The 111,851-nt window shown below is 73.2% G+C and carries 105 protein-coding genes and 2 pseudogenes (2 of these 107 running past the window's edge); 50 read left to right on the forward strand and 57 right to left on the reverse strand.

The features are described from left to right. The 3 genes in view from RBL05_RS06035 to RBL05_RS06045 are tightly spaced (at most 13 nt apart) and all read right to left on the reverse strand, a layout consistent with a single transcriptional unit that may run on beyond the window. On the reverse strand, positions 1-143 hold the start of the coding sequence (locus RBL05_RS06035) for a class I SAM-dependent methyltransferase (protein WP_308740252.1). The gene continues 373 nt to the left of window position 1, outside the view; the window shows 143 of its 516 coding nt (coding positions 1-143); it begins with the start codon at positions 141-143; the stop codon falls past the left edge of the window. Between the two features lie 13 nt (positions 144-156). Further along, the gene (locus tag RBL05_RS06040; protein ID WP_308740251.1) at positions 157-1,683 is read right to left on the reverse strand and encodes a hypothetical protein; all 1,527 of its coding nucleotides are present in this window, start codon (positions 1,681-1,683) and stop codon (positions 157-159) included. Further along, positions 1,680-2,375 (reverse strand): ATP-binding cassette domain-containing protein, encoded by a 696-nt coding sequence (locus RBL05_RS06045; protein WP_412523782.1) that lies wholly within the window; start codon positions 2,373-2,375, stop codon positions 1,680-1,682. The genes RBL05_RS06040 and RBL05_RS06045 overlap by 4 nt, the downstream gene beginning before the upstream one ends. Before the next feature lie 374 nt (positions 2,376-2,749). Between RBL05_RS06045 and RBL05_RS06050 the strand changes: the two genes are divergently transcribed. Continuing rightward, positions 2,750-3,286, forward strand: a complete 537-nt coding sequence (locus tag RBL05_RS06050; RefSeq protein ID WP_263310615.1) for a CarD family transcriptional regulator — start codon at positions 2,750-2,752, stop codon at positions 3,284-3,286. A 57-nt stretch (positions 3,287-3,343) separates the two neighbouring features. Here RBL05_RS06050 and RBL05_RS06055 read toward each other — a convergent pair whose 3' ends face one another. Continuing rightward, a complete protein-coding gene (locus RBL05_RS06055) occupies positions 3,344-4,657 on the reverse strand; it encodes an MFS transporter (RefSeq protein WP_308740250.1) in 1,314 nt (437 codons plus the stop codon). 70 nt (positions 4,658-4,727) lie between these two features. Next, a complete protein-coding gene (locus RBL05_RS06060) occupies positions 4,728-5,399 on the reverse strand; it encodes an SRPBCC domain-containing protein (protein WP_308740249.1) in 672 nt (223 codons plus the stop codon). Positions 5,400-5,490: 91 nt separating this feature from the next. Here RBL05_RS06060 and RBL05_RS06065 point away from each other — a divergent pair, with 91 nt between their 5' ends. From RBL05_RS06065 to RBL05_RS06100, 8 genes are all read left to right on the forward strand, one after another. Next, on the forward strand, positions 5,491-6,237 hold the full coding sequence (locus tag RBL05_RS06065) for an HAD family hydrolase (protein WP_308740248.1): 747 nt from the start codon (positions 5,491-5,493) through the stop codon (positions 6,235-6,237). Next, on the forward strand, positions 6,234-8,780 hold the full coding sequence (locus tag RBL05_RS06070) for a glycoside hydrolase family 65 protein (protein ID WP_263310611.1): 2,547 nt from the start codon (positions 6,234-6,236) through the stop codon (positions 8,778-8,780). Before RBL05_RS06065 ends, RBL05_RS06070 begins: the two co-directional genes overlap by 4 nt. Positions 8,781-8,928: 148 nt before the next feature. After that, positions 8,929-10,110 (forward strand): YihY/virulence factor BrkB family protein, encoded by a 1,182-nt coding sequence (locus tag RBL05_RS06075; protein WP_308740247.1) that lies wholly within the window; start codon positions 8,929-8,931, stop codon positions 10,108-10,110. Then, positions 10,107-10,673: a peptide deformylase gene (gene def, locus RBL05_RS06080; protein WP_010551269.1), complete on the forward strand. Its 567-nt coding sequence runs from the start codon at positions 10,107-10,109 to the stop codon at positions 10,671-10,673. The genes RBL05_RS06075 and def overlap by 4 nt, the downstream gene beginning before the upstream one ends. Positions 10,674-10,811: 138 nt before the next feature. Beyond that, a complete protein-coding gene (locus RBL05_RS06085; protein WP_308740246.1) occupies positions 10,812-11,237 on the forward strand; it encodes a ubiquinol-cytochrome c reductase iron-sulfur subunit in 426 nt (141 codons plus the stop codon). Between the two features lie 7 nt (positions 11,238-11,244). Further along, on the forward strand, positions 11,245-12,060 hold the full coding sequence (gene trmB / locus RBL05_RS06090) for a tRNA (guanosine(46)-N7)-methyltransferase TrmB (protein ID WP_308740245.1): 816 nt from the start codon (positions 11,245-11,247) through the stop codon (positions 12,058-12,060). Between the two features lie 34 nt (positions 12,061-12,094). Beyond that, on the forward strand, positions 12,095-13,138 hold the full coding sequence (locus tag RBL05_RS06095; RefSeq protein WP_308740244.1) for an LCP family protein: 1,044 nt from the start codon (positions 12,095-12,097) through the stop codon (positions 13,136-13,138). A 47-nt stretch (positions 13,139-13,185) separates the two neighbouring features. Beyond that, positions 13,186-13,551, forward strand: a complete 366-nt coding sequence (locus RBL05_RS06100) for a DUF4235 domain-containing protein (protein WP_308740243.1) — start codon at positions 13,186-13,188, stop codon at positions 13,549-13,551. Between the two features lie 184 nt (positions 13,552-13,735). Here RBL05_RS06100 and phoU read toward each other — a convergent pair whose 3' ends face one another. Then, positions 13,736-14,416: a phosphate signaling complex protein PhoU gene (gene phoU, locus RBL05_RS06105; protein ID WP_318604158.1), complete on the reverse strand. Its 681-nt coding sequence runs from the start codon at positions 14,414-14,416 to the stop codon at positions 13,736-13,738. A 172-nt stretch (positions 14,417-14,588) separates the two neighbouring features. On the opposite strand from phoU, the gene RBL05_RS06110 reads away from it, so the two are divergent. Together RBL05_RS06110 and RBL05_RS06115 are read left to right on the forward strand one after the other, a co-directional pair. Next, entirely contained in the window at positions 14,589-15,854 is a 1,266-nt protein-coding gene (locus RBL05_RS06110; protein ID WP_308740242.1) for a sensor histidine kinase, read from the forward strand. Between the two features lies 1 nt (position 15,855). Continuing rightward, a complete protein-coding gene (locus RBL05_RS06115; protein WP_259813394.1) occupies positions 15,856-16,545 on the forward strand; it encodes a response regulator transcription factor in 690 nt (229 codons plus the stop codon). Between the two features lie 89 nt (positions 16,546-16,634). Here RBL05_RS06115 and RBL05_RS06120 read toward each other — a convergent pair whose 3' ends face one another. After that, entirely contained in the window at positions 16,635-17,132 is a 498-nt protein-coding gene (locus RBL05_RS06120; RefSeq protein WP_308740241.1) for a hypothetical protein, read from the reverse strand. A 276-nt stretch (positions 17,133-17,408) separates the two neighbouring features. Between RBL05_RS06120 and RBL05_RS06125 the strand changes: the two genes are divergently transcribed. Beyond that, positions 17,409-17,891, forward strand: a complete 483-nt coding sequence (locus RBL05_RS06125; protein WP_010551260.1) for a CarD family transcriptional regulator — start codon at positions 17,409-17,411, stop codon at positions 17,889-17,891. Between the two features lie 8 nt (positions 17,892-17,899). Continuing rightward, a complete protein-coding gene (locus tag RBL05_RS06130; protein ID WP_263310603.1) occupies positions 17,900-18,637 on the forward strand; it encodes an IspD/TarI family cytidylyltransferase in 738 nt (245 codons plus the stop codon). A 2-nt stretch (positions 18,638-18,639) separates the two neighbouring features. On the opposite strand, the gene RBL05_RS06135 is transcribed toward RBL05_RS06130, so the two are convergent. Both RBL05_RS06135 and RBL05_RS06140 read right to left on the reverse strand, forming a co-directional pair. Next, positions 18,640-18,951, reverse strand: a complete 312-nt coding sequence (locus RBL05_RS06135) for a hypothetical protein (RefSeq protein WP_263310602.1) — start codon at positions 18,949-18,951, stop codon at positions 18,640-18,642. Positions 18,952-18,961: 10 nt separating this feature from the next. Continuing rightward, on the reverse strand, positions 18,962-19,738 hold the full coding sequence (locus tag RBL05_RS06140) for an IspD/TarI family cytidylyltransferase (protein WP_263310601.1): 777 nt from the start codon (positions 19,736-19,738) through the stop codon (positions 18,962-18,964). Positions 19,739-19,900: 162 nt separating this feature from the next. Here RBL05_RS06140 and RBL05_RS06145 point away from each other — a divergent pair, with 162 nt between their 5' ends. From RBL05_RS06145 to ilvA, 3 genes are read left to right on the forward strand one after another with little or no spacing between them, the layout of a single operon-like run. Then, complete coding sequence (locus RBL05_RS06145) at positions 19,901-20,200, forward strand: PTS sugar transporter subunit IIB (RefSeq protein ID WP_263310600.1); 300 nt, start codon at positions 19,901-19,903, stop codon at positions 20,198-20,200. Beyond that, entirely contained in the window at positions 20,197-20,745 is a 549-nt protein-coding gene (gene ispF, locus RBL05_RS06150; protein WP_263310599.1) for a 2-C-methyl-D-erythritol 2,4-cyclodiphosphate synthase, read from the forward strand. The genes RBL05_RS06145 and ispF overlap by 4 nt, the downstream gene beginning before the upstream one ends. Continuing rightward, complete coding sequence (ilvA, locus tag RBL05_RS06155; RefSeq protein ID WP_263310598.1) at positions 20,742-22,049, forward strand: threonine ammonia-lyase IlvA; 1,308 nt, start codon at positions 20,742-20,744, stop codon at positions 22,047-22,049. The genes ispF and ilvA overlap by 4 nt, the downstream gene beginning before the upstream one ends. 141 nt (positions 22,050-22,190) lie before the next feature. On the opposite strand, the gene galE is transcribed toward ilvA, so the two are convergent. Continuing rightward, positions 22,191-23,189: a UDP-glucose 4-epimerase GalE gene (galE, locus tag RBL05_RS06160; protein WP_263310597.1), complete on the reverse strand. Its 999-nt coding sequence runs from the start codon at positions 23,187-23,189 to the stop codon at positions 22,191-22,193. Positions 23,190-23,330: 141 nt separating this feature from the next. Further along, positions 23,331-24,791 (reverse strand): GuaB1 family IMP dehydrogenase-related protein, encoded by a 1,461-nt coding sequence (locus RBL05_RS06165; protein WP_263310596.1) that lies wholly within the window; start codon positions 24,789-24,791, stop codon positions 23,331-23,333. 1,528 nt (positions 24,792-26,319) lie between these two features. Between RBL05_RS06165 and RBL05_RS06170 the strand changes: the two genes are divergently transcribed. Beyond that, the gene (locus tag RBL05_RS06170) at positions 26,320-27,855 is read left to right on the forward strand and encodes an LCP family protein (RefSeq protein WP_318604160.1); all 1,536 of its coding nucleotides are present in this window, start codon (positions 26,320-26,322) and stop codon (positions 27,853-27,855) included. A gap of 138 nt (positions 27,856-27,993) precedes the next feature. On the opposite strand, the gene RBL05_RS06175 is transcribed toward RBL05_RS06170, so the two are convergent. Next, positions 27,994-29,421 (reverse strand): mycothione reductase, encoded by a 1,428-nt coding sequence (locus tag RBL05_RS06175; protein WP_263310594.1) that lies wholly within the window; start codon positions 29,419-29,421, stop codon positions 27,994-27,996. Between the two features lie 352 nt (positions 29,422-29,773). Between RBL05_RS06175 and RBL05_RS06180 the strand changes: the two genes are divergently transcribed. From RBL05_RS06180 to RBL05_RS06190, 3 genes are all read left to right on the forward strand, one after another. After that, a complete protein-coding gene (locus RBL05_RS06180; protein WP_263310593.1) occupies positions 29,774-30,646 on the forward strand; it encodes a C40 family peptidase in 873 nt (290 codons plus the stop codon). 234 nt (positions 30,647-30,880) lie between these two features. Continuing rightward, positions 30,881-31,735, forward strand: a complete 855-nt coding sequence (locus RBL05_RS06185; RefSeq protein ID WP_263310592.1) for a putative RNA methyltransferase — start codon at positions 30,881-30,883, stop codon at positions 31,733-31,735. 79 nt (positions 31,736-31,814) lie between these two features. Further along, on the forward strand, positions 31,815-32,657 hold the full coding sequence (locus RBL05_RS06190) for an HAD hydrolase family protein (RefSeq protein WP_308740239.1): 843 nt from the start codon (positions 31,815-31,817) through the stop codon (positions 32,655-32,657). Here the strand turns inward: RBL05_RS06190 and RBL05_RS06195 are convergent. From RBL05_RS06195 to sucC, 6 genes are all read right to left on the reverse strand, one after another. Then, positions 32,654-33,481: a hypothetical protein gene (locus RBL05_RS06195; protein ID WP_259883851.1), complete on the reverse strand. Its 828-nt coding sequence runs from the start codon at positions 33,479-33,481 to the stop codon at positions 32,654-32,656. The genes RBL05_RS06190 and RBL05_RS06195 overlap by 4 nt on opposite strands. A 113-nt stretch (positions 33,482-33,594) precedes the next feature. Further along, positions 33,595-34,431: a C40 family peptidase gene (locus tag RBL05_RS06200; protein ID WP_318604163.1), complete on the reverse strand. Its 837-nt coding sequence runs from the start codon at positions 34,429-34,431 to the stop codon at positions 33,595-33,597. A gap of 365 nt (positions 34,432-34,796) precedes the next feature. After that, positions 34,797-35,516 carry a metal-dependent transcriptional regulator gene (locus RBL05_RS06205; RefSeq protein WP_259883567.1) on the reverse strand — a complete coding sequence of 240 codons (720 nt, stop codon included), beginning with the start codon at positions 35,514-35,516 and terminating at the stop codon, positions 34,797-34,799. Between the two features lie 142 nt (positions 35,517-35,658). Continuing rightward, positions 35,659-36,660 (reverse strand): CPBP family intramembrane glutamic endopeptidase, encoded by a 1,002-nt coding sequence (locus RBL05_RS06210; RefSeq protein WP_259883568.1) that lies wholly within the window; start codon positions 36,658-36,660, stop codon positions 35,659-35,661. Positions 36,661-36,869: 209 nt separating this feature from the next. Further along, entirely contained in the window at positions 36,870-37,760 is an 891-nt protein-coding gene (gene sucD, locus RBL05_RS06215; protein ID WP_259883569.1) for a succinate--CoA ligase subunit alpha, read from the reverse strand. 12 nt (positions 37,761-37,772) lie between these two features. Beyond that, a complete protein-coding gene (gene sucC, locus RBL05_RS06220; protein ID WP_259883570.1) occupies positions 37,773-38,942 on the reverse strand; it encodes an ADP-forming succinate--CoA ligase subunit beta in 1,170 nt (389 codons plus the stop codon). 188 nt (positions 38,943-39,130) lie between these two features. Between sucC and RBL05_RS06225 the strand changes: the two genes are divergently transcribed. From RBL05_RS06225 to RBL05_RS06240, 4 genes are all read left to right on the forward strand, one after another. Beyond that, a complete protein-coding gene (locus tag RBL05_RS06225) occupies positions 39,131-39,454 on the forward strand; it encodes a hypothetical protein (protein ID WP_259883571.1) in 324 nt (107 codons plus the stop codon). 13 nt (positions 39,455-39,467) lie between these two features. After that, a complete protein-coding gene (locus RBL05_RS06230; protein WP_259883572.1) occupies positions 39,468-40,277 on the forward strand; it encodes a hypothetical protein in 810 nt (269 codons plus the stop codon). 374 nt (positions 40,278-40,651) lie between these two features. After that, positions 40,652-43,468, forward strand: a complete 2,817-nt coding sequence (locus RBL05_RS06235; protein WP_412523783.1) for a multicopper oxidase domain-containing protein — start codon at positions 40,652-40,654, stop codon at positions 43,466-43,468. A 120-nt stretch (positions 43,469-43,588) separates the two neighbouring features. Beyond that, entirely contained in the window at positions 43,589-44,005 is a 417-nt protein-coding gene (locus RBL05_RS06240; RefSeq protein ID WP_259883489.1) for a VOC family protein, read from the forward strand. Positions 44,006-44,051: 46 nt separating this feature from the next. On the opposite strand, the gene RBL05_RS06245 is transcribed toward RBL05_RS06240, so the two are convergent. Both RBL05_RS06245 and RBL05_RS06250 read right to left on the reverse strand, forming a co-directional pair. Beyond that, on the reverse strand, positions 44,052-46,919 hold the full coding sequence (locus RBL05_RS06245; protein ID WP_308740236.1) for a UvrD-helicase domain-containing protein: 2,868 nt from the start codon (positions 46,917-46,919) through the stop codon (positions 44,052-44,054). Positions 46,920-47,073: 154 nt separating this feature from the next. Further along, positions 47,074-47,409 (reverse strand): hypothetical protein, encoded by a 336-nt coding sequence (locus RBL05_RS06250; RefSeq protein ID WP_259883487.1) that lies wholly within the window; start codon positions 47,407-47,409, stop codon positions 47,074-47,076. A 60-nt stretch (positions 47,410-47,469) separates the two neighbouring features. Between RBL05_RS06250 and RBL05_RS06255 the strand changes: the two genes are divergently transcribed. Further along, the gene (locus RBL05_RS06255) at positions 47,470-48,615 is read left to right on the forward strand and encodes a lysylphosphatidylglycerol synthase domain-containing protein (RefSeq protein WP_259883486.1); all 1,146 of its coding nucleotides are present in this window, start codon (positions 47,470-47,472) and stop codon (positions 48,613-48,615) included. Between the two features lie 70 nt (positions 48,616-48,685). Here the strand turns inward: RBL05_RS06255 and RBL05_RS06260 are convergent, their stop codons facing one another. The 3 genes from RBL05_RS06260 to RBL05_RS06270 are packed head-to-tail and all read right to left on the reverse strand — an operon-like array spanning position 48,686 to position 50,461. Next, positions 48,686-49,189, reverse strand: a complete 504-nt coding sequence (locus RBL05_RS06260) for a hypothetical protein (RefSeq protein ID WP_263311627.1) — start codon at positions 49,187-49,189, stop codon at positions 48,686-48,688. A 31-nt stretch (positions 49,190-49,220) separates the two neighbouring features. Continuing rightward, positions 49,221-50,237, reverse strand: a complete 1,017-nt coding sequence (locus RBL05_RS06265) for an alpha/beta hydrolase (RefSeq protein ID WP_263311628.1) — start codon at positions 50,235-50,237, stop codon at positions 49,221-49,223. Continuing rightward, positions 50,234-50,461: a BldC family transcriptional regulator gene (locus RBL05_RS06270; protein WP_050815757.1), complete on the reverse strand. Its 228-nt coding sequence runs from the start codon at positions 50,459-50,461 to the stop codon at positions 50,234-50,236. The genes RBL05_RS06265 and RBL05_RS06270 overlap by 4 nt, the downstream gene beginning before the upstream one ends. Positions 50,462-50,772: 311 nt before the next feature. Here RBL05_RS06270 and RBL05_RS06275 point away from each other — a divergent pair, with 311 nt between their 5' ends. Next, entirely contained in the window at positions 50,773-50,973 is a 201-nt protein-coding gene (locus RBL05_RS06275) for a DUF3073 domain-containing protein (protein WP_029360640.1), read from the forward strand. 88 nt (positions 50,974-51,061) lie between these two features. Here the strand turns inward: RBL05_RS06275 and purM are convergent, their stop codons facing one another. The 7 genes and pseudogenes from purM to RBL05_RS06310 all read right to left on the reverse strand — a co-directional run bounded on the left by purM (position 51,062) and on the right by RBL05_RS06310 (position 57,563). Next, positions 51,062-52,216, reverse strand: a complete 1,155-nt coding sequence (gene purM / locus RBL05_RS06280; RefSeq protein WP_263311629.1) for a phosphoribosylformylglycinamidine cyclo-ligase — start codon at positions 52,214-52,216, stop codon at positions 51,062-51,064. Then, positions 52,213-53,702 (reverse strand): annotated as a pseudogene (gene purF, locus RBL05_RS06285) (amidophosphoribosyltransferase). Before purF ends, purM begins: the two are co-directional and overlap by 4 nt. A gap of 164 nt (positions 53,703-53,866) precedes the next feature. Continuing rightward, complete coding sequence (locus RBL05_RS06290; protein ID WP_308740233.1) at positions 53,867-54,274, reverse strand: hypothetical protein; 408 nt, start codon at positions 54,272-54,274, stop codon at positions 53,867-53,869. Further along, a complete protein-coding gene (locus RBL05_RS06295; protein WP_318604168.1) occupies positions 54,271-55,068 on the reverse strand; it encodes a copper homeostasis protein CutC in 798 nt (265 codons plus the stop codon). Before RBL05_RS06295 ends, RBL05_RS06290 begins: the two co-directional genes overlap by 4 nt. Beyond that, on the reverse strand, positions 55,065-55,541 hold the full coding sequence (locus RBL05_RS06300; protein WP_318604169.1) for a sterol carrier family protein: 477 nt from the start codon (positions 55,539-55,541) through the stop codon (positions 55,065-55,067). The genes RBL05_RS06295 and RBL05_RS06300 overlap by 4 nt, the downstream gene beginning before the upstream one ends. Positions 55,542-55,545: 4 nt before the next feature. Further along, complete coding sequence (locus tag RBL05_RS06305) at positions 55,546-56,844, reverse strand: adenylosuccinate synthase (protein WP_070501027.1); 1,299 nt, start codon at positions 56,842-56,844, stop codon at positions 55,546-55,548. Positions 56,845-57,137: 293 nt separating this feature from the next. After that, the gene (locus tag RBL05_RS06310; RefSeq protein ID WP_010551222.1) at positions 57,138-57,563 is read right to left on the reverse strand and encodes a DUF3151 domain-containing protein; all 426 of its coding nucleotides are present in this window, start codon (positions 57,561-57,563) and stop codon (positions 57,138-57,140) included. 53 nt (positions 57,564-57,616) lie between these two features. Here RBL05_RS06310 and RBL05_RS06315 point away from each other — a divergent pair, with 53 nt between their 5' ends. Both RBL05_RS06315 and dtd read left to right on the forward strand, forming a co-directional pair. Then, positions 57,617-59,551: a phosphotransferase family protein gene (locus tag RBL05_RS06315; RefSeq protein WP_308740231.1), complete on the forward strand. Its 1,935-nt coding sequence runs from the start codon at positions 57,617-57,619 to the stop codon at positions 59,549-59,551. A gap of 42 nt (positions 59,552-59,593) precedes the next feature. Beyond that, positions 59,594-60,019 carry a D-aminoacyl-tRNA deacylase gene (gene dtd, locus RBL05_RS06320; protein ID WP_010551220.1) on the forward strand — a complete coding sequence of 142 codons (426 nt, stop codon included), beginning with the start codon at positions 59,594-59,596 and terminating at the stop codon, positions 60,017-60,019. Positions 60,020-60,043: 24 nt separating this feature from the next. On the opposite strand, the gene RBL05_RS06325 is transcribed toward dtd, so the two are convergent. Next, positions 60,044-60,715, reverse strand: coding sequence for an HAD hydrolase-like protein (locus tag RBL05_RS06325; protein WP_308740230.1), 672 nt, complete (start codon positions 60,713-60,715; stop codon positions 60,044-60,046). Between the two features lie 212 nt (positions 60,716-60,927). On the opposite strand from RBL05_RS06325, the gene RBL05_RS06330 reads away from it, so the two are divergent. Further along, positions 60,928-61,674 (forward strand): phosphoglyceromutase, encoded by a 747-nt coding sequence (locus tag RBL05_RS06330; protein ID WP_259882768.1) that lies wholly within the window; start codon positions 60,928-60,930, stop codon positions 61,672-61,674. Between the two features lie 66 nt (positions 61,675-61,740). On the opposite strand, the gene RBL05_RS06335 is transcribed toward RBL05_RS06330, so the two are convergent. Then, entirely contained in the window at positions 61,741-63,387 is a 1,647-nt protein-coding gene (locus tag RBL05_RS06335; RefSeq protein WP_308740229.1) for a helicase HerA-like domain-containing protein, read from the reverse strand. A 90-nt stretch (positions 63,388-63,477) separates the two neighbouring features. On the opposite strand from RBL05_RS06335, the gene RBL05_RS06340 reads away from it, so the two are divergent. Next, positions 63,478-64,527 carry an acyltransferase domain-containing protein gene (locus tag RBL05_RS06340; RefSeq protein WP_308740228.1) on the forward strand — a complete coding sequence of 350 codons (1,050 nt, stop codon included), beginning with the start codon at positions 63,478-63,480 and terminating at the stop codon, positions 64,525-64,527. A 38-nt stretch (positions 64,528-64,565) separates the two neighbouring features. On the opposite strand, the gene RBL05_RS06345 is transcribed toward RBL05_RS06340, so the two are convergent. Then, positions 64,566-65,195, reverse strand: a complete 630-nt coding sequence (locus RBL05_RS06345) for a TetR/AcrR family transcriptional regulator (protein WP_308740227.1) — start codon at positions 65,193-65,195, stop codon at positions 64,566-64,568. Between the two features lie 141 nt (positions 65,196-65,336). On the opposite strand from RBL05_RS06345, the gene RBL05_RS06350 reads away from it, so the two are divergent. The 4 genes from RBL05_RS06350 to RBL05_RS06365 all read left to right on the forward strand — a co-directional run bounded on the left by RBL05_RS06350 (position 65,337) and on the right by RBL05_RS06365 (position 69,879). Next, complete coding sequence (locus tag RBL05_RS06350; protein ID WP_308740226.1) at positions 65,337-67,106, forward strand: MDR family MFS transporter; 1,770 nt, start codon at positions 65,337-65,339, stop codon at positions 67,104-67,106. 212 nt (positions 67,107-67,318) lie between these two features. Then, positions 67,319-68,416 carry a GNAT family N-acetyltransferase gene (locus RBL05_RS06355; protein WP_263311641.1) on the forward strand — a complete coding sequence of 366 codons (1,098 nt, stop codon included), beginning with the start codon at positions 67,319-67,321 and terminating at the stop codon, positions 68,414-68,416. Between the two features lie 282 nt (positions 68,417-68,698). Beyond that, the gene (locus RBL05_RS06360; protein WP_318604171.1) at positions 68,699-69,124 is read left to right on the forward strand and encodes a type IV toxin-antitoxin system AbiEi family antitoxin; all 426 of its coding nucleotides are present in this window, start codon (positions 68,699-68,701) and stop codon (positions 69,122-69,124) included. Positions 69,125-69,159: 35 nt separating this feature from the next. After that, positions 69,160-69,879 (forward strand): nucleotidyl transferase AbiEii/AbiGii toxin family protein, encoded by a 720-nt coding sequence (locus RBL05_RS06365; protein WP_259882775.1) that lies wholly within the window; start codon positions 69,160-69,162, stop codon positions 69,877-69,879. A 100-nt stretch (positions 69,880-69,979) separates the two neighbouring features. Here the strand turns inward: RBL05_RS06365 and guaA are convergent, their stop codons facing one another. The 3 genes from guaA to RBL05_RS06380 form a co-directional block, all read right to left on the reverse strand. Continuing rightward, positions 69,980-71,587: a glutamine-hydrolyzing GMP synthase gene (gene guaA, locus RBL05_RS06370; RefSeq protein ID WP_308740225.1), complete on the reverse strand. Its 1,608-nt coding sequence runs from the start codon at positions 71,585-71,587 to the stop codon at positions 69,980-69,982. A gap of 157 nt (positions 71,588-71,744) precedes the next feature. Continuing rightward, positions 71,745-72,146 (reverse strand): DUF3817 domain-containing protein, encoded by a 402-nt coding sequence (locus RBL05_RS06375; RefSeq protein WP_083840098.1) that lies wholly within the window; start codon positions 72,144-72,146, stop codon positions 71,745-71,747. 2 nt (positions 72,147-72,148) lie between these two features. Further along, positions 72,149-73,114, reverse strand: coding sequence for an SURF1 family protein (locus RBL05_RS06380; protein ID WP_263311642.1), 966 nt, complete (start codon positions 73,112-73,114; stop codon positions 72,149-72,151). 280 nt (positions 73,115-73,394) lie between these two features. Here RBL05_RS06380 and pta point away from each other — a divergent pair, with 280 nt between their 5' ends. The 3 genes from pta (at position 73,395) to RBL05_RS06395 (ending at position 77,502) form a co-directional block, all read left to right on the forward strand. Beyond that, positions 73,395-75,467, forward strand: a complete 2,073-nt coding sequence (pta, locus tag RBL05_RS06385; RefSeq protein ID WP_318604314.1) for a phosphate acetyltransferase — start codon at positions 73,395-73,397, stop codon at positions 75,465-75,467. Next, positions 75,464-76,729: an acetate kinase gene (locus RBL05_RS06390; protein ID WP_308740223.1), complete on the forward strand. Its 1,266-nt coding sequence runs from the start codon at positions 75,464-75,466 to the stop codon at positions 76,727-76,729. Before pta ends, RBL05_RS06390 begins: the two co-directional genes overlap by 4 nt. Positions 76,730-76,935: 206 nt before the next feature. Further along, on the forward strand, positions 76,936-77,502 hold the full coding sequence (locus tag RBL05_RS06395) for a hypothetical protein (protein WP_259882884.1): 567 nt from the start codon (positions 76,936-76,938) through the stop codon (positions 77,500-77,502). Here the strand turns inward: RBL05_RS06395 and RBL05_RS06400 are convergent. The 3 genes from RBL05_RS06400 to RBL05_RS06410 all read right to left on the reverse strand — a co-directional run bounded on the left by RBL05_RS06400 (position 77,477) and on the right by RBL05_RS06410 (position 80,053). Further along, positions 77,477-78,079 (reverse strand): hypothetical protein, encoded by a 603-nt coding sequence (locus tag RBL05_RS06400; protein ID WP_308740222.1) that lies wholly within the window; start codon positions 78,077-78,079, stop codon positions 77,477-77,479. The genes RBL05_RS06395 and RBL05_RS06400 overlap by 26 nt on opposite strands. 81 nt (positions 78,080-78,160) lie before the next feature. Next, complete coding sequence (locus RBL05_RS06405; protein ID WP_259882886.1) at positions 78,161-79,270, reverse strand: GuaB3 family IMP dehydrogenase-related protein; 1,110 nt, start codon at positions 79,268-79,270, stop codon at positions 78,161-78,163. 72 nt (positions 79,271-79,342) lie between these two features. Next, positions 79,343-80,053, reverse strand: coding sequence for an exonuclease domain-containing protein (locus RBL05_RS06410; RefSeq protein ID WP_318604175.1), 711 nt, complete (start codon positions 80,051-80,053; stop codon positions 79,343-79,345). Between the two features lie 121 nt (positions 80,054-80,174). Here RBL05_RS06410 and RBL05_RS06415 point away from each other — a divergent pair, with 121 nt between their 5' ends. Then, positions 80,175-80,612, forward strand: a complete 438-nt coding sequence (locus RBL05_RS06415; protein ID WP_308740221.1) for a VOC family protein — start codon at positions 80,175-80,177, stop codon at positions 80,610-80,612. On the opposite strand, the gene guaB is transcribed toward RBL05_RS06415, so the two are convergent. After that, positions 80,597-82,096, reverse strand: a complete 1,500-nt coding sequence (gene guaB / locus RBL05_RS06420; RefSeq protein WP_308740220.1) for an IMP dehydrogenase — start codon at positions 82,094-82,096, stop codon at positions 80,597-80,599. The genes RBL05_RS06415 and guaB overlap by 16 nt on opposite strands. Before the next feature lie 201 nt (positions 82,097-82,297). Between guaB and RBL05_RS06425 the strand changes: the two genes are divergently transcribed. Continuing rightward, complete coding sequence (locus RBL05_RS06425; protein WP_308740219.1) at positions 82,298-83,953, forward strand: inorganic phosphate transporter; 1,656 nt, start codon at positions 82,298-82,300, stop codon at positions 83,951-83,953. Between the two features lie 101 nt (positions 83,954-84,054). On the opposite strand, the gene RBL05_RS06430 is transcribed toward RBL05_RS06425, so the two are convergent. The 5 genes from RBL05_RS06430 to groES form a co-directional block, all read right to left on the reverse strand. Beyond that, positions 84,055-84,825 (reverse strand): hypothetical protein, encoded by a 771-nt coding sequence (locus RBL05_RS06430; RefSeq protein ID WP_308740218.1) that lies wholly within the window; start codon positions 84,823-84,825, stop codon positions 84,055-84,057. Positions 84,826-84,841: 16 nt separating this feature from the next. Next, a complete protein-coding gene (locus RBL05_RS06435) occupies positions 84,842-85,717 on the reverse strand; it encodes a pseudouridine synthase (RefSeq protein WP_308740217.1) in 876 nt (291 codons plus the stop codon). Positions 85,718-85,983: 266 nt separating this feature from the next. Then, positions 85,984-86,685, reverse strand: a complete 702-nt coding sequence (locus RBL05_RS06440; RefSeq protein ID WP_308740216.1) for a hypothetical protein — start codon at positions 86,683-86,685, stop codon at positions 85,984-85,986. Positions 86,686-87,033: 348 nt separating this feature from the next. Then, positions 87,034-88,623 (reverse strand): chaperonin GroEL, encoded by a 1,590-nt coding sequence (gene groL / locus RBL05_RS06445; RefSeq protein WP_263311834.1) that lies wholly within the window; start codon positions 88,621-88,623, stop codon positions 87,034-87,036. A 3-nt stretch (positions 88,624-88,626) separates the two neighbouring features. Continuing rightward, positions 88,627-88,923 (reverse strand): co-chaperone GroES, encoded by a 297-nt coding sequence (gene groES / locus RBL05_RS06450; protein ID WP_010551191.1) that lies wholly within the window; start codon positions 88,921-88,923, stop codon positions 88,627-88,629. 630 nt (positions 88,924-89,553) lie between these two features. Here groES and RBL05_RS06455 point away from each other — a divergent pair. Next, positions 89,554-89,718, forward strand: coding sequence for a hypothetical protein (locus RBL05_RS06455; RefSeq protein ID WP_308740215.1), 165 nt, complete (start codon positions 89,554-89,556; stop codon positions 89,716-89,718). An 84-nt stretch (positions 89,719-89,802) separates the two neighbouring features. Here the strand turns inward: RBL05_RS06455 and RBL05_RS06460 are convergent, their stop codons facing one another. The 4 genes from RBL05_RS06460 to glp all read right to left on the reverse strand — a co-directional run bounded on the left by RBL05_RS06460 (position 89,803) and on the right by glp (position 93,861). Next, on the reverse strand, positions 89,803-90,657 hold the full coding sequence (locus RBL05_RS06460; RefSeq protein WP_308740214.1) for a metallophosphoesterase family protein: 855 nt from the start codon (positions 90,655-90,657) through the stop codon (positions 89,803-89,805). Between the two features lie 53 nt (positions 90,658-90,710). Continuing rightward, a complete protein-coding gene (locus RBL05_RS06465) occupies positions 90,711-91,916 on the reverse strand; it encodes a molybdenum cofactor biosynthesis protein MoaE (RefSeq protein WP_263311837.1) in 1,206 nt (401 codons plus the stop codon). A 116-nt stretch (positions 91,917-92,032) separates the two neighbouring features. Beyond that, positions 92,033-92,551 (reverse strand): cyclic pyranopterin monophosphate synthase MoaC, encoded by a 519-nt coding sequence (gene moaC, locus RBL05_RS06470; RefSeq protein WP_263311838.1) that lies wholly within the window; start codon positions 92,549-92,551, stop codon positions 92,033-92,035. Beyond that, entirely contained in the window at positions 92,548-93,861 is a 1,314-nt protein-coding gene (gene glp, locus RBL05_RS06475) for a gephyrin-like molybdotransferase Glp (RefSeq protein ID WP_318604179.1), read from the reverse strand. Before glp ends, moaC begins: the two co-directional genes overlap by 4 nt. A gap of 230 nt (positions 93,862-94,091) precedes the next feature. On the opposite strand from glp, the gene moaA reads away from it, so the two are divergent. Both moaA and RBL05_RS06485 read left to right on the forward strand, forming a co-directional pair. Next, entirely contained in the window at positions 94,092-95,192 is a 1,101-nt protein-coding gene (gene moaA / locus RBL05_RS06480) for a GTP 3',8-cyclase MoaA (RefSeq protein ID WP_308740210.1), read from the forward strand. Positions 95,193-95,202: 10 nt separating this feature from the next. Beyond that, on the forward strand, positions 95,203-95,538 hold the full coding sequence (locus RBL05_RS06485) for a MoaD/ThiS family protein (protein ID WP_308740209.1): 336 nt from the start codon (positions 95,203-95,205) through the stop codon (positions 95,536-95,538). 70 nt (positions 95,539-95,608) lie between these two features. Here the strand turns inward: RBL05_RS06485 and RBL05_RS06490 are convergent, their stop codons facing one another. From RBL05_RS06490 to RBL05_RS06510, 5 genes are all read right to left on the reverse strand, one after another. Next, entirely contained in the window at positions 95,609-96,841 is a 1,233-nt protein-coding gene (locus RBL05_RS06490; protein ID WP_308740208.1) for a ThiF family adenylyltransferase, read from the reverse strand. Positions 96,842-97,059: 218 nt separating this feature from the next. After that, the gene (locus RBL05_RS06495; RefSeq protein WP_308740207.1) at positions 97,060-98,805 is read right to left on the reverse strand and encodes an ABC transporter family substrate-binding protein; all 1,746 of its coding nucleotides are present in this window, start codon (positions 98,803-98,805) and stop codon (positions 97,060-97,062) included. Between the two features lie 291 nt (positions 98,806-99,096). Further along, positions 99,097-100,860 (reverse strand): ABC transporter ATP-binding protein, encoded by a 1,764-nt coding sequence (locus RBL05_RS06500; RefSeq protein ID WP_308740206.1) that lies wholly within the window; start codon positions 100,858-100,860, stop codon positions 99,097-99,099. A gap of 9 nt (positions 100,861-100,869) precedes the next feature. Continuing rightward, positions 100,870-101,886 (reverse strand): ABC transporter permease, encoded by a 1,017-nt coding sequence (locus RBL05_RS06505; protein WP_308740205.1) that lies wholly within the window; start codon positions 101,884-101,886, stop codon positions 100,870-100,872. A gap of 4 nt (positions 101,887-101,890) precedes the next feature. Then, positions 101,891-102,883: an ABC transporter permease gene (locus RBL05_RS06510; RefSeq protein ID WP_308740204.1), complete on the reverse strand. Its 993-nt coding sequence runs from the start codon at positions 102,881-102,883 to the stop codon at positions 101,891-101,893. Positions 102,884-103,153: 270 nt separating this feature from the next. On the opposite strand from RBL05_RS06510, the gene RBL05_RS06515 reads away from it, so the two are divergent. Next, positions 103,154-103,471, forward strand: coding sequence for a hypothetical protein (locus RBL05_RS06515; RefSeq protein WP_308740203.1), 318 nt, complete (start codon positions 103,154-103,156; stop codon positions 103,469-103,471). Between the two features lie 14 nt (positions 103,472-103,485). Here RBL05_RS06515 and RBL05_RS06520 read toward each other — a convergent pair whose 3' ends face one another. Both RBL05_RS06520 and RBL05_RS06525 read right to left on the reverse strand, forming a co-directional pair. Continuing rightward, the gene (locus tag RBL05_RS06520; RefSeq protein WP_318604327.1) at positions 103,486-103,722 is read right to left on the reverse strand and encodes a hypothetical protein; all 237 of its coding nucleotides are present in this window, start codon (positions 103,720-103,722) and stop codon (positions 103,486-103,488) included. 134 nt (positions 103,723-103,856) lie between these two features. After that, a pseudogene (locus tag RBL05_RS06525) lies at positions 103,857-104,795 on the reverse strand (molybdopterin molybdotransferase MoeA); the annotation flags it as partial. Positions 104,796-105,001: 206 nt separating this feature from the next. Between RBL05_RS06525 and RBL05_RS06530 the strand changes: the two are divergent. The 7 genes from RBL05_RS06530 to RBL05_RS06560 all read left to right on the forward strand — a co-directional run bounded on the left by RBL05_RS06530 (position 105,002) and on the right by RBL05_RS06560 (position 111,645). Then, a complete protein-coding gene (locus tag RBL05_RS06530) occupies positions 105,002-105,988 on the forward strand; it encodes an NADP-dependent oxidoreductase (RefSeq protein ID WP_308740201.1) in 987 nt (328 codons plus the stop codon). Between the two features lie 55 nt (positions 105,989-106,043). Beyond that, positions 106,044-107,321, forward strand: a complete 1,278-nt coding sequence (locus RBL05_RS06535) for a THUMP-like domain-containing protein (protein WP_308740200.1) — start codon at positions 106,044-106,046, stop codon at positions 107,319-107,321. Next, positions 107,318-108,097 (forward strand): DUF4129 domain-containing protein, encoded by a 780-nt coding sequence (locus RBL05_RS06540; protein ID WP_308740199.1) that lies wholly within the window; start codon positions 107,318-107,320, stop codon positions 108,095-108,097. Before RBL05_RS06535 ends, RBL05_RS06540 begins: the two co-directional genes overlap by 4 nt. Beyond that, entirely contained in the window at positions 108,094-108,597 is a 504-nt protein-coding gene (locus RBL05_RS06545; protein WP_263311852.1) for a hypothetical protein, read from the forward strand. Before RBL05_RS06540 ends, RBL05_RS06545 begins: the two co-directional genes overlap by 4 nt. Continuing rightward, the gene (locus RBL05_RS06550; RefSeq protein ID WP_308740198.1) at positions 108,594-109,601 is read left to right on the forward strand and encodes an AAA family ATPase; all 1,008 of its coding nucleotides are present in this window, start codon (positions 108,594-108,596) and stop codon (positions 109,599-109,601) included. The genes RBL05_RS06545 and RBL05_RS06550 overlap by 4 nt, the downstream gene beginning before the upstream one ends. A 230-nt stretch (positions 109,602-109,831) precedes the next feature. Further along, positions 109,832-111,091, forward strand: coding sequence for a DUF58 domain-containing protein (locus RBL05_RS06555; protein WP_308740197.1), 1,260 nt, complete (start codon positions 109,832-109,834; stop codon positions 111,089-111,091). Continuing rightward, complete coding sequence (locus tag RBL05_RS06560) at positions 111,091-111,645, forward strand: hypothetical protein (RefSeq protein WP_308740196.1); 555 nt, start codon at positions 111,091-111,093, stop codon at positions 111,643-111,645. Before RBL05_RS06555 ends, RBL05_RS06560 begins: the two co-directional genes overlap by 1 nt. Positions 111,646-111,698: 53 nt before the next feature. Here RBL05_RS06560 and RBL05_RS06565 read toward each other — a convergent pair whose 3' ends face one another. Beyond that, positions 111,699-111,851: the 3' portion of an HNH endonuclease gene (locus RBL05_RS06565; RefSeq protein WP_308740195.1), read on the reverse strand. Its footprint extends 1,317 nt past the window's final position; the window shows 153 of its 1,470 coding nt (coding positions 1,318-1,470); the start codon falls outside the window, past its right edge; its stop codon occupies positions 111,699-111,701.

Genomic DNA, 111,851 nt, shown 5'->3' on the forward strand with positions numbered 1-111,851 from the left:
ACCCGGGCCGCTCCCGGCGGCAGCGAGCGCAGCACCCAGCGGTGGAAATGGGGGTTGTGGTCCCAGGGGTGGCGCGCGTTCAGGCGGTGCAGAACCCGTTCCGCACGGCGGATCACGGGGTTCGGCGTCGTGCGGACGTCCACCTCTCGCCCCCTCTCATGCCTGCAGCTCCCGCAGGCGTCGTCGGGTCAGCAGCACGAGCAGGCCGACGAGCACGGCCGCGGCGAGGAGCACGGCCCCGGGGCCGGAGGGGAGCACGAGCAGCAGCGCCGCGGCGCCCAGCAGCGGCACGACGACGGCGTCGGCCTGCCAGGCCAGCATGACCAGCACCGACAGGTCCCCCTGAGGGGTCGGGATCGGAGTGGCGAGCGCGAGCGGCATGGTGCCCTTCGCCGCCTCCCAGGCCCGTGCGGCGAGGACCGTGGCGGCCACGGCGACGGGCAGCAGCACGGAACCGCTCCCCGCCCCGCCGCCGACGACCGCGACGAGCGTCCCGCCGAGCGCGCCGAGCGCCACCAGGAGCAGCCCAGGCGCGGCGGCGTGGAGCAGCAGCTGCCTCCCCGCGCGCTGACCGAGCAGGGGCGGGGCGCCGAGGGTGTGCACCCCGTGACGGATCCCGTCGACGAAGGCTCCCGCCCCGGTCCGCAGCGAGAGGGCGCCCAGCAGCAGCACCGTCCAGGCCGCCGGCCCCGGCAGCAGCGGCGCCCCGCCCAGGGCGACGGCGCCGAGCAGCACCGCGAGCGCGCCGCCCGCGCACCGGTCGGGCGTGCGCAGCCAGGCGACCGCGTCCCGTCGCGCGTACAGCAGCACCGTCGGGCCCCCGCCGATCGCCCGCAGACGACGGCCCGCCGCGGGCAGGGCGCGGAAGGCGCCGGCCGCCCCGGCGAGGTCCGTCGCCGTCGCGCTGGTGGTCGCGGCCTCCCAGCGCGCCGCCTGCGCGGCCAGCTCGGTCCCCCGCAGCCGACCGAGCAGGGCCGCGCACAGCGCGACGCCGGCCGCTCCCGCCGCCGCGAGACCCACCGCCCATGCCGCGACCGGTCCGTCCGACGGCGCGGCGCTCTGGGACCACATGCCGCGGGCGAGCTCCCGGACGGCCAGCAGCGGCGGCGCTGCCGCGATCGCCGCTCCGAGCCCGAGCAGGAGGAGCAGGAGGCGCCGGGGCGTCGACCGCAGCAGCTGCCCCGCGGACCAGGCTCCTCCCCACAGCAGCCCCACCCCGACCCCGGCGAGCGCCAGGAGCGCCGCCGTGCCCGGCCCCGTCCGGTCTGCCGCCATCAACGTCGCCGCCACCAGCACGGCGGGCAGCGCGGCGGCGAGCAGCGGCAGCAGCAGTGCACGTGCGAAGGGGCGTCGCAGCACCCGGCCGCGTGGGAGCGGGCCGCCGGCCATGGTCGCGGTGAAGAAGGGCGGGAGCAGGGCGGGGCCCCGCACCGCGCCGAGGCCGACGAGGCCGGCGGCGACGGCGAGGGACAGCGCGATCGCCGTGGGCGGCGCCCCGGCGCTCAGCAGGAGGGCGAGCACGTCCTCTCGTGCCAGCGCCCGGCCCGTCGACAGCAGCGCCGGCAGCCCGAGCACGACGGCTCCCATCGTGACGACGTAGAGCAGATAGAGCAGGTCGCCGCGGGTGCGGGCGCGGGACCGCTGCGCCCACACCTCTCGGACGGGGCCGAGGGAGGCGCTCACCACGGCTCCTCGAGCGCGAGCCGGCCGTCGGCGAGCTGATCGACCAGACGCGGGCTGTGGCTCGCGAGCACGATCGCGGTGCCGGCCCGGGCCCTGCCGCGCAGCGCGTCGATCACCAGATCGAGCCGGTCGGGGTCCAGGCGCTGCTCGGGCTCGTCCAGGACCAGCACGGCGCTGGGGCGGGCGAGGGCGAGTGCGAGGGAGACCAGCTGGGACTGGCCGCTGGAGAGCTCGTGGGGGAAGCGGTCCGCGAGCGGGAGGATCCGCAGCTCCTCGAGGAGCTCTCGGCCCCGCGCACGGGCGGCCGAGGCATCGCTCCCCCAGGTCGCCCCGACGAACTGGAGGTGCTCGAGGACGGTGAGGTCCCGGGCGGTCTGCGCCGGTCCGATGAGCGCCGAGAGCGCCTCGCGGAAGACGCGGTCGCGGTCGTCGGGGCGCCTGCCCGCCACGCGCACCCGTCCGGCCGTCGGTGCGAGGAGGCCGGCGATGACCCGCAGCAGGGTCGTCTTGCCGCTGCCGTTGGGGCCGGTGACGGCCAGGACCTCGCCCGCGTCGACGCGGCCGCTCGCCTCCAGCAGCAGCACGCTCTCCTCCCGCAGCACGCCGATCCCCTCGAAGGCCACGACCTCCGGCGAGGTCGAGGGCGGTGGGGTCGTCGAGGGAGGGACCGGCATGGCCCCATTCCACCGCATCGTCCCGCAGACCGCCCCCGACGATCGTCGGCACTCCGTCGCGCCTCCGGGGAGGAGCGCCCGACCGGAGCCGCACGGCCGCGGCCGTCCGATCGCGGCCGTCCGATCGCGGCCGTCCGACCGGAGCGACCCGGCCCGGATGTGACCCACGTGGAAACGTCAGGGCCTGGATAAATTGTCAGATCCGTGAGACCATGGAGAGGCGCTGTCGTAGGCTCTGCCACCCTGTCCCTGCAGGTCGAGCGGGGCTCGAGCCGCCCTGTTTCCCCTCGTGGACCGGTCCTTCCCGGGCCGGGCCGAGGTCGCGGGCGGCCGCCTCGACCCCACCAGGGCCGCGGTACCGCCGGCGCACAGGTCCATCGAGGAGGAACCCCTTGTCCGTTGCCACTGCGTCCGACTCCACCGCTTCGAAGGTCGGCAAGGTGCTCACGCACCCCGTCCACGGCCCGGTGCGCATCGTCTCGACCCTGACCCGCACCGTCAAGGGCGAGCCGCGCGAGTACGTGGACCTGGAGGTCATCGGCGACGAGATGCGGATCTCCGTGCCCGCTGACGGCAAGGACGTCGTCGGCCTGCGCCCCGTGCTCGGGACGAAGGAGGTCGACACGCTGATCTCCCAGCTCGGCGAGCCCATCGAGCCGCCGGCGAAGAAGGCGTCCTGGGCCCACCGCATCAAGTCGCTGCAGATGCAGCTCCAGTCCGGCCGTCTCACCGACCGCATCGAGGTCATCCGATCGATCGTGCGCGACTCCGGCGGCACCCCGTCCTCCCTCGCCGAGCGCAACCTGCTCAAGCAGGCCATCGACCCGCTGGCCTCGGAGATCGCCATCGCCCGCTCCGTGAGCCGCGAGGACGCCGCGGAGCTGCTGCAGAGCACCGCCGAGGGCGCCCTGGTCGACGCCGCGGCCTGACCGCCGACCCGGCGCGCTCCAGCTCCAGGAGCCGCCGCACCGCCCCGCTGCCCCGTGTCAGCGCCCCCGGGTCCCCCCGGAGGGTGTGACGCGGGGCAGCGTGCGTGAGAGCCACAGCCCGCCCGCGACGCAGAGCGCCCCGGTGGCGGCGCCCGCGACGGCGACGGGGGCGAGCAGGGTGATCGCGGTGACCAGCAGCGGGGCGGAGAGCCGCCCGGCGCCGAGCATCGTGTTCCACCAGGAGAGATAGCGGGTGCGCCCGTGCACCGGGGAGACGTCGATCCCGAGGGTCACCACGATCCCGGAGCCGAGCCCGTTGCCGACGCCGATCAGCAGACTGGGCAGCAGCAGGGCGAGGACCGAGGCGGTGCCGCCACCGTCGGCCCAGGCGGTCCCGAGCAGGGCGAGCAGGAGGAATCCCGCGCCCATCACGAGCGCGCAGGGCACCGCGACGGCGGCGCGGCCAGAGCGGTCCATCAGGGTCCCGGCCGGGATCACCAGCAGGATCTCCAGCGCCGCCGAGATCCCGAAGACCACCGAGATCCACACCGGGTCCAGGCCCAGCGCGTCGCCCAGCAGCGGGACGATCACGGGCCGGTTCACCCGGGCCATCATCACCGGCGCGATCCCGACGCCGACGGCCACCATCCGCCGCAGCACCGCCCGGTCCAGCGTGACCTGGGCCGGGGAGCGCGGGGCGCGTCCGCGTCGGCCCTCCGCACCCCGGGACCGGGCCTCCCCCGGAGGGAGGAACGCGGCCACCATCACGGTGCCGGCCGCGGCGGTGAGCGCGAAGAGCAGGAACACCCCGGCCATCGAGCCAGCCGCCATCACGACCGCGCCGAGCAGCGGCCCGATCACCTCCCCCACCCGGATCACCCCGCCGAAGAGGGTCATGCCGCGCGCCCGCATCGTCGCGGGCAGGGCGGTGCCGAGATACGCCTGCCGTCCCAGCTGCCACACCTGGGTGCTCGCGGCCATCACCAGCAGCAGGACCACCAGCATGATCCGGTGCAGGAGGTCGCCGCCGCCCTCGAGCGCGGGCGCGATCAGCACGAAGGCCGAGACGTTCGAGACCACGAGCAGGCAGCCGGTGATCACCAGCGCCGCGCGCGCCCCGATCCGGGAGATGAGGCGTCCGGCGGGAATCGGGCCGAGGAAGGAGGTGAGGCCGAAGATGGTCGACAGCGCCGCGGCCTGCGGGATGCTGAAGCCGAGGTCGCGCGCCAGCAGGGGGATCACCGGCATCAGCGCGGCCATGCCCACGAACTCCAGCAGGCTCGGCGCATAGACCGAGGGGACCAGCCCGCGCAGCACCGCCGCGGGTGAGCGCCCGTCCCTCGAGGCGGGGCCGGGGGCAGGGGTGGTCACCGCCCGAGTGTGGCACCGGTTCGTGAGCCGGGGCGAAGACCTCCCGGGGAGCGGACGCCCTCCCGCCCGCTCAGGCCTCCTGCGGGGAGTCCAGGTTGGAGCGGAGCACCTCCGTCTCGACTCGCCGCGCGGTGCGCTCGTCCACTCCCGCCGCGACGGCCTCGGCGGCCCAGCGCACGGACCAGGCGCGCAGGTAGCGACGTCCCTCCTCGCCCCGCATCCACTCGCGGGTGGGGACGGGCGCCTCGGCGAGGCAGCTGTGGCGCCAGCCGTCGGTGTGCGCGACGAGCGCGAGCAGCGCGAGCTCCCAGCCGAGCGCCACCTCGCCCGGGCCGCCCCGGTCGAAGCGCTCGCGGGGCACGAGGACGGTGTGGCGCAGCCGGAGCAGCGTCGTGCCGTCGTCCTCCGGGTCCAGCCGGATCTGGAGCGGGTCCTCGTCGCCGATCTGCTCCCACAGCAGGGAGAGGCGGTGGGGCTCCTCGACCTCGAGCACGGTCCCGCTCGCGCCGTGCGGCGCGGTGAAGCGCCCGCCCTCGCGCAGCTCGCCCCGGACGGGGCCGTACCAGGCCTCGAGCTCCTCGGGGCGGGTCAGCAGGGGCCACAGCTGCGCCGGGGCCAGGTCCAGGTTGGTGGTGAGGGTGAGCACCGCCCGCACCTGCGGGTGGCCGCCGGGGGCCTGCTCGTCGATCTCGAGCTCGCGCCGCACCGCCTCCAGGGCGGGCAGCGACTCGGTGGCAGTCATCGTCTCCTCGGAAGGTCTCGAGCCGTTCCGGGCCGGCGCACGGGCGCGGGCACGGACCCCCGAAGCGTAGCCCACCGCCAAGGCCCGTAGCATGGCCGATGTGACTTCAGCGCGAACCTTCCGACCAGCAGATCTCACGGCTCATCTCTTCGATCTCGACGGGGTCGTGACCCCGACGGCCGAGGTGCACATGCGCGCCTGGGCGACGATGTTCGAGCAGTTCCTCTCCTCCCGCGGCGTCGAGGCGCCGTACACGGAGGCGGACTACTTCGAGCACGTCGACGGCCGCCCCCGCTACGACGGCGTCCGTGCGGTCCTCGCCTCCCGCGGCCTCGAGCTGCCCGAGGGCGAGGACTCCGATCCCGGCGAGCAGAGCGCCGGGGAGGAGACCGTGCGCGGCCTCGGCAACCGTAAGAACGAGCTCGTGCTCGAGCTGCTGCGCCGCGACGGCGTGGCGCCCTATCCGGGCACCGTCGCCTATCTGGACTCGCTGGGCGAGGGAGCGCGCCTGGCGATCGTCTCCTCCTCCCGCAACGCGGAGGAGGTGCTGCGCTCGGCCGGGCTGCGGGAGCGCTTCGAGCACGTGGTCGACGGGAACGTCGCCGCCCGCGAGGGCCTGCCGGGCAAGCCCGCCCCGGACACCTTCCTCCGCGCCGCCGCGCTGCTGGGCGTCGAGCCCGCCGACGCGGTGGTCTACGAGGACGCCGTCTCCGGCGTCGCCGCCGGCGCCGCGGGGCGTTTCGGCGCCGTCGTCGGCGTGGACCGCGGGGCGGGGCGCGAGGAGCTGACCGCCGCCGGAGCCACCCTCGTCGTCGCCGATCTGGCGGAGCTGGCATGACCCGTCTGCGCTCGCTGCCCGAGGACCCCGTGGACCGCACCCGCCTGCCGGTCGACGAATGGCGCCTGGTCGAGTCGCGGCCGGGCGGCGACCTGGGCCTGATGGAGACGCTGTTCGCGACCGCGAACGGCTATCTCGGGATGCGCGGCACGCCCGAGGAGGGCCGGGACGCGCACAGCCACGGCACCTTCCTCAACGGCTTCCACGAGACCTGGGACATCAACCACGCCGAGTCCGCCTTCGGCTTCGCCCGCACCGGGCAGACGATGATCTCGGTGCCGGACTCCTCCACGCTCAAGCTGTACGTGGACGACGAGCCGCTGCTGCTGTCGATCGCGGACCTCGAGGAGTACGAGCGCTGGATCGACTTCCGCGAGGGCGTGCTGCGGCGCGAGCTGATCTGGCGCACCCCCGCCGGGAAGCGCGTGAAGGTCTCCACCGCGCGGATGATCTCCTTCTCCCAGCGCCACCTCGCGCTGATGACGATGCGGGTGGAGATGCTCGAGGGCTCCGCCCCGATCGCGATCTCCTCCCAGATCGTGAACCGGCAGGACTATCGCGATGACTTCGGCAAGGGCGTGGACGGCGGCCCCGTCACCGACAAGGCCGATCCGCGCCAGACCACCGCCTTCACCCACCGGGTGCTCGAGCCGATGCAGGACTGGCACAGCGAGCGGCGGATGCTGCTGGGATACCGGGTGGCGCGCTCGGGCATGACCCTCGCCGTCGGCGCAGACCACGTGATCGAATCCGACGCCGAGACCGAGCACCTCACGGACACCTCGGCCGACTTCGGCCGACAGGTCACCCGCGCCCATCTCGAGGAGGGCTCGGTGCTGACGGTGCGCAAGTCGGTGGCCTACCACTCCTCGCGCTCGGTGCCCCATCGCGAGCTCTTCGACCGCTGCCGCCGCACCCTGGACCGGGTGCGTCGCGACGGCTTCGAGGCGCATCTCGCGACGCAGCGGGAGTACCTCGCGGACTTCTGGCAGAGCTCGGACGTGCAGCTGCCGGGCCAGCCCGAGGCGCAGCAGGCGACGCGCTGGTGCCTGTTCCAGCTCGCCCAGGCCACGGCCCGCTCCGACCAGTGGGGCATCCCCGCCAAGGGCGTGACCGGCTCGGGCTACGAGGGCCACTACTTCTGGGACAGCGAGATCTACGTCGTCCCCTTCCTCACCTTCACCCAGCCGCGCTGGGCCCGTAACGCGCTGCGCTTCCGCACGACCATGCTGCCCAAGGCGCGCGAGCGGGCACGGGAGCTGAACCAGCGCGGGGCCCTGTTCCCCTGGCGCACGATCAACGGCGACGAGGCCTCCGCCTACTACGCGGCCGGCACCGCGCAGTACCACATCGACGCCGACGTCTCCTACGCCTTCTGCCAGTACACGGACGTGACCGGCGACGTCGACTTCGAGCGCCGCGACGGGGTGCAGGTGCTGGTGGAGACCGCCCGGATGTGGGCGGACCTCGGGTTCTGGCGGGTCACCGCCGCGGGCGTCTCGAGCTTCCACATCAACGGCGTGACCGGCCCGGACGAGTACACGACGGTCGTGAACAACAACCTGTTCACGAACGTGATGGCGCGCTACAACCTGCGCCGCGCGGCCCGCGCCGTGCGGGACCTGCGCGCGGCCGACGAGGCCGCCTACGAGGCGTTGCGCGTCGAGCTCGAGCTGGACGAGATGGAGCTGGACCAGTGGGAGGCCTGCGCGGACGGCATGTTCGTGGCGAAGGACGACTCCCTCGGCATCCACCTCCAGGAGGATCGCTTCCTGGAGCGGGAGATCTGGGACGTGGCGAACACTCCGGAAGAGGCGTTCCCGCTGCTGCTGCACTTCCACCCGCTGGTGATCTACCGCTTCCAGGTGCTCAAGCAGGCCGATGTGGTGCTGGCCCAGTTCCTGCGCGGCAGCGAGTTCACCGCGGAGGAGAAGCGCGCCGACTTCGAGTACTACGACCCGATCACCACCGGGGACTCCTCGCTCTCCGCCGTGGTCCAGTCGATCATGGCCGCCGAGGTGGGCCATCAGGAGGCGGCGCTGGACTACTTCCGGGCCGGGCTCTTCGTGGACCTCGGGAACCTCCACGGCAACACCTCCGACGGCGTGCACATCGCCTCGGCGGGCGGGGTGTGGAACGCGCTCGTGCACGGCTTCGGCGGGATGCGCCACGACGAGGGCCGGATCAGCTTCGACCCGCGCCTGCCGGCGCAGTGGCCCGAGCTCTCCTTCCCGCTGACGGTGCGCGGCTCCCGCTTCCGGGTGCGCCTGGTGCGCGAGGAGATCTCCTTCACGCTCGAGACCGGCGAGGAGATCGAGGTCTCCGTGCGCGGCGAGAGCGTGCGGGTGACCGCCGACGGCGTCTCCGTCCCGCTCGCTGACCAGGGCCCGCTGCTGGACGATGCGGTGCTGTCCAGGCCCGTCGGCCTGGGCGATGCCCGCGCGGACGGCTCGATCATGACCTCCTTCGTGCCGGGCGATCCCGAGGACCCGTGGGAGTACCCGGTCGCCTCCGACCCCGACGACATCGTCGACGAGGGCTGAGAGATCATCGACGGAGGCTGACCGGCGCGTCACGAGGGCGGGGCCCCTGCGGCGCGGTGGACTAGGCTCCACAGCGCCCGCACGGCCCCCGCCCCTCCGTCCCGACCTCCCGGCCCGGGACCCGACACCCCTCCGGAGCAGCTCCACGGTGACCACCTCCCGTCCGCGTCGGCCACGGCCGCAGGTCGAGCTCGCCCGACCCCGGCTGAGCATCCTGCACGTCCTGAACCGGGTGCGGATGCGGCTGCTGGACATCCAGGTGTGGGACGTGGCCGGGACGATGACGTTCTACCTGCTGCTGTCGCTGTTCCCGGGCGCGGTGGCCGTCGTGTCGATGATGTCGCTGATCGGGATCGAGACGGAGACGCTCTCCGCGCTCTCCGGGCTGATCACCGAGATCTTCCCGACCCTGGATCCGCGTCCCTATCTCGGGGCGATCCAGGCCGTCTCCAGCACCAGCGGCGGCCTGCTGGGCCTGCTGCTGGGCACGCTCGGCTCGCTGGTCTCCGCGTCCAACGGCGTCGCCGCCTTCCACCGCGCGCTGCACAGGGTCTACGACACCCGCGAGGGGCGACCCTTCCTGTGGTTCCGCACGATCGTGTTCGGCGAGACGGTGCTCATCACCGCGGTGGTGCTGCTCGCGATCGGCATGATCATCCTGGGCGGCGAGGCGAGCCAGCGCATCGGCGAGTTCATCGGCATCCCCATGATCGCCTTCCACGCCTGGAACATCGTGAAGTGGCCGGTACTGCTGGTCATCCTGATCATCGGGGTGTCGCTGGCCTACTACCTGTTCCCCAACGTGCGACTGCCCCGCTACCGGCTGATGACGCTGGGCTCGACCCTCAGCGTGCTCACCCTGTTCGGGACCGCGCTGTTGGCCGGGCAGCTGCTCGTCTACGCGACCCGCTTCGCGGAGGTCCTCACCGTCCTCAACGGCCTGATCGCGATCCTGCTGCTGATGTGGATCGCGAACATCGTGGTGATCACCGGCGCGGCGCTGGACGCCGAGTTCCTGCGCGCCCGTCAGCTCGCCACCGGCCTGGAGGCATGGCACAAGCTCGAGCTCGCGCCGCATGCGACCCACACCCTGGACTTCCTCGCCCGTGACGCCGACGAGGCCGAGGAGCTGGGCCGCGCGGTCGCCGAGTCCGTCCGCAGCGGGGAGCCCCTGCGGCGGGAGCGGGGCGCCTGGATCGTCGAGTCGACCAACCCTCTCGCGGTGAACCCGCCGCGCCGACACCGGGTCACCAGCGACCCCCTCCCCGAGGAGAGCACCGATACGGGGCCCTCCGCCGACCCGTCGAGCCAAGGAGGCTCCCCCGCATGACCGTCCGCCCGATCACCATCGCCGGCCACCGCGCGCTCTCGCAGCGCACCCGCCGCGTCCGAGAGGTCACCGACGAGCTGCGCACGCTCGTCGCGGACATGTTCGAGACGATGGACGCGGCAGGCGGCGTCGGCCTCGCCGCACCGCAGGTGGGCTCCCGCTGGCGGCTGTTCGTGTACTCCTGCCCCGACGTGAGCGACACGCTGCGACGCGGGGTGGTGCTCAACCCGGTCCTCGAGCGCTTCGGCGGGATCACCTTGGACGAGGAGACCCTCGAGGGATGCCTCTCCGTGCCGGGCGAGGGGTTCCCCACCGCACGGCACCGCGGCGCCCGGGTGACGGGCACGGATCTCGACGGGGCCGAGGTCGTGCTGGAGGACGAGGGCGGAGTGCTCGCCCGCGCGCTCCAGCACGAGGTCGACCATCTCGAGGGGTCCCTCTATCTCGACCGGCTCACCCCGGCGAGGAAGCGGGAGGCGCTGGACGCGGTGCGCGACCGGGGCTGGCGCGCGGGCGGCATCCTCACCTGGGACCCGAGCGAGATGGAGGCCGCGGAGGTCTGAGCCGCGGGCGCGGCGGCGACGCTGTGCATGCCCCGGCGCGCCCCGGGAGGATCGTGGGACGATCACGACGCGGTCGCGGCGGTCACACCCGCTGCCCGCCGCGCCCCGACGCCCGGCGCCCCTGGCTATCCTGGCGGCATGGAACGCCCCTGCCTCTCCCGCCGCCACGCCCTCCTGCTGCCCGCCTCCGCGGCCGGTCTCGGAGGCCTCGCGGCCTGCGCTCCGGAGGACCAGGGCTTCGGCACGGCCGAGCCGCTGCGCGCGGAGGGGGGCTCGGTCCCGCTGGCGGACGTGCCCGAGAACGCCTCGACGCTCGTGAACTTCGGCGGCCAGCAGCCCTTCGTGCTCCTGGTCCGCGGGACCGGGGAGGACGTCTCCGCCTACTCCGGCTACTGCACCCACAACGGCTGCGCCCTCCGCCAGCAGGAGACCGAGCTGGACTGCCCCTGCCACGGCTCGCGCTTCGACGCGACCAGCGGCGAGGTGCTCGTCGGCCCCGCGACCCGTCACCTGCCGAGCGTGGAGATCGTCGTCGAAGGCGATCAGATCCGTCGCGCGTCCTGAGGCAGCCGTGACCCCGCCCACCACTCCCCCGCCCTTGCATCCCGCCCGACGTGATGCGGGCACCACCCGCCGCGACGTCGTCTCCTTCGTGCGCCGCGGCGAACGGCTGACGCCCTCGCGCCGCGACTCCTGGGACCGGCTCTCCCCCGAGTACGTGCTGGACCCGCCGCGCGGCGAGCGCGACACGCTCCCGGCCGACGGGGCCCGGATGGATCTCGAGGAGGTCTTCGGCCGCCGCGCGGAGCTGGTCGTCGAGGTCGGCAGCGGCCTGGGCGAGAACATCGTCGCGGCCGCGACCGCGCATCCCGAGCGCGACCACCTGGGCGTCGAGGTGTACCTCCCCGGACTGGCCCAGACGCTCAGCCGCGTCGAGAAGGCGGAGCACCCCCGGAACCTGCGCCTGCTGCCCCTGGACGCGCAGAGGGCGCTGCCCGCGATGCTGCCCGAGGCCTCGATCTCCGAGCTGTGGGTGTACTTCGCCGATCCGTGGCCGAAGGCCAGGCACCACAAGCGGCGCCTGATCAACCCGCCCTTCCTCGATGCGGTGCTGCCGCTGCTCGCCCCCGGCGGGCACCTGCGCCTGGCCACCGACTGGGCGCAGTACGCCCACCACATGCGCCGCCAGCTCGATGCCAGGCCCGAACTGGAGCTCGTGCATCCGGACGGCCCGCGCCCCGAGGGGGTGAGCTCCGACGCCGTCCCCGAGGGCATGGCGAGAACCGGCTGGGCACCGCGGTACGGAGGTCGTGTGAAGACCAGCTTCGAGTCCAAGGGGATGCAGGCCGGACGCCTAATATGGGATCTCGCCTACCGCAGGCTGTGACCGCCCCGGCGGCACCGGACGAGGGGACCGATCCATGAACCGCAACGACGACGTCGAGCTGCCCGCCGACTGGGACGACGACTCGGACGCCGGCACGGAACGCCGACGAGGCCGCCGCGCGGCGCTCATCGCGTTCGGCCTCGTGGCCGTGCTGGTGATCGGCGTCGGCATCGTGGTCGGCAGCTATCTCAACGGGCTGCGCAGCTCCTACGAGAAGCGCTCCGTCGTGGACATCACCCGCGCCGAGGGCGAGCGCCCCGAGGCGGAGGAGGGCACCGGGCGGAACATCCTCCTGCTCGGCTCGGACAAGCGCTCCGAGGAGGCCGCGGCCGCGGAGGGCGTCACCGGCCAGCGCTCGGACGTGATGATGCTCGTGCACATCGCCGACGACGGCGAGAGCGTGTACATCACCTCGTTCCCCCGCGACCTCTACATCGACATCCCCGGCCACGGCAAGGACCGCATCAACGCGGCCCTCGCCTTCGGCGGCCCCTCCCTGGCGGTGACGACGGTGGAGGACTACACCGGAGTGCCGATCGACCATGTGGCCCTGATCGACTTCGAGGGCATCGAGGGGCTCGTGGACACGCTCGGCGGAGTCGACGTGCAGGTCCCGAGGGACTTCGAGGCGGACGGCATCGAGTACACCGCCGGCACGCAGTCGATGGACGGCCGCGAGGCGCTGGTCTTCGTGCGCCAGCGCAAGCAGTTCGCCGACGGCGACTTCCAGCGCAACCGCAACCAGCAGGCGGTCCTCAAGGGCATCGCCGACAAGCTCATCAGCGCCGACACCCTCACCGATCCGCGCAAGCTCGCCGACACGATCGAGGAGGTCTCCCCGTACCTGACCACCGACGAGGGCCTCACCGCCGGCGAGATGACGAAGCTCGGGCTGTCGCTCCGCTCGATCCGAGGGGACGACCTCTACTTCCTCTCCGTCCCCCACGGGGGCCCCACCACGACCAGCGGCGGCGCGAGCGTGGTGGCGACCGACGAGGAGGCGATGGACGTGCTGCGCGAGGCACTGCGCACGGACGACATGGGAACCTATTACGCTCAGTACGCCGGGGCCTACTGAGCCCCTTCGCAGGAGAGAACCCGCGAACCCGACGCCTGGAGGAAACCGTGGCCAATCCGCTCGTGAGCATCATCGTCCCCGTCGCGGGGATCATCGCCGCCTCCGTCGGCAAGAAGGCGGCCGAGACCGGCTGGGGAGTCGTGTTCGGCGAGGACGCCCCGACCACCAAGTCCCTAAAGGCCGCCAAGAAGGACGTCGCCGCGCGGCGCAAGCAGGCGAAGAAGGACGGCGCCTCGAAGGCGGAGATCCAGGCGATCAGGGATCCCGACGACGACCAGCCGGTCTGGAAGCTGATGTTGTGGACGCTGGTCTCCGGCGTGCTGCTGCAGGGCCTGCGGACGGCGGCCCGGCGCGGGGCGAAGGCGGGCGCGGAGCGGCTGACCACCAGGCGGCCCCGCCCGAATCGCGGCTGACCCGACCGGCCGACCGCCTGTCGGCCTGACGCCGAAGGGGCGCCCCGCAGACTCTGCGGGGCGCCCCTTCGGCGTGCTCGGACCCGTCGGGCTCGAGCTCCGTAGTGCGCGTACTACGTCACGCTCGGCCGTCGGCGGACCCGTCGGGCCCGGGAGCGGCCCGACCGTAGCTCCGGGGCCCGGCTCAGAACTCCGGGACGTCGACGCCCTCGGAGAGGGTGTCCATCGCGTCGCCGGTGACGAGGAACCCGACGCGGCGCACGAGTGAGACCGCGTGATCGCCTATCCGCTCGTAGAAGCGGATCAGCAGCGTCATGTCGATGACCTGGCCGGCGGTGAAGGTGCCGGGCGCGGCCGAGGAGATCTCGCGGGAGACCTGGAGCATGAGCTCGTCCAGCTCCTCGTCGCCCTTCTCGACCTCGGCGGCCTGGGCGAGGTCGCGGTGGGCGATCACCTCGGAGGCCCCCTTGAGGGATTCCAGGCCCACCTCGGACATCCGCGCGATCTTCTCGCGGAACTGCTCGGGGACCGCGGCCTCCGGGTGCGTGCGGCGCGCGATCAGCGCGATGTGCGCGGCGAGGTCGCCCATGCGTTCGAGGGAGGAGCTCATGCGCAGGGTGGCGACCAGGAGGCGCAGGTCCGTGGCGACCGGGGCCTGTCGGGCGAGGAGCTCGACGGCCTTCGCGTCGAGCTCGAGGTGACGGTCGTCGATGTGGGGGTCGGCGGTGATGACCCGCTCGGCGAGGGCCAGGTCGCCCTCGAGAAGGGCCCTGGTCGCGTCTGCCAGGGCCGTGCTCACCAGCTCGGCCATGTCCAGCAGGTCGTCGACGATGTGCCGCAGATCGCTCTGGTAGGCCTCGCGCATGTTCTCGCTCCTCTGTCTGATGGGGACTTCTCCCCGATCCTCGCAATGCCGGATGAACGTGCATCGCCGTTGGGTGAACTCGAAGCGTAGTCCCCGTGAACTCCTCCCCTCGTTCGTCCCGCCCTGCGACAGGTGGCGGGAGCGCGGAACGCACGGGGCCTAGGCTGTGCTGGTGCCCCAGTCTGCCCTGCTCCTGCTCGCCGCGGCGATCGGACTCGTGATCGGAGTCGTCGCCACGTCGGCGCTGCGCCGCTCCGAGAGCCGCCGCGCCGAGCAGCCGGCGGCGCGGGACGAGGTGGTCCCCGAGGCCGCCGCGGAGGTGCTCGCGATCCTCTCCTCCGCCTACGTGGTGCTGGACTCCGTCGGCGACGTCCTGCGCGCCTCCCCCATGGCGTACTCCTACGGGATCGTGCGCGCCGCCGAGGGGGACTACCCGCGCCTGGCGAGCACGCAGCTGATGGAGCTCGCGTCGGACGTAGGCCGCAACGGCGGGTTCCGCGACGAGCGCCTGACGGTGCGCCGCTCCGCCCAGGGCGACACCGACGCGGTGATCGACGTGAGGATCGGTGCGCTCGGCGAGCACGGCGTGCTGCTGCTGGCCGACGACCTCACTCGTGCGGTGCGGGTGGAGGAGACGCGGCGCGACTTCGTCGCGAACGTGTCCCACGAGCTGAAGACCCCCGTCGGCGCGATCACGCTGCTCGCCGAGACGATGGAGGACGCCGCGGAGGATCCCGACGCGGTGCGCCGCTTCGCCGAGCGGATGCAGACGGAGACCCGCCGCCTCTCCCACCTGGTGCAGGAGATCATCGAACTCTCGCGCGTGCAGGGCAGCTCCGCCCTCACCGACGCCGAGCCGGTCGAGGTCGACGAGGTGGTCGAGGAGGCGGTGGCGCTGAACCGCAACTTCGCGCTCGGCTCGGACATCGAGGTCGCCGTCGGCGGCAGCAGCGGGCTGCGCGTCTTCGGCTCCTCCTCGATGCTGACCACGGCGCTGTCCAACCTGATCTCCAACGCGATCGCCTACTCCGACCCTCGCACCCGGGTCGGGATCTCGGTGCGGCGAGACGGCGGCATGGTCGAGGTGTCCGTGAAGGACCAGGGCATCGGCATCGCGAAGGACCACCTCGAGCGGGTCTTCGAGCGGTTCTTCCGCGTGGACCGGGCCCGCTCGCGCAGCACCGGCGGCTCCGGCCTGGGCCTCGCGATCGTCAAGCACATCGCGACCGACCACGGCGGCGAGGTGACCGCCTGGTCGATGAAGGGCCAGGGATCGACCTTCACCCTCAGACTGCCGGAGATGGGCCGCACCGAGACGATCACCGTCGGCTCCCGCACGCTCGAGGTCTCCGCGAACCCGCGCGCGACCGCCTCGACCGACGCTCCCGGCGACGATCGCCCCCGACCCTCCGACCGACCCTCTGGAAAGGGAAGTTGAGATGACACGCATCCTGATCGTGGAGGACGAGGAATCGTTCTCGGACCCGCTCTCCTACTCGCTGCGGAAGGAGGGCTACGAGGTCGCCGTCGCGGACACCGGCACCGACGGCCTGCGCATCTTCTCCGCCCACGGCGCGGACCTGGTGCTCCTGGACCTCATGCTCCCGGGGATGAGCGGCACCGAGGTGTGCCGGGAGATCCGCCGCACCTCCTCGGTCCCGGTCATCATGCTCACCGCGAAGGACGACGAGTTCGACAAGGTGCTGGGCCTCGAGCTGGGCGCCGACGACTACGTCACCAAGCCCTACTCCTCCCGCGAGCTGCTCGCCCGGATCAAGGCCGTGCTGCGGCGCGGCCAGGACACGGCCGAGGCGGAGGAGGACACGACCCTCACCGCGGGCGGCATCATGATGGACGTCGAGCGTCACGTGGTGCAGGTGCACGGCACCGAGGTCGCCCTCCCGCTGAAGGAGTTCGAGCTGCTGGAGATGCTGCTGCGCAACGTCGACCGGGTGCTCACCCGCGGCCAGCTCATCGACCGCGTCTGGGGCGCGAACTACGTCGGCGACACCAAGACCCTCGACGTCCACGTCAAGCGCCTGCGCGCGAAGATCGAGGAGGACCCGAAGAACCCCGTCCACCTCGTGACCGTGCGCGGGCTGGGCTACAAGTTCGAGTCCGGGGCCTGAGCGAGGGCCGGCGACGTCCCGGAACACGCGAGCGCCCCGCAGCCAGGCTGCGGGGCGCTCGTCGTCCAGGGGGCTCGCGCGGAGCCGGCTCAGCCGGCGGCGGGCTCGCTCTCCCCGTAGTGGCTGAGGGTGGTCTCGAGCGTGGGCAGCGAGACCGTGGTGGAGAGGTCCCCGGAGCTCACCTCGAGATCGAGGATCGTCCCCGGGAGCACGTCGAGCGCGCCGATCTGCACGGCCTGCTGGCCCTCCTCGGGGCCGAGCTCGACCGTGCCCTGCGCCGGGACCTGCACGCGCGTGGAGAACACGGCAGCACCCTCGTCCTGGCCCTCGAGCTCGACGACGAGGTCCTCGTCGGAGTAGTTCACGACGGTCGCGGAGAAGGTCGCGGTCCCGGTCTCGTCCATCACCAGCACGGCGTTGCGCACGCCGACGTGGAAGGCGCCGTCCACCTCGAGGTTCGCGTTGGTGCCGTCGCCCGCCTGGTAGAACTCGTGGGTCTGCACCGGGCTCATGAAGGTGCAGCCGGACGCCGCGAGGGCAAGGCCCAGGGCGGCGACGGAGAGTGCGAGACGGCGGGGACGGCGCACGGAGGACTCCTGTTCGATGCCGCGGAGCGGCGGGGACGATCGGGGACAGCCCTCACAGGGTACCCCACCGCGGCACCTCGGACGGACCGCACCGCAGGTCCGGCGACGGGCTCCTCGGCGCTCGCCGCGCCGCGCCGGAGGCTGCGGGCCGCCCGGTGACTCTCCCGCTCAGCACCGCTTTCCGCACCGGCGACGAGAGCGGGTCGGCGCTGGTCGGCGGGCATTTCACCATCCGACCCGGATGGTAGGATGAGCGACGGAAAGGGGACCCACCACATGAACTTCGCTGTCGGCGAGACCGTCGTCTACCCGCACCACGGTGCCGCGCTCATCGAGGAGGTCAAGACCCGCACCATCAAGGGCGAGGACCGCACCTACCTCAAGCTCAAGGTCGCCCAGGGCGATCTCACGATCGAGGTCCCCGCCGACAACGTCGACCTCGTCGGCGTCCGCGACGTCGTGGACAAGGAGGGCCTCGACGAGGTCTTCGAGGTGCTCCGCCAGCCGTACACGGAGGAGCCGACGAACTGGTCCCGCCGCTACAAGGCCAACGTCGAGAAGCTCGCCTCGGGCAACGTCAAGAAGGTCGCCGAGGTCGTACGCGATCTGTGGCGCCGCGACCAGGACCGCGGCCTGTCCGCCGGGGAGAAGCGGATGTTGGCCAAGGCGCGCCAGATCCTCGTCTCCGAGCTCGCCCTCGCCGAGAAGACCGATGAGGCCGAGGCCGAGACCATCCTCGACGAGGTCCTCGCCTCCTGAGCGCCCCGGTGACGTCCTCGTCCGCCCCGGGGCGGGTCCGACCGCTCGTGCTCGCCCTGGCGCCGCCCGCGCCGGGGATCTCGCACGACGCCGAGACGCCGTCCCTCGAGACGCTCGGCGGCTCGCGCCTGATCGAGCGGCTCCTGGGCACCCTCCATGCGCTGGGCGTGCCCGCCCCGGTCGTCGTCGCCCGCTCCGAGGCGGCGGGACACCTGCGGTCGCTGCTCGACCCGCGCCTGACGGTCCTCGCGGCCGATGGGGACCGCCGACGGGCGCTGCGCGCCGCGCTCGAGGTCTGCGACGACCCGCTCCTGCTCGTCCACGACGCCGAGCGCGCCCTGACCCCGCAGGCCGTGGTCGCCGAGGTGCTCGCCTCCTTGCACGGAGGCCTGGACGCGGTGGTGCCGGTGGTCGCGATGACCGACTCGGTCAAGGAGGTGCTGCCGGGCGGGCTGCGCAACGTGGACCGCTCCACCCTCGCCGGCCTCCAGAGCCCCCGCCTGCTGCGGCGCGAGGTGCTCGAGACGGCCCTCGACCCGGCTCAGACCCGCGCGGAGCAGGCACCTCCGGGCGGGCGCTTCGACGAGATCCACGCCGCCCTGGCCGCCGGCGCCCGGGTGGGGACCGTCCAGGGATCGCACTCGGGCTTCGCGGTGCTGGACCGGCTCACCCTGTGGCAGGCGCAGATCTCGCTGGGCCTGGCCAGGGACACCTCGCACCGGCGGGGGCTGGCCCGCCGCGGCTGAGCTCAGCCGTCCTGGCGGTTGCGCCAGACGGTGCGGAACTCCTGCGCCATCCGCAGCGGTTTGGACAGCGTGCGCTCGGGGAGGCTGGTCGCGAGCTCGCCCGGGTCGCGGCGCAGCCGCCGCATGAGCCGGCGCGGCTTGCTGGAGATGCGCTGACGCAGGTCGGGGAGGTAGTCCTCCGAGACGTCCAGCCGGGTCACCGCGCCGCAGCCGGTGCAGCGGATCTGGGACACGAAGCGCCCGGCATAGACCACCTCGTGCTCCGCGTCCTGCTCGCACGCGGTGCACCGCAGGAAGCTCTCCTCGACGCTCATCGTCTCCTCCTCACGAAGACCTCAAACCTAGCGCGCTGACCACGTCCTGGGCCAGGAGGAGGTCCTGGGCGTAGGTGATCTTGAAGTTGGTCTCCTCGCCGCGCACCCAGGTGACCCGGATGTCGGTGTACTCCTCGGCGCAGGAGGCGGTGTCGGTGCCGACGAAGCCGTCGCGCGCGGCCGCCTCGTAGGCGTCCAGGATGGTCGCGGCGCGGAAGCCCTGCGGGGTCTGCACGCGCACGAGAGGTCCGGCGCCCGCCTCCCCCGCACCGGCGCGCTGCTCCCCCGGGCCGGCGAGCCGCTCACCCGGCGCGACCGGGGCGATGTCCACGGCCGGGATCCCGGGGACCGCGCCGCCGTGCTCGCGCGCGGCGTGCAGCACCGCGGAGGCCAGTCCGTGGGAGACCAGCGGGCGGGCCGCGTCGTGGATCAGCACGGTGTCCACCGCGCCGCTGTCGATCCGGTCGGCGAGATGGCGCAGGGCCGCCAGCTCGGACTCCTGGCGGGTGTCCCCGCCGGGGATGATCTCCAGCGGCACATCGGTCTCGCGCGCCTCCACGAAGCGGGCGTGCTCGAGGTCCTCGGGGCGGACCACGAACACGAGGATCCCCACCCCCTCGACGCTGGCGAGGGTGTTCAGACCCCAGGCGGCGATGCTCCGCCCGGACAGCTGCAGGAAGGCCTTGTTGATGCCCGCCCCGACCCGGGTGCCGGAGCCTCCGGCGAGCACGACGCCCGCAGCCCGTCCGACGGGACGGGCCGGGCGCGAGCGGCGGGGCTGGGTCACGCAGGCATCGTAGTCGGTGGTGGGGCGCGGACCGTGCGGGGCGGGACCTCCGCCTGCCCGGCGCGGACCGGACGTGACAGAATCGATCCCGTCGGCGGACCGTCGGCGCCTTCGTCGCGCCCCGGGACGCCCGCCCCCACTTCCCCTGCACCAGGAGTTCGAATGCTCACCATCGCCATCGTGTGCGGCGCCGGGATCGCGACCTCCGCGCTGGTCGCCGAGCAGGTGCGCGAGCACATCGCCGCCCGCGGCCGCCGCGTCACCGTCGTGCAGGCCACGGTGATGGACCTGCTCTCCTCGGACTTCCACGCGGACCTCGTGGTCTCCACCGTGGACCTGCCCGATGCCCTCGGCATCCCGCGCGTCTCCGCGATGCCCCTCCTGCTGGGCACGAACCCGAAGGTCACCTTCGACGACATCGACCGCCTGCTGGAGCGCATCGACCCGGACGGGGCCCGATGACGGCCGCAGCGCCCAGGATCGGCATCGGCGTGGACGTGCACGCCGCCGCACCCGAGGACTCCCCGCGCGATCTGTGGATCGCGGGCCTGCGCTGGGAGGGCCAGCGGGCTCTGGAGGGGCACTCCGACGCCGACGTCGCCTGCCATGCCGCCTGCGACGCCCTGTTCTCCGCCGCCGGGATCGGCGACCTCGGCACGCACTTCGGCGTCGGCCGCCCCGAGTGGGAGGGCGCCTCGGGCTCCCGACTGCTCGGGGAGGCCGCGCGCCTGGTCCGCGAGGCCGGCTACGAGATCGGGAACATCTCGGTGCAGGTGATCGGGAACTGGCCGCGGCTGTCCCGCCGCCGCGAGGAGGCCTGCGCGGCGATGACCGCCGCCGCCGGCGCCCCGGTCGCCGTCTCCGGCACCACCACCGACGCGCTCGGGCTGACCGGCCGGGGCGAGGGCCTGGCCGCGATGGCGACCGCGCTGCTCGTGCCCGCGGACGGCGCCTCCGGGACCGGCCGCGCACCCGAGCAGACCCGCCCCGAGGAGGACGGAGCATGACCACCGCCTCCCGCTCCGAACAGTCCCCGCTGCCCGTCCGCGCCCCGGACGTCGAGCAGGCCGCGGAGCGCCTGGGCACGACGGTGCGCCGCACCCCGCTCGAGCACAGCGAGCGCCTGAGCGCCCTGGCCGGGGCGGACGTCTGGCTCAAGCGCGAGGACCTCCAGCCCGTGCGCTCCTACAAGCTGCGCGGCGCCCACCTCTTCCTCGACTCCCTCGACGCCGACCAGCGCGAGGCGGGCGTGGTCGCGGCGAGCGCGGGCAACCACGCCCAGGGCGTGGCCCAGGCCTGCCGCACCCTCGGGGTGTCCGGCCGGATCTACGTCCCCAGCACCACACCGCGACAGAAGCGCGAGCGGATCACCTCGATCGGCGGGGACCTGGTCGAGCTGGTGCTGATCGGGGACACCTTCGACGACGCCGCGGAGGCCGCGGCCGACGACGCCGAGCGCACCGGCGCGGTGCAGGTCCCTCCCTTCGACCACCCCACGATCATGGCCGGCCAGGGCACCGTCGCGCTCGAGGCCGCCGAGCAGCTGCGCGAGGAGCACGGCCGGGAGCTGGGCACGATGGTGCTGCCCGTCGGCGGCGGGGGGCTGCTGGGCGGCTGCGGCGCCTGGCTGCGGGAGCGCTGCCCTTCCACCCGGATCGTCGGCGTCGAGCCCGCCGGCGCGGTCTCGATGGCCGCGGCGGTGCGTGCGGGTCGACCGGTCGCGCTCCACGAGATGGACCGATTCGTCGATGGCGCGGCGGTGCGCCGCGTGGGCGCGGGCCCGCTGCGGATGGTGCAGGCGATCGCTCCCGAGCTGATCGCGGTGGACGAGGGCGCGGTGTGCACCCAGATGCTCGAGCTGTACCAGGTCGAGGGGATCATCGCCGAGCCGGCCGGGGCGCTCGCCGCGACCGCGGTGGCGACCGGCGTGATCGAGGGCCTGGCCCGCGCCGGGGAGGACGGCGGGGACGTGGTCGTTGTCGTCTCCGGCGGCAACAACGACGTCTCCCGCTATACCGAGGTGGTCGAGCGGTCCCTCGTCCACGAGGGGCTCAAGCACTACTTCCTGGTGACCTTCCCGCAGGAGCCGGGCGCGCTGCGCCGCTTCCTGGACCGGGTGCTGGGTCCGCACGACGACATCGTGCTGTTCGACTACATCAAGCGCAACAACCGCGAGGAGGGCCCGGCGCTGGTGGGCCTCGAGATCGGGCACCGCGAGGACCTCGAGCCGCTGATGGCGCGCATGGCGGCCTCGAACATGGAGATCGAGCGGATCGACCCGCACGACCCGATCTACCGCTATCTCACCTGAGCGACCGCTCTCTTCCCTGAGCGGGAGCGCTCCCGGCAGCGGCGGGAGCACGCCCGGGACTCCCCACGCAGAGTCCCACGCAGAACGGCGCCCCTGCTCCTCGTGGAGCAGGGGCGCCGTGGCATCAGGCGGCAGGTGGTCTCAGGCCTCGGGATACGCCTCGACGTCGCGCGTGATCCCCGCCGAGCGGGCCTCGACCGCGGAGCGCACGATGTCGTCCAGGCCGTGCTCGGACTTCCATCCGAGGGTCTTCGCGATGCGGTCGGCGGAGCAGATGAGCCGCGCGGGGTCGCCCGCGCGGCGCTCCCCGATCTCGGGGGTGATCTCGATGCCCTTCGCGCGGGCGATCGCCTCGATCACCTCGAGCACGCTCGAGCCCTCGCCGGTGCCGACGTTGAAGGTGCGGTGGGGCCGCTCCTCGCCGCGCAGGTAGTCCAGCGCCGCGATGTGGGCGTGGGCGAGGTCGAGCACGTGCACGTAATCGCGGATGCAGGTGCCGTCGGGCGTGTCGTAGTCGTCGCCGAAGACGATCGGGGCCTTCCCCTGCTCGAGACGGTCCAGCACGATCGGGACCAGGTTCATCACGGCCGTGTCCGCGAGCTCGGGCCAGCCGGCCCCGGCGACGTTGAAGTAGCGCAGGGCGACGGTGCGCATGCCGTGGGCGCGCTCGGCATCGGCCAGCATCCACTCCCCCACGTACTTGGTCGCGCCGTAGGGGTTGATCGGCTGCGGGGCGAGGTCCTCGGTGACCAGGTCCACGTCCGGCACGCCGTAGACGGCGGCGGAGGAGGAGAAGACCACGTCCCGCACCCCGGCGCTCGCACAGGCCGCGAGCACGTTGGCCAGGCCCGCGATGTTGTCGTGCCAGTACATCTCCGGGTTCTCGACGGACTCCCCGACCTGCTTGTGGGCGGCGAAGTGGATCACCGAGTCCGCGCCGGAGGCGCGCAGGTGGAAGGCGAGCTTCTCGCGCGCATCGGGCAGGGTGACGTCGAGCTCGATGAGCTCGGCCCCCTCCGTCCGGCTGCGCAGGCCGGTCGAGAGGTCATCGACCACGACCACCTGCTGCCCCTGCTCCAGGAGGAGTCGCACCACGTGCGACCCGATGTATCCGGCACCACCGATCACGAGAGTCGTCATGGTCCGAAGCCTACCGGCCGCCGCCGCGCGCCCCGACCTCCCCACGCCCGGCGGGCCTGCGGGCGGCGGCCGACCGGGCAGGCCGCTGCGGGCGCGGCGGGGCGACCGCTCGGGAGGCTCCGCCCGGCCACCCGGCGTCGGTCAGCTCCAGGAGCTGGCGACCGGACGGCCCTCGGCATAGCCGGCGGCGCTCTGCAGCCCGATCACGGCCCGCTCGCGGAACTCCTCGGTGCTGGCCGCGCCCGCGTAGGTGAAGGAGGAGCGCACCCCGGCGGTGATCTCGTCGAGGAGGTCCTCGACGCCGCCGCGGCCGTCGGCGAGGTACATCCGGGAGGTGGAGATGCCCTCCTCGAACAGGCCCTTGCGGGCCCGGGCGAAGGCGTCCTCGTGGGCGGTGCGGTGGGAGACGGCCCGCTTGGAGGCCATGCCGAAGGACTCCTTGTAGCGTCGGCCGGACTCGTCGGTGCGCATCTGCCCGGGCGACTCGTAGGTGCCCGCGAACCAGGAGCCGATCATCACGTTGGAGGCGCCGGCGGCGAGCGCGAGGGCGACGTCGCGGGGATGGCGCACGCCGCCGTCGGCCCAGACGCTGCCACCCAGGCGGCGGGCCTCGGACGCGCACTCGAGCACGGCGGAGAACTGGGGGCGGCCGACGCCGGTCATCATGCGGGTGGTGCACATGGCGCCCGGGCCCACGCCGACCTTGACGATGTCGGCGCCGGCCTCGATCAGCTCGCGGGTGCCCTCGGCGGTGACGATGTTGCCCGCGGCCAGGCGCACGGCCGTCCCCTCGCGGGGGCCGAGCTCCGTCCGTGCGGTGCGGATCGCCTCGATCATCTTGTCCTGGTGGCCGTGGGCGGTGTCCAGCACGATCACGTCCGCGCCGACGTCGACGAGGTCGCGGACCCGGCCCGCGACGTCGGCGTTGATCCCGACGGCGACAGCGATGCGCAGGCGGCCCTCGGCGTCGGTGGCCGGGTGGTAGATGGTCGAGCGCAGCACGCCGGTGGCGGTGAGCACTCCGCGCAGCACGCCCTCCGCGTCGACGACCACGGCGGCGTCGTGGTGGGTCGCGGCGATGCGGGCGTGCAGGCGCGAGGGCTCGACCTCGAGGTCCTCGGGGGTCAGGATCGGCACGTCGGTGCTGAGCTCGTCGCCGACCTGGGCGAAGGAGTCCCGCCCGGCGATCTCCTCGGCGGAGATGGTGCCGAGGGCGCGGCGGTCCTCGTCGATCACGACGACGATGCCGTGGGGGCGCTTGGGCAGCAGGTCCGCGGCCTGGCCGAGGGTGCCGTCGACGGTCAGGGTGAGCGGGTGGTCCACGAGCAGGTCCCGGGACTTCACGGAGCGGACGATCGAGTCGATGCGCTCGGGGGCGAGGTCCTGGGGAAGGACGGCGAGGCCGCCGCGGCGCGCCATGACCTCCGCCATGCGACGTCCTGTGACAGCGGTCATGTTCGCGGCGATCAGCGGGATCGTGGTGCCGGTGCCGTCGTCGCTGCCGAGGTCTACGTCGAAGCGGGAGGTGATCGCGGAACGACCGGGCAGGAAGAAGCAGTCGTCGTAGGTCAGGTCGGTCGTCGGGGTATGGGCCAGGCGCATGGGCACCATGCTACGCACGGTGCGCGAGAGCGGTCCCGTGCGGTGCTCGGGAGCGGACCTCCACGAGGTCCACACAGCGATCTGCGCGTCCTGTCGCGGGCATATCCCTAGGATGTGGCGTATGACGGACCCCTTCTCGGCCCCGCGCCGCAGCCGCCGTCGGTCCGGACGGCACAGGCAGCAACCGGTCCGACGCTCGGAATCCACGCCGCTCCCCAAGGAGCAGGCTCGACGGAACCGTGACGCGGCCTTCGGCGCCCCGAACCCCAAGCGCATCTGGATCGACGCTGCGGCGACGCCCGCCCCCGCGCCCTCGGCACCTGAGGCGCCGGCCGACGAGCCGACCGCAGACGACCGACCTGCCGACGCGCGCCCCTCGGACACCGTGCCCGCCGGCACCCCACGAGTCGACCAGCGCTCCGCCGAGCCGCGGGAGGCCGACGCCCGGACCGACGAGGCGCGTCCGGCGGAGGCCCCCGCACCCCGTGCCACGACTCCTTCGAGCTCCTCGCGCACTGTCCGAGGCGCACGGTCCGCGTCGCGGGCGTCCTCGGCCTCGACCGGCTCCCTGCCGCACACCGCCGAGCGCCGCTCCTTCCCGGGCGCCGCACCTCGCTCGGACGAGCCTGCCGCGGCGGCCTCTGCGACCAACGGCGTCACGCCGTCCTCCTCGGGAGCGGAACAGACCGGTGCGTCCGCGCCGCGGGGGCCCGAGCGGGCCGTCCCGCGCCGGCCCCGTGGACGGCGCGCCGCCTTCCCACTCGAGCAGCTCGAGACCTCCGCCGACGGCGGCCCGGGCGCGTCGGCACCGTCCCCGTCCCCGCGCGGACGGCGTGCAGCGGGCGTCCCGACCCCGGCCGACGGGGCGACGCCGGCGAGCGCCACCCCCTCCGGGAGCGGCTCCGCCGCTGCCCCCTCGGGCACCGCATCCGCCCCGAGCACCGCAGCCGGCTCCGGCACCGCGGCGGCCGCGGGCACCGCGGCGGCGGACAGCGCCTCGGCGGCGGACAGCGCCTCGGCGGCGGACAGCGCCTCGGCGGCGGGCTCTGCGACCTCCTCCCCGCAGGACGCCTGGATCACGTCCGACCAGACGCCCCCGCCGGCCGAGGCGCCTCTAGCCCCCGGTCACGAGGTCGCCCCCGTCGTCCCCTCCCCCACGGAGCCCGAGGACGATGCGGAGCACGCCTCCCCCCACGACGAGGAGAACGCCCTCGCGCACGACCGCGCCGCACCGTGGGACGAGGACCGCGAGGAGGACCGGGACCGTCCGGTCGCCGTCGCCGCGGCCGCTCTCGGGGCAGGAGCCGGGGCCACCGCCCCGAGCACCGGCACCGCAGCCTCCGGCGCCGCGAGCACCGGTGACGTCGGCGGCGGCGCGAGCCGCGAGAGCGGCGGCCAGGGCGCCGGTCGGGGCGGAGAGGCCTCGGGCGGAGGCCGCAGCGGTTCCGGCGGCTCCGGCGACTCGCGCTCCGGCGGGGACCGTCCCTCGTCGGACGACGGCTCCCTCGCAAAGGTCGCCGGCTGGACCGTGCTGACCTCCGCGCTGCCCGGCTCCGGCCTCGTCACCACGCGGATGCGACAGATCGGCGTGATCATGCTCGCCGTGCTCCTCCTCGCGGTCGCGACGATCGCGGCGGTCCTCGTGATCGGCGACCCGCTGCGGATCGCGGCGACCCTGGGCACCCACCGCGGGGTGCTGATCGGCGCGCTCCTCGTGGTGGTGGTCGTCGGCCTCGTGTGGTGCCTGCAGATCGTGCTGGCGAACCTCGCCCAGACCACCAAGGAACGGCTCGAGGGCGCGAAGCGCTATCTCGCCCTCGCCCTGGCGGCCGTGATGGTCATCGCGGTCGCGGTGCCCTTCGGCCGCGGCGTGCAGTCCCTCTGGGCGCTGCAGGGCCTGTTCGGCTCCACGAGCGTCTTCGGCGGCGACGGCGAAGGGCTCGCCGAGGGCCCGGACCCGTGGGCGGACACCCCGCGCCTGAACATCATGCTCCTGGGCCAGGACGCCGGCGCCGACCGCACCGGCACCCGGCCGGACACCATCATGGTCGCCTCGATCGACACGAAGACCGGCCAGACCGCCCTGTTCTCCATCCCCCGCAACCTCGAGAACGTCGAGTTCCCCGAGGGGACGGTCGCCGCGGAGGAGTTCCCCGACGGCTTCGACTACTACGGGAAGAACGAGAACCTCATCAACGCCGTGTGGGCGTGGGCCGAGGAGAACAAGGACCTGTTCCCGGGCGATCCCGAGCCGGGCCTGACCGCGACCCGCTGGGCCGTCGAGGAGACCCTCGGGATCTCCACCGACTACTACGCGATGGTGAACCTCAAGGGCTTCGAGGACCTCGTCAACGCCCTGGGGGGCGTGGACCTCGTCGTCGAGCGGCGGATCCCGATCGGCGGCGGCGCGAGCGAGGTCGAGGGCTACATCGAGCCCGGCGAGCAGAAGCTCGACGGCTACCACGCGCTGTGGTACGCCCGCTCCCGCGAGGGCTCCGACGACTTCAACCGCATGTGCCGCCAGCAGCGCATCGTGCGCGCCGTGAGCGAGGAGGCGGACCCCACCTCCCTCGCGCTGTCCATCCCGCGCCTGGTGACCGCGACCGAGGAGAACATCCAGACCGACATCCCCGTGGGCAACGTCGACGCCTTCGTGGAGCTCGCTCTGCGCATCAAGGACGGCGGCTTCACCTCCTACCCGATCACGCAGGACGTCACCTTCTCCGGGAACCCGGACTGGGAGTACCTCGAGGAGTGGACGGATGCCTCGATCAAGGACTCGATGAAGAACGACCCGCCGGAGTCCGTGGAGGGCGAGACCGAGCCCGGCTCGACCGAGCCCGCGGAGACCGGCGCCCCGCCGGAGGAGGACACCGCCACCACCGAGGAGCCGACCGCCGAGGCGACCACCACGGAGGAGGAGACCACCACCGAGGAATCCACCACCGAGGAGGAGTCCTCGAGCGCGACGACCTCGGCGCCCACCGAGGAGGCCACCCCGACGGACGCGCCGGAGATCGAGCAGGACCCGCTGAAATCCTGCCTGCCGGGCGCGGAGGGCTGAGGACCTCCCTCGACGCGGGGAGCCGGGGGCGGCCCGGGGCAGATGCCCCGGCCGCCCCCGTTCAGTGTGCCGGGAGACCGACGGTGGTCGGTCCGCGAGCCGGATCAGTCCGCGAGCGGGATCGGTCCGCGAGCCGGATCAGTCCACGAGCTGGAGCAGCGCGTTCTCGATCAGCTCGGGCATCGCCGGGTGGATCCAGTACTGGGTGGTGGCGATGTCGCGGGCGGTCTGCCCGGTGCTCATCGCCTGGATCAGCAGCTGGATCAGCGTCGTCGCCTCGGGGCCGATCAGGTGGGCGCCGAGGATCTCGGTGGTCTCCGCGTCCGCGATGATCTTCGCGAAGCCGGTGGTGTCCTCCAGCGCCCAGCCGTAGGCGATCGAGGCGTACTCCTGCACCGCCACGCGCACCTCGCGGCCGCTCGCGCGCGCGGTCTCCTCGTCCATCCCCACCCAGGCGACGTGGGGATGGGTGAACACGCCGCTCGGGACCGGCATCGTGTCGGAGCGCCGCAGCTGCTCGGGGTGCAGCACGTTGTGCCGCACGATCCGCTGCTCGTGGTTCGCGACGTGCTTGAGCTGGTGGGGGCTGGAGAGGTCGCCGAAGGCGAAGACGCCCTCGCGCACCTCTCCCCCTGCGAGGACGCGCTGGTACGCGTCGACCTCGACGCGGCCGTCCTCGGCCACGTCGATCCCCGCGGCCCGCACATCCAGCAGGTCGGAGTTGGGGCGGCGGCCGACGGCGACCAGCAGCTCCTCGGCCCGCAGCGTCTCCTCGCGGCCCTCTCGCGTGCCCCGCAGCTCGACCCCGACGGCCGTGCGCCGGGCCGAGGTGGTGTCGAATCCGGTCACCAGGCGCACCCGCTCGCCAAGGATCTCGGTGAGGCGCGCGGAGACGTCGGCGTCGGCGGCGCGCAGCACCCGCTGCGAGCGGGCGATCAGGGTGACCTCGACGCCGAGCGCGGAGAGCACGTGCGCCATCTCGACGGCGACCACCCCGGAGCCGAGGATCGCGAGGGAGGCGGGCAGCGCCTCCACGCGCATGATCGTGTCGGAGGTGTGCGGGGCGAGGTCCGCGAGCCCGTCGATCGGCGGGAGGACGGGGCGGGAGCCGGCGCCGAGCACGATGGTGTCGGCGGTGATCCGCTGCCGGCTGCCGTCGTTGCCATCGACCAGCAGCTCCTTCTCCCCCACGAAGCGGGCGGTGCCGCGCAGCAGGGTGAGGTTCGCGTTGTCCTCGTGGTCGCGGCGGTAGGCCTCGCCGCCGGCGGTGATCGGGTCGATGCGCCCGAAGATGCGGTCGCGGATCGCCGGCCAGTCCACGTGCTGCAGCTGCTCGGTCAGGCCGAAGCGGGCCGCGTCCGCGGGGGTCGCCGCGAGATCCGCGGTGTGCACGAACATCTTCGTGGGGATGCAGCCCAGGTTCAGGCAGGTCCCGCCGAACACGCGGTCGGGGCCGACGCCCCGATCGATCTGCACGATGGTGCGGTCGGCGAGGTCGGGGCCCGGGAAGGAGTTCGCCGAGCCGGAGCCGATGAGGGCGATGTCGTAATGGGTCGTCTCAGTCACCGCCTCAGGCTAGCCCCGCGCCGATGCCGATGATGTGGCCCAGATCCCCCATGGACCGTCAAGTCACACCAAGTCGCACCATGCTCGCCCGGCGCGGGCAAAACCTCGTTCAAAACGAGGGGGCGGCCCTTTCAACTCGGTGTTCCTCCCCGGGGCCCGGCTCCTATCGTGGATGCCACGTCCACAGCCCATCGGCCCGGCACCCGCCCCGCGGTGCGGCCGCGCGGCACGGGAACGGCCTCCCCGCCCGGGGAGCCGGGCACGATCCCCCTCCCCGAGGGTCGTCACCGCAGGACGCACGGACCAGCAGGACACCCGCCTCGCCCCGAGGCCGTTAGGAACACACCGCATCATGGCTCTGAACAACTCGCACCGCGCGCTCGGCCGCGCCCGCACCCCTCTCCTCCCCGCCCGCCGCGCCGCGGCCGGAGCGGGCGGCGCCGCCGTCCTCGGTTCGGTGCTGCTCGGCACCGCCTTCACCGGCGGCGCCGCCCACGCGAACGACCTGGCGCTGATGGAGGACTCCCCCTCCTCGCAGTCCACCTCCGCCGAGCAGGCCCCGGCCGCCGACACCGCCTCCACCTCGGCCGAGACCTCGGCCGAGACGCTGCGCCGCGGCGACTCCGGCGCCTCCGTCGAGCAGCTCCAGTCCGCGCTCAACGACCGCGGCGCCGACCTGCCCGTCACGGGCTTCTTCGGCTCGATGACCGAGGACGCGGTCCAGGACGTCCAGTCCTCCGCCGGCATCGCCGTGGACGGCGTGGTCGGCCCCGACACCCGCGCCGCCCTCGAGGGCGGGAGCGGCTCGGTCGACTCCGGCTCCGAGGCCACCATCTCGACCACCTCCGCCCCCGCCGGCAGCGCCGCGGTCAGCACCGCCTCGACCTCCACCTCCGGCAATGCGATCGTCGACGCGGCCCGCACCGCCCTCGGCACCCCCTACGCCTGGGGCGAGTCCTCGCTCAGCGGCATGGACTGCTCGGGCCTGGTGGCCTACGCCTACGGTCAGGCAGGCATCGACGTGCCCCGCACCAGCAGCCAGCAGGCCGCCGCAGGGCAGAGCATCTCGCAGTCCGAGCTGCAACCCGGCGACCTCGTGGTGTGGCCCGGCCACATCGCGATCTACTCCGGCGACGGCAAGATCATCGACGCCTCCGGCTCCAAGCAGCAGGTCGTCGAGCGCCCGATCTGGGGCAACCCGACCGGTTTCGTCACCTACCGCTGAGCCCACCGGCTCGCCCGCCGAGCCCTGGCTCCCTCGCCGAGGCGCTCGGCACCACCGCGCCGCAGGCCCGGTCCCCTTCCACGGGGCCGGGCCTGCCGCGTGTGCCGGGTGAGCGGAAGAAGCCGATCGGCGGCGGACCCGGCGCCTTCTCGAGCAGGCCCGGGCGACCGGCGGCGCTCCGGGCACGTCAGCCGTCCGAAGAGTCCGGCGGCGACGGGACGTACGCTGTCGGTCGTGTCCCGTCCCGTCCCCGCCTCCCTGCTCCCCTGGCTCGACGCGCTGCTGTGCCCCCACTGTCGGGAGCCGTTCGCGCTCACCGATCGCACCCTCCGCTGCCCGAGCGGCCACAGCTTCGACCTGGCCCGCGCGGGGTACGTCTCGCTGCTGCCCGGCAGCGCCCCCATCAGCGGGGACGACGACGACATGGCCCGGGCCCGGGACTCCTTCCTCTCCACCGGCGCGTACGACGCCCTGCGGGCGCTCACCGCGGATCTCGCCGCCCGGGCGCTCGAGGGCACGGACGATCCGCGCGTGCTCGACATCGGCTGCGGCACCGGCCACTACCTCTCCTCGGTGCTGGACCGCGTCCCCGGGGCGCAGGGGCTCGGCGTGGACACCGCACCGCGGGCCCTGCGCTTCGCCGCCCGCGCCCACGACCGGGCCGCCGCGGCCGGCTGGGACGTGTTCTCGCCCTTCCCCCTGCGGGATGCGGGCGTCGACCTCGTGATGGACGTGTTCGCGCCGCGGAACCCGGCGGAGTTCGCGCGGGTGCTGCGCCCTGGCGGGCACCTGCTGGTGGTGCGGCCCGCGGCCGAGCACCTGGCCGAGCTGCGCGAGCACGTGCCGGGGATGGTCCGGCCGGACCCGCGCAAGGAGGAGCGGCTCGCCGAGGCGCTCGCTCCGCACTTCACCGTCGAGGACTCCCGACCGCTGCGGCTCACGGTCGCCCTCGACGACGCGATGGCCCGCGACCTGGTCGCGATGACCCCCAGCGCCCGCCACGTGGACCTCGCCGCCCTCGACGGCCGCGGCGGGGCGCCCCGCGAGGTGACCGTCTCGGTGCTCGCCAGCCTGTACCGTCCGCGCTGAGCGCTCGCCGCTGCCACCCAGGCTCGATGCACCCCCTCGCCTAGGCTGAGAGTCCCCTCCGTCCCACCCCAGGAGAATCGTGTCCTCGTCCACCCCCTTCCGCCGCCGTGCCGCCTTCCTCGACTTCGACGGCACCCTCGCCGAGAGCGGAGTCGTCCCGCGCGCCCAGGCCGAGGCGGTGCTCGCCGCCCGCGCGGCCGGCCATGCGATCCTGCTGAGCACCGGACGGCCCGCCTCGATCGTCGCCCCTGACGTCGCCGCGCTGTTCGACGGCATGATCACCTCGGCGGGCGGGCACCTCCGGATCGGCGAGGAGCTGCTGCGCGATGTGCGCTTCCCCGCCGCGCTCGCCCGGCGCACGGTCGAGCTGCTCGAGGCGCACGGCGCCGCCTATGCGCTCGAGGCGCCCGAGGCGCTGTGGTGCTCGGCCTCGTCGGCCGATCGGCTCGAGCGTCGCCGCCGCGGGGCGCCCGTCCCCGCCGCGGGCGAGCGGGGGCGGGGCTTCGCCGACATCCTCGAGGCGATCTCGGTGCCCGAGGATCCGGCCTCCGTCTCCTTCGCGAAGATCTCGGTGTGGAGCTCGCCGGTGCCGATCGAGCAGCTCGCCGCGGAGATCGGTCCCGAGGTCGGGGCGCTGCCGAACTCGATCTCGGAGGACGGCCGCGGCTCAGGGGAGCTGCACCTCGCCGAGGTCGACAAGGCCGACGGGCTGCGCCTGGCGGCCGAGCACCTGGGGCTGGGCATCGAGGACACGGTCGCGGTGGGCGACGGACCGAACGACCTGGGAATGCTGCGGGCCGCGGGCACGGGCGTCGCCATCCGCGGCTCCCGTCCCGAGGTGCTCGCCGCGGCGGACATGGAGGTCGCTCCCCCGTCCGAGCACGGCGTGGAGGAGGCGTTCGCCCGCCTCGGCATGCTCTAGCTGCTGCGGCGCAGCCCGATCAGCACGAGCCCGGCGGCGGCGACCAGCGCCCCGGCCCCGAGCATGATGACACCCTCGGGCATCACCTCGGCGGCGAAGCGCTGCTCGAAGACCTGCACGATCGGGCCGAGGAACACCGCCTGGTCGACGGCATCGGGGACGAGGCCCTCGATGCGGGTGGTGAGCAGCCAGGTCGCGAGCCCGGCGAGCACGGCGCCGATCCCGGCGAGGGTGAGCATGAGGCGACGGTGCCCGGCGACGAGGACCGCGAGCACGGCCAGGCCCAGGGCGATCGGTCCGGCCCGGTGCGCCCAGGGGTCCAGCACGGTGGCGCGGTGCAGCAGCGGCACGTCGGGGATGCTGGCCAGGGTCACGCTCGCCTCCCCCGGGCGGGGCAGGTCGTCGATCAGCGGCAGGGTGTCCTCGACCCCGGTGAGCAGGGAGTCGACGAGCGGCAGCAGGTCCACGTCCAGGGGCGAGGCGCCGGGGGTGAACAGCGCACCGTGCAGCTCGACCATCGCCCGGTCCCACACCTCCGTGTAGGCCTCGGTGCCGGTGACCTTCGAGGCCTGCTCCTGGAGGAGCGGCGTAGCCCGGTCGGTGACGAACCCGGGGACGAGCTCGTGGTCCAGCGCCTCGTCCACGGCGCTGTCGGTGAGGGAGCGCTGCAGCGTGGCGTCCTCGGCGAGCGGCTGGGTGATCGCGAGGAACCCCTCCTGGTCCACGACGTTGCGCTCGATCCATGCGCCGGGCAGCCAGAGGGCGCCGAGCAGCGTCGCCGCGGTCAGCAGCAGGACGGAGAGCAGGTCGCGCAGGGAGGACACCAGGACACGGTACCGCCGTGCCTCTCGTCCGTCGCCGTGTCCTCCCCCACGCATGTCGACGGCCCCGCCTCGCCCGGGAGGGGCGCGGCGGGGCCGTCGAGGGGCAGGGTCGTTCAGCCGCCGATGCGGATGAAGGTCCAGCTGCCGGAGTAGATGTTGCGCTCGGAGGTGTCCACGCGGCTGTTGCCGGCGTCGACGAACTGGTTGCCGCCGGCATAGATGCCGATGTGACCGGGCTTGTAGACGAGGTCTCCGGGGCGGGCCTCGGAGCGCGGGATCACGGTGCCGGCGGCGGCCTGGTCGCCCGCGCCGCGGGGAAGGCTGATGCCGTGCTGGGCGTAGACCCACTGCACGAAGCCGGAGCAGTCCCAGCCCGACGGGGAGGTGCCGCCGTAGACGTAGGGGGTGCCGATGCCGGAGCGGGCGGTGGCGAGGATGGAGCTGCCCTTGGCGGCGGAGGGGGCCGGGGCGGACTTCTCCTGCTCCTCGGAGGAGCTGCTCTCGGAGCGCTCGGAGCTGCGGGAATCGTCCGAGCTGCTCTCCTGCTGCTCGTCCTCGGCCGGCTCCTCGCGCTCGTTGGAGCGGGAGGAGGTCTCCGCGGAGTCGTCCTCGCGGGTCTCGGTCTGCTCGTCGGCGGACTCGGTCTCCTGCGCCTCGGCCTGCTCGTCGGCGGACTCGGTCTCCTGCGCCTCGGCCTGCTCTTGCTCGGCCTGCTCCTGCTCGGCCTGCTCCTGCTCGGCCTGCTCCTGGGCGGCCTGCTCGGCGGCCTCGCGCTCGGCGGCCTCGGCGGCGGCGATCTCCTCGGCGGTCGGGCCGACCTCGACGGAGAAGGCGGTGCCGGCGGCGGGGGCGAGGGCGGCGACGGCGGCCTCGTCCCCGGCGCCCTCAGCATCCTCGGCACCGCCCGCGGCGGGGATGCCGACGGCGGGGGCGGCGACGGCGGGCAGCACCGCGGCGCCGGCGTCGGCGCGGGGGGCTCGGCCTGCGGCTCGGCGGTCGCGGCGGCGGCGCCGCCGAACAGCATCGCCGCGGCCATCGCCGCTCCTGCCCCGGCGCGCCCGGCGCGGGAGACGGGGGTGACGGTGCGCACGGCGCGGCGGTGGGTGTGGTGCACGGTGTTCGACACGAATCGCTCCCAGCCCCGGGCTCAGCCCCCGCGCGTGGTCACGTCTCGCACCCCGTTCTCCGGTGCGCGGTGGGGCTTCCGGAAGGGATGTCGCGGACCTCTGCGCCGCGACACGCCCTCGAGACTAAGGGCTGGTCGCGCCCTCGTCAGGATGACTGGAAGCTTCTGGGGAAGGGCTTGACGGAGGCTTTACCCGGCGGCGATCGGGGTCACGTGGAGCTGGTCGGCGTCGAGGTCGCCGATCGCCACCTCCCCGCCCTCGGGGCCGTGGACGACGACGCTCGCCCCCACCCGCTCCACTGCGAGCCGTGCACCGGGAAGGATGCCGTGACGTGCGAGTTCGCCGAGCAGGTCGACATCGCTCTGGAGTCGCTCGCCGATGCGCTCGAGGCGGACCTCGCGGCTCTGGCCGTCCACGACCGCGCCGCGCAGCTCCTGGACTGCGGAGGTCTCGTCTTTACCCTCGTCCGTGGCCTGGGTCTCCTCGATCCCGAGGGCCGCGAGGCCGGGGATGGGGTTGCCGTAGGGGTCGACGTAGGGCGGGGTGATCTGGCGGGCGAGGCGCTTCTCGACCTCGAGGCTCATCACGTGCTCCCAGCGACAGGCCTCCTCGTGGACGTGGGCGTAGTCCAGCCCGATCACGTCCAGCAGGTGCCGTTCGGCGAGGCGGTGCTTGCGCATGACGTCGGTGGCGACCTCGGTGCCCTCGGCGGTGAGGCGGATGCGCCGCTGGTCGTCGAGGTGGAGCAGCCCGTCGCGCTCCATCCGGGCGACCGTCTGGGAGACGGTGGGTCCGGAGTGCCCGAGCCGTTCGGCGATGCGGGCGCGCATCGGGGCGATCCCGGCCTCGTGGAGCTCGAACACCGTCTTCAGGTACATCTCGGTGGTGTCGATGAGATCTCCGGACACAGGCCCCTCCTCGGTCAGCGCGACTGGCGAGGTCCAGCTTATCGGGCGCGCCGACGTCGGACGCCCCGTTCGCCCCGGGCCGAGCGGGGGCAGGGTCGGATCGGACCGACGGATCCCCTGGTCGCGGCTCCCCACCCTGCCCTCACCCCAGCAGCCCCAGGAGATGGAGCAGCACCCCGAGCCCGTTGAGCAGGACGTGGGCGAGGACGCACACCCACAGCCGTCGCCAGCGCCGCCACATCAGGCCCAGCGCGATCCCAGTGGTGCCCTGCAGCGCGATCACCTGCGCGGCGCTCTCCCACCAGGCCCCTCCCCCGTGGCTGAGGACGTGCATGAGGCCGAACAGCAGCGAGGCGAGCAGCAGTCCGGTCCACGGGCCGAGCAGCGCCTCGAGGCGGGTCTGCAGGAAGCGGCGGTAGATGAGCTCCTCGCCGAGACCGGCGGTGATCGCGGTCGCCGTCGCCGCGATCAGCAGGACCTCGAGGGGCGGCCAGCTCGCGGGGCCGCCCGAGGAGAAGGGGCCGACGGTCGAGAGCACGCCCAGCACGAGGGCGGGCAGTGCGATCACCGCTGCGCCGACCTCGGGTCGTCGGATCATGAGCGAGGCGCCTCTGCGCCGGGCGGACAGCGCGAGCACGACCGACGGGACCAGCAGGAACAGCGCGGCCTTCACCAGCACGTAGTCCTCGCCCGTGGGCAGCAGCGGCACGAGCAGCGGGAAGGCGAGGACCAGGCCCAGCAGCACCGCCGTCTCGGCGCGCAGGGCGGAACCTCGCCGCACGCTCAGCTCCGCCGCGCCGCGCCCCCGCGGCAGCAGCGCGGTGAGCGCCATCGCGGCCAGTGCCGGGACGAGCAGGAGGAGGACCGGCATCGGGGCGTAGCCGGGATCCCGGGAGACCACCACCCCGTCGGGATGGCGCCAGGCCGTCACCGCGATCGCGAGGACGAACAGCGCCAGCAGGATGCCGACGACGACGGGGCTGTCCGCTCGGGCGGTCCGGCCGGTGGGCCCAGGGTCAGCGGGAGGGACGGTGGGGTCCGCACCGGGTCCGCCGGCGGGCGCAGGATCGGAGGGACGGACAGCGCGGCCTGCACCGGGCCCGCGATCGGAGGAGGCGGGGCGATGGGCAGGAGCAGCGGTCATGCCCCGATCCTGCCCTGCGGCCGCACGGAGGCGCCTCCTCCTCCCGGAGGAGATCCGCACCCTGCCCCTGCGGTCCGGAACGACTCAGCGCTTGAGACCTGCCCGTCGGGCCACGGCACCGCTCCTCCCCTGGACGGCGACGTGCCCCGGACCCGTGCGGGTCCGGGGCGCGAAGGCCTCGCGCGCTCAGGAGCGCTGGGCGGGAGGGATCAGGAGAGGCCCTTGATGATCTCGCGCATGAGATCGGCGGTCTCGGTGGGGGTCTTGCCCACCTTGACGCCGGCGGCCTCGAGCGCCTCCTTCTTCGCCTGCGCGGTGCCGGCGGAGCCGGACACGATCGCGCCGGCGTGGCCCATCGTCTTGCCCTCCGGGGCGGTGAAGCCCGCGACGTAGCCGACGACCGGCTTGGTGACGTTGGCCTTGATGTACTCGGCCGCGCGCTCCTCGGCGTCGCCGCCGATCTCGCCGATAATGACGATGCCGGCGGTGTCGGGGTCGGCCTCGAAGGCCTTCAGCGCATCGATGTGGGTGGTGCCGATGACCGGGTCGCCGCCGATGCCGATGGCGGTGGTGAAGCCGATGTCGGCCAGCTCGTACATCATCTGGTACGTCAGGGTGCCGGACTTGGAGACCAGGCCCAGCTTGCCCGCACCGGTGATGTTCGAGGGGGTGATGCCCGCGTTGGACTTGCCGGGGCTGATCAGACCGGGGCAGTTCGGCCCGATGATGCGAGTCGTGCCCTTGGCCTGCGCGTAGTTGAAGAACTCGGCGGAGTCCTTGACCGGGATGCCCTCGGTGATGATCACCAGGAGCGGGATCTCGGCGTCGATAGCTTCGAGCGCGGCGGACTTGGCGAACTTCGGCGGCACGAAGACCACCGAGACGTTCGCGCCGGTGGACTCCATGGCCTCCGCCACGGTGCCGAAGACGGGCACCTCGGCGCCGCCCTCGAAGGACACGGACTGGCCGGCCTTGCGCGGGTTCACGCCGCCGACGATGTTCGTGCCGGAGTCGAGCATGCGCTGGGAGTGCTTCATGCCCTCCGAGCCCGTCATGCCCTGGACGATGACCTTGCTGTTCTCATCAAGGAAGATAGACATGTCGGGTGCTGCTCACTTTCCTGCGGCGGCGGCCGCGGCGACCTTCGCGGCGCCGCCGTCCATGGTGTCGGCCTGGGTGACGAGGGGGTGGGCGAAGTCCGCGAGGATCTTCCGGCCCTCCTCGACGTTGTTGCCGTCGAGGCGGACGACGAGCGGCTTGGTCGCCGCGTCGCCGAGCTTCTTCAGGGCGCCGACGATGCCGTTGGCGACCGCGTCGCACGCGGTGATGCCGCCGAAGACGTTGACGAACACGGCCGAGACCTGCTCGTCGCCGAGGATGACGTCGAGGCCGTTGGCCATGACCTCGGCGCTCGCGCCGCCGCCGATGTCCAGGAAGTTCGCGGGCTTGACGCCGTGCTTCTCGCCGGCGTAGGCGACGACGTCGAGGGTGGACATGACCAGCCCCGCGCCGTTGCCGATGATGCCGACCTCGCCGTCGAGCTTGACGTAGTTGAGGTCCAGGGCCTTCGCCTTGGTCTCCAGCGGGTCCTCGGAGGTGACGTCGACGAGCTCGGCGTGGGACTCGTGGCGGAACGCGGCGTTGTCGTCCAGGGTGATCTTGCCGTCCAGCGCGACGATGTCGCCGGCGCCGGTCTTGACCAGCGGGTTGACCTCGACGAGGGTCGCGTCCTCCTCGCGGTAGACGTCCCACAGCTTCTGCAGCACGGGGGCGACCTTCGCGCCGGTCTCGCCGTCGAACTTCGCGGCCTCGACGATCTCCTTCGCCTTGGCCTCGTCGATCCCGACGTTGGGGTCGACGGCCACGCGGGCGAGGGCCTCGGGCCGCTCGACGGCGAGCTGCTCGATCTCCATGCCGCCCTCGACCGAGCACATGGCCAGGTAGTTGCGGTTGGCGCGGTCCAGCAGGAGCGAGAAGTAGTACTCCTCGGCGATGTCCGCACCGGCCGCGATCATCACGCGGTGCACGGTGTGGCCCTTGATGTCCATGCCGAGGATCTCGGAGGCCTTCTGCTCCGCCTCCTCGGGGGACTTGGCGACCTTCACGCCGCCGGCCTTGCCACGACCACCGGTCTTGACCTGGGCCTTGACGACGACGACCGGGGTGCCGAGCTTCTCGGCGCCGGCCTTGGCGGCTGCGGGGTCCTCCGCGACGACTCCTCCGAGCACGGGCACGCCGTGCTTCTCGAAGAGATCGCGGGCCTGGTACTCATACAGGTCCACGGGGTGCTTTTCCTCTCGATGTCGGCAGTGGGCGGCAGGCCGCACTGGCCTCGATGCCACCCCTGGGAACACCGCCAGGGTAACGCGTCCGCAGGCCCAGGCGGTCACGGGCCATGGCAGGGAGCCGACTGTGGCGCGACTCTCATCCCGTCCGGCTCGCGTCCAGGCGCCGCGTCTACGATGGGACGATGAGCCGCCGTTCCCGCAGCCTCGTCCAGCGCGTGCGAGACCACCTCGGATTCAGCATCGTCGCCATCGGGGTGCTGTTCATCGTGCTGCGCCTGCTGGGCATGCGCTCGACCCTGGGCGGCTTCGTGCTGTCCGTGGGCATCACCCTCGCGCTGAACGTCGGCCTGTCGTACTACTACGAGCGCCGCGCCCGGAACCCGCGTCCGCAGCGGGGGTCCCGCGACGGAGGGGACATCCGCTTCCGCGAGGACGACCGGGGCCCCCGGGACGACCGGCGCATCGAGGACCTGGACCCGCGGGACCGCGGCGACTGGCACCGCTGAGGCGAGGAGAGCCATGGCCGACTGGAAGACCTACGTGAAGGCGGCGCGGAACACCGCCCGCAAGCAGGCCCCTGCCGCGAGGGACGCCGCCCGGCGGGCCGGCGACCGTGCCGGCGGCTATGCACGCGCCGCCGGGCGCGCGGTCGACGAGGGCTGGCGCGAGGAGGAGCCGCGCGCGTCGGCGGGAGCCGGCGAGCGCGACGAGCGTCGGGAACCGAGGAGCGAGCGGACCCGCGAGAACCCTTCGGCCGAAGTTCGTCCCGCCGCCGACGAGCGTCCGGCAGCCGACGGTCGTCCCGCGGCCGGTGATCGTCCCGCGGACGACATCCGGGAGTACGACCCTCGCGGCGACCGACCCCGCGGGCACGACGCGGACGCCGACGGCGTCGAGCGGGACCGAGGCCGCGCCCAGGACCGGGAAGCCCGTGGGGAGCGGGAGGACGAGCATCGCTCCGCCGATCCGGAGGGCCGGCGCCGCTCCGCGGACCGGGACGGCGGGACCCGCACCGCTCAGCGCCCCCGCCCCTCCGGCGAGGAGATGCGCCGCGAGGCCGCCGCGTACTACGCCGTCGCGAGCCGGCACGTCGAGCGCGCGAACATCTTCCCGCGCATCATGCGCGCCCTGCGCGACGCCCTGCTGATCGGCCTCTCGCTGGTGGTGATCTGGGCGGTGCTCGCCGCCGCCGGGATCCCGATCCCCTTCACCACCGTGCTGATCGCCGTGGGGCTGATCGTGGTGGTGAGCTTCGGCGCGGGCCTGTACGCGCAGTGGAAGCGCAGCAAGGAGCGGCTCGACCGGACCGAGGACCCCCGCGACCGCTGAGCGCGCGTCGACCGCCGCGCACGCCGCTCCCGAGTGAGCATCGGTCCGCCCCGCCCGGGACACGTGACGACGAGACCGTGACGCGGTGGCCCGAGCGGCCGAGCGCTGTGCCGTGACGTCGGGACCATGGCCTGACAGGGCGTCGTCGGCCCGTCCTAGTCTGGAACGGTCCCTGCCCGTCCCCGACCGGTCGCCCGCCGCCCGGACCGGGATCACGCCTGAGGTGGTCCTGCACCGTGCCGTCCTCCCCTGTCCCGTCGGCTCCCGGGCCGTCATCCTCCGAGTCCTCCTCCCCCGCTCCTGACCCTCGTCCCGCCAGGCGCTCCCCCGCCACCGGGCGCGGTGCCTGGCATCGACGTGCCGCCCGCCCCGTGATGGGCTGGATGCTCGCTCTGGTCGTGGTGGTCCTGGTGCACCAGTGGCTGCCGCAGGCTCGCTGGCTGATGGTCCACATGGTCACGCTGGGACTGATCACCACCTCGATCATGGTCTGGGGGCAGCACTTCACCGAGGCGCTGCTGAAGACCCGCCTGGGCGAGGAGTCCCGCCCGCGCCAGCTGGCGAGGCTGCGGCTGCTCACCGCCGGGGTGGTGGTGACGATCGCCGGGATGCTGCCGGGATGGCCGTGGCTGGTGGTGCTCGGCGCGCTGGCCGTCTCCGCGGCGCTGCTCTGGTACGCCGCCACGCTCGGCGCGCAGATCCGGGCCGCGCTCGCGCCGCGCTTCGCGTTCACGGTGAGGGCCTACATCACTGCGGCCTGTCTGCTCCCCGTCGGTGCGCTGCTCGGCGCGGTGATGGCGTTCAGCCCGGGCGAGCCCTGGCAGGGACGGCTGATGCTCGCCCACCAGATCGTGAACGTGCTGGGGTTCGTGGGCCTGACCGTGACCGGCACGCTGCTGACCCTGTGGCCCACCGTGCTGCGCACGCGCATCGAGCTCGCCGCGGCGACCCGGGCCGCGGGCGGACTGCTGGGCATGTTCCTGGCCGTCCTCGGCGCGGTCGCCGGGGCGCTGATCGGCTCCACCCTGCTGGGCTGCGCGGCGCTGCTCGCCTATCTCGGCTCCTTCGCCTGGGTCGCGGTGACGCTCGTGCGGGTCGGGGTGCACGGCGTGCGCCAGGAGCGCCGGGTGCCGCTCGCTCCGTTCCCGATCCTGTCGATCGCGGCGGGGACGGGCTGGTTCGCGCTGACCACCGCGGGCCTGCTGGTGATGTGGTGGCGCTCCGCCGATGCGCAGATGGCGAGCTCCCTCGTCGCCGCCGACGTGCAGCAGCTCACCGTCCCCTTCGTCGCCGGCTTCCTGCTGCAGGTGCTGCTGGGGGCGATGAGCCATCTGCTGCCGGTGACCCTGGGCGGCGGTCCCCGCGCGACGACGGCGGCGCTGGCGGTGATGAGCCGCGGCGCGGTGCTGCGCGTGGTGGCGTACAACCTCGTCGTGGCCCTGTTCGTGCTCGCCGAACGGGCCACGGCCGGCTCCGGGGCGCTGTTCTCCGCGCTCACGCTCGGCACCGCGGAGGTCGCGGGCTTCGGCTCGTTCTCTCGGGTGCTCCTCTCCCTGCTCGGCTTCGCGGTGCTGGTGAGCTTCGTGGTGCTGCTGGTTCTCGCGGTGCGGACGAGCTCGCGGCTGCGCGGCACCGCCGTGCCGCTGCCGACGCCGGGCCGCCCGGAGCCCGCCACAGCGGTCTCCCCCACACGCAGCACGCTGCGGTCGCCATCGGTCGGCCCGCCGCCCTCCGTCGGCCCGCCGACGGGGTCCGGGACCGGGCTCGCTCCCGCCGCCGCAGCGTCTGTGGACCGACGTGCGCTGACCGGCGCGCTGCTGGGCCTCGGCTCCGTGCTCGGGGCGACCGCGCTCGGCGGCTCCCTGGACCGCTCCCAGGGCTCGATCCCCGACGCCTCCGGCACCGCGGGCACCGCCGCGGTGACGCCCACCGGGGAGACCACCACGATCTCGGTGTCCATGGCCGAGATGCGGTTCACGCCCGACCGGCTCGAGGTCCCCGCCGGGAACACCCTGGTCATCGAGCTGAGCAACGACGATCCGCACGACGTGCACGACCTCGTGCTCGCCACCGGCGCGACCTCGGGGCGCCTGCAGCCGGGCGAGTCGACGGTCCTCGACGGCGGCGTGGTCGCCCATGGAATGGAGGGATGGTGCTCGATCGTCGGCCATCGCGCGATGGGCATGACGCTGAGCGTCGTCGCGACCGGTGCCGCGGCGGGCACGTCCGCCGTCGGGGGCGCCGTGGCCGCGGCGTCCGGGCACGACGAGCTCGCCCGCGTGGGCGCCGACATGATGGCCGCCCCTGGACCGGGCGTCGCCGTGCGCGATGCCCGCCTCCCTGCCGCGACCGGTCCGCAGCAGCGGGTCACCCTGGAGGTCGTCGAGGTCGCCGCCGAGATCGCACCGGGCGTGACCATGGACGCGATGACCTACGGCGGCGCCGTCGTCGGGCCGGTGCTGCGCTCCGAGCTCGGGGCGCGCCTGACCGTCGACCTGGTCAATCATGGGTCGATGGGGCACTCCCTCGACCTGCACGCGGGCCGCGTCTCCCCCGACCAGGCCATGCGCACGATCCCGCCGGGCGAGCAGCTGGAGTACGCGATCACCACCGACCATGCCGGGATCTGGCTCTACCACTGCTCGACCATGCCGATGTCGGTGCACCTGTCCGCCGGGATGGTCGGCGCGCTCGTGGTCCCGCCGCCGGAGCTCGCGCCCGTCGAGCGGGAGTTCGTGCTGGTGCAGTCCGAGCACTATCTCGTGCCCGTCGGCGCTCCCGGCTCCGAGTCGACGACGCACGAGGGCGCCCTGCCGGTGAGCCCCGTGAAGATCGCCGCCGAGCGCCCCGACCTCACGGTCTTCAACGGCCATGCCACCCAGTACGTCCGCTCCCCGCTCGAGGCTCGGGTGGGCGAGCGGGTGCGGCTGTGGGTGCTCGCCGCGGGCCCGTCGCGCGGGATCTCCTTCCACGTCGTCGGCGGGGTGTTCGACACCGTCTTCAAGGAGGGCGCCTATCTGCTGCGTCCCGAGGACGGCGAGGGCGGCGGGGCGCAGGCGCTCGATCTCGCCGCGGCCCAGGGCGGGTTCGTGGAGCTGGTCTTCGACGAGCCCGGCACCTACACCGCGGTGAACCACTCCTTCGTGGAGATGGAGCGAGGCGCTCGCGCCCTGATCCGCGTTACGGCCTGAGCATTCCCGCGGCCGCGCACCGTCCGTGGCCGGACGTCGCCCGTGCGCTGCCGGACGCCCGCCCCCTCAGAGAGTCGGCGGTGCTCGGAGCGGGCGTGGCCGCGGGATACCGTCGGCCCCATGAACGCACCGTCGCCCTCCTCCGGCCTGCACCACCTCGAGCTCTGGACCGCGGACCTCGCCGTCTCGGAGCCGGCCTGGCACTGGCTGATGACCACGCTGGGCTGGCGGGCCGAGCGCGTCGAGGGCTGGGAGCTCGGGCGGATCTGGCGCCACGCCGACGGCTCCCATCTCGTCCTCGAGCAGTCCGAGGACGTGCGCGGCGAGCGCGCCGAGCGGCGCGCCCCAGGCATGAACCATCTCGCGCTGCGGGTGCGGGACCGCGAGCTGCTGGACCGGGTCCGACGGGAAGGGCCCGGGCACGGCTGGCGGGAGCTGTTCGCGGAGCACTACCCGCATGCGGGCGGCGGGGACCACACCGCCTGGTACGCGGAGGACCCTCACGGCATCGAGGTCGAGCTGGTCGCCGGCCCCTGACCGCCGCGGCTCGCCCTTGCGGCGCGCGGCCCGCGCGCCGGCCCGCTCAGAGCTTGGTCAGCGGGGCGTAGCGCAGTAGCAGGCGCTTGCGGCCGTGGGGGTCGCGGAACTGGACCTCGACCTGCGTCTTGTCGCCCTGTCCGGAGACCTCCGCGACCGTGCCCATCCCGAAGGAGTCGTGGGTGACGCGGTCGCCGACGGCGAGCTGCGGGAGCTTGTCGGTGGGCGTGGCGGTGCGACCGGATCCGAAGCTGGGGCGCTTCACGTCGGAGCGGCCGCCGCCGACCCCGCCGCTGAAGGACGGCCCCCGGCCCCCGCCGCGACCGCCGCCGAAGCCGGAGCCGCCGGAGAAGCTTCCGCCGCCGAACCCGGCGCCGCCGAGGGTGGAGCCGGCGCGCGCCACGTCCAGGACCTCCTCCGGCACCTCGTCGAGGAAGCGGCTGGCGGGCATGTACTGGGACTGTCCCCACATCGAGCGCATCTGCGCGCGGGTGAGATAGAGCTTCTCGCGGGCGCGGGTGATGCCCACGTAGGCCAGTCGCCGCTCCTCCTCGAGCTCGTCGGGATCCTGGAGCGTGCGGTTGTGGGGGAAGGTTCCGTCCTCCATGCCGGTGAGGAACACGACCGGGAACTCGAGGCCCTTGGCGGTGTGCAGGGTCATGAGGGTGACGAACTGGTCCTCCTCCCCTGGCAGCTGGTCGGCGTCCGCGACGAGGGAGACCTTCTCCAGGAAGCGGTCCACGAGGCTCGCTTCGGGATCGTCCGGCGCGGTCAGCGCCGCGTCCGGGGCGATGTCGGCGCCGACGGGGTCGGAAACGGGGGCCGCTCCGGCGACGACCGCGCCGGTCGCCTCGGCGACCGCGTCCGCGGAGCCCGCCGCGGCTGCGTCCGCTGTGCCCTCGGCGGCTGCATCCTCCTCGGCCTCGGCAGCGCCTTCCGTGCCCCCGGCCGCGGCGGCGTCGCCCTCCTCGTCCTCCATCTCGCTGGCGAGCGCGTCGAGCTCCTCCATCTGCGCCTCGAACTCCGCGGCCACGCTGATCAGCTCGGCGAGGTTCTCCAGGCGGGATTCGTCCTGCGGGTCGTCGCTGCCCTGCAGCTCGGCGTAGTAGCCGGAGCGGGTGAGGATCGCCTCGAGCAGCTCGGCGGGGCCATCGCCGCGCTCGGCCATCGCCTGGAGGTCCTCGAGCATCGCCACGAAGGTGCGCACGGCGTTCAGCGAGCGGGTCGCGATGCCCGGCGCCTCCTCCGCGCGGCGCAGCGCCTCCCCGAAGCTGATCCGGTCCCGCTCGGCGAGCATCGCGATCGCGGCCTCGGCGCGGTCGCCTATCCCGCGCTTGGGGACGTTGAGGATGCGGCGCAGGTTGATCTCGTCGGCGGGGTTGGCGAGCACCTGCAGGTAGGCGATCGCGTCCTTGATCTCGCGCCGCTCGTAGAAGCGCGTGCCGCCCACCACGCGGTACGGCAGGCCCACGCGGATCAGCTGGTCCTCCAGCGCCCGGGACTGGGCGTTGGCGCGGTAGAAGATCGCGATGTCCCCGGCACGACGGCCGTCGTCCACGAGCGCGTCGATCTGACGGCCGATGTAGCGGGCCTCGGACTGCTCGTCGTCGGCGACGTAGAGGGTGATCTGCTCCCCCTCGCCCTGGTCGGTCCAGAGGTTCTTCTTGCGGCGGCCCTGGTTCTCCTCGATCACCGCGTTCGCGGCGGTGAGGATGTTCTGGGTCGAGCGGTAGTTCTGCTCCAGCACGATGGTGCGCGCGGAGGGGAAGTCCTGCTCGAACTCGATGATGTTGCGGATCGTCGCACCGCGGAAGGCGTAGATCGACTGGTCGGAGTCGCCGACGACGGTGAGATCGGCGCGCGGGTCCTCCCCCACCAGCTCCCGCACCAGCTGGTACTGGGCGGTGTTGGTGTCCTGGTACTCGTCCACCAGCAGGTGGCGGAAGCGGCGCCGGTAGCCCTCGCGGATCGCGGGGTTCTCGCGCAGCAGCGCGACGGTCAGGCCGATCAGGTCGTCGAAGTCGACGGCGTTGGCCTGGCGCAGGCGCTCGGTGTAGTTCGTGAAGATCTTCGCGAGCGTCTTCTCGAACGGGTTCTTCGCGCTCTCGGCCTGATCGGCGAAGTCGATCGGGTCCACGAGGTCGTTCTTCAGCGTCGAGATGCGGGAGGCGAGCGCGCGGGGGGCGTGCTTCTTGGTGTCGAGCTGGAGGTCCTTGGCGATCGTGGTGATCAGGCGCAGCGAGTCGGCGCTGTCGTAGATCGTGAAGGAGCTCTTCAGCCCGGCCGCGGCGGCGTCGCGGCGCAGGATGCGCACGCAGGCGCTGTGGAAGGTGGAGACCCACATCGAGCGGGCGGCGGGGCCGATCAGCTCCTCGACGCGCTCGCGCATCTCGGCGGCGGCCTTGTTGGTGAAGGTGATCGCGAGGATCTCGCCGGGCAGCGCCTCGCCGGCGCGCAGCAGGTGGGCGATGCGGCGGGTGAGCACGCGGGTCTTGCCGGAGCCGGCGCCGGCGACGATCAGCAGCGGGCTGCCCCGGTGCTCGACCGCCTCGCGCTGGGCGGGGTTCAGGCCGTCGACGAGCTCGGCGAGGGCGGGTGAGTCCGCCGGGACCCGACGACGGGACGGCGCCGGGGCGGGCGGGGCGGCGACGGGCGCGGGCTCCTCCCGCGGCGGCTCGTCCTCGTAGGGCGGCTCCTCCTCGTACGGGGGCTCCTCGTGCTCGGGCGGCGGCTCGCGGTCGAGCAGGTCCGGGGCCTCCTCCTCGCGGTGCATCTCCTCGCCGTCGGTGCGTCCGTCGGCGCGAGCGTCGTCGTCGGCCGCGGCCCGGGAGGGCAGGGCCGAGGGCGTCACCTGCACGCCGTCCAGGCGGCGGAAGGCGTCGGGCAGCGAGAGGTCGTCGAAGAGTGAGCTCATGAGGCCTCCAGGATAGGCGCGGGGCCCGACAGCGGGTGTGCTGCCGGGCCCCGTGGGGACGGAGGTCGCGGTGGAGGGGAGGTGGGCTCCCTCGTCGCCGCGGGCACCGCCCGCGGCTCCGTCGCTCCGCGGGAGGCCCCCCGCGGGGATCGGATCAGACGAAGACCGCCACGATGATGTTGACGATGATCGCGGTGGGGATGCCGAACCAGACGGCCGAGGGGGTCTCGGTCTGCTTCCTGTTCGCGATGTAGGCGAGGACGGTGGCGACGATCGCCAGGAGCAGCTTGATGCCGAGCTTCATGTGGTTCGGGTCGCCGCCGATGGAGACGAGGGCGGCCAGGACGATGCCGAACACGAGCGCGCCCGCGGTGGCATGGGCCATCCCCTTGTTCGGGACGCGGGTGCGGGCGGAGGCGAACCAGGTGCCGAGCGCCACGGCCCAGCAGATCATGTGCAGCACGACGAAGAGCGAGATCAGGAAGGACATGACACCATGTTAGATCCCGGGCCTGGGAACTCCAGCGACATAGCGTGCGAGAATCACCGCATGTCAGAGGCACCTCCCGGCCCCCAGGACCCCGCACCGGAGCCCCCCGAGAGCGCAGAGCCGGCGCGGAGCACGGACCGGGCCTCGCGGGCGGTCCACAGCCCGCAGCGGCTCGCGATGCTCACCGAGGACCTCGGCTCCGCCCCGCCGGAGCGTCCCGGCGCCGGGCGCCTGCTCGCCGCGGCGGCCTCGGGCCTGCTGGTGATCGCCCTGCTGGTCTGGGGCTTGCCGTGGGCGACCGGCGCGAGCTGGGACGAGATCGTCGCGAGCCTCGCCGCGCTGCCGTGGTGGTCCGTGCCCGCGATGCTCGTGTTCGGCGCGGGGGCGCTGCTGCTGGAGGCGATGACGGTCCGCGCCGCGGTGCCCGGCTCCCGCCCCTCCCCCGTGCTGCAGGGCCACGTCGCCTCCCAGGGTGCCGCGCTCGCCCTGCCGGGCGGGTCCGTGCTGGGTCTGGGACTGCTGGCCTGGGTCCTGCGTCGCAGCGGGATCGCCCTGCCCGTGGTGCTCACCGGCATCCTCGCCGCCTCGCTGGTCGAGATGGCGATCACCTCGGTGCTGGTGCCGCTGCTGGGCGCCGGCTCCTACCTGCTCGGCTCCGCCCTCACCCCGGCCGGCGCGCTCGCCGCCGGCTGGCTGTGGGCGGCCGCCGTGGCCGCAGCCGGCGCCGTGATCGCCCTCGTCCTCAGCGCGGTGCTGCTGCGCCGCGGCGTGCTCACGGCGCTGCTCGCACAGGCCGACGGGATGCTCCCCGCCGGGGCGTCGGCGGAGATCCTCCACCAGCGGGAGGCGCTGGTGGGGATGCTGCGGCGCCGGCTCCCCGCGCTCGCGCTGCCCACGCTCGCGGCGCGGGCGCTCCAGCTCGCCGCCCTGTGGCTCGCGATCGAGGCGGTCGGCGCCGAGGTGCCCGCGCTGTTCGTCCTCGCCGTCTTCGCGCTGGGCAGGGTGCTCGCGCTGGTGCCGCTGACGCCGGGCGGTGCGGGGATCTCCGAGACCGTCAGCGGGGCGGCACTGGTCGGCCTCGGGGTGGGCTCGGCCGATGCCGCCGCCGCGATGCTCCTGCTGCTGGTCGCGATGCTGGTGGTGCCGCTGCTGGCCGGGGCGGTCGCCGTGCCCGCGGCGCTCACGCGGACTCCCGCGCGGCGCTGACGCGTCCCGCGGCGGCGGCACGGGCGTCGCGTCGGCACCGGCCGGGCGCGGGCCGGGGCCGCGTCGCCGCTCAGCCCTCGTCGTCCTCGTCGAAGTCGGGGGTCTCGATGCCGAGGGCGGAGGAGGGATGCGCGAGGAAACCCTCCCGGACGCTCGGCTGCAGCGGGAAGCCGCCGATGCTCGCCCCGTGCTCGGTGCCGACGAAGGCGGGCTCGGCGGCGACGACCGCGGCGACCTCGTGCACGTGACGGCTCGCCTCCCTGCCGCGCCCCAGGAAGCCGGCGCCGGTGTAGCCGCCCATGCGGCGGCCGCTGAGCCGCTCCGCCCGGACCGCCTCCTGGTCGAGCTGCTTCGCAGCCGCGCGCAGACCCGTGACCAGGCGTCCCAGCTCGGGATGCTCCTCGCGGGTCCAGCGCTCGTGGACCTGCTCCCCGATCTCGCGGACCTCGGGCTGCTCCGCGCGACCGGCCTCGGCCAGCGTGTTCGCCAGGCGCAGGCGCAGGAGGGTGAGCCGATCCGCCCCACGGCGCTGGGCATCGGCGAGGGCTCTGAGGCCATGGGGGTCCGCGGTCATCGTGCTCCTCCTTGTCACGAGGTCTCGAGGGTCACGAGGCCCCGGTCTCGGAGGCGTCGGGTCCCGCGGTGCGGCCTGTCCCGATCATCGTAGGCGCTGAGAGCAGATCCGTGGCCAGCCAGTCGTCGAGGATCTCGATCGCCGTCGCCCGCACCGGCGGATCGGAGAGGAAGACGTCGTGCCGCGCCCCGTCGACGGGCACGATCCGCACCCGGGGGCCGAGCCGCCGCGCGGCCGCGGCGAGGGAGCGCACGTCCAGGACGGTGTCGGCGCGGAGGGCGCGCTCGCCCCGTCGTGACGTGATCGCGGTGCGGTCCGAGTGCAGGACCAGCGCCGGTACGGCGAGCGGGCCGGCGGCCGCCAGACGCCGGTGCCCATCGAGCATCGCCCGGAGGGTGCTGGCGGGGAAGCGGTGGCCCCCGGGCGGCTTCAGCTCGAGGTCGTAGTCGTAGTCACCGCCCAGGTCACGATGGGTGGCACGGGCGTAGCTGTCGTCGCCGACGGGGAGGATGGGCCTGGTCCTCAGCCGGCGGGCCAGCAGCTGCACCGGGCCCTCGAGCAGCTTCCGCGCGCCCGGTCCGAGATGCATCTCGAGCCACGGCGAGTTCAGGGCGAGGCCCCGGACCGCGCCGGGATGGCGCAGCGCGTAGAGCGTCGCGACGAGTCCTCCCGCGGAGTGGGCGAGGATCACCGGGGGCGAGCTGCGGCCGATGCGGCGCAGCGACGCTCCGATCTCCTCGTCGTACCGGCTGAGGTGGTCGATCTCGGTGGGAGTCTGACCGGGCAGGATGCTGCGGCCGCACTTGCGCAGGTCCAGGCCCCAGACGTCGTGGCCGCGGGCGCCGAGGTGGTCCATCAGGTCACGGTCGAAGACGTAGTCCGACCAGCCGTGCATCAGCAGCACGGGCGGGGTCCGTCCGGTGCGGGGAGCGTCGCCCGGGACGGGCTCGCGGTGGATGAGGCTCGCCTGCAGCGGTCCCTCGTCGTCGCTGCCGAGGTCGATCCGGTGGAGCGTGTAGCCCGCTCCGAGCACCGGGTCGGTGCTCACACGTCCTTGGAGCTCTCCCGCAGCAGCTCGACGACCTCGCCGCGGCGGTAGCGGCGGTGACCGCCGAGGGTGCGCATGTAGGTGAGCTTGCCCGCCTGGGCCCAGCGCGTGACCGTCTTGGGGTCCACATGGAACATGCTCGCGACCTCCGCGGGCGTCATCAGCTCAGCGGCGTCGTCCCCGTCGGGCACTCCACCGGGGTGCTGATCCGTGGAAGCGTTCATCGAGGAGGAGACCTTTCGCTGGGGGAGACGGCTCGAGACGGGACGGGGGTCCCCACTGCACTCGAGTACCGAGATAAGACTACCCGGTACGGTGTATGGGCCGGTAGAAGGCGGGCCGCGAAACGCCCAATTCCTTCACCGGGCGGTGCTCCGCCCGTCACACCGGGCGCCGCAGAAGGGACGTCGGGCACGTCCGGAGGGTCGCGGTTCGCCGTCGGCCGGAGCGACCATGTACTCTGGGCATCCGAAACTAATGCCATCCTCCGGGTCGTCGAGCACACCCGGCACCCGACGCACAGGGGGTCAGATCCATGGGTCGCGGCCGACAGAAAGCCAAGCACACCAAGGTGGCACGAGACCTCAAGTACTACAGCCCGCCGACGGATCTCTCAGCGCTGCAGCGGGAGCTGCAGTCTCAGCGGAGCGAGACCTCCTCCGCCGACGGGGACGACTGGGGCGAGGACGCCGAGGACTGGGCCGACGAGGACGCCCCGTCCGCACATCGCCGCTGAGCGGCGCGCGGCAGGCTCCGCGGAGCCCCCGCACACCAGGAGGGCCGACCTGATGGGTCGGCCCTCCTGCTGTGTGCGGGGTGGCCGCTCAGGCCCAGCCGGGGTGCTGGCCGGCGAGCATGACCGCGCCGCCCTCGACGCCCTTGGCGCCGGCGACGACGTGCTCGAGCACATGGCCGGGCTCGGGCAGGGACTCCTCGGCCACGACCTCGCCGATCGCGCGGGCACCGAGGCCGCGCTCGGCGAGCACGGCCAGGACCTGGTCGGCCTGCTCCTGCGCGACCAGGGCGACCATGCCGATGCCCATGTTCAGCGTGCCCTCGAGGTCGAGCTGCGGGACGGAGCCCCACCCGGCGACGCGGGAGAACACGGGGGTCGGCTCCCAGAGGGCGCGGTCCACGCGGGCCGCGAGGCCGTGCGGCATGACCCGGGCGAGGTTCGCGGCGAGCCCGCCGCCGGTGACATGGCTGAGGGCGTGGACCGCGCCGACGGTGCGGGCGTCGCGCAGCACGGCCAGCAGGTCCGCGGTGTAGATGCGGGTGGGCTCCAGGAGCTCCTCCCCCAGCGTGCGGCCGAAGTCCTCGACGCGCTGCTCGAGGGTGAGCCCGGCGGCGGAGACCACGGCGCGGACCAGGGAGTACCCGTTGGAGTGCAGGCCGGAGGCGTCCATGCCGATCACGACGTCGCCCTGGCGCACCCGGTCGGGGCCCAGCAGGTCGTCGGCCTCGACCACGCCGACCGCGGCGCCCGCGACGTCGTAGTCCTCGGCGGACATCAGCCCCGGGTGCTCGGCGGTCTCCCCGCCGACGAGGGCGCAGCCCGCGAGGCGGCATCCCTCGGCGATCCCGCGCACGATGTCGGCGATCCGCTCGGGCACCACGGCGCCGCAGGCGATGTAGTCGGTCATCGCCAGCGGTGCGGCGCCGACCACGACGATGTCGTCGATGACCATGCCGACCAGGTCCTGGCCGATCGTGTCGTGCACGTCGAGGGCGCGCGCGATCGCGATCTTCGTGCCGACGCCGTCGGTCGAGGAGGCGAGCAGCGGGCGGCGGTACTCCTTCAGCGCGGAGACGTCGAGGAGCCCGGCGAAGGCGCCGATCCCGCCGAGGACGTCGGGGCCGTGCGTCGCCGCGACGGCCTCCTTCATCAGCTCGACGGCACGGTCGCCCGCAGCGGTGTCGACACCGGCGGAGGCGTAGGTGATCGCGTCGCCCGAGGCGGGGCGGGGGGTGGTGTTCATGCGTCCTTCCCGACGGCGGCCGGCTCGCCGGGGCGAGCCTGGAGGATGCCCTGTGCCCGGGCGACGGGCTCCGGCAGGGCGACCGGGTACTTCCCGGAGAAGCAGGCGGTGCACAGCCGCTCCTCAAGCTGGCCGCTGGCGGCGATCATCCCCTCCTCGGAGATGTAGCCGAGCGAGTCCGCGCCGAGCGAGCGGGCGATCTCCTCGATGCCCAGGCCGTTGGCGATGAGCTCGGCCCGGGAGGCGAAGTCGATGCCGTAGAAGCAGGGCCAGCGCACCGGCGGCGAGGAGATCCGCACATGGACCTCGGCGGCGCCGGCCTCGCGCAGCATCCGCACCACGGCGCGCTGCGTGTTCCCGCGCACGATGGAGTCGTCGATGACCACGAGGCGCTTGCCCTGGATCACCTCGCGCAGCGGGTTGAGCTTCAGGCGGATGCCGAGCTGGCGGATGGTCTGGGAGGGCTGGATGAAGGTGCGGCCCACGTAGGCGTTCTTGACCATGCCCTGCCCGTAGGGGATACCGGACTCCTGGGCGTAGCCGATCGCGGCAGGGGTCCCGGACTCGGGGGTGGGGATGACCAGGTCGGCCTCGACGGGGTGCTCGCGGGCGAGCTGGCGGCCCATCTCGGCGCGGGACTCGTTCACGCTGCGTCCGGCGATGCGGGTGTCGGGACGGGCGAGGTACACGTACTCGAACACGCAGCCCTTGGGCTCCGCGGGGACGACCTGCTCGCTGTGCAGGCCCTGCTCGTCGACGATGACCATCTCGCCGGGGGCGACCTCGCGCACGAAGCTCGCACCGCAGATGTCCAGCGCCGCGGTCTCCGAGGCGATGACCCAGCCGCGCTCGAGCCGGCCCAGCACCAGCGGGCGGATGCCCTGCGGGTCCCGCGCCGCGTACAGCGCGGTCTCGTCCATGAGGGTGAAGCAGTAGGCGCCGCGCAGGTGCGGCATGACCTCGCGCAGCGAGTCGGCGAGGGTGCCCTCGGAGTTCAGCAGCGCGGTGACCAGGGCGGTGTCGGTGGTGTTGCCGCGGGCGAGCTCGCCGGTGCGGGGCGTGCCCTGCCGCTCGTGGATCAGCTCGAGCAGCTCCTCGGTGTTGACGAGGTTGCCGTTGTGGGCGAGCGCCACGGTGCCCTCGTGCCGGGGGCCGAGGGTGGGCTGGGCGTTGGACCAGACGGACCCGCCGGTGGTCGCGTAGCGGGTGTGCCCGATCGCGATGTGCCCCTGGAGGGTGCCGAGGGAGGCCTCGTCGAAGACCTGGGAGACCAGTCCCATGTCCTTGTAGACCAGGATCTGCGAGCCGTCGGAGGTCGCGATGCCCGCGGACTCCTGGCCGCGGTGCTGCAGCGCGTACAGCCCGTAGTAGGTCAGCTTCGAGACGTCCTCGCCGGGGGCGAAGACGCCGAAGACCCCGCAGGCGTCCTGCGGGCCCTTCTCCCGGGGAGCAGGTCATGGGAGAGTTTTCCGTCGCCGCGTGCCACCGGTCCATGATGCCACAGCGAGGACCTGAGGCCGCCGTGCGGTCCGTCCCGCGGGCAGGGCGCGGCAGGGAGGGGTGCGGCACCCGCCCGCCCACGCGGTCCCCGGGGCGGGAGGCGTGCGCTCGACCGCGGGATGCGTGCACTCGACCCGGGGATGCGGGCGCTCAGCCGCGGCGGCGGTCCTCGCGGCGGTGGCGGCGCGCATCGACGAACGAGGCGATCGCCGCGATCGGGAGCCCGATCACGACCATGGCCAGCAGCACGAAGTTCACGACGCCGCGGAGGTCGCCGAAGCCGAACAGCGGCACGCTCAGCAGGGCCAGGATCCCGGGCACCAGGAAGGACAGCAGGACCCAGAACCCGAGGGCGGGGGCGCGCCGGCGGCGGACGTAGAGGGCGGTGCGCGGACTCCCGGCTTCCTCTGCCTCCCCGGCGCCGTCGGCGTCGGTCGGGTCAGCGGTGGGGGCCGAGTCGACGGCATCCGCCGCGGCGTCCGTGCGGCCCGTCAGGTGCTCGCGATCCTCGTCCTCGGGACGGGACTGGGGGTTCTCGGTGGTGTTCACGGTGTTCACAGCTCTCCTGCGGCATCGACCGTCGCGGCGACGATCGCCGGGTCGGTCAGGGTCTCGGGGGCGTCGGGCTCGACGGGCGCACCGGGCCGCCGACGGGCGGAGAGGTGCACGGAGCCGACGCCGGAGCGTCGGACGAGGTCCACGACGTCGGCGGGGCGGACCCCTCCCCCGGCGCAGATCTCGACGAGGTCCTCGGCGGCGTCGACCATCGCGGAGAGGTCGTCGGCGCCGTCGAGGGCCCGAGCCTGCCCTCCCGAGCTGAGAACTCGGTGGATCCCGAGGCCGATCGCGGCCTGGACGGCGGCGACGCGGGCCTCGCGCGAGGGCATCGCGTCGACGGCGCGGTGCAGGGTGAGGGTCAGTCCGCGGCCGGCGCGCTGGGCGGCGAGGAGGGCGCTGTCGCGCACGGCTTCGAGGGCGGGGAGGTCGAGCTCGCCGGCCTCGGTCAGCACCCCGAGCACGACGCCCGCGGCGCCGGCGTCGACGACGGCGGCCGCCTGGTCCGCCATCTGCCAGGTCGCGTCGGCGTCGGCCGCGAACTCGGTCGGCCTGCCGAGGAAGTCCGCGCTGCTCGCCCGGGGGCGGATCAGCGCGTGCACGTCGAGGTGGGGCTTCGCGTCCCGGGCGGCGACGAGCTCGCGGGCGCGGCGCACGGCCGGCTCGACGAGCTCGGGCGCGGGGGTGGTGCCGCCGAGGTCGAGGTCCTGGCACAGCTCGATCCGGTCGGCGCCGGCGAGCGCGGCGACCTCGAGGCCGGCGAGGTCCTCCACGGCGATCTCGACGGCGGGGCTCATCGCGTCTCCTCGGCGGTCTGCTCGCCGCGGTCCGGGGCCGACCCGTCGTCGTTCGGCGCCTCGCCGCCGGCGGGCCGCCCGCCGGTGCCGCCGGCGGTGCGGACCGTGCGTCGCGGGCCGGGCAGGGGCAGCAGCTCGGAGAGGTCGCTGCGCTCGCCCGACGCGGTGACCCGGCCGTCCGCGACGGCCGCGACCCAGGTCAGGTCTCCGGTGACGAGAGCGAGCCAGGTCGCGGCGTCGGTCTCGACCACGGCAGGCGGGGTGCCGCGGGTGTGGCGGGTGCCGGCGATGGCCTGGACCGCGGCGTAGGGCGGGACCCGCAGCTCCACGGCACCGCCGGGATGCTCCTCGGCGAAGAGCTCCAGGGTGTGCCGCACGGCGGGGGCGAGCACCGGGCGGCGCGCGGCCGCGGGATCTCTCGCCCAGGCCGCGAGCGCGGCGCGGCCGGCCTCGGGGTCGGTACGGCGGGTCACCACGTCAGGCCGTCGTCTCCGGCAGGAGGTCATGGACGGCGATGGTGTCGGCGCGGTCCGGGCCCACGCCGATGGCGCTGATGCGGCAGCCGGCGAGCTCCTCGAGGCGGCGCACGTAGGCCTGCGCGTTCTCGGGCAGCTCCTCGAAGGTGCGCGCCTCGGAGAGGTCCTCGGTCCAGCCGGGCAGGGTCTCGTAGACCGGCACGGCGTGGTGGAACTCGGTCTGGGTCATCGGCATCTCGCGGTGGATCACGCCGTCCACGTCGTAGCCGGTGCAGATCGGGACCTCGTCGATGCCGGTGAGGACGTCGAGCTTGGTCAGCACGATGTCGGTGAAGCCGTTGATGCGCACCGCGTGGCGGATCATCAGCGCGTCGTACCAGCCGCAGCGGCGGGGACGGCCGGTGTTCACGCCCACCTCGCCGCCGGTCTTCTGGAGGTACTCGCCCCACTTGTCCTCGAGCTCGGTGGGGAACGGTCCGGCGCCCACGCGGGTGGTGTACGCCTTGACGATCCCGATCACCCGGTCGATGCGGGTGGGGCCGACGCCGGTGCCCGTCACGGCGCCGCCCGCGGTGGGGTTGGAGCTGGTGACGAAGGGGTAGGTGCCGTGGTCGACGTCGAGGAAGGTGGCCTGGCCGCCCTCCATCAGCACGACCTCACCGCGGTCCAGCGCATCGCCCAGCAGCAGCGTGGTGTCCACGACCATGGGGCGCAGGCGCTCCGCGTAGGAGAGCAGGCCCTCGACGATCTCGTCGACCTCGACGGCGCGACGGTTGTAGAGCTTGACCAGCAGCTCGTTCTTCTGACGCAGCGCGCCCTCGACCTTCTGGCGCAGGATCGAGGCGTCGTAGAGATCCTGCACACGGATGCCGAGACGGCCCACCTTGTCGATGTAGGCGGGGCCGATGCCGCGCCCGGTGGTGCCGATCGCGCGCTTGCCGAGGAAGCGCTCGGTGACCTTGTCGAGGGTCTGGTGATAGGGCGCGACGATGTGGGCGTTGGCGCTGATGCGCAGACGGGTGGTGTCCACGCCGCGCGACTCGAGCATCCCGATCTCCTCGAACAGCGCCTCGAGGTTCACTACGACGCCGTTGCCGATCACGGGGGTGACCTGCGGGGAGAGAATTCCGGCGGGAAGGAGCTTGAGCTCGAACTTCTCGCCGTCGACGACCACGGTGTGGCCGGCGTTGTTGCCCCCGTTGGGCTTGACGACGTAGTCGACGCGCTCTCCGAGCAGGTCGGTGGCCTTGCCCTTCCCCTCGTCGCCCCACTGGGCTCCGACGATCACGACGGCGGGCATGGCGACTCCTGGGAACGATGTCGGAACTTCTGCACAGGTGACCGCGTGCGGTGCACAGGGCCGCGTGGATCCTACCAAGCGCCGTCCGGGAGCACGTCCGAGGGGTGACGGCGGGCGCTGCATCCAGTGGCGCTCAGCCGGCATCCGACCCCGCATGCGGCGACCGCTGTGCACTGGGCGCCGCTGGTCGCACACGCACCGCCCGCGCTGTCCGGGCCGGCTCCGATCCTGCCAGGCCAGCGCAGGTCCCGCCGGTCCGGCCGGGCTCGCGCAGGCCCGGGCCGGGAGCCGGCTCAGTCCAGCAGGCTCGGGTCCGCCTCGCGCAGGAAGTCGGTGATGCGGTCGGCTTCGGGCTGGTCGCCGAGACGGCGGGAGACCTCTCCCAGCAGCGCCAGCGCACGCAGCACGCCGCGGTTCGGCGCGTGGGAGGCGGGGATCGGGCCCTGACCGCGCCAGCCGTTGCGGCGCAGCGCGTCGAGGCCCCGGTGGTAGCCGGTGCGGGCGCAGGCGTAGGCGGTGATCTCGTCACCGTCGCTCAGCGCGTCCTCGGCGAGGGTGGCCCAGGCCAGAGGGGAGTCCAGATGCCGGGCGACGACCTCGCGCGGCTCGCCCTCGACGAGCTCCTCGGCGACCTGGACGTCGACGAAGTCGTCGGGGAGGCGGGTCTCCGGAATGCCCAGGAGATTCCCGCTGGTGAGGTTATCGGTACGATCAGCCATGCAAGCATCGTAGGCGCAGCCGCCCGATGACCACAGAACAGAGTGAATCGCCCATGTCACACACGCAGGACGGCTCCGAGCTTCTCACCGGGCCCGGAGCCGGTGGGCTGCTCCGCTCGGCCGTCGGCAACTCGGGCGGGGTGCTGCACAGCTGGCAGCTCGACCACGTCGACCACCGCCCTGGCCGCAGCACCAAGGCCCTGTACCGCACCCAGGTCTCCTGGCCCGAGCTCGACGGCCCCCAGGCCCCGGCCCGGGAGGAGCTGTTCGGCGCGAGCGCCCACATCGGGGAGCGCGAGAAGAACCTCTACGTCGCCGAGCAGACCCTGGTGATGACCGACGGGGACATCAACGTGCGGGTGTGGCGCTACCCCCACGATCCGTGGCTGCCGATGCTCCCGCAGGTCTGCTATCCCGACATCGTCGGCCGCACCCTGCACGACCTGGGCGTCTCCCTCGGTCCGGACCCGTCCGAGCCGATCGCGATCGATGTCGTCTCCTACCGTCCCGGCCGGCGCGCCGTGCTGCGCGCCTCCCAGGGCGCCGCGGCCGTGTACCTCAAGGTCATGCAGCCGCACCGCAGCGGCGAGATCGTGGAGCGCCATCAGCGCCTGCTCTCCGCCGGGGTGCCGGTGCCCGAGGTCATCGCGCACCATCAGGGTCTCGTCGTGCTCGCGGAGCTGCCGGGCCGGCCGCTCGCCCGCGCGGTGATCGACGAGGGCGTGGACTCCTGCCGCGCCGAGGACCTGGTCGCGCTGCTGGACCGCCTGCCCGCCTCGATGTACGGCCTGTCGCTGCGGCCGCCGTGGACCGACTCGGTCGAGTTCTACGCGGGGATCGTCGCCTCCGCGGTGCCCGCGCTCGGGCCGCGTCTGGACGCGCTGGTGCGGGAGATCCGCGAGGGCCTGGCCGCGATCGAGCAGCGGATCGACATGCGCCCGCACGACGTCGTCCACGGCGACTTCTACGAGGCGCAGGTGTTCGTCCAGGACGGCAGGGTCGTGGGCCTGCTCGACATCGACACCGTCGGCCCGGGCCGACGCGCCGACGACCTCGCCTGTCTGCTCGCTCATCTCAGCGTCCTGGCCGACTACGGCAACGTCGGGCGCATCGACCGCGGCATGCAGCAGCGGGTCGAGGACGCGATCCGCACCTGGCACGAGACCTTCCAGGAACGGGTCGATCCGGTGGAGCTCGCGCTGCGCTCCGCAGGGGTCGTGCTCTCGCTCGCGACCGGGCCGCACCGTCAGCAGGAGGCGGCCTGGGAGGCCGCGACCGAGGCGATCGTGCGCGTGGCCGAGGAGTGGGTCGCCGCGGCACGGCACGCGGAGCGGCAGCGGATCGACCGGGCCGCCGCGGCGCAGCCCGCGACGCCCGCGCCCGGTCAACCGGCCGCCCAGCAGGCTGGTCCGGCCGCGGGGGCGCAGCGCGCCGCGCAGTCCCCTCCGACGCAGGGGCCGACGGGCATGCGGCAGGTCCCTGCCCAGGGCATGCACGTGCCGAGCGGTCCCGGGATCGCTCCCCCGTCGGGCTCCTCGGCGGTGCACCAGTCCGCTCCGCCGCAGCGCTCGGCGCCCTCGCAGTCGGCGCCCCACCAGTCGGCCCAGCACCCGTCGGCCCAGCACGTTTCGGCCCCGCAGCACTCGGCCCCGCAGCACTCGGCGCCGGCGCACCACTCGGCACCAGCTCAGCAATCGGCACCCCCGCAGCAGTCGGCACCGGCTCAGCAGTCGGCGCCCCCGCAGCAGTCGGCCGCGCCGCAGTACGTCGCCCCGCCGCAGCAGCACGGCGCCCCTGACCGCTCCGCGCCGCCGCAGCAGTTCGCCGCACCGGTCCAGCAGTCGGCACCGACGCAGCCGGTTCCCCCTCAGGCGGCGCCGCAGCAGTCCGCTCCCCCGACGGACCGCCCGTCCGAGCCGGTCGACCAGCACCCCGAGGACGACTCCCCCACCCAGGAGCGGAGGATCTCCTCGATCCCTCCCCGCTGACCCCGCGCCGGCGGAGCCCGCACCTGTGCCACGATCGAGGGCATGCGTGCAGTGCTCCAGAGAGTCGACGGTGCCCGGGTCGAGGTCGAGGGCGAGGTGGTCGGAGAGATCACCGGCGAGGGCCTCGTCGCGCTCGTCGGCGTCACCCATGAGGACGGCCCCGAGCAGGTCGCCACGATCGCGCGGAAGATCGCCGAGCTGCGGATCCTGGACGGCGAGCGCTCGGTCCAGGACACGGGCGCGCAGGTGCTCGTGATCTCGCAGTTCACCCTCTACGCCGACGTGCGCAAGGGGCGCCGTCCGTCCTGGAACGGCGCCGCCCCGGCCCCGGTCGCCGAGCCGCTCGTGCAGCAGGTGGTCGACGCGCTGCGTGAGCGCGGGATCACGGTCGCGACGGGCCGCTTCGGCGCCCACATGCGGGTGGGGCTGACGAACGACGGGCCGGTGACGATCCTGCTCGAGGCCTGAGCACCCGCAGCCTCGGCTGGAGGATCAGCCGCGCAGCATCCGGTGGAGCTCGGGGACCGTCGCGGCGTAGGGCAGGTCGGCGGCGCGCTCGGCGTCCCCGCCGTAGCCCCAGCCCACCAGCACCGCGTCGAGGCCGTGCACGGCGGCACCTTCCGCGTCGTGCAGTCGGTCCCCCACCATCACGGCCCCGCCGGCCGCGGAGACGCCGAGCCGCTCGAGGACGCTGGCGATCACCTGCGCCTTGTGGGTGCGGCCCGCGGCGAGATCGGTGCCGCCGATCAGATCGAGGTCCGCGGTGAGGCCCTGGTGCTCCAGCACCCTGCGCGCGGTGGTCTCGGGCTTGTTGGTCGCGATCGCGACGGTGCGGCCGTCGGCCCGCAGCCCGGAGATGAGGTCTGCCATCCCGGCGTAGGGGACGCTGAACGTGAATCCCTCGGCGAGGTAGTGGTCGGTGTAGGCCAGGCGCAGCGCCTCGGCCCGCTCGGCGTCCATCCCCAGCTCGGAGCGGAAGGAGTCCACGAGCGGCGGCCCGATGAAGGACTGCAGGCGCTCCGCACCGGGATGCTCCTCGCCGCAGGCGTCGAAGGCGTGCTCGAGGGCGGCGAGGATGCCGGGCGCCGACTCGACGACGGTGCCGTCCAGGTCCAGCAGCACGACGGGCACGGAGGTGAGATCACGGGAGGTCACAGCGGTCATGGTCCGACCATATCCAGGCGGCCGGTCATGGTCCCCGGGGGGCCCGAGGCGCGGGCACCGGTCCGACGCGAGCCGCGGCCCGACCGGGACCCGCGACCCGGCCGGCACGCGCGCCGCCGAGCGCCCGTCGGCCGCGTCGGGGCTCGAACCCGCCCGTGGCCACCGATGGCCGCCGAATGCACGGCCGGCCTCGGCCCGCGTAGGCTGGGCCCATGACCTACACACTCGTGCTGCTCCGCCACGGCGAGAGCGACTGGAACGCGAAGAACCTGTTCACCGGCTGGGTCGACGTGGCCCTGACCGACAAGGGCCGCCAGGAGGCCGTCGACGGCGGCGAGCTGATGAAGGAGGCCGGCATCCTCCCCGATGTCGTGCACACCTCGCTGCAGCGTCGCGCCATCATGACCGCGAACCTCTCCCTGGATGCGGCCGACCGCCACTGGATCCCCGTCAAGCGCGACTGGCGCCTGAACGAGCGCCACTACGGCGCGCTGCAGGGCATGAACAAGTCGGAGATCCGCGAGAAGTACGGCGAGGAGAAGTTCATGGCCTGGCGCCGCTCCTACGACACCCCGCCGCCCGAGATCGAGTTCGGCACCGAGTTCTCCCAGGACCAGGACCCGCAGTACGCCGACCTCGGCGACCAGCTGCCGAAGTCCGAGTGCCTCAAGGACGTCGTCGAGCGCTTCCTCCCCTACTGGGAGGAGGGCATCAAGCCCGATCTCGTCGAGGGGAAGACGGTGCTGATCGCCGCCCACGGCAACTCGCTGCGCGCGCTGGTGAAGTACCTCGACGGCATCTCCGACGAGGAGATCTCCGGCCTGAACATCCCCACCGGCCAGCCGCTGGTCTACGAGCTCGACGAGGACTTCCAGCCCGTCGAGAAGGGCGGCCGCTACCTCGACCCGGTCGCCGCGAAGGCCGCTGCCGAGGCCGTCGCCAACCAGGGCAAGAAGTGATCTGACCTCGCCCGATGAGAACGGCGCCCCCACCTCGCGGCGGGGGCGCCGTTCTCGTCCTCGGCCTCAGCGACGCTTGCGGGTCCCGAACAGGGAGCGGCTGATCTCGCGGCCGAGCACTGTGCCGGCCGAGCGGAGGAAGGACTTCACGGCGGGGTTGCCCATGAACCCCTCGTCCTTCTTCGCGGGCTTCTTCGCGGCGGGCTTCGCCTCGGAGCCCGCGCCCTTTGCGGCACCCTTCCCCGCGGCCTCCTTCTCCGCGGCGGCCGCGGCCTCGGCGTCGGCCGCGGCGCGCTTCTGGAGGATCTCGTAGGCGGACTCGTTGTCCACCGCCTCGCCGTACTCGTCCATCAGCGGAGAGGCCGCGGCAAACTCCTTGATGACCTGCTCGCCGGCGGGCTCCATCGAGCTCTCCGGGGCGCGCACCGCGGTGATCGCGACCGGCGTCGGGGCGCCGTCCTCGCTCATCACGGTCACGATCGCCTCACCGGTGCCGAGGGCGGGGATGACCTCCTCGAGGTCGTGCTCGGAGGTGGGGAAGGTCTTCGCGGTGGCCTTGAGCGCCTTCGCGTCGTCCGGGGTGAAGGCGCGCAGCGCGTGCTGGACCCGGTTGCCGAGCTGGGCGAGGACGTCGCCGGGGAGGTCCTTCGGGGTCTGGGTGACGAAGAAGATGCCCACGCCCTTGGAGCGGATCAGGCGCACGGTCTGGACCACCTGGTCCAGGAACGCCTTGGAGGCGTCCTTGAACAGCAGGTGCGCCTCGTCGAAGAAGAACACCAGCTTCGGCACCTCGGCATCGCCCACCTCGGGCAGCTCCTGGTACAGCTCGGCCAGCATCCACATCATGAAGGTGGAGAACAGCGCCGGTCGGGAGGCGACCCCGGGCAGCTCGAGGCAGGAGATCATGCCCGCGCCGTCCTTCGTGCGCAGCAGCTGCTGGGTGTCGAAGGCGGGCTCGCCGAAGAAGACGTCCGCGCCGGAGGCCTCGAAGGCGGTGAGGCTGCGCAGGATCACGCCGGCGGTCGCGCTCGAGATCCCGCCGATGCCCTTGAGTTCGTCCTTGCCCTCGTCGGAGGTGAGGAACTGGATCAGGGCGCGCAGGTCCTTGAGGTCCAGCAGCGCCAGGCCCTGGGTGTCCGCGTAGTGGAAGATCAGCCCGAGCGAGGACTCCTGGGTGTGGTTCAGCTCGAGCACCTTCGCCATCAGCACCGGCCCGAAGTCGCAGACGGTGGTGCGGATCGGGACGCCCTCGCCCTGCCCGCCGAGGGTGAAGAACTCCGTGGGCGCCGCGCGAGAGACCCACTCCTGGCCGCGGGCCGCGGCGCGCGCGGTGAGCTTGTCGGAGGCGGTGCCGGGCACGGCGATGCCGGAGAGGTCGCCCTTCATGTCGGCGACGAACACGGCGGCTCCTGCGTGGGCGGCCTGCTCGGCGATGACCTGGAGGGTGCGGGTCTTGCCGGTGCCGGTCGCGCCCGCGATCAGGCCGTGGCGGTTCAGCATCGAGACCGCGAGGTTCACCGGCACGCTCGGGTCGGGCTCGTCCCCGTCGAGCATCGCGCCGAGGTGGATGCGCGCGCCCTCGAAACCGTAGGCGGTGCGGATCGCCTCGGCCTCCGCCGAGCTCGCCGGCGGTGCGGCCGGGGCGTCCTGCGTCTCGGGCGCGGCGGCGTCCTGCATCTCGGGCGTGCCGGGATCCTGCTGCGGGCTGGTCATCGTGGCCTCCTCGCCGGCGCACCGGCACGCTCGTGGTCGGGACGCACCGATCGTAGCGGGAGGAGGTGGCTCACCCGTTACCGTGATCACATGAAGCCACCCCCGCCGGCCGGGATCCGCGCCGAGGACGAGCTCGCCGCGGCGGACGTGCGCGTCATGCTCACCGCCCCCTCCCGCACCGCCCTGCTCGAGAACCTCGGGATCACCGACCAGGACGCCTCGGACCTGCTCCCCCTGCTCGACGCCGCCGCGGCCGACGAGGAGGTGCTCGCCGAGGTGACCGCGATCGCGAACCGTCTGCGCGCCGCCGCCGGACTCGAGGTGCCCGAGGTCGACCTCGCCGCCGAGAAGGACCGCCACGACGCGCTCCAGCGGCGTCTCGCTCCCGGGGAGGGTCTGGTCGCGATCCTCGCGCTGCTCGTCTCGACCTCGACGGTGCGCGCCTGGCACAACGCCCGCGACCTCACCCCCGAGCAGTCCTGGGAGGTGCTCGCCGATCTCGGCCAGCAGATGCGGGTCCACCGCGCCGGCACGGGGCGCCTGGGCCTCCACCAGCTGAACTGGGTGAGCATGAACTGGGCGGGCCGGCTCGTGCATCTCGGGCGCCTCCAGTTCGACCTGCACCGCCAGAGGGTCGCCCTGCTCGCGGGCTCCGGCTCGACGCCGTCGGCCGACGGATCGGCTCCCGCGGCCGACGGGTCGGCTCCCTTGGCCGACGACCCCCGCCGCTGGGTGCTCGGCACCCACATCCCGGCGCGCGGTCCGCTGGATCCCGCGGAGGTCGACGCCTCCTTCGACGCCGCGACCGCGTACTTCACGGAGCACTACCCCGAGCTCGGCGCGGGGCGCGGCACGGAGGAGCCCGCGTTCGGCCGTGAGTTCGTCTGCGACTCGTGGCTGCTGAGCGACCAGCTCGCCGAGATCACGGGAGAGGGCTCGAACCTCGCCCGCTTCGCCGCGCGCTGGGAGATGCTCGAGCGCTCCCGGATGGACGACGGGGCGCTCTTCTTCGTGTTCGGCCGTCGGCCCCCGGTCGACGTCGCCTCGCTCCCCCGCACCTCGCGCCTCGAGCGCGGGGTCGCCGAGCGCCTCGAGGACGGGCGCGGCTGGACCGGCGGACTCGGCCGCATGCTCCGCTGAGCCTGCCCACCTCAGCCCGGGCTCGCGCGGCCTCCGGCTCAGATCTCGGTGCCCGACCCGTCGTAAAGAGTGAGCACCTGGTCGAAGGCGCGGACCGGGTCGATGCCGCGCCGCATGGAGATCGCGAAGGCGCTGCGGGTCAGGGCGAAGCTCACCTGCACCAGGATCACCGCATGATCGCGGGCGAACTCGCCCTCGAGCGACTCGGCGAGCTCCTCGACCAGCTCGGTCTGCATCGCCTGGAGGTTTCCGCTGGAGACCAGGTGCAGGCTCGGCTCCTGCTCCATGACCTGCTTCTTCAGCTCGCGCAGACCGCGGTCGACGGGGACGTTCGCAATCGCTTCGCGCATCATCGAGCGCATCGCTTCACGCGCCGGCATGACCGGGAGCTTCTCCCGCAACGAGGCGATCGCCTGTGCACCCTCCCCGCCGTTGATCCCGAGGATCGCGGACTCCTTGGTCACCCAGTGGTTGAAGAAGGTGCGGGTGGAGACCCCGGCACGCTCGGCGATCATCTGCGCCGTCACGGCCGAGAGCCCGCGCTCGACCACCAGCTCGAGGGCGGCGCGGTGCATCGCCATGCGGGTCTGGCGCTTCTTCTGCTCCCGCAGGCCGAGCTCCTCCGAGCCCGCGGGGTCATGGTCATCGGTCGTCTGCGCGGAAGTCACGCCCCCATCCTAGGTCCGACACATCACAAAATCTGCACTCGATGCAATAGTGCAGTCAATGCAACAGTTCTGTAGTGTGTGCGAGTCACAGCCCGACGGGGTGCTGCGGCCGTCTCCCCACCGCTCACTCCCGAGGACCTCATGACTGCATCCACCACCCGGGCAGCGCAGCCGGCCGCTGCGGAGCCCGCCGCCTTCACCGGCCTAGACCGCCAGGGCAAGCTCGTCTTCGTCGGGCTCATGCTCGGCATGTTCGTCGCCTCCCTCTCCCAGACCGTCGTCGGCCCCGCGATGCCGCGCATCGTCGCCGAGCTCGGCGGCGTCGAGCACTACAACTGGATCGCGACCGCCGCGATGCTCGTCTCCGCCGTCGCGGTCCCCGTCGTCGGCAAGCTCTCCGACCTCTACGGCCGACGCTGGTTCTACCTCGGCGGCCTCGCCGTGTTCATGATCGGCTCCGTGCTCGCCGGCCTCGCCCAGGGCTTCTGGTTCCTGGTCTTCGCCCGCGCCGTGCAGGGCCTGGGCATGGGCACCCTGATGCCGCTGAGCCAGACGATCATCGGCGACATCATCCCGCCCCGTCAGCGCGGCAAGTACCAGGGCATCATGGGCGCCGTCTTCGGCGTCACCTCGGTCGCCGGCCCGCTGATCGGCGGCACCATCACCGACCACGTCGGCTGGCGCTGGCTGTTCTTCCTCACCCTGCCGCTGGGCGTGGTCGCCTTCGGCTTCATCCTGCGCTTCCTCCACCTGGAGAAGTCCCAGCAGCACGGCAAGGTCGACTTCTGGGGCATCCTCACCCTCACCCCGGGCCTCGTGCTCGCGCTGCTGGCCACCACGTGGGGCGGCGGCGACTACGAGTGGACCTCCCCCGTGATCATCGGGATGTACGCGGTGGCCGCACTCTTCCTCGTCGCCTTCGTGGTGATCGAGACCCGGGTCGAGGAGCCGCTGCTGCCCCTGCACCTGCTGCTGCGCCCGATCGTGGCGCTGTCGGTCGCGGCCTCCTTCGCGATCGCGGTGGCGATGTTCGGCGCGATCATCTACATCCCCGTCTACGCGCAGGGCGTCATGGGCGTCTCCGCCACCAATTCCGGCATGATCCTCGTCCCGCAGTCGGTCGCGATGATCCTCACCTCGATCCTGGTGGGCCTGCTCATCTCCCGCACCGGCCGCTACCGCCCGTTCCTGATCCTGGGCGGCGTGGTGATGGTCGCGGGCTACCTGCTGCTGGCGAACCTCTCCTACGGCGACACGCAGTGGCACCTGACCCTCGCGATGATCGTGATCGGCCTGGGGCTCGGCCTGTCGATGCAGGTCTACACGCTGGTCGTGCAGAACGCCGTCTCCCGCCGCGAGCTCGGCACCGCGACCGCCGCGATCCAGTTCTTCCGCAACATCGGCTCGACGGTGGGCACCGCCGTGCTCGGCACCGTGATGACCGCCTCGATGTCCACCGCGATCCCCGAGAAGATCGCGGCCCTGCCGCCCGAGCAGCTCGCCGCGCTGCAGAGCACGGGCGGTGAGGTCGACACCAGCACCCTCGAGAACGCGGTGCTGGACCCCTCCGCCCTGGCGAAGCTGCCCGAGTTCCTCGTGGACCCGGTGCGCGGCGGGCTGAGCGATGCGATGCACGACGTGTTCCTCACCGCGGTGCCCTTCGCGGTCCTCGCGCTGGTGCTCTCGCTGTTCATCAAGCACGTGCCGCTGCGCGAGACCGTCGAGACCGCCGATGAGCAGGTCGCACAGCCCGGCCTCGACGCGGCCGCGGAGCTCAGCGGCACCGGCTCCGAGCCGGAGGACCTCCACCCCCGCACCGGGCCGATCCCGGTCGTGGACCCCGAGGCCGACGCCGACGCGGGACAGCGCCCCGCCGACGACGGACACGATCCGGTGGGCACCGCCCGCTGAGCCGGCCCGTCGGCCCGTCGGCCGTCGACCCACTCCGGCGACGCACCTCGCCGAGACTCCGAGAGCTCCGTTCCACCCGCTCCACCCGGGAGGAACGGAGCTCTCGGCACTTCGGGCAGGGCGTCTCGACGGGCGGGGCCGCGACACGCCGGTGCCCGATGCGCCCGGACGAACGCCCAGGCGCCCCGTGCCCGTCGTGAAAAGATGGGCGGATGCTGCTCGTGGATCACTTCCCGCCCGCCCTCCCCGCATCGCTCGAGGGGAGGGTCACCACGCGCCTGCCGATCCCGGCGGACGTCGCCCCGGTGTCCGCGCTGATCACCGCCTCGATGCGCCGCTACGACCCCGAGGCCACACCCGACGAGGCCGGCCTGCGCTCGCGCATGGTGGGGCTGAAGTCGTGGGCCCGACGCCAGGTGGTCGTGGTCCCCGTCGCCGCCGACGGCGCCCCCTCCCTCGACCTGCCGCCGCTGGCCTGGATCTCGCTCGAGGACCGCGCCACCGGCCGCACCAACGTCCAGTTCACGATCGCGTCGGAGGCCCCGGAGCGGGATGCGCTCGCCGCCTCCCTGCTGGACTGGGCCGTCGAGGTCGGCGGGTCGTTCGCCCGCGCCCGCGGCGTGGAGACCTCCAAGCTCACCACCGATGCGAACGAGCTCGACACCGACAAGGAGCGCCTGCTCGCGGCGGCCGGCTACGCACAGGTCCGCACCTGGCTGCACATGCGCCGCCATGTCGAGGCGGAGGAGGCGACGTCGACGCCCGCCCCGCGCGAGGGCACGCGGGTGCGAAGGGTCAACCTCCACGACACGGGCCTGCCGGTCGCCCAGGACGTCCGCACCGTGCACCGGATGCTCGAGGAGTCCTTCGCCGACCACTTCAACTCCTACCGCGAGTCCTTCGCCGAGTTCGCCCAGCGCCTCATCGAGAACCCGGAGCAGGCGGACTGGGACCACTGGTGGATCGCCGAGATCGAGCGGGACGGACGCTGGCTGCCCGCCGGCGGCCTCGTCGCCGCGCCGATGAAGGCCACGGCCACCCGCGGCGAGGGCACCTACCTCGAGTACCTCGGCGTGCACCGCAGCGCCCGCGGCCACGGGGTGGCGAAGTCCCTGCTGCGCGCCGCGATCCGCGATGCCGCCGAGCGAGGACGGGAGTTCGTGGACCTCGAGGTCGACGACGACTCCCCCACCGGCGCCGACGGGATCTACGCCGCGATGGGCTGGGAGACCTTCGAGAGGACCCACTCCTGGCACGCCGTCGCCCCCTCGCACCCCTCGCGCCTGCTCGAGCCGCCGACGGAGGTCTGACGGGAAGCCTGGCATTCATCGAGCACAGGTATACGAATGGCGTATGCTCACGCTCAGTGAAAGGGGCGAGATGAAGGATCTGGAGCTCGTGAGGACGATCGCCAGCGCCCCCTTGCGCACGATGCGGTTCCGCGATCTGCAGACCGCCGGGACCAACACGTGGCGTCAGCTGGATTCCCTCGTGTCCGGCGGTGCGCTGCTGCGTCTGGCACATGGCATCTACACCGTCCCCCCGATGGCCGAGATGCACGGCGCTGGCAGCCCGGGCTGGAGAGCGCTGGATTGGCGATCGCGACGGCGCGGCACGGCGAGCGCCGCACGATCCTCATGGGGATCGGCGCAGCCCGCCACTGGGGTGCCATCCCGCGGGCGATCGGCACTACGGTCATCGCGGTCCCGACCGCAGGCCATCATCCTCTGACGATCGGATCCGGAACCGTCCACTTCGTGCAGCGCGACCTCGACCTCGTCGACGCCGCCCTGGAGGAGACCGAGCTGGGTCGAGCACTGGTCACGACTCCGGAGCAGACACACGTCGACCTGCTCATGCGCCCCGCCCAGGGCGGCGACCGCGACACCTCGCTGACCGCCGCCGAAACTCTCCGCCCGCAGCTGGATCCCGACGAGTACGCGCAGATCATCCGCACGGCGCCCCGGACGAATACCGCGATCCGTCGCACACTCGACGAACTGCGCGCATCACGATGATCTCTCGAGCACCAGGAGTACTCGATACAGGCGAGATGCACGAGATCGCCGAGCTCTTCGGTGTCGGCGAGGCCCAGGTGCGCCGCGACCACGTCATCTCCCACGCACTTGCCGCACTGTCGACTCTCGGGACCGACGACCTCGTCTTCTTCGGCGGCACGGCCCTGTCACGAACTCATCTGCCCGCTCTGCGCCTCTCCGAGGACATCGATCTGATCGCACTCGGCCCTCGGGCCGCCACCGCATCTGCTGTGGGGAAGACGCTCTCACGCCTGTTGCGGAGGAGTCTCGGGCGCCCGCGCTTCGCGCCACCCCTCGAGGAGACGCGAGACGCCGATCCGTCGACGATGACGATCGGATCAGTGCGGGTCCAGATTCAGCTGCTCAGCGCATCGCATCTGCCCCCATGGCCGACCGAGGTCGTCGACCTCGAACAGCGGTACAGCGATGCCCCGCCCGCCACGATGCGCGTTTTCACACCGGCATCCTGCGCCGCCGCCAAACTTGCCGCCTGGCATGACCGAGCCGCGCCGCGCGATCTCTATGACCTCTGGGCTCTGGCCTCCGCCGGGATGATCGATCAGGACGCAGCGACCCTGTTCTCACGCTCCGGTCCACTGACGTCACCGGAGGCGGTCTCGTTCGCACGGCTCCCCACGCCAGAGGAATGGGAGGCCGCGCTCGGTCACCAATGCCGGCCGGCGGTCACCGCCGACGAAGCCGCCGATGCCGTACGCAGGGCCTGGGTGCGCTGAGCGACCTCGACCCGACGACGAACGGGCCGGGGCCCGAGCCCGCTGTGCGGCGGCTCGGGCCCCGGCCCGTTCGCGGAGGTCGCGGCTCAGGCCGCGACGCTCACTCCCACTCGATGGTGCCCGGGGGCTTCGAGGTGATGTCGAGGGTGACGCGGTTGATCTCGGAGACCTCGTTGGTGATGCGGGTCGAGATCCGGGAGAGCACCTCGTAGGGCACCTTGGCCCAGTCCGCGGTCATCGCGTCGTCGCTGGTGACGGGGCGCAGCACGACGGGGTGGCCGTAGGTGCGGCCGTCGCCCTGGACGCCCACGGAGCGCACGTCGGCCAGGAGCACGACGGGGCACTGCCAGATGGTGCGGTCCAGGCCCGCGGCGGTCAGCTCGGCGCGGGCGATCGCGTCGGCCGCGCGCAGGATGTCCAGGCGCTCCTTGGTGACCTCGCCGATGATGCGGATGCCGAGGCCGGGGCCCGGGAAGGGCTGGCGCCAGACGATCTCGTCGGGCAGGCCCAGCTCGGTGCCGACGGCGCGCACCTCGTCCTTGAACAGGGTGCGCAGCGGCTCGACCAGCTCGAAGGAGAGGTCCTCGGGCAGGCCGCCGACGTTGTGGTGGCTCTTGATGTTCGCCGCGCCCTCGCCGCCGCCGGACTCGACGACGTCGGGGTAGAGCGTGCCCTGGACGAGAAAGGCGGTGGACGCCTTCCCGACATTCGCCGTTTCGCCCTCGCCCTCGACGACGCCCTGCTCGCGCAGGATCTCCGCCTGGGCCTTCTCGAAGGTGCGGATGAACTCGCGCCCGATGATCTTGCGCTTGGTCTCGGGGTCGGTGACGCCGGCGAGCGCGGTGAGGAACTGCTCCTCGGCGTCGACCATGACGAGCTTCGCCCCGCCGGTGGAGGCGCCGAAGGCCTTCTCGATCTGCTCGGACTCGTCCTGGCGCATCAGGCCGTGGTTCACGTACACGCAGGTGAGGCGGTCGCCGATGGCGCGCTGCACGAGCGCCGCGGCGACGGCGGAGTCCACGCCGCCGGAGAGTCCGCAGATCGCGGTGCCCTCGCCCACCTGGGCGCGGATCCGCTCGACCTGCTCCTCGATGACGTTGCCGGTGGTCCAGGACGGCTCGATGCCCGCGCCGCGGTGGAGGAAGTTCTCCAGCACCTCCTGGCCGCGGTCGGAGTGGCCCACCTCGGGGTGCCACTGCACGCCGTAGAGCCGCTTGTCGCGGTTCTCGAAGGCGGCGACGGGGCTGGCGGCAGAGGTCGCGACGACGTCGAAGCCCTCGGGCGCCGCGGTCACGGAGTCGCCGTGGCTCATCCACACGTTCTGGTCGACGTCCTGGCCGGAGAGCAGCTCGGAGGAGGCGTCGAGGGCCTCGAGGCGGGTCGCGCCGTACTCGCGCACGCCCGTCGGGGAGACGGTGCCGCCGGCCGCCGCGGCCATCGACTGGAATCCGTAGCAGAGCCCGAGGACGGGCACGCCGGCCTCGAGCAGGGCCGGGTCCAGGCGGGGCGCGCCCTCGGCGTAGACGGAGCTCGGCCCGCCGGAGAGGATGATCGCGCGGGGATCCTTCGCGAGCATCTTCTCGACGGCCATCGAGTGCGGGACGATCTCGGAGTAGACCCGGGCCTCGCGCACGCGACGAGCGATGAGCTGTGCGTACTGGGCGCCGAAGTCGACGACGAGGACGGGGCGCTGGTCGGTGTCGGTCACAGGCGCGAGTCTACGTCGAGCCCGGGCCCCGGGGCGCCGCGGCCCGGCTCCCCCGAGGGCGAGCCTGCTCACGCCGGGCCCGCTCCTCGGGCGCGGGCCCGACACCGCTGCCCCGGTCGGGAAGGGGCCGGTCGGGAAGGGCCCGGTCACCCAGCGGTCAGACCCGCTCCTGGTCCTGGATCGTGGGGCGTCGCGCGAGATCGGACTCGACGCGCTGGTGGGTCCAGCGCTCACCGAAGAAGGACAGCACCGGGACGACGCCGAAGAACATCAGCAGCAGCATCCGCGGCAGGCCCCAGCGCATCTTCATCCACAGGTCGAAGCCGAGCACCACGTAGACCATGTAGATCAGGCCGTGGATCGGGGACCACACCGAGGAGACCTGCTCCCAGAACGGGGAGGTCGAGGTGAACCAGGCGTCGCCGCCGAAGACGACATAGCGCATGGTCATGATGCCCACGAGCACCAGCAGCGCGATCCCCTCCACGATGGAGGCCACGCGGAAGCGGGCGAAGGAGGTCCTGGCGGCGACTTCGTCGAGGGGGCGTTCTGCGGGCACGGTCACACGTCCTTGTCGGGGTTCTGCTGGGGGGCGGGGCGGGAGCTCGGGGCGATGCCCGAGGGGGCGAGTCCGGCGGCGTGGTCCGCGCCGGCGGAGCGGTCGGCGGCGGGGTCGGCACTCGGGGCGGAATCGGCGCCGTCGGAGGGCTGGGCGCCGGCCGACGGCCCGGGGCGGGGCCCGTCGCCGGAGGCCTCGGCGAGCAGCCTCTCGACCTCCTCGCGACGGTCGTCGAGCTCGTCGCGATAGGCGGTGCGCACCGAGCGCCACCACAGGTACAGGAAGAACACGCCGAACGCCACCCACTGGAAGGAGTAGCCGATGTTCTGCCAGTCCAGGCCGCGGGAGAACTGGGACTCCGCGGCGGGCAGCGCCGAGAGCGGGGCCTCGGCCTCGTCCAGCGCGAGATAGCCGGCGTACATGGGCGAGCCCCACTCGTTGACCAGCAGCGGGGTCGCGATCTCCCGCGCCACGCCGTCGACGACGCCGCCGGAGGCGGACTCGCTCGCCTCGAGGCGTCCGGAGAGGTGGACCTCCCCCTCGGGCGCGGCGGGGGCGAGGGCGGGATCGAGCGCGCCGTCCTCGCCGGCCACGTCCTCGGCGGGCAGCCAGCCGCGGGCCACGGGCAGGCGAGCCTCGGTGCCGTCCTCGAGCTCGACGAGGAAGGCGGTCACCACGATCACGGCGTCCTGCCCCTCGATCCGGCGGCCGGGGACGAGGACCTGCTCGCCGGCGGCGAAGCGTCCGTCGGCCGTGACGATGTCGCCGACGATCTCGTTGGTGACGGCGTCGCCGACGCCGACCACCTCGCGGATGTCGCCGATCTGCTGGGGGCCGTCGGCCTTGTCGGTCAGCGCGCGGTGGGCGCGGTCCCACTGCCATCCGGCGAGGAGACCGCACACGATCGTCGCCACGATCATCAGGGCGAGCAGCCCGAGGAATCGGGGACGGAGGGCGACGCGGAGCATGGCCACCATGGTACGAGGCGGCGCCCGGACGGGGCCTGGAGAGGGACCTCGATCACGTCGGGAATCCACCTCGCCGGGGCCGGGCCCGCCCCACCTGCGCCGTCGGGGTCCCCTTCGTCTCGGACCGTCGTCTCGGCGCGGCGCGCGGCGGCCCGTCGGCCGCTCCCCCGTACCCGAGCCGACGGCTCCTGGCCGGGACTCCCGGCCCCGTGCCACGGGAGGGCTGCGCGCCTATGCTGGGGTCGTGTCGCAGAGTGTGTATATCGCCAGCCCGGAGGGGATGACCGGCAAGTCGATGGTGGCTTTCGGTCTGCTCGAAGCCCTCGCCTCCCGATCCGATCGCGTCGGGGTCTTCCGCCCCGTCGTGCGCTCGACGTCCACGCGCGACTATGCGGTGGACCTGCTCATCCGCCATCCCGCTGTCGACCAGGCCTACGAGGACGCGATCGGGGTGGACCACCAGCTGGTCCTGTCCGATCCGGATGCCGCCCACGAGCGGATCCTCGCCCGCCATCGCGAGCTCGTCGAGCGCTACAGCGTGCTGGTCGTGCTCGGCTCGGACTACGACGACCTCGCCAACCCCACCGAGCTCGCCTTCAACGCCGAGGTCGCCGCCAACATGGGCGCGCCGGTGGTGGTGGTGCTCTCGGGGCTGGACCGCAGCCCGGACCAGATCGGGGCGCTCGCAGCGGTCGCCGTCGGCGAGTTCGGCGGCCACCATGCGATGCCGCTGGCCGTCATCGTCAACCGTGCCGAGGCCGCGTCCCTCGACGCCGTGCGCGAGGCCGTCTCGGCGAAGGTGCCCGGCGCGCTGGTCTCCGCGATCCCGGAGAACCCGGTGATCCTGGCGCCGACGGTGCAGGAGCTGAAGGACGCGGTGGACGGCTCGCTGCTGATGGGCAATCCCGAGTGGCTCGAGCGCGTCTCCGTGGGCACGGTCATCGCGGCGATGAGCCTGCCCAACGTGCTCACCCGTCTCACCGAGAACTGCACCGTGATCGCCCCCGGCGACCGCTACGACCTGCTTCCCGGGCTCGTCATGGCGCAGCAGTCGGGCACCTTCCCCGCGCTCTCCTCGATCGTGCTCACGGGCGGCTATCAGGTGCCCGAGGAGGTGGACCGCCTCATCTCCGGCGTGCAGCAGGACCTGCCGATCATCACCTCGGAGCTGTCCACCTTCGACACCGCGGTGCGGATCGCCCGCTCCCGCGGCCGGCTCAGCGCCGCGAGCGCGCAGAAGCTCGACGCGGCGCGCCGCGCGGTCGCCGAGCACCTGCCCACCGAGGAGCTGCTCTCCGCTCTCGAGGTGACCCGCAGCGAGGTGGTCACCCCGATGATGTTCGAGTTCGAGCTGCTGGCCCGCGCCCGCGGGGAGAAGAAGACGATCGTCCTGCCCGAGGGCGAGGACGAGCGGATCCTCGCCGCAGCCGAGTCGATCCTCGCCCGCGGCGTCGCGGACCTGGTGCTGCTCGGCGAGGAGAACACGATCCGCGCCAAGGCCTCCCAGCTCGGCCACGACATCTCCGAGGCGCGCGTGGTCTCCCCGCACGACCCGGAGCACGTCGAACGCTACGCGGAGGAGTACGCCAGGCTGCGCGCCAAGAAGGGCGTGACCCTCGAGCAGGCCCGCTCGACGGTCCAGGACGTCTCCTACTTCGGCACGATGATGGTGCAGATGGGCGAGGCCGACGGGATGGTCTCCGGCGCGGTCCACTCCACCGCCCACACGATCCGCCCGTCCTTCGAGATCATCAAGACCAGGCCCGGCGCGAAGATCGTCTCCTCGGTGTTCCTGATGGCGCTCGAGGACCGGGTGCTGGTCTACGGCGACTGCGCCGTGAACCCCGATCCCACTGCCGAGCAGCTCGCCGACATCGCGATGCAGTCCGCGACCACCGCCGCGCAGTTCGGTGTGGACCCGCGGATCGCGATGCTCTCCTACTCCACCGGCACCTCGGGCAGCGGGGCCGACGTGGACAAGGTGCGCGAGGCGACCGAGCTGGTGCGCTCCATCGACCCGTCGCTCGACGTGGAGGGTCCGATCCAGTACGACGCCGCGGTGGACGCCTCGGTCGCCAAGACCAAGCTGCCGGACTCCTCGGTCGCGGGCCGTGCGACGGTGTTCGTCTTCCCCGATCTCAACACCGGCAACAACACCTACAAGGCCGTGCAGCGCTCGGCCGGCGCGATCGCGATCGGCCCCGTCCTGCAGGGCCTGAACAAGCCGGTCAACGACCTCTCCCGCGGAGCGCTCGTGGACGACATCATCAACACCGTCGTGATCACCGCGATCCAGGCCCAGGCGGCCGACGCGGAGAACGCCTCGACGGAGCCGGCGAAGGAGAACGCATGACCACGTCCGCCCCTGCCTCCTCCGACAGCGCCGAGCGCCCCCGGACGATCCCGGACGCCGCGACGGTGCTCGTGCTGAACTCGGGCTCCTCCTCGCTGAAGTTCCAGCTTCTGGACCCGACCGCGGAGGAGGTCTTCGCCTCCGGGATCGTCGAGCGGATCGGCCTGGACAAGGGCGTCGCGCGGCTGGAGACAGGCTCGGTCGCGCAGCCCTTCTCGGGCGAGGTGCCGAACCACGTCGTGGCCATGGAGGTGGTCATGCGGCTGTTCGAGCAGGCAGGGCTCTCCCTCGAGGAGGCGAACGTGGTCGCGGTCGGCCACCGCGTGGTGCAGGGCGGGGCGCGCTTCTCCGCCCCGAAGCTCATCGACTCCTGGGTGCGGGACCAGATCAAGGACCTCGGCGCGCTCGCGCCGCTGCACAACCCCGCGGCGGTCGACGGGATCGACGCGGCCCGCAAGCTGTTCCCCGCGATCCCGCACGTGGCCGTGTTCGACACCGCCTTCTTCACCTCCCTGCCGGAGGCGGCGCGCACCTATGCGCTGAACAAGCAGGTCGCCGACGAGTACCGGATCCGCCGCTACGGCGCCCACGGCACCAGCCACCGCTACGTCTCCGAGCAGGTCGCCGCGCACTTCGCCGCGCAGGGGAAGGACACCTCCGCGCTGCGCCAGATCGTGCTCCACCTGGGCAACGGCGCCTCCGCCTCGGCGGTGCGCGGCGGCGACCCGGTGGAGACCTCCATGGGGCTCACCCCGCTCGAGGGCCTCGTGATGGGCACCCGCACCGGGGACATCGACCCGGCCGTGTACGCCCACCTCTCCCGCAGCGCGGGGATGGGCATCGACGAGATCGACACCCTGCTGAACAAGCGCTCCGGCATGCAGGGGCTGTGCGGGAAGAGCGACTTCCGCGACATCACCGCCGCGATCCGCGACGGGGACCGGGACGCGGAGCTGGCTATGCAGGTGTACGTGCACCGGCTGCGCAAGTACGTCGGCTCCTACGCCTTCGTGCTCGGCGGACTCGACGCGATCGCCTTCACCGCCGGCATCGGCGAGAACGTGCCGGAGGTGCGCGAGCGCGTGCTCTCCGGTCTCGAGGGCTTCGGGATCCGTCTGGACCCTGCGCGCAACGCCGAGCGCGCCAAGGGCGTCCGAGTCATCTCGGCCGACGACTCGCCGGTGACGGTGCTGATCGTCCCCACCGACGAGGAGCTCGCGATCGCGCAGCAGGCGCTGGAGGTCGCGCGCTCGAAGCGCTGAGCAGGTCGAGCGGGCGGCCAGGTCGACCCGGCGGAGCATCGCTGCGGAGCAGGCCCAGTGTGCCAGGCGCCGCCGTCGTGCGACAGGGCTCACTCGCACGATGCCGCTCTCGTCGAGCGTGACGAGCCGTCCCGGTCGGAGGGCGCCGGTCAGCCGCGCCGCTGGATATCCTGTGCTTCGCATCCATGCGTCCTGAGGGGGAACCGATGACCTATCCGCCTGCCTACGGCCCTGCCCACAGCTATGCCCCGGCTCCGCGTCGTCGCCGCCGCGGGCTGAAGCGCACGATCTTCGGCGGGCTGGGCCTGGTCGCCAACGCCATCGGTCTCGTGGTGATGCCGATCGTCGCGGCGATGATCGGTGCCATGTTCATCGTCACCGGGAACACGGAGATGGCCCCGCTGGACCCCGCAGGCGACAGCTTCGAGGCCTCGACCTGGTCCATGTACTCCATCGCGGTGCCGCAGGAGGACCTCGGCACGACGACCTGCGAGATCGAGGGCGCCGACGTCACCGTCGAACCAGCCGAGGCCTCCTCCTCGATGGGCTCGGTGGACGGCGTGCCCTACTACGACCTGTACTCGGTGCAGGTCTTCGGCGACCAGGAGGTCTCCGTGACCTGCACGGGCGGCGAGTCGGTCGCGCTGTGGGATGCGGGGATGGGTGGCTTCGCGATCAGCATCGGGGTCGGCGTCCTGCTGCCGGTGGTGCTCGGTCTGGTCGCGCTGGTGATGCTGATCTGGGGGATCATCGCGCTGGTGCGCTCCGCCTGAGGACTCGGGCGAGGAGCCTGCGGCGTGAGATCTCGCGGGGATCCCGAGGCGTGGAGCCTGGCCGCGGGACGGCGCGGCCGGCCGGCGCAGGTGCTCGCCGCACGGCCTCCAGGCAGGCGACGGCCCAGCCCTGATGGTCGTGGACGAACTCGACGCGCCAGGTGATGCCGAGCGCCTCCGCCATCTCCCAGCGGTGCTGCGCGCCGAGTTCGGGGAGGGGCCCGCCGGGGATCCGCAGACGCTCCTGCTCCCCACCGCCCTCCCCGTCGTGCACTGCGGCCGGAGGATCCGTCGAGCCGACGACCCGCTCGGAGTCCTCGGACCGCTCCGTCCCCGCGTCGCCACGTGCGCGGTAGCGAGCACGCCCCTTCCTGCTCCGCGTCGTCCCCGGCGCGTCCGCGCGGCGGGGCCGGCGCAGCAGGGGCACCTGGAGCACGAGCCCCAGGGCGAGGGTGAGCGGGATCAGCCCGGAGCCGAGGTCGACCACCCAGCGGATCGAGAACGACAGGATGCCCGGCCGCAGCGCCCAGTGGTCCTGGGACGTGAGGATCCACAGCGCGAGGAAGAACGCGGCCACGAACAGGAAGTAGGAGCGCCGCAGCTTCGCCTCGAGGCGCTTGTCCTCCTCGCCGCGGGGGCTGTCATCCCCGCCGTCGTCTCAGGCGGTGGTGACGACCTCGACCCGCTGGAACTCCTTGAGGTCGAGGTAGCCGGTGGTCGCCATCGCGTGGCGCAGCGCGCCGACGAGGTTGGTGGTGCCGTCGGCGGAGATCGACGGGCCGAAGAGGATCTGCTCGAGCGGGGCGACGGTCCCGACGGGGACGCGGTGGCCGCGGGTGAGCGTGGGGTGGTGCGCCTCGCTGCCCCAGTGGTGGCCGCGGCCGGGCGCCTCCTCGGCGCGGGCCAGGGCCGCACCGACCATCAGGCCGTCGGCGCCGCAGGCGATCGCTTTCACCAGGTCGCCGCTGCGGCCCAGGCCGCCATCGGCGATGACGTGCACGTAGCGGCCGCCGGATTCGTCCATGTAGTCGCGGCGGGCGGCGGCGACGTCGGCGACGGCACTGGCGAGCGGGACCTGGATGCCGAGGGTCTCGCGGGTGGTCTGCGAGGCGCCGCCGCCGAAGCCGACGAGCACGCCCGCGGCGCCGGTGCGCATCAGGTGCAGGGCCGCGGTGTAGGTCGCGCAGCCGCCGACGATGACGGGGACGTCGAGCTCGTAGATGAACCGCTTGAGGTTCAGCGGCTCACGGCCGGTGGAGACGTGCTCGGCGGAGACGGTGGTGCCGCGGATGAAGAAGAGGTCCACGCCCGCGTCGACGACCGTCTTCCAGTGCTCCTGGGTGCGCTGCGGGGAGAGGGAGCCGGCCGCGGTCACGCCCGCATCGCGCAGCTGCTGGATGCGGTCGCGGATCAGCTCGGGCTTGATCGGCTCCTCGTAGACGCTGCGCATCACCTCGACCACGCCCTCCTCGGAGGCGGCGGCGATCCGGTCGAACTGCGCGGAGGGGTCCTCGTAGCGGGTCCACAGCCCCTCGAGGTCCAGCACGCCGAGTCCGCCGTGCTCGCCGAGCGCGATCGCGGTCTCCGGGGACATCAGGGAGTCCATCGGGGCGGCGAAGATCGGGATGTCGAAGTGGTAGGCGTCCACCTGCCAGGCGGTGGAGACGTCCTCCGGGTCCCGGGTGCGTCGGGAGGGGACCACCGCCACGTCGTCGAAGCTGTAGCTGCGGCGTCCCCGCTTGTTGCGGCCGATCTCGATCTCGCTCATCACACCGGGGAGTCTACCGATCCCGGGGACCGCGACGGGCCGGCCGCCGGGGAGGGCCGCCGCCCCGGGTCGTCACAGCGGCCAGGCGGTGGTCACGTCCGGGGTCCTGCCCTTCTTCGTGAGCCACTCGTTCATGCCCTCGGCCCAGCGGCCATGCCAGCCCACCTGCTCGCGGTGGAGCTCCTCGAGGGTGGAGGAGGCGACCTGCGGGTGCTTCGCGGCGATCGCGCGGACCACGTCCAGCGTGGCGGAGACGTCGACGTCGGCGGTGTGGAGGCGGCCGTCCTGCTCGAGGCCGTAGTGGGCGAGGACGTCGGTGAGGGTGCGCTTGCCCTTGCGGTAGCGATCCACGCCGCGGTCGATGACGAGCCCGTCGATCACGGGCGCGATGTCGTGGCCGAGCCGCTGGACGAGCGTGGGCAGGCCCAGGCGGGTCAGCTCGTTCTCGAGGATCGCCAGGTCGAAGCCGATGTTGAAGGCGACCAGCGGCACGTCCTTCCCGAGTGCCTCGACGATCATGCCCGCGACCTCGTCGAGCGCCTCGGCGGGCTGCATGCCGTGCTCGCGGGCGTGCTCGGTGCTGATCCCGTGCACGCGCTGGGCGGGCTCGGGGATCTCGACCCCCGGGTCGATCAGCCAGGTCGCGACGGTCTCGTTCTCGCGGCCGGGGCCGACGGAGTGCACGAGCGCGACCGTGACGATACGGTCCCGCTCGACGTTCGTGCCGGTGGTCTCGGTGTCGAAGCCCAGCAGCGGGGCGTCGATCCAGGAAGGGGTGCTCATGCGTCCCAGCCTAGGTGCGCACCCTCGCAGCGCTGACCGCGAGGCGGGCGATGTGGACGTGCGGGCGCTGGGGAGGAATGATCGCGGGGCACACGAATCGTCCCGCTCCCGAGGAGACCCGATGCCCGCGCCCGCCCTGTACCTGCACCTGCCCGGCACCGCCGCCGAGGCGCTCGAGTTCTACCAGGGGGTCTTCGGCGGGGAGACCTCCGCGGCGACCTACGCCGAGTTCGCGCGGACCGACGGCCCCGGCTCCGCGATCGCCCACGGCATGCTGCGCGGCGCGGTGGACCTAAACGTCTCCGACGCCGGCGAGGCCGATGAGCCCTTCGCCGCGCGGGGACTCATGGTCGCGCTGCTCGGGGCCGCCGATCCCACCACGCTGCGCACCTGGTTCGCGGAGCTCGCCGAGGGCGGAGAGGTCCTCGATCCGCTGCAGCGCCGGGCCTGGGGCGCCTCCGACGGGCAGGTCCGCGACCGCTTCGGAGTGCGCTGGCTGATCGGCTACGAGCACGGCACCGATCCGTCGGCGGAGGCCACGGCTCAGCGCGAGGAGTAGTTCGGGGCCTCCATGATCGCGGCCATGTCGTGGGGGTGGGACTCCTTGAGCCCGGCCGCGGTGATGCGCACGAACTTCCCGCGCTCCTTCAGCTCGGGCACGGTGTTCGCGCCGACGTAGAACATCGACTGGTGAAGCCCGCCGATGAGCTGGTGGACGACGGAGCCGAGCTGCCCCTTGTAGGAGACGCGGCCCTCGATGCCCTCGGGGACGATCTTGTCGTCGCTGGGGACGTCGGCCTGGAAGTAGCGGTCCTTGGAGAAGGACTTCTTGCCGCGCGAGGACATCGCGCCGAGCGAGCCCATGCCGCGATAGGCCTTGTACTGCTTGCCGCCGACGAGCACGACCTCGCCCGGCGACTCCTCGGTGCCGGCCAGCAGGGAGCCGACCATGACGGTGTCGGCGCCGGCGACGAGCGCCTTGGCGATGTCGCCGGAGTACTGCAGGCCGCCGTCGCCGATCAGCGGCACGCCCGCGGGGCCGCAGGCCTTGGCGGCCTCGTGGATCGCGGTGACCTGCGGGACGCCGACGCCGGCGACCACGCGGGTGGTGCAGATGGAGCCGGGACCCACGCCGACCTTGACCGCGTCGGCGCCCGCGTCGACGAGCGCCTGCGCGCCCTCGCGGGTGGCGACGTTGCCGCCGATGATCTGGACGTCGGCGAAGTAGGGGTCGTTCTTCAGGGTGCGGATCATCTCCAGCGCCAGGCGGGCGTGGCCGTTGGCGGTGTCGACGACGAGCACGTCGGCGCCGGCGTCGCGCAGCTGGCCGGCGCGCTCGAGGGAATCGCCGAAGAAGCCGACGCCCGCGCCGACGAGGAGGCGGCCCTGACTGTCCTTGGAGGCGTCGGGGAACTGCTCGGACTTCACGAAGTCCTTCACGGTGATCAGCCCGGTCAGGCGGCCCTCGGCGTCGATCAGCGGGAGGCGCTCGCGCTTGTTCCTGCGCAGCAGGGCGGTGGCCTGCTCGGGGGCGACGTCCTCCGGCGCGGTGAACAGCTCGGTGGTCATCACGTCGGCGACACGGGTGGTGGACCACTCGGCGACGGGGATGAAGCGCAGGTCACGGTTGGTGCAGATGCCCAGCAGGCGCTGGCCCTGGTCGACGACGGGGAGACCGGAGACCCGGAACTGGCCGCACAGGGCGTCGAAGTCCTCGAGGGTCGCCTCGGGGCCGATCGTGACGGGGTTCGTGATGCGGCCGGTCTGGGTGCGCTTGACGAGGTCGACCTGGTGGGCCTGGTCCTCGATGGAGAGGTTGCGGTGGAGGATGCCGATGCCGCCGTGGCGGGCCATCGCGATCGCCATCCGCGACTCGGTCACGGTGTCCATCGCGGCGCTGGCGAGGGGGAGCTTGAGGGTGATCTCCCTGGTGAGCCGGGAGGAGGTGTCCGCCTCGGAGGGGATCACGTCGGTCTCCCCGGGAAGCAGCAGGACGTCGTCGTAGGTCAGGCCGATGAAACCGAAGGGATCCGCGCTCGTCATGCAGAAATGCTACGTCCCGGAGAACCGGGGCGGGCAGGCCGTCCGACGTGGGAACGGCCACGTCCGCGACCCGGCCCCACCCCGGGAGTTCACCCCGATGACACCACGATGACACTTCTCGGCCTAGAGTGGCCGCGGCGCGCGAGGGCCGTCCGGCCCCCGCGCCCCTCCCCCGTACCTCCTCACCCCGGGAACGCGACGATGGCACGCACCTCCGCCCAGGACTCGACCGACGCCCCCGTGACCCAGGGCTTCCTCGGTCCCGATCGCAGCTGGCACGTCGGTGCCGGACTGCTGACCCTCGCGACCGTGGTCGCGTTCACGATCTGGGCCTTCACCCACACCGGCACCGACGTCAACGCCTTCCTGCTGATCCTCGCGATCGCGTTCGGGCTGTTCATGGCGTTCAACATCGGCGGCAACGACGTCGCGAACTCCTTCGGCACGAGCGTCGGCGCCGGCACCCTGACCATGAAGCAGGCCCTCGTCGTCGCGGCGGTCTTCGAGGTCTCCGGCGCCGTGCTCGCCGGCGGCTCCGTCACCGAGACCGTGCGCAGCGGCATCGTGGACCTCGAGGGGATGTCGCTCGACCCGCTCGCCTTCGCGCTGATCATGATGTCGGCCCTGCTGGGCGCCGCGGTGTGGCTGCTGCTGGCGACCAGGATGGGCTGGCCGGTCTCCACCACGCACGCGATCATCGGCGGCATCGTCGGCGCGGCGGTGACCACCGGCCTGGTCACGGGCACCGGCGGCTTCGCCATGGTGCACTGGGGTGAGATCGGGAAGATCGCCGTGTCCTGGATCCTCTCCCCGCTGCTGGGCGGCATCGCCTCCTTCCTCCTGTTCGGGGCGATCAAGCGCCGGATCCTCGCCCCCGCCGCTCGCGCGATCGCGCTCGGCTCCCGCGGCTACGACGACGCGGAGGACGACGATGACGTCGATGACGACGATGAGGAAGACGACGCGGACGAGTCGTGGCAGCGTCACGTGCCCGCCTCCGAGCGCATGACCGAGCTGCAGCAGTCCGCGTTCGCGGAGTCCGCGGCGCTGGACCTCACCCCGGGCGGCCCCGGCGCTGAGCTCATCGAGGCCTCCGCGGATCTGACCAAGAAGGAGCGCAAGGCGGCCCGCAAGGTGGAGCGCAAGGCCGCCTACCACGCCCTGGAGAAGCGGGTCCCGCCGCTGGCCGCCGGCGCCGCGATGGTGCTGGCCGCGATGCTGGTGTTCAAGGGCCTGGACAACGTGGGGCTGAACATCTCCGTCGGCGGCGGCGTGCTGATGCTGGTCATGCTCGCGCTCGGGGTGTGGATGGCGACGACGATCTTCGCGCGCGCGCTGAAGAAGCAGTCGATCTCTCGGGCCACCTTCATCATGTTCAGCTGGATGCAGGTGTTCACCGCCTGCGCCTTCGCCTTCTCCCATGGCGCCAACGACATCGCCAACGCGATCGGCCCCTTCGTGGCGGTCCTCGACGTGCTGAAGACCGGGCAGATCGGCGCGGAGGCAGCGGTGCCCACCGCCGCCCTGATCGCCTTCGGCGTCGCGTTGGTCTCGGGGCTGTGGTTCGTGGGCCGCAAGGTGATCCACACCGTCGGCACCGGCCTGACTGCGATGCACCCCTCCTCCGGCTTCGCCGCGGAGCTGGCGGCAGCGACGATCGTGCTGCTCGCCTCGGTGCTGGGGCTGCCCGTCTCCTCCACGCATATCCTCATCGGCGCGGTGCTCGGCGTGGGCATCGTCAACCACGCCGCGAACTGGCGGCTCATGCGGCCGATCTTCCTCGCCTGGATCATCACCCTGCCCGCCGCCGCGGGCATCGGCGCGGCCGGCGTGCTGGAGCTGCGCGCGATCTTCTGAGGCGCCGGCCTCGGCGGCGCACGGCTCCGCAGCCCGCCGCCGCCGCACCCGCGCCCGCGCCCCGGCGGCGTCCTCCAGGACGCCGCCGGGGTGCGGTCGTCTCAGGGGCGCGGATCGCCGGCCCGGGGTTCCTCCCGCCCGCCGAGCACCCGTCGCACCCGGTCGAACTCGGCCTGGAAGGCGACCTCGTCGTGCGCGTACTCCTCCCGCCAGGGCATGTCGAGGCGGGCGGCGAGCTCCCGATGCGCCGCCTCCACGCGGCCGCGCCGCTCCTCGTGCACCAGCACCTCGCGCGGCGGCGCCGGACGGAATCCCGCCGCGGTCTGCAGGACGCGCAGCCCGTCGAAGGAGGCGGCGTCCCAGCCGATCTCCGGAACGACCCACTGCCGCACCTGATCCTCCCCCCGCGCGCGCACACCGATAAGCCCGAGACTGCCGCGCATCGCCTCCCCCACCGCGTACTCGACCTCGCCGAGCGCGGCGCGGTCGCGGGTGCGCAGGCCCTTGCGCAGGCGCAGGGTCCGTGACTGCTCGTCGAGGAGCACGACGGTGCGCGACAGCAGCAGCGGCACCAGCGCCCACAGCGCGAACAGGGCCCAGAGGGCGAGCGCGCCCAGCAGCAGCTGCGTCCAGGCGGGGGCGAGCAGCTGCTCGAGCAGCCCGTCGTGCCCGTCACGGAGTCGGGAGATCCGCCACTGCTGGAATCCCGCGCCGGCGAAGGGGCTCAGCAGCAGGGAGACCAGTGGCAGTCCGATCAGCGCACCGGGCAGGTAGCGGCCGCGGACCGAGGGGCCGACGAGCACCTCGCCGCTGCGGGTGCGCCGCGGGGCGGGGACGGTCGCGGCGGGGTCCGGGGGCGGGGTCGTGCTCACGATGACCAGCGTACGGTCAGGTGCCTGGGGGCTCGCCCGGGGCGAGGCCCCCGAGCACCCGCCCGCTGCGGAACTCCCTCGCCTGCCCGGTCACCGGATCGGTGAAGGCGAGCGAGCGGGCGAGCAGCTGGAGCGGCCCGGCCGGCTCCGGGGAGGGCTCGGGGTAGAGGTCCTCGCCGGCGATCGGGGCGCCGCGGGAGGAGAGCTGGAGGCGCAGCTGATGCGTCCGTCCGGTGCGGGGACGCAGCCCCAGCAGCAGCGCCCTGCCCTCCGTGGGGCCCTCCCCCTCGGAGTCGCCCACCGCGAGCACCTCGAGCTCGGTGTGCGCGTTCGGCGCGCCGGGCACGATCCTCGCGGTGAGCTCCCCACGGCGCTTCTCCATCCGGTCCGCGAGCTCGGCGCGCTCCCCGACGGTCCGCGGCAGCGTGCACCCGGGCCCGGGCAGGACGAGCGCCTCGTAGCGCTTGTCGACCTCGCGCCTCGCGAAGAGCTGCTGATAGGCGCTGCGCTCCTCGGGACGCACCCCGAAGGCGAGCACCCCGGCGGTGCGACGGTCCAGGCGGTGCAGCGGCACCAGCTGCTCGATCCCCGTGTCGCGGCGCAGGCGGACCAGGGCGCTGGCGAGCACATGGGCGCCGCGCGGCATGGTCGCCACGTCATGGGGCTTGTCGATCACCAGCAGGTGCTCGTCGCGGAAGAGGATCGGCAGCGGCTCAGCCGGCACGTCCTCCGGGCGCAGCTCGCGGTGGAACCACAGCTCGTCTCCGACGCCGACGGCATCGTCGGCCGCCCACGCACGTCCGTGGGCGTCGACCACCTCCCCGGCGGCGAAGCGCTCGGCCAGCGGCGTGGCGGCCGGGTCCGCGAGGGCGGGGAAACGTGCGAGGAGCATCGAGTCCGCCGGTCCGGCGGGGGCGTCCCTCGGCACGAGCCAGCGCACCGCGTCCAGCCCGTCCCGCTGCGGCAGCGGGTGCTGGAGCCGACGGGCGCGGCGGCGGGCGGCGCGGCCGGGCCGGCGCCCCTCCCCCGGCCCGCCCGTCCGCGTCCCGCCCGCCGGCCCTGCGCCCGACGGCGCCTCGCCCGTCGGCGCCGCGCCCGATGGGTCCTCCTTCGGCGGGCCGGCCGCCGACCGCCCGGTCGACGAAGGGCCCTGCGGCGTCACAGCCCCCACACGGCGAAGGTCAGCACGTTGTGCCCGATGTAGAACGCCAGCAGCGCGAACAGCAGCAGCGTGGGGTGGCGGTCCACGAAGGTCAGAGCCTGCGGGGCCTCGCGTCGCAGCTCGGCTGGGGTGATCGCATCGATGTGCTCGATGCGGATCCCCGCCTCGCGGGCCCGCTGCAGCGCCATCCGCTGTGCCCTCTCGCCGAAGAAGCGGCTCGAGACGGCGAGAAGCCGTCGGCCCTGGTGGTCCAGCACGTAGACGCCGTCGTAGGCGGTCTCCGGCGGGTCGAGCGCCTCCGCGGAACCGGAGTCGCGGGCGATGTCCCGCACCGCGATCACGGAGCCGACCTCGGTCCAGCGGGCCCTGTGCGTGGGCCGGAAGAGACTGCGCAGCTCGAAGCCGTCCTCGTCCAGCTGCAGCCACAGCGTCACCACCCGCAGGGCCATCACGCCAGAGACGACGGCGACCAGCACCCACAGCACCAGCGGGAGGGTGAACAGGGCATCGTGCATGAGCTCCGGATGGCGCCAGAGCCGCTGCCCGACGAAGCTGATGATCACGAGGAACTCGAGCACGACCGCGAACACGAGGCCGATGATCAGCGCCCCGATCACCACGGCGGCGGGCGGCCCGTAGGTCCGCGTGGGGAGGTCACCTCCGGCGGCCGGGGGCAGCGTGTCCGGCGTGCTCGTCACCACTGCTCCTCCGACTCTCGTTCCCAGGACGGTCCCGGCGCATCCCGGCCGGGTCCGCTCATCTTAGGACTCGCACAGGACCGGCGAGCGCATCGACCCGAGGAACGGACGTGCCCGCCGACCCTGGTGGGACCAGGGTCGACGGGCACGTCATGAGAAGGCCGTGCGGCCGGGTCCTCCTCGCGCTCCTCACGCCGGTCACGGGCACGTCGGTCTCCGGGGGCGCGGGCCGGTCGCAGGTCGCGGCCCCGCGCGCAAGACGACGGGGCGGGCGGCGCGGGTCTCCCCGCACCGCCCGCCCCGTCGGGTCGGACGCGATCGACGGACGCCGATCGTCGACTCGGAGGATCAGTCCTCCTCGTCCTCGTCCTTCTTCTCGATGACCAGGGTCTCGGTGGTCAGCACCAGGCCTGCGATCGAGGCCGCGTTCCGCAGCGCGGAGCGGGTGACCTTGACCGGGTCGATGATGCCGGCGGAGACCAGGTCGACGTACTCGCCGGTCGCGGCGTTCAGGCCGGTGCCGACCTGAGCCTCCTTGACCTTCTCCACGACGACGTAGCCCTCGAGGCCCGCGTTCTCGGAGATCCAGCGCAGCGGCTCGACGACCGCACGGGCCACGGCGCGCACGCCCACGGCCTCGTCACCGGTCAGGCCGAGGTCGTCGACCAGCACGGAGGACGCCTGCACGATGGCGGAGCCGCCGCCGGCGACGATCCCCTCCTCGATGGCAGCGCGCGTCGCGGAGACCGCGTCCTCGATGCGCATCTTCTTCTCCTTGAGCTCCACCTCGGTGTGAGCCCCGACCTTGATCACGGACACGCCGCCGGCCAGCTTCGCGAGGCGCTCCTGGAGCTTCTCGCGATCCCAGTCGGAGTCGGTGTTCTCGATCTCGGCACGGATCTGCGCGACGCGATCGGCCACGGCCTGGTCGTCGCCGGCCCCGCCCACGATGGTGGTGGAGTCCTTGGTGACGACGACGCGGCCGGCGTGGCCGAGCACGTCGGTGTCGACGGTCTTGAGGTCCAGGCCGAGGTCGGACGTGACGACCTGGGCGCCGGTGAGCACGGCGATGTCCTGGAGCATGGCCTTGCGGCGGTCGCCGAAGGCGGGAGCCTTGACGGCCGCGCCCTTGAAGGCGCCGCGGATCTTGTTGACGACCAGCGTGGACAGGGCCTCGCCGTCGACGTCCTCGGCGATGATGAACAGCGGCTTGCCGCTCTCCACCACCTTCTCGAGCAGCGGGAGGATGTCGGCCACGGCCGAGATCTTGCCCTGGTGCAGCAGCACCTGCGCGTCCTCGAGGACGACCTCCTGGCGGTCCGCATCGGTGACGAAGTGCGGGGAGATGAAGCCCTTGTCGAACTGCATTCCCTCGGTGAAGTCGAGCTCCATCGCGGTGGTGGAGGACTCCTCCACCGTGATGACGCCGTCCTTGCCGACCTTGTCGAAGGCCTCGGCGAGCAGGTCGCCGATCTCGCGGTCCTGGCTGGAGACCGAGGCGACCGACGCGATCTGGGCCTTGCCGTCGACCGGGGTCGAGATCTCCCCGAGCTTCTCGGAGAGGGCCTCGACGGCCTTCTCGATGCCGCGCTTGAGGGCGGCGGGCGCCGCGCCGGAGGCGACGTTGCGCAGACCCTCGTGCACGATGGCCTGGGCGAGGACGGTGGCGGTGGTGGTGCCATCGCCGGCCACGTCGTTGGTCTTGGTCGCGACCTCCTTGGTGAGCTGAGCGCCGAGGTTCTCGTAGGGATCCTCGAGCTCGATCTCACGGGCGATGGTCACGCCGTCGTTCGTGATGGTGGGGGCGCCCCACTTCTTGTCGAGGACGACGTTGCGGCCCTTGGGCCCGAGCGTCACCTTGACGGTGTTGGCGAGCTTGTCCACGCCCCGCTCGAGCGCGCGGCGCGCGTCCTCGTTGTACAGGATCTCCTTGGCCATGGCTCAGGCCTCGATGATCGCGAGGATGTCGCGCGCGCCGAGGACCAGGAACTCCTCGTTGCCGTACTTGAGCTCGGTGCCGCCGTACTTGGAGAAGACGACCTTGTCGCCGACCTTGACGTCCATGGGGACACGCTCGCCCTTGTCGTCGAAGCGACCGGCGCCGACGGCGACGACCTCGCCCTCCTGGGGCTTCTCCTTCGCGGTGTCAGGGATGACCAGGCCGGAGGCGGTGGTCTGCTCCGCCTCGAGCGGCTTGACGACGACGCGGTCCTCGAGGGGCTTGATGGAGACCGACATGCGGCTCACTCCTTCATGAAGAGACTGACTCTGTATGAGTTCGGGGTCGGGTCCCGGGTCCGATCGTCGTCGCGGTGCCGACCGGGGCGGGTCCCTCGTAGCAGCTTCTGGCACTCTCGGCCGTCGACTGCCAACGGAACCCACTGTAGGACGACGGCTGGCACTCACGCAAGGCGAGTGCTAAATCTGGGCGGGGTGTCGGCTCGATGCGTCGCGCTGCGCGCGTCGCCGCAGGCCACGCGCCAAGAGAAAGCCACGCGCGTGCACGCCGTGCCCTGACTCCGCCGGCTCCGCGACTCCGGAGAGCGCGGCGACCGAGTTCACGACGACCCGGTTGCCGCACCTCCCGTTCCGCTCCTTCTCCCTTGTGCTGCGCAGCCCCCTCGGGGTCGACGTCGAGGCTCCGAGCCCGAAGACCACAACCCCTGCTTCGCCCGCCCCCGCACCCCGAAAGGCTCGTGGGATGCCCAGGTCACACCCTTCTTGTGAACCCGATAACTTGTCGTCCCCGAAGGCGTGACGCCACGCCCCCGCGCGCGATAGGACTGGGGATGTCGAGACCGACGGCGCACCTGCGATCCAGGGCCCGTCCGCAACGCTCACACCCCTCCGAACCCGAGGAGATCCTCCATGGCCTTCATCCGCACCCTCCGCTCCGCCCTCCGTCGCGGCGACGACCAGCTCGCGCAGGACATCGTCGAGACGGGCACGCACCGCGACCATCGCGCCGATGCCACCGCCTCCGTCGCCCGTCACGGCTCCCAGGGCATCCGACCCTACGGCTTCGGCTACTGATCTCCTCAGGCGCGCGCCCTGCGCCGCCGCCGACGCCCCTGCAGGCAGTGCCTGCAGGGGCGTCGTGCATGTCCGGGCCGCGGATCACCGCCCGGCGGCCTCGAGGATCTGCGCGACCTGATCGGGGGTGAAGCGGTAGACCGGGCGCTCCGCATCGGCGAGGGTGTCGCCGGCGTTCGGGAACACCGAGCTGACCACGCGCGGCGCCCCCTCCCCCAGCTCCACCAGGCTCACGCCGGACAGAGCGAGCGACTGCTCGTCCGCGCCCGCCCCGACGGGGTCGACCACGTTGGTGATCCCGGGGGCGACGTGCACCGGGATCCCGGCGATCTCGCCGGTCATCTCGTGGTGGTAGTGGCCCGAGAGCACGATCCGCACGTCGGAGCCGTCGAGCACGGCGGCGAGCTCGTCGAGCCCGTCGAGGTCGAGGCCGCGCAGCAGCGGGGTCGCCGCGACGAGCGGCGGGTGGTGGATCGCGAGCACGGTCCCGCCGGGCGCGGGCTCGGCGAGGACTCCGCGCAGCCAGTCCAGCTGCTCGGGATCGAGGTGCCCGTAGCCGGCGCCGGGGACGCTCGAGTCGAGCACGACCACGCGGGCCCCTCCGGCGAGCGGCACGACCCGGTCCTGGCTCGGCGCGGTCCGCTCGCCCGGGGCGACCGCCTCGCCGTAGACGGCGGAGACGTCGTGGTTGCCCATGACGATCGCCAGCGGCGCGTCGAGAGCGGCGGCGAAGGGGTCGAGGATCTCGTGGAGCAGGCGATAGCTCTCGGCGGTGCCGTCCTCGGAGGCGTCGCCGGTGTGGACCACGGCGTCGATGCCCTTGAGGCCCTCCAGGCGGGCGAGGAGTCCGCGCAGGGCGGCGGCGGTGTCGATACGGTCGTAGTGGCGGGCGAACGGATCGCCGTAGAGATGCGTGTCAGTCAGGTGCAGGATGCGCATGCCGGGAACGGTAGCGACCGCAGGTGACGCGCAGGTGACGGAGTCGACCGGGTTCAGCCCAGCGCCCCCACCCATTCGCTCGCGCCGTCGTCGAAGACCTGGTGCTTCCAGATCGGGACGCGCTGCTTGACGGTGTCCACGAGCTCGTCGCAGGCGACGAAGGCCTGCTTGCGGTGCGGGGCCGCGATCGCGCACACGAGGGCGGAGTCCCCGATGGCGAGGGGTCCGACGCGATGGGCGACCGCGACGAGGACGTCCGGGTAGCGCTCCGCGATCTCGGCGGCGACCTCGGCGATCACGGCGGGGGCGGAGGGATGGGACGTGTACTCGAGCCGGTCCACGCCGCGCCCGCCGTCGTGGTCGCGCACCACGCCGTCGAAGGTGACCACGGCGCCGCAGCGCGGGTCAGCCACGGCCGTCGCCATGGCGGCCACGGTGAACTCCTCGGTGCCGACCGCAGCATGCCGCACCCGCTGCGGAGCCTCCCCCATCGCGGGGTCGCCCGCGATCCGCAGCCCCCGCGCCGCGGCGTCGCCGCGCTCGTCGACGCCGCCCGCGGGGAAGGTGCTCGTCCCGCGAGTCGGATCGGCCTGGTCCGACGGGGTCCCCGGGTCCGTCGCCTCCGCGATCGGGTCGGTCCCGCTCATCACCGCCGTGGTCACGGCGACGCGGGCCGAGTCGCCGGACCCATCGGCCCCCGCCCCGCCCTCCGGCCCGTGGTCCCCGCCGTCGCGCTGCTCGAGCAGGTGGTCCAGCAGCGGGTCGATCACGGCGATGCCGTCCTTCACCCCGCCTCGGGAGCCCGGCAGGTTCACCACGAAGCTCCGTCCCGCCATCCCGGCGACGCCGCGGCTGAGCAGGGCGGTGGCCTTCGCCGACTCGCCCCGGCGGCGCACGGCCTCGAGGATCCCGGGCATCTCCCGCTCGATCAGCGGCGCGGTCTGCTCGGGGGTGACGTCCGTGGGGCTGATGCCGGTGCCGCCGGAGGTGATGACCACGTCGACGCCGTCGGCGATCGCCTCGGCGAGCGCGCGGCCCACCTCGGGGCCGTCGGCCACGACCTGCTTCTCGACGGGGGCCAGGCCCCGCCCGCCCAGCCATCGCTCGAGCCGCGGGCCGGTGCGGTCCTCGTAGGTGCCGTCGGCCGCGCGCGTCGAGGCGATGATGATCCGGGCGCTGCCGTGCAGGAACGGCGGCGCCTCCGGGTCCTCGCGCACCGTGCAGTCCTCATCGGTGCGCTGGGCGGGCATCTGCCTCATCGTTCCTCCTCCTGCGTCATCGCTCGTGGCGCGCAGTCATCGCTCGTCATGCACGCCCATCGCTCGTCATGCACGCCCATCACTCGTCATACGCGGTCCTCGCCTGTCGCACGCGGTCATCGCGGTTCCTCGCGGCGCCAGTCCCCGCTCTTGCCGCCGGACTTCGCGAGCACCCGGATCTCCTCGATCACGGCGAGGTGGTCCACGGCCTTGATCATGTCGTACAGGGTCAGCGCCGCGGTGCTCGCCGCGGTCAGCGCCTCCATCTCCACACCGGTGACGCCCTTGGTGCGCACCTTCGCGGTGATCTCGACGCGGTCGCCGCGCGGGTCGAGGTCCACCTCGATGCCGGTCAGCGGCAGCGGGTGGCACAGAGGGATCAGCTCGGCGGTGCGCTTGGCGCCCATGATCCCGGCCAGGCGCGCTGTGGCGAGCGCCTCGCCCTTGGGCAGGTCGCCGCTCGCGATCCGGGCCACCACGTCCTCGCGGGTGACGAGGACGGCGCGGGCGGTCGCCTCGCGGGAGGTGACCTGCTTGGCGGTCACGTCGACCATGTGGGCGGTGCCGTCGGCCCGCACGTGCGAGAGCTCGCCCGCGTCGGTCGACCGACCGACGGGGTCGGGGGCGGTGGTCATGAGTCTCCTCCAGGGATCAGCAGGGTCTCGAGCAGGTCGCCGTCGCGCACGACGGCCGTGCCGACGGGGACGATCGCGAGCGCATCGGCCGCCGCGTAGCCGCCGATCAGGTGCGAGGACGCGCCGCCGACCAGCCTCACTGCGCCCGAGGGCAGGACCCTCGCTCGACGGTACTGCTCCAGGTGCTCGGGCGAGGACTCCTCGGCCTCGAGGCGGACGGGCAGGCGCAGCCGCCGGCGCGGCGGCGCGCCGAGGGCGGGGCGGGCGATCAGCTCGCAGCTCAGCAGCGCGGAGACCGGGTTGCCGGGGAAGGCGAGCCAGGGCACGCGCCGCCCCTCCACCTCGAGGGTGCCGATGCCCTGGGGCCCTCCGGGCTGCATCGCGAGGGTCGGGAAGGCGAGGGTGGTCCCGGGCAGCTCGGCGGCGTGGCGCACCACCTCGAAGGCGCCCATGCTCACGCCGCCGCTGGTGACGATCAGGTCGGCGTCGTGCGCGAGGACCTCGTCGCGCAGTCGCTCCAGCAGCAGCGTCGCGTCGTCGGGCACGGCGCCGCGGTGGACCACCTCTGCGCCCGCCTCGGTGAGCGCTGCGGCGAGCCCGGGGCCGTTCGCGTCATGGAGGGTGCCGGGGGCGGACTCCGCACCCGAGGGGCCGCGCACCTCGGAACCGGTCGAGAGCACCACGACCCGCGCCGGTGCACCCACCTCGACCTCGCTCAGGCCGCAGGCGGCGAGGTGCGCGATCCGCGCGGGGGTGAGCATCTGCCCCTCGCGCAGCACGGTGTCCCCGCGGTGGGTGTCGGAGCCGCGGCGGCGCACGAAGCGGCCCGGTGCGGCATCGGCCGGCGTGAGCGTCACGGTCGCCGGGTCCGTGCCGTGCGCGGCGTGCGCTCCCTCGCCACCCGCGCCGCCTCCCTCGGCCCCCGCGTTATCGGAGTCGAAGCGCCCCTGGGCGCTCTCCTCGACCGGGACCACGAGGTCCGCCCCGTCCGGGAGCGGCGCGCCCGTCATGATCGGCCGCGCCTGCCCGGGCTCGAGCCGGCCCGGCGCGTCGCCGGCAGCGATCGTCGGCCCGAGCGGGAGCGTCACCGCGGCACCGGGGCCCGCGAGATCGGCCGACGCGACGGCGAAGCCGTCCATCTGCGAGTTGTCCACGCCGGGCACGTCCACGTGCGAGCGCAGCGGCCGGGCGGCGACGCGGCCGACGGCCCGGCCGTCCAGCGCGACCGGCTCGGTCGCCCGCACGGCGGCGAGCAGCGCGACGGCGTCGGCCACGTGGTCGGCCAGCGGGCTGCGCTGCGCACGGGTCATCGCTCGGACCTCCTTCTCCTGTGCCTCATCGGCCCGTCCTGGTCCCCTCCAGTATGGCGCTCTCGACCGCCGCTGCCCGACCGGCCCGTGCGCGAGAAGCCCTCCCCGGCGCCCGGTCCGTGTCGAGTCCGTGCCCAGTCCCACCCCGAAGTCCCGCCCCCGTCCCGCCGAGCCGTCCTATCCTGGAGGGACGCCCGGAGCTGCCGGGCCGCTGAGCAGGAGGTGCGCGCATGTCGTCTCGACGGGTCTCCCTCGGCATCCCGGTGCCGCGCCGCACCGACGAGGCGGCTGGCGCGCTCCCGGACACCGCCGACCGACCGGACACCCCGGCGCTCGCGGATCGCTTCGGACGCGAGGCCACGGACCTGCGCCTGTCGCTGACGGACTTCTGCAACCTGCGCTGCACCTACTGCATGCCCGAGTCGGGGATGGTGTTCCTCAAGAAGGACCAGCTGCTCTCGGTCGAGGAGATCGTGCGCCTGGTCCGCATCGGGGTGGAGCGGCTCGGCATCGAGCAGGTCCGCTTCACCGGCGGGGAGCCGCTGACCCGGCCCGATCTCGAGGAGATCATCTCCGGGGTCGCCTCGCTGGAGCGCCGCCCCGACATCTCCCTGACCACCAACGCGATCGGCCTGGACCATCGGGCGGAGCGGCTGCGGGAAGCGGGGCTCGACCGGATCAACGTCTCGCTCGACTCGGTGGTCTCGGAGACCTTCGAGCACCTCACCCGCAGGCCCCTGCTGCACCGTGTGCTCGCCGGTATCGACGGGGCGCGCGCGGCGGGCCTGGACCCGATCAAGGTCAACGCCGTGCTGATGCCCGGGATCAACGACCACGAGCTGCCCGACCTGCTGGACTGGTGCCTCGAGCGGGACCTGCAGCTGCGGGTGATCGAGCAGATGCCGCTGGACGCGGACCACCGCTGGGAGCGCTCCACGATGATCACCGCCGGGGACGTGCACGAGATGCTCGCGCCCCGCTACGCGCTCGCCCCGGTCGCCGAGCCGCGCGACGGCGCGCCCGCCGAGCTGTACGAGGTCGCCGACCGCGCCACTGGCCTGCATCGCGGCCGGGTGGGGATCATCGCCTCGGTGACCCGCCCCTTCTGCGCCGACTGCCGCCGCACCCGCCTGACCGCCGAGGGCCGCGTGCGCACCTGCCTGTTCTCCCGCGAGGAGACCGACCTGCGCACAGCCCTTCGCTCGGGAGCGGACGACGAGGCGATCGCCGACATCTGGCGCGCCGCCCAGTGGGGCAAGAAGGCCGGCCACGGCATGGACCGGGCCGATTTCGTGCAGCCGGAGCGCCCGATGAGCGCGATCGGCGGATGAGGAGGACCCGATGACCGACACCCGTACCGCGAGCGCCCGCCCCGGCGGCTCCGTCGCCCCGGGCGCCGCAGCGTCCGACGTCTCCGCGCCCGACTCCCCCGCGCCCGAGATCGCGGTGCGCCTGTTCGCGGGCGCCGCCGCCGAGTTCGGTGCCGACGAGGCGACCGTGCGCGCCCGCACCGTGGGCGAGCTCGTCCATGCGCTCACCGCAGGCGCCACCCCGGAGGCGACCCGGGTGATCGGCCGCTCGAGCCTCCTGGTCGACGGCGTGGCCTGCACCGATCACAGACGTGCCCTCGCCCCCGGCACCCGCGTGGACGTGCTCCCGCCGTTCGCCGGCGGCTGAGCTCGCGCCCTGCCCGCGGCGGTCGGGCGGGCTCTGCCCCGCGGCAGGGTTCGCGCCCAGCCGGGCCGCGTCAGAGTCGCCGGATCTCGACCCCGCTGCCGGACAGCCCGTCGAACCCGCCGGCGAGCGAGCGCACCCGGATCCCCCGCTCGGCCAGCGCCCTCTGCGTGCTCGCCGAGCGCGTGCCCGCCGCGCAGTACAGCACCGCACCCGCAAGTCCGGCGCCGTCGAGTCCCGTGCTCCCGGTCGTCACTCCGTCGCCTGACGCGTCGTCGCCGCTCCCGGCACGGCGCAGCAGCTCCCCCATCGGGAGGTGCTCGGCGCCGGCGACCATGCCGCCCTCGGCCAGCTCCCGCTCCTCGCGGATGTCGATCACCCGCGCCCCGGCCGCGAGCAGGGCGGGCAGCTCCTCGGCGGTGACCTCGTCGCGGGCGGGACCCGTCGGCCCCGGCAGCCCGCAGGTGAGCATCACGTCCTCGATCTCCGTGACCGGCAGGCGCTGCGGGTCGCGGGCCAGCGGCAGCTCGTCCCAGCGAGAGCGCAGCGCATCGTAGAGGGCGAGTCGCCCGAAGAGCACGTCGCCCATCCCGGCGAGCACCTTCACGGCTTCCATCGCCATGGTCGAGCCGATCACTCCGCAGAGCATCCCGAGCACCCCGGCCTCCGCGCAGCTGGGCACCTCGCCGGGCCGCGGCGGGACGGGGTGGACGTCGCGATAGGTGACGCCGCGCCCGCCCGCGCCCCAGAACACGCTGACCTGTCCGGAGAAGGCGAGGATCGAGCCCCACACCAGCGGCAGGTCGAGGATCTCGCAGGCGTCGGAGGCGAGATAGCGGGTGGGGAAGTTGTCGGTCCCGTCCAGGACGAGGTCGTGGCCCGCGAGCTGCTCGAGGGCGTTCGCGGGGGTGAGGGTCTCGACCACGGCGCGCACCGAGACCTGCGGCGACTGGGGATGCAGGTGCTCGGCGGCGGCGAGGGCCTTCGGCCGGCCCAGATCCGCCCCGGTGAACAGCACCTGCCGGTGCAGGTTCGTCGCGTCGACGGTGTCGGGGTCGAACAGGGTGATCTCGCCGACCCCCGCCGCGGCGAGATAGGTCAGGGCCGGGGCGCCGAGCCCGCCCGCGCCGATCACGGCGACCCGCGCCCCGGCGAGGCGGCGCTGACCGGTCTCGCCCAGCTGCGGCAGTCGCATCTGGCGCAGGTACCGGCCGAGGTCGTGCCGCTGCGCCGCGGGCCGGTCAGCCGGCACGGCGCGGTCGCGGATCCGGGGCGGGTCAGGGGCGGGCAGGTCGGCGGAGCTCATGGGCTCAGTCTCCCCCACGTCCCGCGGTGAGGTGCGACCTCGGTCCCGCGGGCACCGTCCCGGGGCCGAGAGCATGAGGCCAGGTGTCCGAACGTCGGGCACGGACCGCGACGTCCGGCCCCGCGGTCCGGGCGCCGCAGTCCAGCCGGATCCGCCCACGAACGGGGACGGGGCCCCGGGCGTCTCCGCCCGGGGCCCCGTCCTCAGGGTGCGTCCGCTCAGCCCTCGAGCTTGGCGGAGCCCTTCACGTAGCCGATCTTGGTCCAGTCCGGCCGCTCGAAGCCCCACGCGCCGAAGTTCGCGAGGTCCTCGTTCTGGACGAAGAAGTCGTAGGACTGCCACAGCGGGATCGTCCCAGCGAGCTCCCACAGGTTCGCGTCGATCTGGTTGATCAGCTCGAGGCGCGCGGCCGGGTCGGTCTCGACGGCGGCCTGATCGATGAGCTTGTCCGTGTCCGGATCACCGATCTTGCCGAAGTTCTGCTCGCCCTCGGACTTCCAGATGGAGTCGCCGGAGGAGAGGAACGGTTCGCCGACCCAGCCGAAGAGGGTGAGGTCGAACTCGCCGGGGATGACGTACTTCGAGAAGAGGTCCGTCGGCGGAACCTTCTGGACCTTCATGGTGATGCCCACAGCCTTGAGCTGCTCCTGGACCACCGGGACCACGGCCTCGTTGGTCTTCGAGCCGTCGTTGTAGACGTAGGTGATCTCGATCGGCGTGCCGTCCTTGGAGGCGACGAGGCTCTCTCCCTCGCCCTCGAGGGTGTAGCCCGCGTCCTCGAGAAGCTTCTTCGCGGCATCGGGGTCGTAGCTGCCGAGGTCGCCGGCGTTGTCCTGGTAGCCCTCCTGGTTGGTCATCAGGAGGTGGTTGTTCAGCGGCTCGGTGTTCTCCGGGTAGGGCATCGTCGCGTTGACCGAGAGGAAGACCTCCTCGCGGTCGATCGCACGGAAGATCGCCTGGCGCACGGCCTGATCGGCGAGCGGCCGGCCCTCGGCGCCGTTGAGGGTGATGTGGGTCCAGTTCGGGCCCGCAGCCTGACGCAGCACCGCACCGTTGCCGATCAGCGGCTCGACCACCGAGTACGTCGCCGGGACGGTGGTCTCGATGACGTCCAGCTGCCCGTTCTGGAAGCTGGTCGCGGTCGCGGCCGGATCCTCGATGGTGGTGAACAGGACCTGCGAGAGGAATGGCGTGTCGCCCCACCAGTTCTCGTCGGGCTCGACCAGCACGGTCTTGTTGCCGGAGTCGATCTTGCCGATCTTGAAGGGGCCGGCCGTGACCTGCGGCCCCTCGAGCCAGCCGGTGTTGAAGGCCTCGGCCGATTCGGCGAGGGAATCCGGCATGACCGCGGCGAGGCCGATCCAGTCGGCGTACTTCTCCTTAAAGGTGATCACGGCGATCAGGTCGCTGTCGCCCTGCTCGATCTTCTCGACCTTGTTGTAGCCCTCGGAGGACGCGATGGCGTACTCCTCCTGGGAGCCGTCCATGATCTTGAAGACGTTCTCGATCGACTTGTAGTCGATCGGAGTGCCGTCGGACCAGGTCATGCCCTCGTTGAGCTCGATCTCCATGACCTGCGGGTCCTCGGAGGTCAGCTCGATGCGCTTGGTGTAGTGAGGGTTCGCGGAGACCTCACCGGCAGCGTTCGACCACCACACCTCGAGCGGGAAGAGCGTCCGCAGGATGTCGGAGGTGTTGGCCTCGTTGCCGTCGGAGTGGAATGGGTTCCAGTTCGCGGGGAACGCGTTGTTCGCCAGGCGGAGCACGCCGCCCTCGCCGATCTCCTCGCGCTCCTTGGGGTTGATGTCGTTCTGGTCGGAGGCGATCTGCTCGCCCTCGCCGCCGCCGTCGGAGGCGCCGCCGCCGCTGCCGCCGGTCCCCGGGTCCTGGCTGCACGCCGCCAGCGCGGTCATCGAGACGGTCAGAGCCGTCGCCCCCAGGATCGAACGCCGCGTCACACGCATATGAATCTCCTTCACTCGCGGTCCTCGAGATCGTCGAGCCCGCTGGCTGCACTGTCCCGGCAGATGCGGTCGGCGTTGACCACCGTGGTCGCGCCCTTCTCGCCGGTGTGAGCAGTCTGTCACCGGCGAGTTGCCGACGCGGACCAGGAACACCCTTGTTACCCGTTCGCAACATGCAGGGCACCTGTCCGCGACCGACCCGGCGCGGCCCCACTCCGGGCACGCCGACGACGGGCGGCGCTCGGTGCGCGCCGCCCGTCGTCTCGAGCGTCCTCCCTGGTCAGGGAAGGGTCACTGGGAGTCCTCCCGGTCCGGGAGGAAACCGCCGAAGGTTCCTTCGAAGGCCTTACGGTCGATGGCCTCTCGCCGCCGCGATCGAGCCACCTCGGGGTCCGGGATCGGCACCGCGGAGAGCAGCTCCTTGCTGTAGGGATGCTGCGGGTCGGTGAAGACCTCCTCGGTGTCGCCCAGCTCGACGATCCTCCCCTTCTGCATCACGGCGATGCGATCGGAGATGTGGCGGACCACGGAGAGGTCGTGCGAGACGAACAGGAAGCTCACCCCGAGGCGCGCCCGGAGGTCGGCGAGCATCGCGAGCACGCCGGCCTGGACGGTCACGTCCAGCGCCGAGGTGGGCTCGTCGAGGATGATCAGCTTCGGGTCGCAGGCCAGCGCCCGGGCCACGCCGACGCGCTGGCGCTGGCCGCCGGAGAACTCTGTGGGGAAGCGGGCGGCGTGCTCGGGCAGCAGACCCACCATCTTCAGCAGCCAGTCCACCCGCTCGTCCATGCGCTCCTTGCTGTACCCCTGGACGCGCATCGGCTCCTTGATGATGTCCGCGATCGGCATCCTGGGGTCGAGGGAGGCCATCGGGTCCTGGAAGACCACCGTGATGTCGGAGCGCAGCGTCGCCCGCTCCTTGCGGGTCAGGGCACCGGTCTCCTTCCCGCCGATGCGGATGGTCCCCTCCTGCGGGGTGCGCAGCTGCATGATCTCCATCAGCGTGGTGGTCTTCCCGCTGCCGGACTCGCCGACCAGCGCCAGGCACTCCCCCTCGCGGATGTCGAAGGAGATGCCGTCCACGGCACGCTGCTCGCCGATCTTCCGCCGCACGATCGCGCCCTTGGTGATCGGGAAGACCTTCGCCAGGTCCTCGACCTCGAGCACCGTCGGCAGCTCCTCGCGCGGCGGCCGGTCCTCGCCGAGGTCGGCGAGCTTCTGCATCGCGGAGCCGGCGACGCTGCGGGAGGCGCCCGCCTCGCCGGCGTCGACCCGCGGGACGGCGGCCAGCAGGTCCTGCGTGTACTTCTCGCGGGGGCTGTAGAAGATCTCGTCGACGGTGCCGAGCTCGACCATCCGCGACTCCTTCATGACCAGGACCCGGTCGGCGAAGCCCGCCACCACGCCCATGTCATGGGTGATCAGCACCGTCGCGGCGCCGATGAGCTCCTGCGCGGACTTCAGCAGGTCCATCACCTGCGCCTGGATCGTCACGTCCAGGGCGGTGGTGGGCTCGTCGGCGATGATCAGCTCGGGCTCGTTCGCGATCGCCATCGCGATCATCGCGCGCTGGCGCATGCCGCCGGAGAACTCGTGGGGGTACTGGCTCGCACGACGGCCCGGCTCGGGGATCCCCACCGCATCCAGCAGCTCCTCGGCCCGCTGCCGGGCCCGGGCCTTGGAGACCTCCGGATGGTGGATACGCACCACCTCGGAGATCTGGTCCCCCACCCGGTACACCGGGGTGAGCGCGGAGAGAGGGTCCTGGAAGACCATGGAGATCGTGTTGCCGCGCAGGCGCGAGAGCTGCTTGTCGTCGAGCTCGAACATCCTGTGGCCGAGCATCTCGATCTCGCCGCTGATGGTGGCCGTGCGCGGGAGCAGACCCATCACGGCCAGGGAGCTGACGGACTTGCCGGAGCCGGACTCGCCGACGATGGCGAGGGCCTCGCCCTTGTGCACCTCGTAGCTGAGGTCCTGGACGGCGCGCACGGTCCCGTACTCGGAGGGGAAGGAGACGTTCAGGTCCCGGACGGTAAGGATCGGTTCGGACATTCTTCTTCCTCAGATCCGGCTGGAGCCGCTGGTCGGGTCGAGGGCGTCGCGCAGCGCTTCGCCCATCAGGTTGATGGAGATGACCAGGGCGGCCAGCACCACCGCGGGCGGGATCCAGGTGTAGGGGGCGGAGATGTTGTAGTCCTGCAGGACGGTGCCGAGGGACACCTGCGGGTACTGGATGCCGAAGCCGATGAACGACAGACCCGTCTCGCCGAGGATCGCGGCGCTCACGCCGAGCGTGGTGTCGATGATGATCCAGCTGGCGATGTTCGGGATGATGTGCCGTGTCATGGTGACGATCGGGTTCACGCCCATGAACCGGGCCGCCTCGACGTATTCGGTGCGCACCAGCTGCTGGGTCATCGCGCGCAGCACGCGGCCGGTGAGCATCCAGGCGAAGCCCGCCAGCAGCGGGATCATCCACAGCCAGCTCGCCTGCTGCAGCGCGGGGCTGAACAGCATCAGCAGCAGGATCGAGGGGATCACCAGGAACAGGTTGATGAGGTTCACCAGGGCGCCGTCGACGAACGCGCCCGACTTCCCCTTGTGGCTCACGTACCCGGCGACGATGCCGACGAGGAGCGCGAGGAACGTCGTCAGGACGGCGGTGCCGATGCCGATGACCAGTGAGATGCGCAGACCCTGCATGGTCCTGGCGAAGATGTCCAGCCCGTTCTCGTTCACGCCGAACCAGTGGTAGGGGCTCGGGCCGGTCAGGGCGTTGCGCAGGTCCCGCTCGAACGGGCCGTACTGGTAGACCATCGGGCCGATGATCGCCATCAGCACGAGCGCCGCGAAGATGACCATGCCGATCCATGCGCTCGGGTTGCGCAGGAACCGGCGCCGCAGGAGCTCGCCGCGGCTGAGCGACTCGATCGCCGGGCCGGCGCTCTCGTCGAGCTGGGCGTCCTGCAGGTCGGGGTCGTCGACCCCGGAGCCGATGACGGGGTTCGCCTCGGGATCGGTGCGTCGGCGCAGCTCGGCAGCGTCTTCGGTGCCGCGGATGTCGTTGGGATTCGTCATCGTGTCACCGGATCCTCGGGTCGAGCGCACCCTGCAGGATGTCTGCGAAGGTCGCGGAGAGCAGGGTCAGGATCGCCGTGTACAGGACGACGCCGGCGGTGCCGTTGACGTCGGCCATCTGGATCGCGGAGATCGCGAAGCGACCGATGCCCTGCCAGTTGAACATCAGCTCGACGAACAGCGAGCCGGAGAACGCCCCGCCGACGGCGAAGGCGAAGTACTGACCCATGGGGATCAGCGCCATCCGCAGGCCGTGGCGGTTCATCGCGCGTCCCCGGGTGAGGCCCTTGGCCCGGGCGGTGCGGAGATAGTCGCTGCCCAGCACGTCCAGCGTCGTCACCTTCATGTACCGCGAGTAGGAGGCGGCGGCGGTGACGGCCAGCACGATCGTGGGCATGACCAGGGCCTTGGCCTGGTACTTGAAGGACTCCCAGGAGCCCGGTTCGAGCAGCGGGTTGATCGGGTTGATGGCCGGGAGCCCCCAGCCGGAGAGGTCCATGATCCCCTGGTTGGTCTGCTGGACGATCAGGATGATCACCGGGGTGGGCAGGGAGAGGATGAAGAAGGCGAGCAGCGTCGAGAGGCGGTCGCCGACCGAGTCGCGGCGCACCGCGGCGAGCATGCCCAGGACGATGCCGAGCACGGTGCCGATCGCGGTGCCGAGGACGACCAGGCGCAGGCTGATCGGGATCCGGGTCTTCAGCTCGTCGAGCACCGGGACCATCGACTTGTTCGTGCCGGTGGTCACGCCGAGGTCACCGCGGATGAGGCCGCCGAGCCAGTTGGCGTACCGCTCGAACAGCGGGGTGTCGGGGTTGACGTTGCGCACGTCGAGGTAGTGCTGGGCGGTCGCCGCCGGGACCGGCTCCGTCGCGATCGGCGGGTACAGCACCTCTTCGGGATGCATCAGCGAGGCGGACAGGAGGTACGCGAAGCTCGTGGCGACGAACGCCAGGATCACGTAGGTCAGCACTCTGAGGGAGACGAACCTAATCACGCTTCCCCCTCGACACGCTGTTGATCATCCGTCGGGTCCCTTCCCTGCGTCATCCGTCTCGTCGTCGCGGGCTCGCCATGGGCGGGCCCCGTCCCACTGAGGCGGCACCACGCTCGGTCACGTCGAGGCGACCCGGCGGCCGTGCACAACCGGGACCCGGTTGTGGCCCAGGTCTCTCGGCAGGCACGGCACACCATAACGCCTGCGATGGACGCGGCTTGACGAAACTGACCCACGGGTACGGGGGTGCGGCGAAGCTATGCTCGAATCGTGACCTTTCTGCACCTGCTCGTGCTCGCGCTCGGCATCGTCGCCGCGATCGCGCTGAGCGATCTGCTCGGACATCGGGGAGTCGGCGCGTGGCCCATCGGGCTCGGCGCCCTCGCTCTGGCCCTCGGCGCCGGGCTCCTCTACAGCCCCTGGCTCGCCGCCCTGTCCCTCGGTCTCGCCCTCGGGGCGGCGATCTCGATGACGGCCTCCTGGACCCGCGACATCGTCCGACGCCGGCATGCCCGGCGCGAGCAGGCGCGGCGGTCCCAGGACGCTCGACGCAGCCAGCTGGAGGAGTCCGGCACCTCGCGTCGCTGAGGGACGCAGGAGCGTCACAGCGGCAGGACGAGCACGCTCCGCTCCGGCGCGCCGGCGGACTCGCCGCTCCTCGGCGCCGCGCCGCCGTCGGGCCCCGCCCCGCCGTCGTCCGCCCCGCCGGCGGGCCCCTCTGACTCCAGGAGCACCATCGCGTCCGCCCGCCCGTAGGGGGCGAGCCGCCGACCCGGCACGAGGCGCACGACCTCACGGCCGTCGGCCGCGATCTCCCGCCGTCCGGGCAGGGCGTGCACGGTGCCGGCGGGACCGCGCCGGGGCCCGTCCCCTCCCCGCACAGGAGCATCCGTCGGGGCGCGGCGCCGTCACGGTCCAGCAGCGGGCGCACGAACAGGTGGTAGCCCACCAGCGCGCCGACGGGCGTGCCCGGCAGGTGCACGACGGGGACGCCGCCGGGCAGCGTGCCGTGGCCCTGGGGACCACCGGGGCGCAGGGCGAGGTGCGCGAAGCGGGAGGTCCCCGCTCCTCGCTCGCCGAGCAGCAGCTTCACCACGTCGTAGGCGCCGTGGCCGATCCCGCCGGTGGTGAGCACGAGGTCGGCCTCACCCGCCGCGATGTCGAGCGTCTCCCGCAGGTCAGCCGGGTCGTCGCCGCTGTGCCGGGGCGGGAGCGCGTGCGCGCCGGCGGCGGCGAGGGCGGCGGCGAGCATCGTCCCGTTGGACTCGCGCACCGCACCCGGCAGGGGGTCCGCGCCGAGTCGGTCGGAGGAGCTGTCCGCGGTGAGCTCGTCGCCCGTGACCACCACGGCGACGCGCAGCGGGCGGAGCACCTCAAGGGCGTCGATCCCGAGCGTCCGGGCGAGTCCGACGAGCCCCGCGCCGACGCGGTCCCCGGCCTGGGCCAGCGGCGCGTCCAGCGGGATCTCCTCCCCCGCCCCGCGCACGTGCCGGCCGGGGACAGGAAGGCTCTCGAGGTCGAGGGCGACGACGGCAGGAGCGGGACCGAAGGGGTCGGAGTCGGTCGCCTCCACCTCGACGACGGCGTCGGCGCCGCGGGGCACGGGGGCGCCGGTCATGATCCGGGCGGCGCTGCCCGAGGGCAGGTCGGGGACCTCGCCGGGGCGAGCCGGAAGCTCGGCCGCGACCGGGAGCACGGTGGTGCCGGGCGCGGTGAGATCCGCCCTCCGTACGGCGAAGCCGTCCATCGCCGCGATCGGCAGCGCCGGGACCTGCGCCGGGCTGCGCACCGCGGCGGCGAGCACCCGGTCGAAGGCCTGCTCGAGCGGGACGGTGTCGACGGAGCGCGGCGGCGTGACCGCGGTGAGGATCTCCTCGCGCCACTGCCAGGGCGAGAGTCTCTCGACGCTCATGGTCCTCCTTCAGCGGCGGGTCGAGGCGCAGGTCGCGGCGGGCCGATGTCGCCGCGGGCGAGGCTCCATGATCCCCCATGCCCGGCCGCGGCGGACGGGACCGTCGCCGGCTCCCGGCGGGCTGATCGCGGCTGCCGGCCCGCTTCGTCGCCGACCCCGTCCAAAGCCATGGCCACGAGCGGCGCGGCAGGTGCATCATGGTGGGCATGCGCGAGATCCGATTCGACAGCTTCGGGGGCCCCGAGGTCCTGACCCTCCACCACGACGCCCCGGTGCCCGAGCCGGGACCCGAGGAGGTCCTCGTCCAGGTCGGCTTCGTGGGGCTGAACCCGCTGGACTACAAGATCCGCGACGGCTCCTCGGGCCGGGCGAAGGACCTCACGCTGCCCGCGGGGACCGGCCGTGAGATGGCCGGCACCGTGATCGGCGCGGGCTCGGGCCTGGACGAGGCGGAGCTCGGCTCGCGCGGCCTCACCGTCGGCACACGCGTGTTCGGCATGCGCGGCCCGAGCGACTCCCGCGGCGTCGCCGCCGAGGTCATCGCGATCTCGGCCGACGACCTCGCCCCGATCCCCGGCGAGACCGCCGAGGAGGACCTGCCCCGCTGGGCCGGGCTCGCGCTCGTCGGCCTCACCGCGATCGCCGTCGTGCAGGACACCGCCCGGATCGCCGAGCACGAGACGGTGCTGATCCACGGCGGCACCGGCGGCGTGGGCCAGCTGCTGATCCCGATGGCGCTCGAGGCCGGGGCCTCCCAGGTGCTCGCCACCGGCCGCGCCGCGAACGCCGAGCGGATCCGGGTGCTGGGCGCGACCCCGATCCCCTACGACACGAGCGACTGGGGCGAGGAGGTCCAGCGCCTCACCGACGGGCGCGGCGTCGACGTCGTGCTGGACACCCACTACCACTCGACCTTCCTGCCGAGCCTGGACCAGCTCGCCGACGGCGGCCGCATCGTCGCCCTGCCCAGCCTCGCCGACCTCTCCCCCGCCCTCGAGCGCGGTATCGAGGCGCGGGTGCCGTCGATCGTGCCGGGACGGGACCGGCTGGATCGCCTCGCGCAGGGCATCCGCTCGGGCCGCTACCCGCTGGAGGTCTCCGAGGTGCTGCCACTGGCGCAGATCGCCGAGGCGCACCGCCGGCTCGAGGAGGGCCACACCCGCGGCAAGCTGGTCCTGGACGTGCGCGCCTGAGCGACGGCCCGTGCCGCAACGGTCGCCGCCGCGGCATGGGCGGTACGCTGGCACGATGGTCGCCCCCACCTCCGATGACGCCGCTGCTGAGCAGCGCGAGATCGAGCCCGTGCTGCAGCCCTCCGGGTGGGCGCTGCTGAATGCCCTTCCGCCCTACGACGAGAAGGACGCGCTGCGGGTCTCGACCCGTCTGCGCGAGGCAGGCCACTCCCCCGAGCTCGTCTCCGCGGTGCTCACCCAGTCCCGTCTGCGCGCCCGCGCCGCGGAGAAGTTCGGGGAGTTCGCGAGCACCATGCTGTTCACCCCGCACGGCCTCGAGCAGGCCACGCGCCTGCCCGTCGCCGCGATGCACGCAGAGCGCTTCCAGCGCGCCGGAGTCGCCTCCGTCGCGGATCTCGGCTGCGGCATCGGCGGGGACTCGATGGCGATGGCCGCGCTGGGCCTGGACGTCCAGGCGGTGGACCGCGATCCGGTCACCGTCGCCGTCGCCACCGTGAACCTGCGCCCCTTCCCGAACGCGAGCGCGCGCCTGGGCCGCGCGGAGGGCCACGACCCCCGAGACACCGAGGGGATCTGGCTGGACCCCGCCCGGCGCGCCCCCGCCCGCGGCGGCTCCCGCCGCCTCCACGACCCCGAGGAATACGAGCCGCCGCTCTCCGCCGTGCTCGACCTCGCCCGACGCCTCGGCCGCAACGACGCCGCCGGCCCGCTCGGCGCGAAGCTCGGCCCCGGCATCGACCGCGACGCCCTGCCGGAGGACGTCGAGGTGCAGTGGCTGTCCTTCCACGGCCAGGTGCTCGAGGCGACCGCCTGGTGCGGGCCGCTCGCCCGGGAGGGCGTCACCTCCTCCGCGGTGCTGATCGGCCGCGACGGCGCGCACCGCCTGGACCGCGGCGCGGACTCCGCCGGCGACCCCGCCGTCGGCCCGCTCGCCGACCACCTCTACGAGCCCGACGGCGCCGTGATCCGCGCCGGGCTGATCGGAGAGCTCGCCGCCCAGATCGGCGGCCGCACCCTCGATCCGACGATCGCGTACCTGACCTCCGAGCGCCGCGTCACCACCCCCTTCGCGAAGGGCTACGCGGTGCGCGACGTGATGCCCTTCGGCCTCAAGCGCCTCACCTCCTACCTGCGCGAGCACCGGCTCGGGGTGCTCGAGATCAAGAAGCGCGGCACTGCGGTCGAGCCCGACGAGCTGCGTCGCAAGCTGCGGCCCCGCCGCTTCGGCGAGGAGCGCGCCACGCTGATCCTCACCCGCATCGACGGGGAGCAGTCCGTCGTGGTCGCCTCCCCGCACGCCGCACCGCCCGGCGAGGAGCCCGATCGGCCGTGAGCACCGCCCGGGGGACGCAGCGTCGCGTCATCGCCCTGCTGCTGCTCCTCGCCGCGCTGGGAGGACTCGGCGCGGTCGCCCTCGGGGCCGCCGCCGAGCGTGCTCCGATCACGACCGTCGCCGGCACGACGGAGCGGGAGCGGCCCTCCAGCGCCGCGACCGCCGAGGTCCCGTCGGACCCTGGCTGGAGCACCCCGGAGGTCCCGCCGCAGCCGCCCCGGGCCGAGCTCGGCGCCGCCCCGCTGCTCGTGCTGCTCTCCCTCCTCGGCCTGGCGCTCGCGGTCCTCGCGGTGTGGCTCGCGGTGCGGATGAGGGCGCTGGCCCGACCCGCCCCGGCCCCGGCGATCGCCGCCTCCGAGGACGAGCTCACCGCCGCGCAGGCCCGGACCGCGCTCGCCAAGGCCAGGGACCCGCTCGCCCGCCTGGTCGACGCGCAGGACGCGGTGATCGCGGCGTGGACGGCGCTGGAGCGCTCCCTCGCCGCGGCGGGAGTCACCCGGCACCCCTCCCGCACCACATTCGAGTTCGTCGTGGAGGTGCTGGCCGCGCTCGACCTGGACCGCGCCGCCCTCGACGACCTCGCCGCCCTCTACCGTAGGGCGCTGTTCGATCCGGAGCCGCTCACGGAGGAGGACCGCGCCGTCGCGATGACGAGCCTGGACCGTCTCACGGCGGCGCTCGAGGCCACGGCGGCGGCGCGCATGTCCGACGCCCGCGACCTCGGGTCCGCCGGCGGTGCGCGCATTCGCGACGATGACGGGAGCACAGGCGCATGAGCAGCCTCCTGGGTCTGATGTGGCGGACCGTCGTGGCCACGGCGGCCGCGGTCCTGCTCACCCTCGCCCTCGCGCTGATGGGCCTGGTGCTCCCGCTGCCGCTGCCGATCGCGCTGGGCCTCCTCGCAGGGGCCGCCTGGTGGTTCCTCCACGTCGGCGCCGACCGGGCCGAGCCCTCGCGTGCCCCGCGCCTCGACCTCGACGCCGACTACGCCCTCCCCCATGCCCAGGACGTGCGGGTGCGTCGACTGGAGGACCTGATCCACGGCGCGCAGCCGCACCGCCGCATGACCGGCCGCGGCCTCGCCCTGGTCCTGGCCGACATCGCCGACGAACGGGCTCGCGACCCGGACGCCCCGCCGCTCGGCCCGGAGCTCTCCGAGCTCCTCCGCGCCGCCCGCGCCGCGGAGGGCTCCCAGCAGCCCTTCCCGCCGATCGACCGCAGAGCCCTGCACCGCTATCTCGACGAGCTCGCCCCGCGCGAGGAGAGGCCACGATGACCACCACCCCCGCCCTCAGCACCACCCCGCTCAGCACCACCGCCGCGACCGACGCCGCACGGCGGGTGCTCGACACCGTCGAGACGGCCGTCGTCGGCAAGCGGCAGTCCCTCGAGCTGGTGCTCACGGGACTCCTCGCCGGCGGCCACGTCCTCCTCGAGGATCTGCCCGGGCTGGGCAAGACCCTCGCCGCCCGCTCCTTCGCCCAGGCGCTCGGCCTGCCCTTCGCCCGCGCCCAGTTCACCCCCGACCTGCTGCCCGCCGATCTCACCGGCGCAGAGGTGTTCGACCAGTGCACCGGCGAGTTCGTGTTCCGCCCCGGCCCCGTGTTCACCGGCCTTCTGCTGGCCGACGAGATCAACCGCACCCCGCCGAAGACCCAGTCGGCGCTGCTCGAGGCGATGCAGGAGCGGCAGGTCTCCGTCGAGGGCACCACCCGACCGCTGCCCGTTCCCTTCCATGTGCTCGCCACCGCCAACCCCATCGAGCACGAGGGCACTTATCCACTGCCCGAGGCGCAGCTGGACCGCTTCCTGCTGCGGCTGTCCTTCGGCTATCCGAGCGCCGAGCAGGAATGGGAGGTGGTCTCCCGACGGATCGACCGCCGGCGCGAGGAGCAGACCGTCGCGCAGGTGCTCGACGCGGAGCAGCTGCTCGCCCTGCAGGCGGCGGTCGAGGAGGTGCACGTCGAGGAGGCCGTGGGCCGCTACGCCGTGGACCTCGTCGCCGCAACCAGGCGTCACCAGAACGCCCTGGTGGGCGCCTCGCCGCGCGGCACCCTCGCCCTGATCACCTGCGCCCGCGCCCTCGCGGTGATCCGCGGCCGCGGCTACGTGGTGCCGGAGGACGTCAAGGAGCTCGCGCATCCGGCGCTGGACCATCGCGTGACCGTCCGGCCCGAGCTGTGGCTGCAGAACGCGACCGGCGCGGGCGTCGTCGACGCGGTCCTCGAGCAGGTGCCGGTGCCGGTCGCCTCCCCGCAGCCGGCCCGGTCCCCGTCATGAGCCCGGCCGCGGGAAACGGCGGAGCGGACAGGGCCTCGGGGGCACCGGGGACCGACGGAGCGACCGGAGCTCCGGGAGCACCGAGGGCCGGGAGGGCGAGGGCGACCTCGGGAACGGCGGGTGCCCAGAGAGCCGCAGGGGTCGCAGGGACGACGGGTCCCGCGGAGTCGCCCGCACCAGCGCTCCGGCCCCGTCCCACCGCCGCGCTCGTCCGCGCCTCCGCGGTGGGCGTGCTCGCCCTGGCCCTCGCGCTGCTGCGCGGGGAACCCGCGCTGATCCTCGCCGGGCTGCCCCTGCTCGCCTGGGCGCTGCTGGCCGTCGCCCGCCGCACGGCCCGCGGCCAGGAGCGCTCCTACCCCACCCCGTCACTGCGCCTGAACCGTCGGCGGATCGACGAGGACGGCGCGGCGCGCGCCACGGTAACCGCAGGCCCGGGCCTGCTGACCACGGCGAGCGTCCCGAGGCCTCCGCATGCGGATCTCGCCCCGCGCCACGGCTCCCTCACGGGCGACGGCGGGGCGTCGCTGCGCATCGGCGCCCGACGCTGGGGCCGCATCGAGGTGGGGCCGGTGCACGTGCTGGTCGCGGACCCGCTCGGCGCCTTCCGCGCACAGGCCGACCTGCCCCCGGTCTCGCTCCAGGTGGTCCCCTCCTCCGTGGTGCTCGATGCCCCCGTGGACGTCCCCACCACGATCGGGATGAGCGGCGCGCACCTCTCCCGGCGCCGCGGCGACGGCACCGCACTGTCTGAGGTGCGCGCCTTCCGGCCCGGGGACCGCCTGCACCGGATCAACTGGCGCGTCACCAGCCGCACCGGGCAGCTGCACACCAATGCGACCTTCACCGAGCAGGACACCGAGGTCCTCGTCGTCACCGACACCACCGCGGACGTCTCCCCCGCGCCCTGGGCCGGCGAGGACGCGCCCACCAGCCTGGACATGACGATCCGCGCCACGACCGCCGTGGCGCGCCACTATCTCGGCGTCGGCGACCGGGTCGCGCTGCTCGACATCGGACGGCTGATCGGCGCGGTGCCGCCCGGCTCCGGCCCCCGTCAGCTGCGGGTGCTCACCGATGCGCTGTCCCGTGCGGCCCGGGACCCGGGCGCGCTCCGTCCCCTCCCCCGCCTGCCCGCGGTGCGGACCGGCACGCTGACGGTGGTGTGCTCGCCCCTGCTCCGCCCCGAGGTGATCACCAGGATCGGGGAGCTCGTCGCCCAGGGCGCGGACGTGATCGCCGTGGACACGCTCCCGCCGAGCGTCGGGGACACCTCCGTGCTGCGCGGGCGGCCGCTGCGGCTCGAGGGCCGGGTCTCCGAGCGCTTCTGGCCCGAGGCGTGGGCGCTGCGGAGGCTCGAGCGGGAGCGGACGGTGCGCGAGCTGCGGGAGGCGGGCGTCCCGGTCACCGCGTGGGAGGGACCCGCCTCGCTGGCCCCGGTGCTCCTGTCCCTGTCCGCCGCGCGCGGTGCACCACGACGGAGGAGGTCCTGATGCGGCTGACGTCCCTGCTCGACCCGCTCGCCGACGCGCTGCTCGCGCTGCGCGGGATCAGTCCCGTGCAGTGGGCGCTGCGCGGCACCGGCACCGCGGCGACGCTCGCCGCGGCAGCGCTCGCGCAGTCCGGCCCGGGACTCGCGGCGATGCACCTGGGGGTCGTGCTGGTGGGGATCGTCTGTCTCACGGCCCTCGCCGCGCAGTGGCTCGATCCCGACACGGACCTCGGGATGCTGGCGCCGACGGCGGTGGTGATCGCGCTGGCGGTGCGGGCCGATCTGGACGTCGTGCTCGCCGGGTCGACGGGTCTGCTGCTGCTCGCGGCCCATGCCTCCTTCGCGCTCGCGGCCGTCATGCCCGCGTACGGCGCGCTCGGCAGCGACGCCCTGCGCCTCGCTCTGCGGGCGCTCACCGGGGTGCTCGTGCTGACGCTGGTGGGCGGGGTGCTCGTGGTGCTGCTCGCGCAGGTCCAGCTCGGGCCGTGGGCCGTGGTGGTCGCCGCGGTCGCCGTCGTCGCGCTGTGGATCGCCGTGATGCCGCGAGGGCGCTGAGGTCAGGGGTCGCCCGGCCGCGGTGCGGGCTGACGCATGTCGACCAGTGCCGATCAACCGGTGCGCGCTTCCGGCAGGTCCTCGGGATCCGACGGCCGGTCGTCGTCCGCGGTGGTCGGGCTCGACCTACCAGAGGGATCCGAGGCGTCGTCGAGGTCGACGGGCTCGTCCGCGAGGATCTCAGCGCGGGCCCTGTCCGCCCCGTC

It is taken from the genome of Brachybacterium sp. GU-2 (assembly GCF_030866705.2).
Classification (GTDB): Bacteria; Actinomycetota; Actinomycetes; order Actinomycetales; family Dermabacteraceae; genus Brachybacterium; species Brachybacterium conglomeratum.

What these genes read in the sequence shown, in the direction of transcription:
- RBL05_RS06505 (WP_308740205.1), bottom strand. Translation starts at nt 101,886, where the DNA reads ATGACGAATCCCAACGACATCCGCGGCACCGAAGACGCTGCCGAGCTG.
- RBL05_RS06490 (WP_308740208.1), bottom strand. Translation starts at nt 96,841, where the DNA reads ATGAGCTCCGCCGACCTGCCCGCCCCTGACCCGCCCCGGATCCGCGAC.
- RBL05_RS06350 (WP_308740226.1), top strand. Translation starts at nt 65,337, where the DNA reads ATGACTGCATCCACCACCCGGGCAGCGCAGCCGGCCGCTGCGGAGCCC.
- RBL05_RS06095 (WP_308740244.1), top strand. Translation starts at nt 12,095, where the DNA reads ATGAACCGCAACGACGACGTCGAGCTGCCCGCCGACTGGGACGACGAC.
- RBL05_RS06135 (WP_263310602.1), bottom strand. Translation starts at nt 18,951, where the DNA reads ATGAGCGTCGAGGAGAGCTTCCTGCGGTGCACCGCGTGCGAGCAGGAC.
- RBL05_RS06085 (WP_308740246.1), top strand. Translation starts at nt 10,812, where the DNA reads ATGGAACGCCCCTGCCTCTCCCGCCGCCACGCCCTCCTGCTGCCCGCC.
- RBL05_RS06060 (WP_308740249.1), bottom strand. Translation starts at nt 5,399, where the DNA reads ATGACTGCCACCGAGTCGCTGCCCGCCCTGGAGGCGGTGCGGCGCGAG.
- RBL05_RS06530 (WP_308740201.1), top strand. Translation starts at nt 105,002, where the DNA reads ATGCGCGAGATCCGATTCGACAGCTTCGGGGGCCCCGAGGTCCTGACC.
- RBL05_RS06415 (WP_308740221.1), top strand. Translation starts at nt 80,175, where the DNA reads ATGCCCGCGCCCGCCCTGTACCTGCACCTGCCCGGCACCGCCGCCGAG.
- RBL05_RS06070 (WP_263310611.1), top strand. Translation starts at nt 6,234, where the DNA reads ATGACCCGTCTGCGCTCGCTGCCCGAGGACCCCGTGGACCGCACCCGC.
- RBL05_RS06115 (WP_259813394.1), top strand. Translation starts at nt 15,856, where the DNA reads ATGACACGCATCCTGATCGTGGAGGACGAGGAATCGTTCTCGGACCCG.
- groES (WP_010551191.1), bottom strand. Translation starts at nt 88,923, where the DNA reads ATGTCGGTCTCCATCAAGCCCCTCGAGGACCGCGTCGTCGTCAAGCCG.
- moaC (WP_263311838.1), bottom strand. Translation starts at nt 92,551, where the DNA reads ATGACCACCGCCCCCGACCCCGTCGGTCGGTCGACCGACGCGGGCGAG.
- RBL05_RS06045 (WP_412523782.1), bottom strand. Translation starts at nt 2,375, where the DNA reads ATGCGGTGGAATGGGGCCATGCCGGTCCCTCCCTCGACGACCCCACCG.
- RBL05_RS06260 (WP_263311627.1), bottom strand. Translation starts at nt 49,189, where the DNA reads ATGACCGCGGACCCCCATGGCCTCAGAGCCCTCGCCGATGCCCAGCGC.
- ispF (WP_263310599.1), top strand. Translation starts at nt 20,197, where the DNA reads ATGACGGCCGCAGCGCCCAGGATCGGCATCGGCGTGGACGTGCACGCC.
- RBL05_RS06465 (WP_263311837.1), bottom strand. Translation starts at nt 91,916, where the DNA reads ATGAGGCAGATGCCCGCCCAGCGCACCGATGAGGACTGCACGGTGCGC.
- phoU (WP_318604158.1), bottom strand. Translation starts at nt 14,416, where the DNA reads ATGCGCGAGGCCTACCAGAGCGATCTGCGGCACATCGTCGACGACCTG.
- RBL05_RS06240 (WP_259883489.1), top strand. Translation starts at nt 43,589, where the DNA reads ATGAACGCACCGTCGCCCTCCTCCGGCCTGCACCACCTCGAGCTCTGG.
- RBL05_RS06355 (WP_263311641.1), top strand. Translation starts at nt 67,319, where the DNA reads ATGCTGCTCGTGGATCACTTCCCGCCCGCCCTCCCCGCATCGCTCGAG.
- ilvA (WP_263310598.1), top strand. Translation starts at nt 20,742, where the DNA reads ATGACCACCGCCTCCCGCTCCGAACAGTCCCCGCTGCCCGTCCGCGCC.
- RBL05_RS06235 (WP_412523783.1), top strand. Translation starts at nt 40,652, where the DNA reads ATGGGCTGGATGCTCGCTCTGGTCGTGGTGGTCCTGGTGCACCAGTGG.
- RBL05_RS06500 (WP_308740206.1), bottom strand. Translation starts at nt 100,860, where the DNA reads ATGTCCGAACCGATCCTTACCGTCCGGGACCTGAACGTCTCCTTCCCC.
- groL (WP_263311834.1), bottom strand. Translation starts at nt 88,623, where the DNA reads ATGGCCAAGGAGATCCTGTACAACGAGGACGCGCGCCGCGCGCTCGAG.
- RBL05_RS06455 (WP_308740215.1), top strand. Translation starts at nt 89,554, where the DNA reads ATGGCCTTCATCCGCACCCTCCGCTCCGCCCTCCGTCGCGGCGACGAC.
- dtd (WP_010551220.1), top strand. Translation starts at nt 59,594, where the DNA reads ATGCGTGCAGTGCTCCAGAGAGTCGACGGTGCCCGGGTCGAGGTCGAG.
- RBL05_RS06405 (WP_259882886.1), bottom strand. Translation starts at nt 79,270, where the DNA reads ATGAGCGAGATCGAGATCGGCCGCAACAAGCGGGGACGCCGCAGCTAC.
- RBL05_RS06125 (WP_010551260.1), top strand. Translation starts at nt 17,409, where the DNA reads ATGAACTTCGCTGTCGGCGAGACCGTCGTCTACCCGCACCACGGTGCC.
- RBL05_RS06245 (WP_308740236.1), bottom strand. Translation starts at nt 46,919, where the DNA reads ATGAGCTCACTCTTCGACGACCTCTCGCTGCCCGACGCCTTCCGCCGC.
- RBL05_RS06365 (WP_259882775.1), top strand. Translation starts at nt 69,160, where the DNA reads ATGCACGAGATCGCCGAGCTCTTCGGTGTCGGCGAGGCCCAGGTGCGC.
- RBL05_RS06435 (WP_308740217.1), bottom strand. Translation starts at nt 85,717, where the DNA reads ATGCTCCTCGCACGTTTCCCCGCCCTCGCGGACCCGGCCGCCACGCCG.
- RBL05_RS06495 (WP_308740207.1), bottom strand. Translation starts at nt 98,805, where the DNA reads ATGCGTGTGACGCGGCGTTCGATCCTGGGGGCGACGGCTCTGACCGTC.
- RBL05_RS06165 (WP_263310596.1), bottom strand. Translation starts at nt 24,791, where the DNA reads ATGCGCCTGGCCCATACCCCGACGACCGACCTGACCTACGACGACTGC.
- RBL05_RS06225 (WP_259883571.1), top strand. Translation starts at nt 39,131, where the DNA reads ATGAGCCGCCGTTCCCGCAGCCTCGTCCAGCGCGTGCGAGACCACCTC.
- RBL05_RS06250 (WP_259883487.1), bottom strand. Translation starts at nt 47,409, where the DNA reads ATGTCCTTCCTGATCTCGCTCTTCGTCGTGCTGCACATGATCTGCTGG.
- RBL05_RS06065 (WP_308740248.1), top strand. Translation starts at nt 5,491, where the DNA reads ATGGCCGATGTGACTTCAGCGCGAACCTTCCGACCAGCAGATCTCACG.
- moaA (WP_308740210.1), top strand. Translation starts at nt 94,092, where the DNA reads ATGTCGTCTCGACGGGTCTCCCTCGGCATCCCGGTGCCGCGCCGCACC.
- RBL05_RS06145 (WP_263310600.1), top strand. Translation starts at nt 19,901, where the DNA reads ATGCTCACCATCGCCATCGTGTGCGGCGCCGGGATCGCGACCTCCGCG.
- RBL05_RS06180 (WP_263310593.1), top strand. Translation starts at nt 29,774, where the DNA reads ATGGCTCTGAACAACTCGCACCGCGCGCTCGGCCGCGCCCGCACCCCT.
- RBL05_RS06255 (WP_259883486.1), top strand. Translation starts at nt 47,470, where the DNA reads ATGTCAGAGGCACCTCCCGGCCCCCAGGACCCCGCACCGGAGCCCCCC.
- sucD (WP_259883569.1), bottom strand. Translation starts at nt 37,760, where the DNA reads ATGTCTATCTTCCTTGATGAGAACAGCAAGGTCATCGTCCAGGGCATG.
- RBL05_RS06230 (WP_259883572.1), top strand. Translation starts at nt 39,468, where the DNA reads ATGGCCGACTGGAAGACCTACGTGAAGGCGGCGCGGAACACCGCCCGC.
- guaB (WP_308740220.1), bottom strand. Translation starts at nt 82,096, where the DNA reads ATGACGAGCGCGGATCCCTTCGGTTTCATCGGCCTGACCTACGACGAC.
- RBL05_RS06335 (WP_308740229.1), bottom strand. Translation starts at nt 63,387, where the DNA reads ATGACCAGCCCGCAGCAGGATCCCGGCACGCCCGAGATGCAGGACGCC.
- RBL05_RS06325 (WP_308740230.1), bottom strand. Translation starts at nt 60,715, where the DNA reads ATGACCGCTGTGACCTCCCGTGATCTCACCTCCGTGCCCGTCGTGCTG.
- RBL05_RS06295 (WP_318604168.1), bottom strand. Translation starts at nt 55,068, where the DNA reads ATGAGCCCCGCCGTCGAGATCGCCGTGGAGGACCTCGCCGGCCTCGAG.
- glp (WP_318604179.1), bottom strand. Translation starts at nt 93,861, where the DNA reads ATGACCCGTGCGCAGCGCAGCCCGCTGGCCGACCACGTGGCCGACGCC.
- RBL05_RS06535 (WP_308740200.1), top strand. Translation starts at nt 106,044, where the DNA reads ATGGTCGCCCCCACCTCCGATGACGCCGCTGCTGAGCAGCGCGAGATC.
- RBL05_RS06305 (WP_070501027.1), bottom strand. Translation starts at nt 56,844, where the DNA reads ATGCCCGCCGTCGTGATCGTCGGAGCCCAGTGGGGCGACGAGGGGAAG.
- RBL05_RS06460 (WP_308740214.1), bottom strand. Translation starts at nt 90,657, where the DNA reads ATGCGCATCCTGCACCTGACTGACACGCATCTCTACGGCGATCCGTTC.
- RBL05_RS06395 (WP_259882884.1), top strand. Translation starts at nt 76,936, where the DNA reads ATGACCTATCCGCCTGCCTACGGCCCTGCCCACAGCTATGCCCCGGCT.
- RBL05_RS06380 (WP_263311642.1), bottom strand. Translation starts at nt 73,114, where the DNA reads ATGCTCCGCGTCGCCCTCCGTCCCCGATTCCTCGGGCTGCTCGCCCTG.
- RBL05_RS06545 (WP_263311852.1), top strand. Translation starts at nt 108,094, where the DNA reads ATGAGCAGCCTCCTGGGTCTGATGTGGCGGACCGTCGTGGCCACGGCG.
- def (WP_010551269.1), top strand. Translation starts at nt 10,107, where the DNA reads ATGACCGTCCGCCCGATCACCATCGCCGGCCACCGCGCGCTCTCGCAG.
- RBL05_RS06210 (WP_259883568.1), bottom strand. Translation starts at nt 36,660, where the DNA reads ATGACCGCTGCTCCTGCCCATCGCCCCGCCTCCTCCGATCGCGGGCCC.
- RBL05_RS06270 (WP_050815757.1), bottom strand. Translation starts at nt 50,461, where the DNA reads ATGAACGCTTCCACGGATCAGCACCCCGGTGGAGTGCCCGACGGGGAC.
- RBL05_RS06550 (WP_308740198.1), top strand. Translation starts at nt 108,594, where the DNA reads ATGACCACCACCCCCGCCCTCAGCACCACCCCGCTCAGCACCACCGCC.
- RBL05_RS06410 (WP_318604175.1), bottom strand. Translation starts at nt 80,053, where the DNA reads ATGAGCACCCCTTCCTGGATCGACGCCCCGCTGCTGGGCTTCGACACC.
- RBL05_RS06425 (WP_308740219.1), top strand. Translation starts at nt 82,298, where the DNA reads ATGGCACGCACCTCCGCCCAGGACTCGACCGACGCCCCCGTGACCCAG.
- RBL05_RS06330 (WP_259882768.1), top strand. Translation starts at nt 60,928, where the DNA reads ATGACCTACACACTCGTGCTGCTCCGCCACGGCGAGAGCGACTGGAAC.
- RBL05_RS06560 (WP_308740196.1), top strand. Translation starts at nt 111,091, where the DNA reads ATGCGGCTGACGTCCCTGCTCGACCCGCTCGCCGACGCGCTGCTCGCG.
- RBL05_RS06485 (WP_308740209.1), top strand. Translation starts at nt 95,203, where the DNA reads ATGACCGACACCCGTACCGCGAGCGCCCGCCCCGGCGGCTCCGTCGCC.
- purM (WP_263311629.1), bottom strand. Translation starts at nt 52,216, where the DNA reads ATGAACACCACCCCCCGCCCCGCCTCGGGCGACGCGATCACCTACGCC.
- pta (WP_318604314.1), top strand. Translation starts at nt 73,395, where the DNA reads ATGACCGGCAAGTCGATGGTGGCTTTCGGTCTGCTCGAAGCCCTCGCC.
- galE (WP_263310597.1), bottom strand. Translation starts at nt 23,189, where the DNA reads ATGACGACTCTCGTGATCGGTGGTGCCGGATACATCGGGTCGCACGTG.
- RBL05_RS06340 (WP_308740228.1), top strand. Translation starts at nt 63,478, where the DNA reads ATGAAGCCACCCCCGCCGGCCGGGATCCGCGCCGAGGACGAGCTCGCC.
- RBL05_RS06275 (WP_029360640.1), top strand. Translation starts at nt 50,773, where the DNA reads ATGGGTCGCGGCCGACAGAAAGCCAAGCACACCAAGGTGGCACGAGAC.
- RBL05_RS06390 (WP_308740223.1), top strand. Translation starts at nt 75,464, where the DNA reads ATGACCACGTCCGCCCCTGCCTCCTCCGACAGCGCCGAGCGCCCCCGG.
- RBL05_RS06315 (WP_308740231.1), top strand. Translation starts at nt 57,617, where the DNA reads ATGTCACACACGCAGGACGGCTCCGAGCTTCTCACCGGGCCCGGAGCC.
- RBL05_RS06310 (WP_010551222.1), bottom strand. Translation starts at nt 57,563, where the DNA reads ATGGCTGATCGTACCGATAACCTCACCAGCGGGAATCTCCTGGGCATT.